Annotated in this window: 74 protein-coding genes, 3 tRNA genes and 2 pseudogenes (1 of these 79 cut by a window edge); 30 read left to right on the forward strand and 49 right to left on the reverse strand. The window is 72.4% G+C overall.

The window, feature by feature from the left end:
- Nucleotides 1-1464 carry the 5' portion of a protein kinase gene (locus ACIBEA_RS27755; protein WP_399265446.1) on the reverse strand. Its footprint begins 81 nt before the window's first position, so only the first 1464 of its 1545 coding nucleotides appear in the window; it begins with the start codon at nucleotides 1462-1464; the stop codon falls past the left edge of the window.
- A gap of 226 nt (nucleotides 1465-1690) precedes the next feature.
- Between ACIBEA_RS27755 and ACIBEA_RS27760 the strand changes: the two genes are divergently transcribed.
- The 10 genes from ACIBEA_RS27760 (at nucleotide 1691) to ACIBEA_RS27805 (ending at nucleotide 13787) form a co-directional block, all read left to right on the forward strand.
- Entirely contained in the window at nucleotides 1691-3352 is a 1662-nt protein-coding gene (locus tag ACIBEA_RS27760; RefSeq protein ID WP_399265448.1) for a protein kinase, read from the forward strand.
- A gap of 122 nt (nucleotides 3353-3474) precedes the next feature.
- Nucleotides 3475-4026: a hypothetical protein gene (locus tag ACIBEA_RS27765; protein WP_399265450.1), complete on the forward strand. Its 552-nt coding sequence runs from the start codon at nucleotides 3475-3477 to the stop codon at nucleotides 4024-4026.
- A gap of 87 nt (nucleotides 4027-4113) precedes the next feature.
- Nucleotides 4114-4797, forward strand: a complete 684-nt coding sequence (locus tag ACIBEA_RS27770) for a PadR family transcriptional regulator (protein WP_399265452.1) — start codon at nucleotides 4114-4116, stop codon at nucleotides 4795-4797.
- A complete protein-coding gene (locus tag ACIBEA_RS27775) occupies nucleotides 4790-5584 on the forward strand; it encodes an ABC transporter ATP-binding protein (protein ID WP_399265454.1) in 795 nt (264 codons plus the stop codon). Before ACIBEA_RS27770 ends, ACIBEA_RS27775 begins: the two co-directional genes overlap by 8 nt.
- On the forward strand, nucleotides 5581-8427 hold the full coding sequence (locus ACIBEA_RS27780) for an ABC transporter permease (protein ID WP_399265456.1): 2847 nt from the start codon (nucleotides 5581-5583) through the stop codon (nucleotides 8425-8427). Before ACIBEA_RS27775 ends, ACIBEA_RS27780 begins: the two co-directional genes overlap by 4 nt.
- An 83-nt stretch (nucleotides 8428-8510) precedes the next feature.
- A complete protein-coding gene (locus ACIBEA_RS27785; RefSeq protein ID WP_385783085.1) occupies nucleotides 8511-9050 on the forward strand; it encodes a bacterial proteasome activator family protein in 540 nt (179 codons plus the stop codon).
- A 172-nt stretch (nucleotides 9051-9222) separates the two neighbouring features.
- On the forward strand, nucleotides 9223-10107 hold the full coding sequence (locus ACIBEA_RS27790) for an NTP transferase domain-containing protein (protein ID WP_399265458.1): 885 nt from the start codon (nucleotides 9223-9225) through the stop codon (nucleotides 10105-10107).
- Entirely contained in the window at nucleotides 10104-11705 is a 1602-nt protein-coding gene (locus ACIBEA_RS27795) for a molybdopterin molybdotransferase MoeA (protein WP_399265460.1), read from the forward strand. The genes ACIBEA_RS27790 and ACIBEA_RS27795 overlap by 4 nt, the downstream gene beginning before the upstream one ends.
- Complete coding sequence (locus ACIBEA_RS27800; protein ID WP_399265462.1) at nucleotides 11693-12793, forward strand: potassium channel family protein; 1101 nt, start codon at nucleotides 11693-11695, stop codon at nucleotides 12791-12793. Before ACIBEA_RS27795 ends, ACIBEA_RS27800 begins: the two co-directional genes overlap by 13 nt.
- Before the next feature lie 10 nt (nucleotides 12794-12803).
- The gene (locus ACIBEA_RS27805; RefSeq protein ID WP_399265464.1) at nucleotides 12804-13787 is read left to right on the forward strand and encodes an NAD(P)H-quinone oxidoreductase; all 984 of its coding nucleotides are present in this window, start codon (nucleotides 12804-12806) and stop codon (nucleotides 13785-13787) included.
- 46 nt (nucleotides 13788-13833) lie between these two features.
- On the opposite strand, the gene ACIBEA_RS27810 is transcribed toward ACIBEA_RS27805, so the two are convergent.
- From ACIBEA_RS27810 to pdhA, 3 genes are read right to left on the reverse strand one after another with little or no spacing between them, the layout of a single operon-like run.
- Nucleotides 13834-15186 (reverse strand): dihydrolipoamide acetyltransferase family protein, encoded by a 1353-nt coding sequence (locus ACIBEA_RS27810; RefSeq protein ID WP_399265466.1) that lies wholly within the window; start codon nucleotides 15184-15186, stop codon nucleotides 13834-13836.
- The gene (locus ACIBEA_RS27815; protein ID WP_399265468.1) at nucleotides 15186-16208 is read right to left on the reverse strand and encodes an alpha-ketoacid dehydrogenase subunit beta; all 1023 of its coding nucleotides are present in this window, start codon (nucleotides 16206-16208) and stop codon (nucleotides 15186-15188) included. Before ACIBEA_RS27815 ends, ACIBEA_RS27810 begins: the two co-directional genes overlap by 1 nt.
- The gene (gene pdhA, locus ACIBEA_RS27820; protein ID WP_399265470.1) at nucleotides 16205-17341 is read right to left on the reverse strand and encodes a pyruvate dehydrogenase (acetyl-transferring) E1 component subunit alpha; all 1137 of its coding nucleotides are present in this window, start codon (nucleotides 17339-17341) and stop codon (nucleotides 16205-16207) included. The genes ACIBEA_RS27815 and pdhA overlap by 4 nt, the downstream gene beginning before the upstream one ends.
- A gap of 178 nt (nucleotides 17342-17519) precedes the next feature.
- Here pdhA and ACIBEA_RS27825 point away from each other — a divergent pair, with 178 nt between their 5' ends.
- The gene (locus ACIBEA_RS27825; protein WP_399265472.1) at nucleotides 17520-18119 is read left to right on the forward strand and encodes an Lrp/AsnC family transcriptional regulator; all 600 of its coding nucleotides are present in this window, start codon (nucleotides 17520-17522) and stop codon (nucleotides 18117-18119) included.
- Nucleotides 18120-18203: 84 nt separating this feature from the next.
- Here the strand turns inward: ACIBEA_RS27825 and ACIBEA_RS27830 are convergent, their stop codons facing one another.
- Nucleotides 18204-18791: a TetR/AcrR family transcriptional regulator gene (locus ACIBEA_RS27830; RefSeq protein ID WP_399265474.1), complete on the reverse strand. Its 588-nt coding sequence runs from the start codon at nucleotides 18789-18791 to the stop codon at nucleotides 18204-18206.
- Nucleotides 18788-20341: a 3-hydroxyacyl-CoA dehydrogenase gene (locus ACIBEA_RS27835; protein ID WP_399265476.1), complete on the reverse strand. Its 1554-nt coding sequence runs from the start codon at nucleotides 20339-20341 to the stop codon at nucleotides 18788-18790. The genes ACIBEA_RS27830 and ACIBEA_RS27835 overlap by 4 nt, the downstream gene beginning before the upstream one ends.
- A 181-nt stretch (nucleotides 20342-20522) precedes the next feature.
- On the opposite strand from ACIBEA_RS27835, the gene paaN reads away from it, so the two are divergent.
- Nucleotides 20523-22205 carry a phenylacetic acid degradation protein PaaN gene (paaN, locus tag ACIBEA_RS27840; protein ID WP_399265477.1) on the forward strand — a complete coding sequence of 561 codons (1683 nt, stop codon included), beginning with the start codon at nucleotides 20523-20525 and terminating at the stop codon, nucleotides 22203-22205.
- A gap of 15 nt (nucleotides 22206-22220) precedes the next feature.
- On the opposite strand, the gene ACIBEA_RS27845 is transcribed toward paaN, so the two are convergent.
- Genes ACIBEA_RS27845 through ACIBEA_RS27855 form a run of 3 tightly spaced genes read right to left on the reverse strand, consistent with a single transcriptional unit; the run spans nucleotide 22221 to nucleotide 24959 of the window.
- Entirely contained in the window at nucleotides 22221-23000 is a 780-nt protein-coding gene (locus ACIBEA_RS27845; protein ID WP_399265479.1) for a TrmH family RNA methyltransferase, read from the reverse strand.
- A gap of 10 nt (nucleotides 23001-23010) precedes the next feature.
- Nucleotides 23011-24270, reverse strand: coding sequence for an HTTM domain-containing protein (locus ACIBEA_RS27850; RefSeq protein ID WP_399265481.1), 1260 nt, complete (start codon nucleotides 24268-24270; stop codon nucleotides 23011-23013).
- Entirely contained in the window at nucleotides 24249-24959 is a 711-nt protein-coding gene (locus ACIBEA_RS27855) for a DUF5819 family protein (RefSeq protein ID WP_399265483.1), read from the reverse strand. The genes ACIBEA_RS27850 and ACIBEA_RS27855 overlap by 22 nt, the downstream gene beginning before the upstream one ends.
- Before the next feature lie 135 nt (nucleotides 24960-25094).
- Here ACIBEA_RS27855 and paaA point away from each other — a divergent pair, with 135 nt between their 5' ends.
- From paaA to ACIBEA_RS27885, 6 genes are all read left to right on the forward strand, one after another.
- On the forward strand, nucleotides 25095-26057 hold the full coding sequence (gene paaA / locus ACIBEA_RS27860) for a 1,2-phenylacetyl-CoA epoxidase subunit PaaA (RefSeq protein WP_399265574.1): 963 nt from the start codon (nucleotides 25095-25097) through the stop codon (nucleotides 26055-26057).
- Nucleotides 26054-26338 carry a 1,2-phenylacetyl-CoA epoxidase subunit PaaB gene (gene paaB / locus ACIBEA_RS27865; protein ID WP_330331447.1) on the forward strand — a complete coding sequence of 95 codons (285 nt, stop codon included), beginning with the start codon at nucleotides 26054-26056 and terminating at the stop codon, nucleotides 26336-26338. Before paaA ends, paaB begins: the two co-directional genes overlap by 4 nt.
- Before the next feature lie 77 nt (nucleotides 26339-26415).
- A complete protein-coding gene (paaC, locus tag ACIBEA_RS27870; RefSeq protein WP_399265576.1) occupies nucleotides 26416-27132 on the forward strand; it encodes a 1,2-phenylacetyl-CoA epoxidase subunit PaaC in 717 nt (238 codons plus the stop codon).
- Entirely contained in the window at nucleotides 27126-27620 is a 495-nt protein-coding gene (gene paaD / locus ACIBEA_RS27875) for a 1,2-phenylacetyl-CoA epoxidase subunit PaaD (protein WP_354378790.1), read from the forward strand. Before paaC ends, paaD begins: the two co-directional genes overlap by 7 nt.
- Complete coding sequence (locus ACIBEA_RS27880; RefSeq protein ID WP_399265485.1) at nucleotides 27621-28733, forward strand: 2Fe-2S iron-sulfur cluster-binding protein; 1113 nt, start codon at nucleotides 27621-27623, stop codon at nucleotides 28731-28733. It abuts the gene before it with no gap.
- A gap of 135 nt (nucleotides 28734-28868) precedes the next feature.
- On the forward strand, nucleotides 28869-30014 hold the full coding sequence (locus ACIBEA_RS27885; protein ID WP_399265487.1) for an acyl-CoA dehydrogenase family protein: 1146 nt from the start codon (nucleotides 28869-28871) through the stop codon (nucleotides 30012-30014).
- Between the two features lie 23 nt (nucleotides 30015-30037).
- Here ACIBEA_RS27885 and ACIBEA_RS27890 read toward each other — a convergent pair whose 3' ends face one another.
- The 6 genes from ACIBEA_RS27890 to ACIBEA_RS27915 all read right to left on the reverse strand — a co-directional run bounded on the left by ACIBEA_RS27890 (nucleotide 30038) and on the right by ACIBEA_RS27915 (nucleotide 35679).
- Entirely contained in the window at nucleotides 30038-30391 is a 354-nt protein-coding gene (locus tag ACIBEA_RS27890) for a rhodanese-like domain-containing protein (RefSeq protein WP_385773800.1), read from the reverse strand.
- 139 nt (nucleotides 30392-30530) lie between these two features.
- A complete protein-coding gene (locus ACIBEA_RS27895) occupies nucleotides 30531-31346 on the reverse strand; it encodes a J domain-containing protein (protein WP_399265489.1) in 816 nt (271 codons plus the stop codon).
- A gap of 50 nt (nucleotides 31347-31396) precedes the next feature.
- The gene (locus tag ACIBEA_RS27900) at nucleotides 31397-32881 is read right to left on the reverse strand and encodes a DUF2252 domain-containing protein (protein WP_399265491.1); all 1485 of its coding nucleotides are present in this window, start codon (nucleotides 32879-32881) and stop codon (nucleotides 31397-31399) included.
- A gap of 119 nt (nucleotides 32882-33000) precedes the next feature.
- Nucleotides 33001-33687: a response regulator gene (locus tag ACIBEA_RS27905; protein ID WP_399265493.1), complete on the reverse strand. Its 687-nt coding sequence runs from the start codon at nucleotides 33685-33687 to the stop codon at nucleotides 33001-33003.
- A gap of 30 nt (nucleotides 33688-33717) precedes the next feature.
- Entirely contained in the window at nucleotides 33718-35397 is a 1680-nt protein-coding gene (locus tag ACIBEA_RS27910) for a sensor histidine kinase (protein ID WP_399265578.1), read from the reverse strand.
- 199 nt (nucleotides 35398-35596) lie between these two features.
- A tRNA-Leu gene (locus ACIBEA_RS27915) sits at nucleotides 35597-35679 on the reverse strand.
- A 291-nt stretch (nucleotides 35680-35970) separates the two neighbouring features.
- On the opposite strand from ACIBEA_RS27915, the gene ACIBEA_RS27920 reads away from it, so the two are divergent.
- The 6 genes from ACIBEA_RS27920 to pknB all read left to right on the forward strand — a co-directional run bounded on the left by ACIBEA_RS27920 (nucleotide 35971) and on the right by pknB (nucleotide 44148).
- Entirely contained in the window at nucleotides 35971-36807 is an 837-nt protein-coding gene (locus tag ACIBEA_RS27920) for an FhaA domain-containing protein (RefSeq protein ID WP_399265495.1), read from the forward strand.
- A gap of 10 nt (nucleotides 36808-36817) precedes the next feature.
- Complete coding sequence (locus ACIBEA_RS27925) at nucleotides 36818-37330, forward strand: FHA domain-containing protein (protein WP_354378799.1); 513 nt, start codon at nucleotides 36818-36820, stop codon at nucleotides 37328-37330.
- Between the two features lie 144 nt (nucleotides 37331-37474).
- The gene (locus ACIBEA_RS27930; RefSeq protein ID WP_399265497.1) at nucleotides 37475-38974 is read left to right on the forward strand and encodes a PP2C family protein-serine/threonine phosphatase; all 1500 of its coding nucleotides are present in this window, start codon (nucleotides 37475-37477) and stop codon (nucleotides 38972-38974) included.
- 31 nt (nucleotides 38975-39005) lie between these two features.
- Nucleotides 39006-40430, forward strand: a complete 1425-nt coding sequence (locus ACIBEA_RS27935; RefSeq protein WP_399265499.1) for an FtsW/RodA/SpoVE family cell cycle protein — start codon at nucleotides 39006-39008, stop codon at nucleotides 40428-40430.
- Entirely contained in the window at nucleotides 40427-41890 is a 1464-nt protein-coding gene (locus ACIBEA_RS27940) for a peptidoglycan D,D-transpeptidase FtsI family protein (protein WP_399265501.1), read from the forward strand. Before ACIBEA_RS27935 ends, ACIBEA_RS27940 begins: the two co-directional genes overlap by 4 nt.
- A gap of 236 nt (nucleotides 41891-42126) precedes the next feature.
- Nucleotides 42127-44148, forward strand: coding sequence for a Stk1 family PASTA domain-containing Ser/Thr kinase (gene pknB, locus ACIBEA_RS27945; RefSeq protein WP_399265503.1), 2022 nt, complete (start codon nucleotides 42127-42129; stop codon nucleotides 44146-44148).
- Between the two features lie 159 nt (nucleotides 44149-44307).
- Here the strand turns inward: pknB and ACIBEA_RS27950 are convergent, their stop codons facing one another.
- The 6 genes and pseudogenes from ACIBEA_RS27950 to ACIBEA_RS27975 form a co-directional block, all read right to left on the reverse strand.
- The gene (locus ACIBEA_RS27950; RefSeq protein ID WP_399265505.1) at nucleotides 44308-45033 is read right to left on the reverse strand and encodes a class E sortase; all 726 of its coding nucleotides are present in this window, start codon (nucleotides 45031-45033) and stop codon (nucleotides 44308-44310) included.
- A 96-nt stretch (nucleotides 45034-45129) separates the two neighbouring features.
- Nucleotides 45130-46107, reverse strand: a pseudogene (locus ACIBEA_RS27955) (class E sortase); the annotation flags it as partial.
- Entirely contained in the window at nucleotides 46089-46727 is a 639-nt protein-coding gene (locus ACIBEA_RS27960; RefSeq protein ID WP_399265507.1) for an aminodeoxychorismate/anthranilate synthase component II, read from the reverse strand. The gene ACIBEA_RS27960 and the pseudogene ACIBEA_RS27955, both read right to left, overlap by 19 nt.
- Nucleotides 46724-46900: a hypothetical protein gene (locus ACIBEA_RS27965; protein ID WP_330331465.1), complete on the reverse strand. Its 177-nt coding sequence runs from the start codon at nucleotides 46898-46900 to the stop codon at nucleotides 46724-46726. Before ACIBEA_RS27965 ends, ACIBEA_RS27960 begins: the two co-directional genes overlap by 4 nt.
- Nucleotides 46901-46979: 79 nt before the next feature.
- Nucleotides 46980-47657, reverse strand: a complete 678-nt coding sequence (locus ACIBEA_RS27970; RefSeq protein WP_399265580.1) for a class E sortase — start codon at nucleotides 47655-47657, stop codon at nucleotides 46980-46982.
- A 79-nt stretch (nucleotides 47658-47736) separates the two neighbouring features.
- Nucleotides 47737-48522 carry a DUF881 domain-containing protein gene (locus tag ACIBEA_RS27975; RefSeq protein ID WP_399265509.1) on the reverse strand — a complete coding sequence of 262 codons (786 nt, stop codon included), beginning with the start codon at nucleotides 48520-48522 and terminating at the stop codon, nucleotides 47737-47739.
- A 91-nt stretch (nucleotides 48523-48613) separates the two neighbouring features.
- Here ACIBEA_RS27975 and crgA point away from each other — a divergent pair, with 91 nt between their 5' ends.
- Nucleotides 48614-48868: a cell division protein CrgA gene (gene crgA / locus ACIBEA_RS27980; protein ID WP_399265511.1), complete on the forward strand. Its 255-nt coding sequence runs from the start codon at nucleotides 48614-48616 to the stop codon at nucleotides 48866-48868.
- 185 nt (nucleotides 48869-49053) lie between these two features.
- Here crgA and ACIBEA_RS27985 read toward each other — a convergent pair whose 3' ends face one another.
- Nucleotides 49054-49959: a rhomboid family intramembrane serine protease gene (locus tag ACIBEA_RS27985; RefSeq protein ID WP_399265512.1), complete on the reverse strand. Its 906-nt coding sequence runs from the start codon at nucleotides 49957-49959 to the stop codon at nucleotides 49054-49056.
- Between the two features lie 99 nt (nucleotides 49960-50058).
- On the reverse strand, nucleotides 50059-50586 hold the full coding sequence (locus ACIBEA_RS27990; protein ID WP_399265514.1) for a peptidylprolyl isomerase: 528 nt from the start codon (nucleotides 50584-50586) through the stop codon (nucleotides 50059-50061).
- Between the two features lie 189 nt (nucleotides 50587-50775).
- Here ACIBEA_RS27990 and ACIBEA_RS27995 point away from each other — a divergent pair, with 189 nt between their 5' ends.
- Nucleotides 50776-51459 carry a DUF5324 family protein gene (locus tag ACIBEA_RS27995; RefSeq protein WP_399265516.1) on the forward strand — a complete coding sequence of 228 codons (684 nt, stop codon included), beginning with the start codon at nucleotides 50776-50778 and terminating at the stop codon, nucleotides 51457-51459.
- A gap of 93 nt (nucleotides 51460-51552) precedes the next feature.
- Here the strand turns inward: ACIBEA_RS27995 and ACIBEA_RS28000 are convergent, their stop codons facing one another.
- Nucleotides 51553-52038 carry a LysM peptidoglycan-binding domain-containing protein gene (locus ACIBEA_RS28000; RefSeq protein ID WP_399265517.1) on the reverse strand — a complete coding sequence of 162 codons (486 nt, stop codon included), beginning with the start codon at nucleotides 52036-52038 and terminating at the stop codon, nucleotides 51553-51555.
- A gap of 156 nt (nucleotides 52039-52194) precedes the next feature.
- Nucleotides 52195-52674: a MarR family winged helix-turn-helix transcriptional regulator gene (locus tag ACIBEA_RS28005; RefSeq protein ID WP_399265519.1), complete on the reverse strand. Its 480-nt coding sequence runs from the start codon at nucleotides 52672-52674 to the stop codon at nucleotides 52195-52197.
- 115 nt (nucleotides 52675-52789) lie between these two features.
- Between ACIBEA_RS28005 and ACIBEA_RS28010 the strand changes: the two genes are divergently transcribed.
- On the forward strand, nucleotides 52790-54271 hold the full coding sequence (locus ACIBEA_RS28010) for an MFS transporter (protein WP_399265521.1): 1482 nt from the start codon (nucleotides 52790-52792) through the stop codon (nucleotides 54269-54271).
- Nucleotides 54272-54389: 118 nt separating this feature from the next.
- Here ACIBEA_RS28010 and ACIBEA_RS28015 read toward each other — a convergent pair whose 3' ends face one another.
- The 16 genes from ACIBEA_RS28015 to ACIBEA_RS28090 all read right to left on the reverse strand — a co-directional run bounded on the left by ACIBEA_RS28015 (nucleotide 54390) and on the right by ACIBEA_RS28090 (nucleotide 84445).
- Entirely contained in the window at nucleotides 54390-55520 is a 1131-nt protein-coding gene (locus ACIBEA_RS28015; protein WP_399265523.1) for an acyl-CoA dehydrogenase family protein, read from the reverse strand.
- A gap of 46 nt (nucleotides 55521-55566) precedes the next feature.
- Nucleotides 55567-62271, reverse strand: a complete 6705-nt coding sequence (locus ACIBEA_RS28020) for an amino acid adenylation domain-containing protein (protein WP_399265525.1) — start codon at nucleotides 62269-62271, stop codon at nucleotides 55567-55569.
- Between the two features lie 26 nt (nucleotides 62272-62297).
- Nucleotides 62298-71516 (reverse strand): type I polyketide synthase, encoded by a 9219-nt coding sequence (locus ACIBEA_RS28025; protein WP_399265527.1) that lies wholly within the window; start codon nucleotides 71514-71516, stop codon nucleotides 62298-62300.
- A gap of 99 nt (nucleotides 71517-71615) precedes the next feature.
- The gene (locus ACIBEA_RS28030; protein ID WP_399265529.1) at nucleotides 71616-71912 is read right to left on the reverse strand and encodes a putative quinol monooxygenase; all 297 of its coding nucleotides are present in this window, start codon (nucleotides 71910-71912) and stop codon (nucleotides 71616-71618) included.
- Nucleotides 71912-72883 (reverse strand): NAD-dependent epimerase/dehydratase family protein, encoded by a 972-nt coding sequence (locus ACIBEA_RS28035; RefSeq protein ID WP_399265531.1) that lies wholly within the window; start codon nucleotides 72881-72883, stop codon nucleotides 71912-71914. The genes ACIBEA_RS28030 and ACIBEA_RS28035 overlap by 1 nt, the downstream gene beginning before the upstream one ends.
- Nucleotides 72876-74123 (reverse strand): MFS transporter, encoded by a 1248-nt coding sequence (locus ACIBEA_RS28040; protein ID WP_399265533.1) that lies wholly within the window; start codon nucleotides 74121-74123, stop codon nucleotides 72876-72878. Before ACIBEA_RS28040 ends, ACIBEA_RS28035 begins: the two co-directional genes overlap by 8 nt.
- Nucleotides 74120-75415 (reverse strand): hydrolase, encoded by a 1296-nt coding sequence (locus tag ACIBEA_RS28045; protein WP_399265535.1) that lies wholly within the window; start codon nucleotides 75413-75415, stop codon nucleotides 74120-74122. Before ACIBEA_RS28045 ends, ACIBEA_RS28040 begins: the two co-directional genes overlap by 4 nt.
- On the reverse strand, nucleotides 75412-76674 hold the full coding sequence (locus ACIBEA_RS28050) for an ATP-grasp domain-containing protein (protein ID WP_399265537.1): 1263 nt from the start codon (nucleotides 76672-76674) through the stop codon (nucleotides 75412-75414). Before ACIBEA_RS28050 ends, ACIBEA_RS28045 begins: the two co-directional genes overlap by 4 nt.
- A gap of 72 nt (nucleotides 76675-76746) precedes the next feature.
- A complete protein-coding gene (locus tag ACIBEA_RS28055; RefSeq protein ID WP_399265539.1) occupies nucleotides 76747-77694 on the reverse strand; it encodes a transketolase family protein in 948 nt (315 codons plus the stop codon).
- Complete coding sequence (locus tag ACIBEA_RS28060; RefSeq protein ID WP_399265541.1) at nucleotides 77691-78521, reverse strand: 1-deoxy-D-xylulose-5-phosphate synthase N-terminal domain-containing protein; 831 nt, start codon at nucleotides 78519-78521, stop codon at nucleotides 77691-77693. The genes ACIBEA_RS28055 and ACIBEA_RS28060 overlap by 4 nt, the downstream gene beginning before the upstream one ends.
- Entirely contained in the window at nucleotides 78518-80374 is a 1857-nt protein-coding gene (locus ACIBEA_RS28065; protein WP_399265543.1) for a M20/M25/M40 family metallo-hydrolase, read from the reverse strand. Before ACIBEA_RS28065 ends, ACIBEA_RS28060 begins: the two co-directional genes overlap by 4 nt.
- Entirely contained in the window at nucleotides 80371-81438 is a 1068-nt protein-coding gene (argC, locus tag ACIBEA_RS28070) for an N-acetyl-gamma-glutamyl-phosphate reductase (protein WP_399265545.1), read from the reverse strand. Before argC ends, ACIBEA_RS28065 begins: the two co-directional genes overlap by 4 nt.
- Nucleotides 81431-82750 carry a DegT/DnrJ/EryC1/StrS family aminotransferase gene (locus ACIBEA_RS28075; protein WP_399265547.1) on the reverse strand — a complete coding sequence of 440 codons (1320 nt, stop codon included), beginning with the start codon at nucleotides 82748-82750 and terminating at the stop codon, nucleotides 81431-81433. The genes argC and ACIBEA_RS28075 overlap by 8 nt, the downstream gene beginning before the upstream one ends.
- A complete protein-coding gene (locus ACIBEA_RS28080; protein ID WP_399265549.1) occupies nucleotides 82747-83376 on the reverse strand; it encodes a DegT/DnrJ/EryC1/StrS family aminotransferase in 630 nt (209 codons plus the stop codon). Before ACIBEA_RS28080 ends, ACIBEA_RS28075 begins: the two co-directional genes overlap by 4 nt.
- A gap of 14 nt (nucleotides 83377-83390) precedes the next feature.
- The gene (locus tag ACIBEA_RS28085; protein WP_399265551.1) at nucleotides 83391-84260 is read right to left on the reverse strand and encodes a RimK family alpha-L-glutamate ligase; all 870 of its coding nucleotides are present in this window, start codon (nucleotides 84258-84260) and stop codon (nucleotides 83391-83393) included.
- On the reverse strand, nucleotides 84257-84445 hold the full coding sequence (locus ACIBEA_RS28090) for a lysine biosynthesis protein LysW (protein ID WP_399265553.1): 189 nt from the start codon (nucleotides 84443-84445) through the stop codon (nucleotides 84257-84259). The genes ACIBEA_RS28085 and ACIBEA_RS28090 overlap by 4 nt, the downstream gene beginning before the upstream one ends.
- A 277-nt stretch (nucleotides 84446-84722) precedes the next feature.
- Here ACIBEA_RS28090 and ACIBEA_RS28095 point away from each other — a divergent pair, with 277 nt between their 5' ends.
- On the forward strand, nucleotides 84723-87773 hold the full coding sequence (locus ACIBEA_RS28095; protein WP_399265555.1) for a BTAD domain-containing putative transcriptional regulator: 3051 nt from the start codon (nucleotides 84723-84725) through the stop codon (nucleotides 87771-87773).
- Nucleotides 87774-87998: 225 nt separating this feature from the next.
- On the opposite strand, the gene ACIBEA_RS28100 is transcribed toward ACIBEA_RS28095, so the two are convergent.
- Complete coding sequence (locus ACIBEA_RS28100) at nucleotides 87999-88232, reverse strand: hypothetical protein (protein ID WP_399265557.1); 234 nt, start codon at nucleotides 88230-88232, stop codon at nucleotides 87999-88001.
- Nucleotides 88233-88640: 408 nt separating this feature from the next.
- Nucleotides 88641-88713, reverse strand: a tRNA-Ala gene (locus tag ACIBEA_RS28105).
- Nucleotides 88714-88873: 160 nt separating this feature from the next.
- On the opposite strand from ACIBEA_RS28105, the gene ACIBEA_RS28110 reads away from it, so the two are divergent.
- Together ACIBEA_RS28110 and ACIBEA_RS28115 are read left to right on the forward strand one after the other, a co-directional pair.
- Nucleotides 88874-89422 carry a DNA-binding protein gene (locus tag ACIBEA_RS28110; RefSeq protein WP_354378828.1) on the forward strand — a complete coding sequence of 183 codons (549 nt, stop codon included), beginning with the start codon at nucleotides 88874-88876 and terminating at the stop codon, nucleotides 89420-89422.
- Nucleotides 89423-89528: 106 nt separating this feature from the next.
- On the forward strand, nucleotides 89529-90725 hold the full coding sequence (locus tag ACIBEA_RS28115) for a protein kinase (protein ID WP_399265559.1): 1197 nt from the start codon (nucleotides 89529-89531) through the stop codon (nucleotides 90723-90725).
- 172 nt (nucleotides 90726-90897) lie between these two features.
- Here ACIBEA_RS28115 and ACIBEA_RS28120 read toward each other — a convergent pair whose 3' ends face one another.
- From ACIBEA_RS28120 to ACIBEA_RS28145, 6 genes and pseudogenes are all read right to left on the reverse strand, one after another.
- Nucleotides 90898-92205 carry a hypothetical protein gene (locus ACIBEA_RS28120; RefSeq protein ID WP_399265561.1) on the reverse strand — a complete coding sequence of 436 codons (1308 nt, stop codon included), beginning with the start codon at nucleotides 92203-92205 and terminating at the stop codon, nucleotides 90898-90900.
- 145 nt (nucleotides 92206-92350) lie between these two features.
- Nucleotides 92351-92485 (reverse strand): DLW-39 family protein, encoded by a 135-nt coding sequence (locus ACIBEA_RS28125; protein WP_208809277.1) that lies wholly within the window; start codon nucleotides 92483-92485, stop codon nucleotides 92351-92353.
- A 179-nt stretch (nucleotides 92486-92664) separates the two neighbouring features.
- Nucleotides 92665-92738: transfer RNA gene (locus tag ACIBEA_RS28130), tRNA-Ile, on the reverse strand.
- A gap of 94 nt (nucleotides 92739-92832) precedes the next feature.
- On the reverse strand, nucleotides 92833-93381 hold the full coding sequence (locus tag ACIBEA_RS28135; RefSeq protein WP_399265563.1) for a DUF3566 domain-containing protein: 549 nt from the start codon (nucleotides 93379-93381) through the stop codon (nucleotides 92833-92835).
- An 86-nt stretch (nucleotides 93382-93467) separates the two neighbouring features.
- Nucleotides 93468-96071, reverse strand: coding sequence for a DNA gyrase subunit A (gene gyrA / locus ACIBEA_RS28140; RefSeq protein ID WP_399265565.1), 2604 nt, complete (start codon nucleotides 96069-96071; stop codon nucleotides 93468-93470).
- Nucleotides 96072-96111: 40 nt separating this feature from the next.
- Nucleotides 96112-96458: pseudogene (locus tag ACIBEA_RS28145) on the reverse strand (DNA topoisomerase IV subunit B); the annotation flags it as partial.

Consider the following 96458-nt stretch of genomic DNA (forward strand, 5'->3'; position numbering starts at 1 on the left):
CTCGCTCGACGACTCCGAGGTGGACGGCGTCGGCGACGGGCTGTAGCTCGGCGTCCGCGACCGGCTCGGGGTCGAGGAGTAGCTCTCGCGCGTGCGCGGGGACTCGGGCGTGTCCGAGGGCGAGGTCTCGGGGCTGCTCGGCGAGCTCTGCCCGCTGCTGGGCGGGCTCTGCGAGCTGCTCTGCTCGGTGCTGGGGCTGCCCTTGCTGCCGGTCTGGTCCAGGGCGTAGACCACCCCGCCCGCGATCGCGATCACCGCGAGCGCCGCGAAGAGGACCATCTTCCAGCGGCCGCCGCCGGAGCCGCCCTGGCCGTTCCCGTGGCCCTGGCCGCCGTCGTGGTAGCCACCGCCGCCGCCGGGGAAGGCCGAGCCGTCGTCCGGGTTCAGCGGCGGCACCATCGGCTGCTGGAACTGCGAGGTCGTGGCGTTCGAGGGGTACTGCTGGCGGCCGCCGGTGTTCCCCATCGGCATGGCCGTGGTCGCGGCCCCGCCGCGCCCGTGCGGCAGCGTCATGGAGATCGGACCGGTGTTCCAGGTGCCCGTGTTCGCGCCCTGGTCCTGGAGCATCTGGAGGGCGTACCCGACCAGACCGCGCATCTCCTCGGCGCTCTGGAACCGGTCGTCCGGGTCCTTGGCCAGGGACCGCATGACCAGTCCGTCGAGCTCCTGCGGGATCGCGCCGCCCTCGGGCAGCTGCGAGGGCGGCACCGGTGCGTCCTGTACGTGCTGGTAGACCACCGACAGCGGCGTCTCGCCCGTGAACGGGGGTCGCAGCGCGAGCAGTTCGTACAGCAGGCAGCCGGTGGCGTACAGGTCGGAGCGGTGGTCGACGGCCTTGCCGAGCGCCTGCTCGGGGGAGAGGTACTGCGGGGTGCCCATGACCATGCCGGTCTGGGTCATCGTCGACTGCGCGCCGTGCAGGGCGCGCGCGATGCCGAAGTCCATCACCTTCACCGCGCCGGTGTTGGTGATGATGACGTTGGCGGGCTTGATGTCGCGGTGCACGATGCCGTGCTGGTGCGAGTAGGCCAGGGCCTCCAGCACGCCGGACACGATGATCAGCGCCTGGTCGGGGCCCGGGGCCTCGGCGCTGATCAGCAGGTCGCGGATGGTGCGTCCCTCGACCAGCTCCATCACGATGTACGGGACCACGTTGGGGCCGACCCGGTCCTCGCCCGAGTCGTAGACGGCCACGACGGCGTGGTGGTTCAGGCCCGCGACCGACTGTGCCTCGCGGGTGAAGCGGGCTTTGGAGACCGGGTCCTCGGCGAGGTCCGCGCGCAGCAGCTTCACGGCGACGGTCCGCCCCAGGCGCACGTCCTCGGCGGCGAACACCTCCGCCATGCCGCCGCGGCCCAGGCGGTGGGTCAGCCGGTACCGGCCGTCACCCACGATCCCGCCGGCGCCCCAGTGCTCAGGACCATCAGCCATCCCGGCGCCGTTTCCCTCGGGTTCGGGTGCCATCAGTCCTCGCCGTCGTCTCTCTGGGCCGCACAAGCGGTGGGTCTTGTTCGGAGTGCTCCGATGAACGCTACAGCCTCGGCGCGACTCGCCGACCGGCTCGACGGCCTGTCCCCGTGTGGTCACGGATCGGGCAGCTGGCTTGACGTGGGCTTGCCCTCCGGCAGACTGGGCGCGATATGCGCTCCGTCGGACGCGTGCGCACACTGCTTGAGGGGAAGCGACAGTCATGAGCCAGGACGGCACTGAGGGCCGGTACGCGGGCGGGTCCTTGGCCGGCGGCCGGTACCAGCTGCGGGACTTGCTCGGCGAGGGCGGCATGGCGTCCGTGTACCTCGCGTACGACTCCGCGCTCGACCGGCAGGTCGCGATCAAGACCCTGCACAGCGAGCTCGGTCGGGAGCAGTCCTTCCGCGAGCGCTTCCGCCGCGAGGCCCAGGCTGTAGCGAAACTGTCGCACACCAACATCGTGTCGGTGTTCGATACCGGCGAGGGTGATCTCGGCGGCATGCTCATGCCGTACATCGTCATGGAGTACGTGGAGGGCCAGCCCCTCGGCAGCGCGCTCCAGTCGGACATCACGCAGTACGGGGCGATGCCGGCAGACAAGGCGCTGAAGGTCACCGGCGACGTGCTGGCGGCCCTGGAGACCAGCCACGAGATGGGCCTGGTGCACCGGGACATCAAGCCGGGCAACGTGATGATGACCAAGCGCGGCGTGGTCAAGGTCATGGACTTCGGCATCGCGCGCGCCATGCAGTCGGGCGTCACCTCCATGACCCAGACCGGCATGGTCGTGGGCACCCCGCAGTACCTCTCCCCCGAGCAGGCGCTCGGCCGGGCCGTCGACGCGCGCTCCGACCTCTACTCGGTCGGCATCATGCTCTTCCAGCTGCTGACGGGCCGCCTGCCCTTCGAGGCGGACTCGCCGCTGGCGATCGCGTACGCGCACGTGCAGGAGGAGCCGGTCGCGCCGTCCTCCATCAACCGCTCCGTGACGCCCGCGATGGACGCGCTGGTCGCCCGCGCGCTGAAGAAGAACCCGAACGAGCGCTTCCCCACGGCCGATGCCATGCGCGGCGAGGTCCTGCGCGTGCTGTCGGCGGGGCAGACCGGGGCTCCCGTGATCGTCACGGGCGCGCCCGTGAGCAGCGGCGCCGGGGTGTCCTCGGCCGTCTTCCCGCCGGTGGACTCCGGTTTCCAGTCCCCGCCGCCGCACGCGCTGCAGCAGCCGTACCAGTCGTCGCCGTACGGGCCCGCCACCCCGGCGCCGCAGCACCAGCAGACGCCGCCGCCCGCGTACGCGTATCCGCACCAGCAGCAGCACACGCCGCCGCCCCAGCAGCAGCACGCGCAGTACGCCCCGCACGCGCCGCAGACCCCGCCGCCCTTCACCATCTCGCCCGCGGCCACCAGCGCGTCCACGAGCGGCGGGGGCGCCGGCGGCGGCCGGAACACCCCGGTGATCGTCGGATCGATCGTCGTGGCCCTGCTCGCCATCGGCGGTCTGATCACGGCGATCTCGTTGAGCGGCGGCGACAAGGGCGGTGACGAGCCGAAGGCGGGCTCCACCGTGAGCTCGTCGCCCTCGGCGAAGAGCGGCCACAAGGGTCCGGACACCACCCGCACCATCGACGCGGCGAAGTGCAAGGAAGCCACGAAGTCGTACAAGGACGCGACCAAGGTCGACGCCCCGGACTTCCGGTACAAGGACGTCCGGTCGGTGAAGGAGTGCCTCCAGGCCGCGGGCTGGAAGTTCACCATCCAGACGCGCGACGAGGCGGTCTACGGCCAGGACACGGTGCTGGAGCAGCTGCCCGCGGCCATGGCCGACGTGCCGAAGGACGGCGCCGAGTTCACCCTCGTCGTCTCCACCGGAGACCCGCAGTAGCCCCACCGCAGGACACGACGGCATCCCGGGCACCCCTGATGGGGCGCCCGGGATGCCGCTTTTGCCCCACCGTGTAAATCTGAGCGTGACACCTCGGTCGCTCGGGACGGGAGGGGCTCCCCGTGACGCAGTACTTCCGCCGGCCCGCCGGGACCGCGTCGGGCCCGGCCGCATCGCCCCTGGCCCTCACGGCCTTCGCCGTACTGGCCCTCACCTGCCTCGCGCCCGCCTCCGCGGCCCTGGCCGCACCGCCCGCGCCCGCCGTGCGCCCCGTCCCCCTGACCGTGCGCGCCGCTCCGCTGCCCGGGTACGCCGTCCCCGTGCCCGTCCGCTACGTCCTGCCCGGGTACGACGGCCCCGAGGACGACGAACTGGCGGGCAGCGTCGCGGGCGCCGGACGCGAGCACCCCGGCCGACCGGCCGCCGAGCCCGCGAACCCGGAGACCGTCCTGGCCTCCCGGCCGCTCCTGCCGGTGCGGCCGCGCCCCGCCGAGCGGGTCGCCCCGGCGCAAGCCGAGCCGAGCCGGCCGCCCGGGCCGCAGGCCCAGGCGATGGGCGGCGGGCCGGGTGGACGGGCCGCCGACCTGGCCGCGCACATACTGCCGCTGGGTACGGGATTCGCCCTGATGGGACTGGGTCTGGGGTACATGGGCGTGCGGCTGCGCCAGCTCTGACACGAGGGCCGAAAGGACCGGGTCCCCCTCACGGAGTAGGCCTTTTGGCGGTTGTCCTGGCCTGCATACTCGGTATACATACTGAGTATGTCTATCCGCCATGGCCTCCTCGCCCTCCTGGAACGGGGACCTCGGTACGGCTCACAGCTGCGCACCGAGTTCGAATCCCGCACCGGTTCCACCTGGCCTCTCAACGTCGGGCAGGTCTACACGACCCTCGCCCGCCTGGAACGTGACGGCCTGGTCGCCCCCGGCGGCGAGGACGCCGCGGGCCACACCCTGTACGCCATCACCGACGCCGGCCACCAGGAACTGTGTTCCTGGTACGAGCGCCCCGTCGACCGCACCAACCCGCCCCGCGACGAGCTGTCGATCAAGCTCGCCATGGCCGTGGGCGCCCCCGGCGTGGACATCCGCGCCGTCATCCAGTCCCAGCGCCACGCCACGATCCGGGCGATGCAGGACTACACCCGGCTCAAGGCCCAGGCGCTCGCCGCCATCGAGAGCGGGAAGTCCCAGGAACGCGACGACGTGGCCTGGCTGCTGGTCGTCGAACAGTTGATCTTCCAGACCGAGGCCGAGGCCCGGTGGCTCGACCACTCCGAATCCCGGCTGGTGCGGCTCTCCGTCCTGGCCGAACGGGGAGCCCCGGCGCCCGCACCATCGACGGCCGACCCGGGGCCCGATCCGGGACCCGCCCCGGCACGAGCCGCCTCCAGCACCGCTTCCACCACCGCCCAGCCGTCCCGAGGGGGACTTCCGCATGCCTGACCAGCACCAGCACCAGCAGCCGCACCAGAGCCCGCGCCACGGCCGCCCGGCCCGGGACGCCCAACAGCCCGTCCTCCAGCTGGACCAGCTCGTCCGTACCCACGGCAGCGGCGCCACCGAGGTGCACGCCCTGCGGGGCATCAACCTCAGCGTCTACCCCGGTGAGCTCGTCGCCGTCATGGGCCCCTCCGGCTCCGGCAAGTCCACCCTGTTGACCCTCGCGGGCGGGCTCGACACCCCCAGCAGCGGCCGGGTCATCGTCGAGGGCACCGACATCACCACGGCGAACCGCAAGCAGTTGGCCGCCCTGCGCCGGCGCAGCATCGGCTACGTCTTCCAGGACTACAACCTCATACCGGCGCTCACCGCCGCCGAGAACGTGGCCCTGCCCCGCGAGCTGGACGGGACCTCCGCCCGCAAGGCCCGGGTCTCCGCCCTGGCCGCCCTCGAAGAAATGGGGCTGGGCCAGCTCGCCGACCGCTTCCCCGACGAGATGTCCGGCGGTCAGCAGCAGCGCGTGGCCATCGCCCGCGCCCTGGTGGGCGACCGCCGCCTGGTCCTGGCCGACGAGCCGACCGGCGCCCTGGACTCGGAGACCGGCGAGTCCGTGCTCGGGCTGCTGCGCTCCCGCTGCGAAGCGGGCGCCGCCGGCATCCTGGTCACCCACGAGCCGCGCTTCGCGGCCTGGGCGGACCGGGTGGTCTTCCTGCGCGACGGCAGCGTCGTCGACGAGACCCTGCGCCAGGGGGCCGACTCCCTGCTGTCGGGGCTGGGGACCGCCCAGTGAAGGCCTGGTACCACTCCTGGATCGCGGCCCTGCGGATCGCCCGCCGCGACGCCTGGCGCGCCAAGGGCCGCAGCGCCCTCGTCCTCGCCATGCTGGCACTGCCCATCATCGGGGTGAGCGCCGCAGACCTCACCCTGCGCAGCGCCGAACTCACCACCGCCCAGACCCTGGACCGCAAGATCGGCAGCGCCGACGCCGTGCTGAGCGCCGGCCTCGGCGCGCCCCTCTACCAAAGCCCCGACGGAGAGAGCTACGCGCCCGTCGGCGGCTACAAGAACTACCAGCCGCCCAAGAACGACGATCGGTCGGAAAACCTCAAGGCAGCGGTCCCGGCCGGCGTGGAGAGCGTCAAGAACAGCCTGGGCCACGCGAAGGTGCGCACCACACACGGGCTGCTGAGCACCCAGATGCGCGAAGTCGACGCCGCGAGCCCGCTGGTCAAGGGCATGTTCACGCTCACCGGCGGGCGGCTGCCCCAGCAGAACGGCGAGATCGTCGCCACCGACGCCTTCCTGGCCGAGTCCGGGTACTCCGTCGGCTCCACGGTCACCCCCCGGGGCACGAACACCTCGTACAAGATCGTCGGCTCGTACGAACTGCCCAACAGCCTCGGGAGCACGGAGCTGCTCGCCCCGCCCGGGAGCCTGCTCGCCCCGCTCGACCGCACACTGACCGAGGCCGGGCTCAGCTCCGTCCGGGCCGTCGACACCTACCTCGTGAAGGTCGGCGGCGAAGGTTTCACGTGGAACATGGTCAAGGAGATCAACGCCAAGGGCGCGGTCGTCCTCTCCCGCGCCGTGACCCTCAAGCCGCCGGCCGACTCCGCGGTGCCGCTGTACCAGCAGGAGGAGCGGAACACCTTCACCGGACAGACCGGCCGGGCCACCGCCATGGCCATCGCGGCGACCGTCGTCGGTCTCGCCATGCTGGAGATCTGCCTGCTGGCGGGTCCCGCCTTCGCGGTCGGCGCACGTCGCTCGCGACGCCAGCTCGGCCTGGTCGGCGCCAACGGCGGCGACCGGCGGCACATCCGGTCGATCGTGCTCTCGGGCGGCCTCGTGCTCGGCGTCATCGCCGCCGTCATCGGCACGGGCCTCGGGGCGGTGCTCACCCTCGTCCTGCGGCCGTATCTGGAGGAGAAGCTCGGCGCCCGTTTCGCCGGCTTCAACGTGGTACCGCTGGAGCTCGTCGGGATCGCCCTGCTGGCCGTGCTGACCGGCCTGCTGGCCGCGATCGTCCCGGCCATCACCGCCTCCCGGCAGACCGTCCTCGCCTCGCTCACCGGCCGGCGCGGGGTGCGCAGGTCCAACCGGATCCTGCCGCTCCTGGGTCTGCTCGCCCTCGCCGGGGGCGCGGCCATCGCGCTCTACGGCACGGTGTCCGGCATGGGCTTCATCGTCGTCGCGGGCGGCAGCGCCATCGCCGAACTGGGCCTCGTCGCCATGACCCCGATGCTGGTCGGCCTGTTCGGCCGGGTCGGGCGCTGGCTGCCCCTCTCCCCGCGGCTCGCCCTGCGCGACGCGGTGCGCAACCGCGGGCGCACGGCCCCCGCCGTGGCCGCCGTCCTGGCCGCCGTGGCCGGCACGGTCGCCGTGGCGACGTACCAGCACAGCAAGGAGGTCCAGTCCGTTCACGAGTACACGGCCAAGCTGCCCAGCGGCTCCGGCACCATCGTCATGAACGAGGCGGGCGGCTACCGCGATGTGCCCGCCGTGCGCGACGCCCTGTCCCAGCAGTACCCGGTGGCCGTCCGCGCCGATGTGGACCGGCTCGTCGTCGGCAAGGCCAGCTGCGAGCGCTACGGCGAGAGCACCAAGGGCTGCGGCACCGCCGAGCTCATCGTGCCCAAGGAACAGCGCTGCCCCCTCGACGAAGCGGAGCACGGCCCCGCCTCCTTCGGCCTCGAAGAGCAGAAGAAGCTGCTCAAGGACTGGCGCTGCGCGCGGGCCGACTACTTCGCCCCGAACCAGACCGTCGTCGCCGACCAGAAGCTGCTGACCGCACTGGCGGTCACCGACCCCGGCACCGTGGCGGCCCTCACCTCGGGCAAGGCCGTCTCCTTCGACAAGCGCAACGTCAAGGACGACAAGGTCACCATCCGGCTGATCACCGACAAGGAGAAGGCCGAAGCCGCGCGGTCGACCCGCAAGGAACTGCCGGGCGAGGACAAGGTGTTCCCCGTCCACCAGGCACCGGACTCCACCAAGGCGTACGGGATCCAGCTGATCCTGCCGCCGACCGCCGTGAAGGCCGCCGGGATCACCACCGCCCCCTTCGGCTCCTACTTCACCCTCGACGGCTCCCTCACCTCCACCCAGAAGCAGAAGCTCGCCGGGGACCTCGACCGGATGGGCGCGGACGCCGAAGTGTTCGTCGAAGCCGGCTACCAGGCGCCCTCCAGCATCGTCCTGATGGCCCTGACCCTGTTCGCGGGTCTGGTCACCATCGGTGCGGCCGGCATCGCCACCGGCCTCGCCCAGGCCGACTCCGAGGCCGATCTGAAGACGCTCGCCGCGGTCGGCGCACCCCCGCGGGTGCGGCGCACGCTCAGCGGCTTCCAGTGCGGGGTGGTCGCCCTGATGGGCGTGATCCTGGGCTGCGCCGCGGGCATCCTGCCCGGGGCCGGGCTCCGGCTCGTCGAGCGGCGCGACCTGACGCGCCTGTACGAGTCCGTCGTGGCGAACGCCCACGAGCCCGCCGGCGGCGCAGCACCGTGGGTTCCCATCGTGGTGCCGTGGCAGACCATCCTCGAACTGGTGGTCGTGGTCCCGCTCGGGGCCGCCCTGCTCGCCGCACTGGTCACCCGGTCCAGCGGCGCACTGGCCCGCCGGGCCACGGGCTGATCCCGGTGCCTCCGGACAGGTTGGATCACGCCTGTCCGGGGGCACACCGTGTGAGTACGAAGGTGTGCGAGAGAATGGTCGGCATGGAGATGCCGAGTGGTGAACGGTCGCAGGACAGCCCCCCGCACGTCCTGATCCTGGGACAGGACGGGATGGCGGTCGGCGGCGCCGATGACGAGTCTCGCGAGGTGCCGGTGACGGAGATGGTCGAACAACCCGCCAAGGTCATGCGGATCGGCAGCATGATCAAGCAGCTCCTGGAAGAGGTCCGCGCCGCTCCTCTCGACGAGGCCAGCCGCGTCCGTCTCAAGGACATCCACGCGGCTTCGGTCAAGGAACTGGAAGACGGCCTGGCTCCCGAGCTGGTCGAGGAACTGGAGCGGCTCTCCTTGCCGTTCACCGAGGAGGCCATCCCCTCCGAAGCGGAACTGCGGATCGCACAGGCCCAGTTGGTCGGCTGGCTGGAAGGACTCTTCCACGGCATCCAGACCGCCCTGTTCGCCCAGCAGATGGCGGCCCGTGCGCAGCTGGAACAGATGCGCCGCGCGCTGCCGCCCGGCTCCGGACACGAGGACGACGAGGACGGCGGCCACGGGGCCGTCCGCTCCGGCCCGTACCTGTAGCACCGGCTCCGGCATCGCCGGGACGCCCGCGCCCCGCCGCCCGTCAACGGGTGGCGGGGCGCGGGCGTTTGCTCCGCACCTCAGCGCCGTCCCCGCCCCGCGGGGAGGTTCTGGATAAATGCAGGTTAAGCGGGGTCAACCAGATGAAACACAACCCCCGCATACTCGGGACATGACGTACAACGCGATCGTGTTGGCCGGCGGCGCCGCGCGACGGCTCGGTGGCGCCGACAAACCCGCCTTGAGCGTCGGTGGGCGGGCCCTGCTCGACCGGGTGCTCGACGCCTGCGCCGACGCCGCGGACACCGTGGTCGTCGGCGCCCGTCGCCCCACCTCCCGGCCGGTGCGCTGGACCCGCGAGGAACCGCCCGGGGGCGGACCGTTGGCCGCGCTGGCCGCCGGGCTGCGGCACACCGACGCCGAGCTGGTGCTCGTGCTCTCCGCCGACCTGCCCTTCCTCGACCGCGAGACCGTACGGGCGCTGCGCGCCGCTGTCACCGGCACCGGCGCGGCGGGCGCCCCGGTGGACGGGGCCCTGCTCCGCGACGCCGAGGGGCGCGACCAGCCGCTCGTCGCCGCCTACCGCGCCGCATCGCTGCGCCACGGGACCGCCCTGCTGACCGCCGAACACGGCAGCCTCACCGGGCTGCCGCTGCGCGCCCTGACCGCCGAACTGGAACTGGTCCGAGTGGGCGCGGCCGCGCCCCTCGCTTCCTTCGACTGCGACACCTGGGACGATCTCGCGGCCGCGCGCGCCCGGATCAGGGAGCATGGGTCCGTGCTGGACGAATGGATCACCGCCGTCAAGAACGAGCTGGGCATCGACGTCGCCGTCGACACCAAGACCCTGCTCGACCTCGCCCGTGACGCCGCCCACGGCGTCGCCCGTCCCGCCGCACCGCTGACCACCTTCCTGGTCGGCTACGCGGCGGCGCAGGCCGAAGCCACCGGGGCCGACCCCGCCGCGGCGGTCGCCGAAGCCTCCCGCAAGGCCGCGGCCCTGGCCCTGCGCTGGGCGGCGGAAGCCGACTCCGCCGACGGGACCGGCTCGGGATGACACCCGCCGACGCCACCGACGCCGAGCGCGCCCTGGACGAAGCCCTGGCCGCCCTGACCCGCCCCACCGCCCGACACCACCCGACCCCCGCCCGGGACACCGGATCGGGCGCGGGACCGGGCGCGGACCCGGCCCACGCCGACGCGGCGGGTGCCCCCGCGCGTACGGCCCCTGCCCACGCCGCGACCACAGCGCCCGCCCCCGCTCCCCCTCCCGCCGCCGCTCCCGCCGCGTCGGACACCGGCGGCCCGGGCGGGGCCGCCAGGAACCCGTACGCCGCCCCCGCGGAGCCGGCGCGCGGCAGCCTGGAGCAGCACCTCGACGAAGCGCTCGCCCTGGTCGGCCGGACCCCGGCGGGCAAGGGCGGCGCGCACCGGGCCACGGCCTGGTCCCGGGCCGTGGACACCGCGACCCGGGCCGGTGCGCTCACCCCCGCCCGCACCCACCACGCCCCGCTCGCCGAGGCGCTCGGCGAGGTCCTCGTGACCCCGCTGGACGCCCTGACCGACCTGCCCTCCTTCGACACCTCGGCCATGGACGGCTGGGCGGTCGCCGGACCCGGCCCCTGGGCGGTGCGCCAGGGCGGCGGGGTCCTGGCCGGCTCAGACCGGCCGCTCCCCCTCGCCTGCGGCGAAGCCGTACGGATCGCCACCGGCGCCCGGATCCCGGCCGACACCACCGCCGTGATCCGCAGCGAGCACGCCCACGCCACGGGCGAGCCGGTCCGGCTGCACGCCGATCGGCCCGTGGTCACCGGCCAGGACATCCGGCCGCGCGCCCAGGAGTGCCGCTCCGGTGACCTGCTGCTGCCCGCCGGCGCCCTGGTCACCCCGGCCGTCCTGGGCCTGGCCGCCGCCGCCGGGTACGACCGGCTGCACACCCGGCCGCGCCCCCGCGTGGAGATCCTGGTGCTCGGCGACGAGCTGCTCACCGAGGGCCGCCCGCACGACGGACTGATCCGGGACGCCCTGAGCCCCATGCTCGGGCCCTGGCTCACCCAGCTCGGCGCCGACGTCATCGGCACCCGCCGCCTCGGCGACGATCCCGAGGGGGCCGAGGCCCTCTACCGGGCGGTCACCGGCTCCCCCGCCGACCTGGTCGTCACCACCGGTGGCACCGCCTCCGGCCCGGTCGACCACGTCCACCCCGTGCTGGCCAGGGCGGGCGCCGAACTGCTGGTGGACGGGGTCTCCGTACGCCCCGGCCACCCGATGCTGCTCGCCCGGCTCGCCGACCGCGCGCCCGACCAGAGCGCCGCCCGGCACCTGGTGGGCCTGCCCGGCAACCCGCTGGCCGCCGTCTCCGGCCTGCTCACCCTCGCCGAGCCGCTGCTGCGCGCCCTCGCCGGCCGCCCGCCCCGGCACCGCTACACCGTGCCCGCGCGCGACGAGGTGCCCGGCCACCCGTACGACACCCGGCTCGTTCCGGTCCTGCTCACTTCCGACCACGCGGTGCCGCTGCACTACAACGGTCCGGCGATGCTGCGCGGCATCGCGGCCGCGGACGCGCTGGTCGTCGTACCGCCGGGCGGGGTGGGGGCCGGGCAGGATGTCGAGGTCCTCGACCTGCCCTGGGCCACGGGGGGATGTTTCACGTGAAACTGCACGGCCAGGACGCGATGGCCCGTCAGGCGGACGAGAAGCTCGTCTCCCGGCGGATCAAGCTCCCCAAGCGCGAGGTCACCAAGCCGCTGCGGCAGGTCACGCGGCGGCTGCTGATGGCCCTGTTCGTGCTCGGCCTCACGGTCCTCATCGTCTACATCGACCGCGACGGCTACCACGACAACGCCAACGGCAAGGTCGACTTCCTCGACTGCGTCTACTACGCGACCGTGACCCTCTCGACCACCGGCTACGGCGACATCGTCCCGTACAGCGACGGCGCGCGGCTGGTCAACGTCCTGCTGATCACGCCCCTGCGCGTGGTGTTCCTGATCATCCTGGTCGGCACGACCCTGGAAGTCCTCACCGAACGGACCCGGGAGGAGTGGCGGCTGAACCGCTGGAGGAAGAACTTGCGCGAACACACGGTCGTCGTCGGCTTCGGCACCAAGGGCCGCTCTGCCCTGCAGACGCTGCTGGCCACCGGCCTCTCCAAGGATCAGGTGGTGATCGTCGACCCCAGCGCGAAGGTCATCGACATCGCCAACGCGGAGGGCTTCACGGGTGTGGTCGGCGACGCGACCCGCTCGGACGTCCTGCTGCGCGCCGAACTCCAAAAGGCCCGCCAGGTGGTCATCGCCACCCAGCGCGACGACACGGCGGTCCTGGTCACCCTGACGGCCCGCCAACTCAACCGCGGCGCGAAGATCGTGGCGGCGGTGCGCGAGGAGGAGAACGCGCCGCTGCTGCGCCAATCGGGCGCGGACGCCGTCATCACGAGCGCGAGCGCGGCCGGACGACTGCTGGGCCTGTCCGTGCTCAGCCCCAGCGCGGGCACCGTGATGGAGGACCTGATCCAGCAGGGCAGCGGCCTCGACCTGATCGAACGGCCCGTCAGGAAGGCCGAAGTCGGCATGCGGGTCCGGGAGACCGAGGACCTGGTGGTCACCGTGGTGCGCGGGCACCGGCTGCTCCCCTACGACGACCCGCACGCCAGCCCCCTCCAAGCGACGGACCGGGTGATCGCCATCGTCCGTGCGACACCGCCCACTTCGCCCCCGGTGATGCTGGGACCCGCCGAGTAGGCTCCGGCCCATGCATGCGATCACCATCCCGCAGCCCGGTGGCCCCGAGGCCCTGGTCTGGGCCGAAGTACCCGACCCCGTGGCGGCCGAGGGCGAGGTCCTCGTCGAGGTCACGGCCGGCGCCGTGAACCGGGCCGACGTGCTCCAGCGGCAGGGCTTCTACGATCCGCCGCCGGGTGCCTCCCGCTACCCCGGCCTCGAATGCTCCGGCCGGATCATCGCGCTGGGGCAGGGGGTGTCGGGCTGGTCGGTGGGAGACGAGGTGTGCGCGCTCCTGGCGGGCGGCGGCTACGCCGAGCGCGTGGCCGTCCCGGCGGGGCAGCTGCTGCCCGTCCCGGCGGGCGTGGACCTGGTGACGGCCGCCGCGCTGCCCGAGGTCGTGTGCACGGTGTGGTCCAACGTGTTCATGGGCCCGGGCAAGCACCTGCGGGCGGGCGAGACCCTGCTCGTGCACGGGGGTTCCAGCGGCATCGGCACGATGGCGATCCAGCTGGCGAAGGCGATCGGCGCCGAGGTCGCGGTGACGGCGGGCGGCCCGCAGAAGCTGGCCCGCTGCGCGGAGCTGGGCGCGGACGTCCTGATCGACTACCGCGAGCAGGACTTCGTGGCCGAGGTCCGCGGGGCGACCGGCGGCGCCGGGGCCGACGTGATCCTCGACATCATCGGGGCGAAGTACCTGGCGCGGAACGTGGACGCGCTCGCGCGCGACGGCCGCCTCGCCGTCATCGGTCTCCAGGGCGGGGTGAAGGCCGAATTGAACCTGGGCGCCCTGCTCTCGAAGCGGGCGAGCATCAGCGCGACCTCGCTGCGGGCCCGCCCGCGCCACGAGAAGGCGGCCATCGTCGCCGCCGTCCGTGAGCACGTCTGGCCCTTGATCGGGGACGGCCGGGTGCGCCCGGTGGTGCACGCCACCTATCCGATGAGCGGGGCCGCCGAGGCCCACCGGGTCATGGAGTCCAGCGCCCACGTGGGCAAACTCCTGCTGACCCGCTGAGCCCCGGACGGCGCCCGAACGGCGCCCGGCCTCCGACCGGGGGCTGTCAGAGTCCGCGCAGCAGTACCGCCGGGGACTCCACGCAGTCGGCGACGTAGCGCAGGAAGCCCCCTGCCGTACCGCCGTCGCACACCCGGTGGTCGAAGGTGAGGGAGAGCTGCACGACCTTGCGCACGGCCAACTCGCCGCCGTGCACCCACGGCTTGTCGATGATCCGGCCCACGCCGAGCATGGCCGCCTCCGGGTGGTTGATGATCGGCGTGGAGCCGTCCACCCCGAACACGCCGTAGTTGTTCAGCGTGAAGGTGCCACCGGTGAGGTCGGAGGGGGCCAGCTTGCCCGCCCGGGCCAGTTCGGTCAGCCGGCCGAACTCGGCCGACAGTGCCTCCGCGCTCATCGCCTGCGCGTCCTTGACCACCGGGACCATCAGGCCCCGGTCGGTCTGGGCCGCGAAGCCCAGGTGTACCGAGGACAGCCGGACGATCTCGTTCGCCTCCAGGTCCACCCGGGAGTTCAGCTCCGGGTGGCGGGCGAGCGCCGCCGTGCAGATCCGGGCCAGCAGGGCCAGTACCGAGATCTTCGGTCCGCCCGCGGCATTCATCGCGGCCCGGGCCGCCATCAGCTCGGTGGCGTCCGCGTCCACCCAGCAGGTGGCGTCGGGGATCTCCCGGCGGCTGCGCGAGAGCTTCTCCGCGACCACCCCGCGCAGGCCCTTGAGCGGGATCCGCTCGCCCGCGGGGGAGAGCGACACCCCGGTGTTCACCGGCGGCGCCACCACGGGCTGCGGAGCACGCAGCGCCGCCTCGACGTCCGCACGCAGGATCAACCCCTCGGGGCCCGAACCGTTCAGGGCGCGCAGGTCGAGCCCGTTGTCCCGGGCCAGCTTGCGCACCAGCGGCGAGATCACCGCCACCGGCCCGACGGCCACGGGGGCCACGGGGGCCACGGGCACGGGAGCGACGGCCACCGGTACGACCGGGGCGACCGGCACGACCGTGGCGGTGACCGGCGCGGGAGCGGCCGCCGCCGGGCGGATCCGGCGCCGCCGGGCCTGGCGGGAGTGGTCCGTCCCGTAGCCCACCAGCACGTTCCCGGAACCCGACTCCGACGACTCCGCCTCGACGGCGACCGGATCGGCCTGCGGCACCGTGCTGGAGCCGACCGCCACCGTGATCAGCGGGGCGCCCACGGGCAGCTCGGTGCCCTCCTCCCCGAACCGGGCGGTGACCACGCCCCCGTACGGACAGGGCACCTCGACCATCGCCTTGGCCGTCTCGACCTCCACGACCGGCTGGTCCACGGCGACCACGTCGCCCACGGCCACCAGCCAGCGCACGATCTCCGCCTCGGTCAGTCCCTCACCGAGGTCGGGCAGCTTGAACTCCATCACCTGGGGCATCAGTTCTCCCACTGGAGGCGGGCCACGGTGTCCAGGATCCGGTCCACGCCGGGCAGGTGGTGCTTCTCCAACATCGGCGGCGGATACGGGATGTCGAAGCCCGTCACCCGCAGCACCGGCGCCTCCAGGTGGTGGAAGCAGCGCTCCATGATCCGGGCCGCGATCTCCGCGCCGGGTCCGCCGAAGCCGTTCGCCTCGTGGACCACGACCGCGCGCCCGGTCCGGCGCACCGCCGCGACCACCGTCTCCTCGTCGAAGGGCACCAGCGAGCGCAGGTCCAGGACCTCCAGGTCCCAGCCCTCCTCGCGGGCCGCCTCGGCCGCCTCCAGGCAGACCGGCAGGGAGGGCCCGTAGGTGATCAGGGTGGCGCTCGTGCCCGCCCGGCGGACCATCGCCTTCCCGATGCCCGGGACCGCCGTGGGCGCCTCCGGCGACCAGTCGGCCTTCGACCAGTACAGCCGCTTGGGCTCCAGGAAGACCACCGGGTCGTCGCTCGCGATCGCCGCCCGCATCAGCCCGTAGGCGTCCTCCACGGTCGCCGGGGTCACCACGTGCAGCCCCGGGGTGGCCAGGTAGTACGCCTCGGAGGAGTCGCTGTGGTGCTCGACGCCGCCGATGCCGCCGCCGTACGGCACCCGGATGGTGATCGGCATCGGCATCGCGCCGCGCGTGCGGTTGCGCATCCGCGCCACGTGCGAGATCAGCTGCTCGAACGCCGGGTACGCGAAGGCGTCGAACTGCATCTCGACCACCGGCCGCAGCCCGTACATCGCCATGCCCACCGCGGCGCCCAGGATCCCGGCCTCCGCGAGCGGGGTGTCCGTACAGCGGTCCTCGCCGAACTCCTTCACCAGGCCGTCCGTGATCCGGAAGACCCCGCCCAGCGCGCCGACGTCCTCGCCCATGACGTGCACGGTCGGGTCCTCGGCCATCGCGTCGCGCAGCGCCCGTCCCAGGGCCTGCGCCATGGTCGCGGGCTTGGCCGCCGTCTTCGTCGCCGGCTTCGCCGCCACCGTGGTCATGCTTCGGCCCCCGCTTCCAGTTCGGCGCGCAGCATGGCGGCCTGCTCCCGCAGCCGGTCGGTCTGCTCCGTGTAGACGTGCGCGAACAGGTCCATCGGATCGAGGACCGGATCGGCGTTCATTCCCTCGCGCAGCGCCGCCGCCATCACCTCGGCCGCGTCCTTGGCCTGCTGGATGCCCTCGGCGTCCAGCAGACCGCGGGCGGTCAGCTCGCGCTCCAGCAGCTCCACCGGGTCGTGCGCCTTCCAGGCCGCCACCTCGTCGTCGGCCCGGTAGCGGGTCGCGTCGTCGGCGTTGGTGTGCGCCTCGATCCGGTACGTGACGGCCTCGATCAGGGTCGGACCGCCGCCCGCGCGGGCCCTGCCGACCGCCTCGGACAGCACCTCGTGCACCGCCGCGATGTCGTTGCCGTCGACCAGCCGGCCGGGCATCCCGTACCCCACGGCCTTGTGGGCCAGCGTCGGGGCCGCGGTCTGCTTGGCGAGCGGGACGGAGATCGCGAAGCCGTTGTTCTGGACGAGGAAGACCACCGGGGCCCGCCAGACGGCCGCGAAGTTCAGCGCCTCGTGGAAGTCGCCCTCGCTGGTGCCGCCGTCGCCGACCATCGCCAGCGCCACCACGTCGTCGCCGCGCAGCCGCGCCGCGTGCGCCAGGCCCACCGCGTGCGGCAGCTGGGTCGCGAGCGGGGTGCACAGCGGGGCTATCCGGTGCTCGCGCGGGTCGTAGCCGGTGTGCCAGTCGCCGCGCAGCAGCGTCAGCGCCTGTACGGGATCCAGCCCGCGGGCCACGGCCGCCAGGGTGTCGCGGTAGCTGGGGAAGAGCCAGTCGCGGTCCTCCAGGACCAGTGCCGCCGCGATCTCGCAGGCCTCCTGGCCCACGGTGGACGGGTACACCGCGAGCCGGCCCTGTCGGGTCAGCGCGGTCGCCTGGGCGTTGTAGCGGCGGCCGCGCACCAGCTCGGCGTAGCACCGGCGCATCAGCTCGGGGTCGAGCTTCTCCGCCGCCGGGGTGCCCAGCACCCGGTACGGCTCGGGGTCCGGGAGCAGCGGGGCGGCATCCGTACGGGGCCTCCAGGCGGGCGGCGGGGTGGGACGGTGGGACGCACCGGCACCGGGCAGCTCTTGGACCGTCATGGCGGCGTACACCTCCTCGTGGGAAGCGGGCAGGGAGAGCCCCGGGTGTGAGGCGCCTCACCTACCGATTGTTCGGTTCGGCGCGCAATTTGGCTACAGGCACCTCCAGGCTGTGGACAAACGGGCGCCGGGGGCCTGGGATGGGGGCAGGACGTCCAGGAGAGGGAGGCATCGGGCAATGCCGGATGAACAAATGGCCGGAGCGGGTCCGTCGCCGGCCGCACCGGGGGGTCCCGTACCGCCCGCGGCGCAGCCCGCCCCGCCGCCCGCGGTGCCGGCGGCGGCCCCGCCTCGCCCGCTGGACCCCATCGACCGTTCGATCCTGCGGCTGCTCCAATCGGACGGCCGCGCCTCGATACGGTCGGTGGCGGAGCAGGTCCACGTCTCGCGGGCGAACGCCTACGCGCGGATCAACCGGCTGATCGACGACGGGGTCATCCGGGGCTTCACGGCCCGCGTGGACCACGAGCGCGCAGGTCAGGGCGCTTCCGCCTACATCACGCTCAAGATCGTCCAGAACTCCTGGCGGACCGTCCGCGAGCAGTTGCGCGAGCTGCCGGGGGCCGTGCACATCGCCCTGGTCAGCGGGGACTTCGACGTGCTCCTGCTGGTCCACACGCCGGACAACCGCACGCTGCGGGAGCTGGTGCTGACCCGGCTCCAGGCCATCCCGGAGGTGCTCTCGACCCGCACCCTGCTGGTGTTCGAGGAAACGGATCTGCTGGCCCCGGGCACAGGCACGGTGCACGAGGGCCCGGCACTCGCTCCGGAGGACTGAGCCCGGGCCCGTAAGAGCCCGGGCCCGTAAGAGCCCGGGCCCGTAAGGGCGTGCGCGGGCCCTCGGATGGCCGTACGCGCGTCCTCAGACGGCCGTGCGCAGGCCGCCGAAGGCCATCCGGACGACCGCGTCCGCCAATTGTTCGCGGTCCCCGCCGGAGTGCGGGCGGTACCACTCGACCAGCGAGTTCACCATGCCGAAGAGCAGCCGCGTGGCCAGGCGCGTGTCGACGTCCGCGCGCAGGTCCCCGTCGGCCGCGGCGGCCTTCAGCAGCTCGGCGACCTGGTGGTCGAACTCGCGGCGCCGCTCCAGCGCCCAGCGCTCGGTGCGGGTGTTGCCGCGCACCCGCAGCAGCAGGGTGACGTAGGGCAGTTCCGCGACCAGCACCTCCACCGTGCGCCGCGTGACGTACTCGACCCGGTCCACGGCCCGGCCGCGCACCGCGCCCGGCTCCTCCAGGACGGCGAACAGAGCGTCCAGGGCCCGGCTGACGGCCCGGCGCAGCAGTTCCTCCTTGCCCGCGACGTGGTGGTAGATCGAGGACTTGGAGATGCCGGCGGCCTTGGAGAGGTGCTCCATCGAGGTGCCGTCGTAGCCGCGCTCGTTGAAGACCTGCACGGCGACCGTCAGCAGGGTCTCCGGGGTGTACGTGTCGCGCCTCGCGGTGGTCACGCCCCGTCCTCCGCACCGGTGGCGTCCTCGGCCCCGGCGTCCTCGGCGTCGGCGGCGTAGCCCAGCCGGTAGAGGGCGAGGGAGGGCGCGTACCGGCCGCCGGGGCAGCGCTCGTCGAGGTGGTGCAGGAGGTCGTAGGCCCAGTCCTGGCCGAGCTCGGCGTGCCATTGCGAGGGCCCGAGCGGGTAGTTGACCCCGAGCCGCATCGCGGTGTCGATGTCCTCGGCGGTGGCCACGCCGCGCGCGACCGCGTCGGCCGTGAGGTCGATCAGCATCGCGACCGTGCGGGCGACGATCATGCCGGGCACGTCCCCGATGACGGAGACGTCCTTGCCCAGCTTCTGGAAGAGGCCGACGGCCTCGGCGAGGGTCTCCTCGGAGGTGTCCTCGCTGGCGGAGAGCGCGATCCGGGTGGCCCCGCGGTAGTCGAGGGCGAGGTCGAAGTAGACGACGTCGGCGAATTCGACCGAGGTCTTGCCGTCGGCGAGGACCAACTGGCCCTCGCCGGGCAGCTGGATGTACGGGCCGCCGGTCTCGGAGACGCTGACCGTGATCCCGGCCTCCTCCATCAGGTCGACCAGCTCCGCGGCGGGACCCAGGTCACCGACGACGCTCACCGACGCCGGACCGGGCTGCGGCCCCGCGGTGTGCGGCCGCGCGGGCGCGTCCTGGGCCGCGGCGGCCTCGCCGTAGGGGAACCAGCCGTGCCCCGACTTGCGGCCCAGCCGGCCCGACTGGACCAGACGGCGCTGGGCGAGGGAGGGCGTGAACTTCGGGCTGTGGAAGAAGGACTCCCACACGGAGCGGGTGACGGCCTCGTTGACGTCCTGCCCGATCAGGTCGGTCAGTTCGAAGGGGCCCATCCGGAAGCCGCCGCTCTCGCGCAGCACGGCGTCGATCGTGGCGGGGTCGGCGCCGCGCTCCTCGTACACCGCGAAGGCCTCGGCGTAGAAGGGGCGGGCGATCCGGTTGACGATGAAGCCGGGGGTGTCCGCGCAGCGGACCGGGCTCTTGCCCCAGCCCAGGACGGTCTCGTACGCGCGCCCGGCGGCCGCCGGGTCGGTCGCGAAGCCGCTGACCACCTCCACCAGCGGGAGCAGCGGGGCCGGGTTGAAGAAGTGCAGGCCGAGGAAGCGGCCGGGGTGGGAGAGGCCCGCCGCGAGTTCGGTGACGGAGAGGGAGGAGGTGTTGGTCGCCAGCAGGGCGTCCGGAGCGACCACCTTTTCGAGTGAGGCGAAGAGCGCGCGCTTGACGCCCGCGTCCTCCACGACCGCCTCGATCACCAGCGCGGCGCCGGCGAGGTCCGCCAGCTCGTGGGACGACTCGATCCGGCCGATCGCCGCGTCGGCCTCGGCTCGATCCAACCGCCCCTTGGCGGTCAGCCGCTCGATCCGGTCCTGCACCGCGGAGCGGCCCGCACGGGCCGCCGCCTCGTCGATGTCGTAGATCAGCACCCGGTGACCTGCGAGAAGGGCGACCTGTGCGATGCCCTGGCCCATGGTGCCGGCGCCGACGACCGCCACAGTGCGGGAGCGCTCGATTGCTGTCATGACCCGATCCTCCCGCACCGACTTATCCACAGGTCCGTCGGGCCCTCTTGTCCCGACCGATCGTTCGGTTACTCTAACTCCAGTCTGCTCTTCCCCGCCCTTCCTTGCCCGATCCGCTTGCCGATCCGCATCGTCGATCCGCAGTTCGATCCCGCCCGGCTCAACGAGGAGTTGGTCCCAGATGGCCGCCGCGCTCACCGTCCCCCAGCTGTCCGAGAAGCACCGGACCACCCTCGACCAGGCGCTGGAGGCCATCCGCAGCCGCGCCTACTGGTCCCCGCACCCCGAGCACCCCAAGGCCTACGGCGAGAACGCCGCGGCCGAGGGCCTCGCCGCCTTCGAGGCCGTCCGCGGCACCCGCTTCGACCTGGAGCAGCCCGGTACCGACGGCTGGGCGGGCGCCGAGGTGTCGCCGTTCGGACCGGAGCTCGGCGTCGAGTACCCGCACGTCGACCCCGACGTGCTGCTGCCGGCCATGAAGGCGGGCATGGGTGCCTGGCGCGACGCGGGACCCGAGGCGCGCGCCCTCGTCTGCATCGAGATCCTGGCCCGGATCGGCGCCCGTACGCACGAGTTCGCGCACGCGGTCATGCACACCAGCGGCCAGGCCTTCATGATGGCCTTCCAGGCGGGCGGCCCGCACGCGCAGGACCGCGGCCTGGAGGCCGTGGCCTACGCGTACGAGGAGCAGACCCGGGTCCCGGGGCAGGCGGACTGGTCCAAGCCGCAGGGCAAGAAGGACCCGCTGCAGCTGGGCAAGACCTTCACCGCCGTGCCGCGCGGCGTCGCGCTGGTCATCGGTTGCAACACCTTCCCCACCTGGAACGGCTACCCGGGCCTGTTCGCCTCCCTGGCCACCGGCAACCCGGTGCTGGTCAAGCCCCACCCGCGGGCCGTGCTGCCGCTCGCGCTCACGGTGCGGGTGGCGCGCGAGGTCCTCGCCGAGGCCGGCTTCGACCCCAACCTCGTGGCGCTGGCCGTCGAGAACCCCGGCGAGGGCATCGCCAAGACCCTCGCGGTCCGCCCCGAGATCAAGCTGATCGACTACACCGGCTCCACCGCCTTCGGCGACTGGCTGGAGAACAACGCCCGCCAGGCGCAGGTGTACACGGAGAAGGCCGGGGTCAACACGGTCGTCCTGGACTCCACCGACGACTACAAGGGGATGCTGGGCAACCTGGCCTTCTCCCTCTCCCTCTACAGCGGCCAGATGTGCACCACCCCGCAGAACCTGCTGATCCCGCGCGACGGCATCGCGACGGACGCGGGCCACAAGTCGTACGACGAGGTCGTGGCCGACCTGGCCCGCCAGGTCGAGGGGCTGCTGGGCGACGACGCCCGGGCCAATGCGCTGCTGGGCGCGCTGGTCAACCCGGACGTGAAGGCGCGGCTGGAGGCGGCGGCCGGGCTCGGCGAGGTCGCGCTGGCCTCGCGCGAGGTCGCCAACCCCGAGTTCCCGGACGCGGTGGTCCGTACGCCGGTGATGGTCAAGCTGGACGCGGGCAAGGCCGACCCGGAGGCTGCGTACCTCTCCGAGTGCTTCGGCCCGGTGTCCTTCGCGGTGGCGGTCGACTCGACCGCGGACGCGCTGGAGCTGCTGCGGCGCACGGTGCGGGAGAAGGGCGCCATGACGGTCGGCGCGTACACCTCCTCGGCCGACACCGAGCGCGCGATCGAGGAGGTCTGCCTGGAGGAGTCCGCGCAGCTCTCCTTGAACCTGACGGGCGGGGTCTTCGTCAACCAGACCGCCGCCTTCTCCGATTTCCACGGCTCGGGTGGCAATCCGGCCGCTAACGCCGCTCTGTGCGACGGGGCGTTCGTGGCCAACCGCTTCCGAGTGGTGGAGGTGCGCCGCCAGGCCTGAGCGGCTGCCCACTGGTCAGGTCTTCGGGCCGCCCCAGTGAAAGAGGGTCATGGCCACGCTGGTGGCGAGGTTGTAGCTGGAGACCTGCGGACGCATCGGCAGGGACACCAGGTGATCGGCCCGGGCGCGCAGTTCGGGCGAGATGCCGTGGCGTTCCGAGCCGAAGGCGAGCAGGGCGTCGTCCGGGAGGGTGAGGGCGCGGATGTCCTCGCCCTCCGGATCGAGCGCGTAGAGCGGCCCCGGGGGCAGCTCCTCCAGCTCCAGCCGGGCCACCGAAGTGGCGTAGTGCAGCCCGGCGCCCGCGCGGACCACGTGCGGGTGCCAGGGATCGAGGTCGCCCCGGGTCACCACGCCGGTGGCGCCGAAACCCGCCGCGAGGCGGACGACGGCGCCGACGTTGCCGAGGTTGCGGGGGTTGTCCAGGACCACCACCGGTGCGCCGCGGGGGGTCCGTTCGAGCGCGCCCCGCAGGGTCTCCCGGTCCGGGCGCACGGCGAGGGCCGCGACCCCGGTCGGGTGCACGCGGTTCACCAGCTCGCGCAGCGGCGCCTCGCGCACGAGGCCGTCCAGGGCGGCCCGGACGTCCGGGGCCAGTTCGTCGGCCAGCTCCAGCAGCGCTCCGCGGTCCTCGGCGACGGCGAGGGCGACCTCCGCGCCGAAGCGCACCGCGTGCTTGAGCGCGTGGAACCCGTCGAGGAGCACCAGCTCCTCCCGCCCCGCGGCCTCGCGCCACCGCCGGACCGTCGCGGCCGTCCCGTCCGCCTCGGCCGCCGGGGCCGTCTCTGCGCTGCTCATGCGCACGACCTTACGGCGCGGGCGCGGGCGCGTACTCCTGCTCCGGCTCCGGCGCCGAGGGCTCGGGGTCCGCGGCGCGGTCCGCGGATCCGCCCGCCCGTTCGCGCAGGGCCCGGGCCCGCGCCCCCAGCCACACCAGGAACACCGTCGGCAGGAAGACGGCGTCGGCGGCGATCATCGCCAGCGAGAAGAACGGCAGCCCCAGCAGCACCGCGATCCCGGCGTGCTCCAGCATCATCACGCAGAGCAGTACGTTCTTGATCCGCCGGTTGAAGAGCGTGAACGGGAAGGCGACCTGCACCATGACCGTCCCGTAGGTCAGCAGCATCACCAGGGTGCCGCTGGCCGCGAGCAGCCCCGAGAGCGCGGGCCAGGGCGTGAAGTAGTCCAGCCCCAGCGGGTAGTACAGGGCGGTGCCGTCCTGCCAGCGCGAGCCCTGGATCTTGTACCAGCCGGCCGTGGAGTAGATCAGGCAGACCTCCACCATGATCACCAGCAGGCCCGCGTTGTGCACCAGGTCGGCGATCACGTCCAGGGTCGCTCGCCCCTCGCCGTCCGGCTCGTAGCGCTCGACCATCCACCACAGGCCCTGGACCACCCACAGCGTCGCGAACACAGCCAGCCAGCCGGTGCTGACCGCGTCGGTGAAGGCGGCGTAGGGCAGCACCAGGCCCAGCAGGACCCAGAGCACCGGCCCGGCGGCCCCGGTGGACGCCGATCCGGTCCGGGACGCGCGCCGCGCGTCCAGCGACCAGACCCGCGCGCACCGGGTGAGCACGAGGTAGAGGGCCATCAGGTGGATGACGTTGTCCCCGCCGTCGCCCATGAACACGCTGCGGTTCTGCAGGGACAGCACCCCGACCATGAACAGCACGGACATCGCCCGGGTGCGCCAGCCGAGCAGCAGCAGCGCCGCCGACGCGAGCGCGAGCGCGTAGACGATCTCGAACCAGAGCGTCGAGTCGGACCACATCAGCACGGTGAAGGCGCGGTTCGAGTCGATCAGCCGCTCGGCCAGCTGCCAGCTCCAGGGCCCGTCGGGACCGTACAGCTCGCGCCGGTTCGGGAACTCGCGCAGCAGGAAGAGCAGCCAGGTCGCGGAGAACCCGATCCGGACGACGGCGCTCTGGTACGGGCCCAGCGCCTGCCCGGTGACCTTCGCCAGCCCCCGGCCCACCGCCGCCCGTACGGCACCGGCGCGGACGCGGACGGATGCGCCGGGGCTCACACGGTCGGCCGCGCCCGGGCTCACACGGTCGGCACGGTCCACCACGGCAGCTCCCGGTAGTAGGTCTGGGTGTCGGTCTTCTCCGCGCTCCACGGCGGCGCCGCCACCGAGGTCGTCGCCGAGCGCAGCTGGATCCGCAGGATCCGGTCCCCCGCGCCGCCGCCCGCACCGGGACCGGACCGGGTCAGCCGGGCGACGGCGATCCGCTGGAGGTAGGTCTCGGAGAGCGCGCCCCGGTCGCCGTTCGGCTTGTTGTCCTCGTCGTGCGAGCCCGTGAAGAAGTCCCAGGCCCGGCGGAGCTCGTTCTGCTGGGTGTGGCTGGGCAGCGGGTTGTGCCGGATGGCGTCGGCGTCGGCGGCGGACAGGTCGCACCAGCCGGTGGTGGTCAGCTCCCCCGCTCCGGTGCGCACCTGGGCGCGCGCCTCGACGGCGATGTTCTGCTGGAGCGGGTTCGGCGCGAAGAGCTTCCAGTTCTGCTCGAACTCGGGGTAGATCCAGTCGTCCACCGTGCGCGCGTGCTGCTTGCCGACCGTGTTGGACGGCGCGACGTGCAGGAACACCAGGGCCAGGTGCCAGCAGGCCGTGACCGCGACGGCGCCGAGCGCCAGGGCCGCGACGACCCGGTACGGGGCGGACAGACCGGCGATTCCGGGGGCTCGGGGCGGCTGCGCCGGGGGCCCCGCCGCGGCTTCGTTCTCGTTCGAAACCATCCCGCCCCGATCTTCGGCCATCCACAGAGGTTGACACCCTACGGGCCGTCGTCCCACCATTGAAGAGAATGAACCGAACGATCGGTCGGTCGGGCGGTGGGGCGACATCGGCAGGAGGCCGTGATGGTGGCAGTGACCCCGGAGACGGGGCAGGGCATGGCCCTCGCGGCGGGCCTGACGGAGCAGCTGGTGGCGGCCTTCGAGGCGGCCGTCGCGGCCGAGGAGAGGGTCGAACCGCGCGACTGGATGCCCGAGGAGTACCGCGCCTCGCTGGTCCGCCAGATGGCCCAGCACGCCCACTCCGAAATCATCGGCATGCAGCCCGAGGCCAACTGGATCACCCGCGCGCCCTCGCTGCGCCGCAAGGCGATCCTGATGGCCAAGGTGCAGGACGAGGCCGGCCACGGGCTCTACCTGTACAGCGCCGCGGAAACGCTGGGCACCAGCCGCGACGAGCTGCTCGACAAGCTGCACGCCGGCAAGCAGAAGTACTCCTCGATCTTCAACTACCCCACCCTGACCTGGGCCGACGTCGGCGCCATCGGCTGGCTCGTGGACGGCGCGGCGATCACCAACCAGGTCCCGATCTGCCGCTGCTCCTACGGTCCGTACGCCCGGGCCATGGTCCGCATCTGCAAGGAGGAGTCCTTCCACCAGCGCCAGGGGTACGAGCTGCTGCTCGCCCTCTCGCAGGGCACCGAGGCGCAACACGCCATGGCGCAGGACGCGGTCGACCGCTGGTGGTGGCCCTCCCTGATGATGTTCGGCCCGCCCGACGACGAGTCGGCGCACTCCGCCCAGTCGATGGCCTGGCGGATCAAGCGGCACACCAATGACGAGCTGCGCCAGCGCTTCGTGGACATCGCCGTCCCGCAGGCCGAGTCCCTGGGCCTGACCCTGCCCGACCCGGACCTGCGGTGGAACGAGGAGCGCGGGCACCACGACTTCGGCGCGATCGACTGGTCGGAGTTCTGGGACGTGCTCAAGGGCAACGGCCCCTGCAACGAACAGCGCATCGGCCAGCGACGTCGGGCGCACGAGGACGGCGCGTGGGTCCGCGACGCGGCCGCGGCGTACGCGTCGAAGCACACCGCACAGAACGAGGAGGCACGGGTATGACGCAGAACTGGCCGCTGTGGGAGGTGTTCGTGCGCTCGCGCCGCGGACTCTCGCACACGCACGCGGGGAGCCTGCACGCCCCCGACGCGGAGATGGCGCTGCGCAACGCCCGCGACCTGTACACGCGGCGGGGCGAGGGCATCTCCATCTGGGTGGTCCCCTCGGCGGCGGTGACCGCCTCCTCGCCGGACGAGCGGGACCCGTTCTTCGCCTCGGCGGGCGACAAGCCGTACCGCCACCCCACCTTCTACGACATCCCGGAGGGGGTGCGTCACCTGTGACCACCACGTCGCAGACCCCGCCGCAGACCCCGCCGCAGACCCCGCCGCGGGCCACCGCGCCCGGCGACTCCGTCACGCTGACGGAGTCCGAGCGCACGGCGGCCCTCGCCCTGGGCGACGACGCGCTGATCCTCTCCCACCGCCTCGGCGAATGGGCGGGGCACGCGCCCGTCCTGGAGGAGGAGGTCGCCCTGGCGAACATCGCCCTCGACCTGCTGGGCCAGGCCCGCGTACTGCTCTCCATGGTCGGCGACGAGGACGAACTGGCCTTCCTCCGCGAGGAGCGCGCCTTCCGCAACGTCCAGCTGGCCGAGCAGCCGGTAGGGGACTTCGCCCACACCATCGTGCGCCAGCTCTTCTTCTCCCTCCACCAGCAGCTGCTCTTCACCGAGCTGGCCGCCGGGGACGGGCCCTTCGCGCCGCTCGCGGCCAAGGCCGTCAAAGAGATCGCCTACCACCGCGACCACGCCGAGCAGTGGACCCTGCGGCTCGGCGACGGCACCGAGGAGAGCGCGCGCAGGATGCGGGCCGCCCTGGACTCCCTGTGGAAGTTCACCGGCGAGCTGTTCCAGCCGGTGCCCGGCCTGGAGGTGGACTGGGCCGCTCTGGAGGAGCGCTGGCTGACCGCGGTGGGCGAGGTGCTGGAGCGGGCCCGCCTGGCGCTGCCGGAAGGAGCCCGCACCGGGGCCTGGGCCGCCGGAGCCGGGCGCCAGGGCCTGCACACCGAGTCGTTCGGGCGGATGCTCGCGGAGATGCAGCACCTGCACCGCAGCCACCCGGGGGCGTCGTGGTGACCGCGACGCGGCTGGAGGAGGAGCTGGCGGCGCTGGCGGGCTCGGTGCCCGACCCCGAGCTGCCCGTGCTCACCCTGGCCGAGCTGGGCGTGGTGCGCGGCGTGCGGATGGGCGAGGACGGGAGCGCCCAGGTGACGCTCACCCCGACCTACACGGGGTGCCCGGCCATCGAAGCCATGTCCGCCGACATCGAGCGCGTGCTGCACGACCACGGCATAGCCGAGGTGAGCGTGCGGACCGTGCTCTCGCCCGCCTGGTCCACCGATGACATCAGCGCCGAGGGCCGCCGCAAGCTGGCGGAGTTCGGGATCGCCCCGCCCCGGCCGCATGCGGCCGGCGGGCCGGTGTCGATCAGCCTGTCGGTGCGCTGCCCGCAGTGCGGGTCCACCGACACCGAGCTGCTCAGCCGCTTCTCCTCCACCGCGTGCAAGGCCCTGCGCCGCTGCGTCTCCTGCCGCGAACCGTTCGACCACTTCAAGGAGCTGTAGATGACCGCGGCCCGGCACGGCGCGTTCCACCCGTTGACGGTGACGGAGGTCGAGAGGCTCACCGACGACTCGGTCGCGCTCACCCTGCGGGTGCCGCCGGAGCTGCGCGAGGAGTACCGGCACGCCCCGGGCCAGCACCTGACCCTGCGCCGCCGGCCGGCCGACGGGCCGGAGGTCCGGCGCACCTATTCGATCTGCTCCCCCGCCCCGGCCGCCGACGGTCCGGGACCGCAGTGGCTGCGGGTCGGGGTGCGGCTGGTGGAGGGCGGCGAGTTCTCCACCTTCACGCACAAGGAGATCGCCGCGGGGGACGTCCTGGAGGTGATGGTCCCGGCCGGCCGGTTCGTGCTGGACCCGGCCGCCGCCCCGGCCACCGCGCACTACGCGGCCGTCGTCGGCGGCAGCGGGATCACCCCGGTGCTGTCGATCGCCGCGACCCTGCTCGCCGCCCGGCCCGACTCCCGGTTCTGCCTGGTGCGCAGCGACCGTACGGCGGCATCGACGATGTTCCTGGAGGAGGTCGCCGACCTCAAGGACCGCTACCCCGCCCGGTTCCAGCTGGTCACCGTCCTGTCCCGGGAGGAGCAGGAGGCGGGGCTGCCGTCCGGGCGGCTCGACGAGGAGCGGCTGGCGGCGCTGCTGCCCGCGCTCCTGCCGGTGGGCGAGGTGGCGGGCTGGTTCCTGTGCGGGCCCTACGGCCTGGTCCAGGGCGCCGAGCGGGCGCTGGGCGCGCTGGGCGTCGCCCGCACCCGGATCCACGAGGAGATCTTCCACGTCGAGGACACCGCCACCACCGCGGCGCCCGCCGCCACCGGTCGCGGCGGCGGTCCGGCCGCGCTCGCCCGGGTCACCGCCCGGCTCGACGGCCGCTCCGGCACCTGGCCCGTCCAGGAGGGCGAGTCCCTGCTGGACGCGGTGCTGCGGGGCCGCGCGGATGCGCCGTACGCCTGCAAGGGCGGGGTGTGCGGCACCTGTCGGGCGTTCCTGGTGACGGGCGAGGTCCGGATGGAGCGGAACTTCGCGCTGGAGGCCGAGGAGACCGAAGCCGGCTTCGTGCTGGCCTGCCAGTCGCATCCCGTGACGGAGGAAGTGGAGATCGACTTCGACCGCTGATCCGGTCCGTGCGCGGCGGTCGCCCGGGCCGCCGCGCGGAGCCGCTCCCAGTACTCCTGTGCTTTTTCAGGAACGTGTTCTATCTTGACGCACCGTCAGACAGAAACACATCCGGTGCGCGCGGGAGGACAGGCAGTGGACTTCACCTTCACCGAGGAGCAGCAGGCCGCGGTCGAGGCGGCGAAGGCCGTCTTCGCGGACGTCGCGCCCGACAGCGTGCCCAGCCCCGCGCTCACGCCGGGCGCCGTCGCCGACGAGTTCGACCGACCGCTGTGGGCCAAGCTCGCCGCCTGCGACCTGATCGGCCTGGTCCTCGACCCGGCGCACGGCGGGGCCGGGCTCGACACCATCGCCCTGTGCCTGGTGCTGCGCGAAGCGGCGAAGGTACTGGCCCGGGTACCGCTGCTGGAGCACTGCGCCACCGCCATGGCGATCCAGGCGCACGGCGGTCCCGCCCTGCGGGCCGAGCTGCTGCCCGCGGTCGCCCGCGGCGAAAGCGTGCTGACCGTCGCCGCCCACGGCCGCTCGGGCCACGACCCGGCCGAGCTGGCCGTCACCGCCCGCCCGGAGGGCGACGGCGGCTGGACCCTGGACGGCGTGCAGACGGCCGTTCCCTGGGCGCACAGCGCCGACTGGATCGCCGTCCCCGCCCACCTCGGCGAGGGGGACGCGGTCATCGCGCTCGTCCCGCGCGGCGCCGACGGCCTCGCCCTCGCGGACCAGTTCTCCACCAGCGGCGAGAAGATGGCGGAGCTGACCCTGGACGGCGTACGGGTCCCCGCGGGCCACGTCATCGACGCACCCGGTGCCTGGGAGCGGCTGCGTCAGGTGCTGGCCACCGGGACCTGCGCCCTCGCCCTCGGGCTCGGTGAGGGCGTCCTGACCATGACCAGCCAGTACACGAGCAAGCGCGAGCAGTTCGGCTTCCCCGTCGCCAGCTTCCAGGCGGTCGCGGTGCAGGCCGCCGACCGCTACATCGACCTGCGCGCCATGGAGGTCACCCTCTGGCAGGCCGCCTGGCGCCTCGACGCGGCGACGGGCGGAGCGGGCGGACCGCTGCCGAGCGCCGGGGACGTGGCGGTGGCCAAGATCTGGGCGTCCGACGGGGTCCGCCGGGTCGTCCAGACCGCCCAGCACCTGCACGGCGGCTTCGGCGCCGACACCGACTACCCCCTGCACCGCTACCACGCCTGGGCCAAGCAGCTGGAACTCCAGCTCGGCCCGGCGGCGGCCCACGAGGAGGCCCTGGGCGACCTGCTGGCCGCCCATCCCCTCACCTGACCGTGCCGCGCGGCGCGCCGGTCCTACAGGACGAAGGCCGGGTTCCCGTTGTCCGTCACCATCGGGCGCCCGGCGGCGTCCCAGGCCTGCATCCCGCCGTCGATGTTCACGGCGTCGATCTCCTGGCGCACCAGGTACTGGGTGACCTGCGCGGAGCGCCCGCCGACCCGGCACATCACGTGGACGCGCGGGGCGCCCTCGATCGCGTCCATCGCCTCGGTCAGCTCACCGAAGCGCGCCACGAAGTCGCTCATCGGGATGTGCAGCGCACCCTCGACATGTCCGGCCGCCCATTCGTCGTCCTCACGGACGTCGAGGACAAAGCCTTCGGAGGGCACCGCGGCGACGTCCACCGAGGGGAGCGGTCCGAAGTTCATAGCTGTCGCCTTCTCTCGTAACAGGGGTGGTCAGAACCTATCCGAACGCACCGGCCATCCGGTCCACCCGCGGCGCGGGCCGGCGGCCAGGAGGTGTCCGGCTGATGTCCGCGGCGTCGCGGCCATCAGCCGGAGATCCCTACTCGGCGAACCCGGCCAGCTCCGCCTCGCGCTCGGAGACCTGCCCGAGCAGCTGCTCGGCGATCTCCTCCAGCAGCCGGTCGGGGTCCTCCGGAGCCATCCGCAGCATCGACCCGATCGCGCTGTCCTCCAGCTCCCGCGCCACCACGGCCAGCAGCTCCTTGCGGCGCGCGAGCCACTCCAGGCGCGCGTAGAGCTCCTCGGTCTCCGAAGGGCGTTCCTCCCGCGGCGCCGGACCGGCCGCCCACTCCTCGGCGAGCTCCCGCAGCAGCGGCTCGTCGCCCCGCCCGTACGCGGAGTTCACCCGGGCGATGAACTCGTCCCGCCGGGTCCGCTCCGCGTCGTCCTGCGCCAGATCGGGGTGCGCCTGGCGGACCAGCTCGCGGTAGAGGCGACGGACCTCCTCGGACGGGCGGACCCGCTCCGGAGGCCGCACCGGCTGCTCGGTGAGCATGGCACCGGCGTCGTCGGAGATGCCGTCCGAGTCCAACCAGTCGTGGAACAGCTCGTCCACCCCGGGCATCGGCATGACCAGCGCCCGCGCGTCCCGCGCCTTGCGCAGGTCCTCGGGGTCACCGGTGCGGGCCGCCCTGGCCTCGGCGATCAGCGCGTCGAGCTCGTCGAGCCGCGAGTACATCGGGCCCAGCTTCTGGTGGTGCAGCCGGGAGAAGTTCTCGACCTCCACCCGGAAGGTCTCCACCGCGATCTCGAACTCGATCAGCGCCTGCTCGGCGGCGCGCACGGCCCGCTCCAGCCGCGCCTCGGGACGCTCGTCGTCGGAGGCCGAGGGGTCCTTGGCAGTCTGCTCGTTCACCCGGCCACCCTACGGCCCGCCCGAAGCGCGTGTTTCACGTGAAACATCCCTCACACACCCGACTCGGCGGCGACCCGCCCGGAACGCACCGCGGCCACCAGATCCGCGTGGTCGGCCTCGCTGCGGTCGGCGTAGGCCACCGCGAAGGCGGCGACCGCCTCGTCCAGTTCCTCGTTCTTGCCGCAGTACCCGGCCAGGACCCGCGGATCGGCACTGTGCGCGTGCGCCCGCGCGAGCAGCGCCCCGGTCATCCGGCCGTAGTCGTCGATCTGGTCCACGGCGAGCGCGGCCGGGTCCACGCTGCCCTTGCGGTTGCGGAACTGCCGCACCTGGAAGGGACGGCCCTCGACCGTGGTCCAGCCGAGCAGGATGTCGGAGACGACCTGCATCCGCTTCTGTCCGGCGACCACCCGGCGGCCTTCGTGCTCCTCCGGCGGGGCGTCGAAGCCCAGCCCCGACAGGTGCGGCAGGAGCACCGAGGGCCGCGCCTCCTTCACCTGGAGCACCAGCGGCTCACCGCGGTGGTCCAGCAGCAGCACCACGTAGGAACGGGTCCCGACGCTGCCCGTGCCCACCACCCGGAAGGCCACGTCGTGGATCGCGTACCGGGCCAGCAGCGGCAGTCGGTCCCCCTGGAGCGTGTCGAGGTAGGGGCCCAGCGAGGCCGCGACCGCCGCCGCCTCCTGGTCCCCGACCCGGCGCAGCACCGGCAGCGCGTCCACGAAACGGCGGCCGCCGTCGGGCGCGACCTCGGTGGACTTGGCGGCGAACCGCGCACTGGTGTTGTTACGGGCCTTCTCCGACACCCGCTCCAGCGTGCCCAGCAGATCCCGGGCGTCGGTGTGCGAGACCAGTTCCTCGTCGGCGATGGCGTTCCAGGCGTCCAGCGCCGGCAGCTTGGCCAGCAGCCGCATCGTGCGGCGGTAGGCGCCGACCGTGTCCAGCGCGGCCGCCCGACAGGTGTCCTCGTCGGCCCCCGCCACCCGGCCGGCCAGCACCAGCGAGGTGGCCAGCCGCTTGAGGTCCCACTCCCAGGGCCCGAAGACGGTCTCGTCGAAGTCGTTGAGGTCGATGACCAGCCGCCCTCGGGCATCGCCGTACAGCCCGAAGTTGGCAGCGTGGGCGTCCCCGCAGATCTGCGCGCCCACCCCGGTCACCGGCGTCGCCGCCAGGTCGTGGGCCATCAGGCCGGCGGCCCCGCGCAGGAACGCGAAGGGGTTGGCCGCCATCCGCCCCACCCGGATCGGCGTCAGCTCCGCCACCCGCCCGACGTTGGACTCCTCCACCGCGCGCACGGCGTCCGGACGTCCGGCCACGGGCACGAACCGCGCGTGCGCGGCGCGCGGCACCCGGGCCCGCAGCGCCTTGCCCTCGGCCCGGGGCGAGCCCGCACCGGTCGCCGCCGCCCGCGCCGCGTACCCCGCGACCTCCGGTATCCGCTCGGCGCTCGCCGCCCTGCCGCCGCCCTTGCCCGAGGCCTTGCTGTGGGTCCTGCCGTTGGCCTTCGCCGCGCCCCGGTCCGGTACCGCCGCCATGTGTGCCGCCCCCGCTAGATCACGTGCGCGGAAGAACCACTGCACGTCTGGATCACTGCTCGTCCGCGGATGACCGTACCGATCGGGACAGAGCCGGGGAAGGGGGGTCAAGGGGTACATCAGAGTCCGGCGTCCCGAGCGAGCAGCGCCGCCTGCACCCGGTTCTCACATCCCAGCTTCGCCAGGATCCGGCTCACGTACGTCTTCACCGTCGCCTCGCTCATGTGCAGCCGTCGCCCGGCGTCCGCGTTGGAGAGCCCCTCGCCCAACAACGCCAACACCCCGCGCTCGCGCTCGCTCAGCGCCGCGATGCGGCGCCGGGCCTCCTCGGCCCGCCCCGCCGACCGGCCCGACGCCAGCTGGTCCACGACGTGCCGGGTCGCCGCCGGGGAGAGGTAGGCGTCCCCCGCCGCGGCCGCCCGGACCGCCCCGATCAGCTCGGCCGGGGCGGAGTCCTTCAGCAGGAAGCCCGCACTGCCGTGGGACAGCGCCCGCAGCACGTTCTCCCGCTCCCCGAAGGTCGTCAGGATCAAGGCGTGCGCCGAGGGCGCCGCCCGCACCAGTTCGTCGAGCGCGGCCAGCCCGTCCATGACCGGCATCTGGATGTCCAGCAGCACCACGTCGGGCGCGTGGGCGCGCGCCAGCTCCACGGCCTCCCGCCCGTTCGCGGCCTCGGCGATCACCTCGATGTCCGGGGCGGAGGTCAGGATCATCCTGATCCCGGCCCGGATGAGCGGTTCGTCGTCGGCGATCACCACTCTGATCACACCGCCCCGCGCCACCGTCGGCTCCGTCGTCCCCGTCACGCCAGTCACCCGCGCCCGCTCCCGCCGCTCCTACTGCTTGACCTCGTACGCCTGCTTCTCCACGAGCTTGCCGTCCTTGAAGCAGAACCGGAAAACGCTGTCGGTGGTCAGTTCCCCGTTCCCGGTGGCCAACAGTGCCATGCAGTGCGCGCCCGCGGGCCGCGGCGGGCCCTTGTCCTCCAGACCGTCGGTCAGGATGCTGCTGCCGTCGGGCAGCCGCCCGCGCACCACGTCCTCCGACTCCCCCACCGTGACGGCGTCGTAATCGGACCGACTGATCGTCACGTCGCTCACGGAGCCCACCAGCAGCGTCACGGCGGCCCCGATCACGATCATCAGCACCACGAGCGCCGCGAAGGCGACCCCGCAGCCCAGCGCGATGCCGCCGGTCCTGCTGCGTCCCCGCCGCAACTCCCGGTCGACGGCGGACCAGTCCACGGGCGCGGCCACACCCTTGCCCAACGGCGCCCGCAGCTGCTGCCCGAAGTCATCGGCCACCTCCGCCGCGCCGCTCTCCCGCACACCGGCCGGTTCCGTCCCGTACGGAAGCACCCCGGCCACCCGGAAGCCGCCGCCCTCGATCGCTCCGGCATGCACCATCCCGCCGACGAGCCGGGCCCGCTCGCGCAGCCCCGTCAGCCCCTGTCCGCCCGAGACCACCTCGCCCGCGCCGGGTACGGCGACCGGACCGTTGGCGATCTCCACCACCAGGGAGTCGTCCTCGTACCGCAGTTCCACCGTGATCGGCGCGCCCGGTGCGTGCTTGTAGGCGTTGGTGAGCGACTCCTGGGCGATCCGGTACGCCGCGTGGTCGCAGGCCGCGACCAGCGGCCTCGGCCGTCCCGAGGTGGTCAGCCGGACGTCCGTGCCCGCACCGCGCGCCGCCTCGACGATCCCGGCGATCCCGGCGATCCCGCGCGCCGCGGGCCCCGCGGACTCCTCCACCGGTACGGGCGCCTCGACCCCGTCCCGCAGGATGCCGACGACCTCGCGCAGCTCGTGCATGGCCGCGACCGAGGCCTGCCGCAGCACCCCGACCGCCTCGCGCTGGCGATCGGTCAGCGCCGGATCGACCTCCAGCGCGCCGGTGTGCACCGAGATCAGGGCCAGTTGGTGCCCCAGGCTGTCGTGCATGTCCTGGGCGATCCGCTGCCGCTCGCGCAGCCTCGCCTGTCCGGCGATGATCGCCCGCTCGCGCATGAGCTGGGCATTGCGTTCCTGGAGGGCGCGCAGCAGCGTCCGGCGCTGGGACCAGTAGCGACTGGCGAGCGCGGGGATGACGGTCACGGCCAGGAAGATCAGGGTGTCGAGGACGATCACCAGCACGATCCGACCGTGGGACCAGTCCTTGTAGACGCTCAGCCCGACCGAGGCGAGGAAGGCGAGGGTGAAGGCACCCAGCGCCCGCACCGCCCCGTCGATGCGCCGGCCCGCCGACCAACCGAGCAGGATCGTGACGAGGAACGCACCGGGCAGGTACGCGGCGAGCGCCGAGCCCACGACCAGCGTGGCCACCGGCAGCCGCCGGCGCAGCAGGGTGAGCAGCAGCACGGCCACCGCGCTGCCCAGCATCCGAAGGGGGGAGCCGTGGTCCAACTCCTCGACGCCCATCCCGACCATCACCATCACGGCCGCGAGCACCAGGTCGCCGGCCACCCCCCGCGCAGTCCACGGTTCGGGCCCTCTCAGCCAGTCCAGGCCCGCCCGCATCCTCGCCGTCGCATTCACGCCCCGACCCTAGACAGCGCCGGCACCGCCCGTCCGCCCACTTTCGTCGCGCCCGCGCCAACGAAAGTCGGACAGCCCACAATCCGCTGCGCCCCGACCTCCGGCACACGGGAGCCGGCGGCCCGCTCGGCGGACAACGAAGAAGCCCCGCAGATCGATGATCTGCGGGGCTTCTCACACGTGGGCGAGGGGGGATTTGAACCCCCACGTCCCGAAGGACACTGGCACCTGAAGCCAGCGCGTCTGCCGTTCCGCCACTCGCCCGAGTAGCTCTCCAGTGGTTCTTCCCTTGCGGGCCTTTCCCCTGGCGACATCGGAACACTAACACGTCAGAGGGGGTGGAATCACATCGCTTTCCCCGCCGCCCAGCGGCAGTCCCGCCAGCCCCTCCCGGACAGCGCTCCGGGTGCGGGACACTGTTCTCCGGGCGACCCTACGATCCCTTGTGAGGACCAACACTCCTCGGCACGGACCCGGAGGGGAACCAGCCGAATCCGCCACGCGTGGATACGATCAGTAAGCAGTACAGGGCGACAACGACGGAGGAGGTGCCCCATGGGAGTTCTGAAGCGGTTCGAGCAGCGACTCGAAGGTCTGGTGAACGGCACCTTCGCCAAGGTCTTCAAGTCCGAGGTCCAGCCGGTCGAGATCGCGGGCGCACTGCAGCGCGAGTGCGACAACAACGCGACCATCTGGAACCGCGAGCGGACCGTCGTCCCCAACGACTTCATCGTGGAGCTGAGCGCCGGCGACTACGAGCGGCTGAGCCCCTACTCCGGGCAGCTCGGCGACGAGTTGGCCGGCCTCGTGCGGGACTACGCCAAGCAGCAGCGCTACAGCTTCATGGGTCCCATCAAGGTCCACCTGGAGAAGGCGGACGACCTGGACACCGGCCTGTACCGGGTCCGCAGTCGCACCCTCGCCTCCAGCACCTCCCAGTCCCCGGGCGATCAGGGCGAGGCCCAGCGGCCTCAGCCCTCGCCCGCGGCCGGCCAGGGCCGCGCCGGCGGTTACGGGTATCCGCCCGTCGCCGCCCCGCCCATGCCCCACAACCCTCCGGGCGACCCCCAGCGGCGCGCGGCTCCCGGTCCGGCGCCGGGAAACGGCGGCGCCACGCGCTGCTGGATCGAGATCAACGGCACCCGCCACCAGATCTCGCGCGCCACGCTCGTACTCGGCCGAAGCACCGAAGCCGACGTGCGGATCGACGACCCCGGCGTCTCGCGCCGGCACTGTGAGATCCGGACCGGAACGCCTCCCTCGATCCAGGATCTCGGGTCCACCAACGGCATCGTGGTGGACGGGCAGCACACCACCCGCGCTACGCTCCGCGACGGCTCGCGGATCGTCGTGGGCAACACGACCATCATTTATCGGCAAGCCGAAGGGTGAAGCGGGGGCAATGTCAGAGCTGACCCTTACGGTCATGCGGTTGGGTTTCCTGGCCGTTCTGTGGCTGTTCGTCATCGTGGCCGTCCAGGTCATCCGTAGCGACCTCTTCGGGACGCGGGTGACGCAGCGCGGTTCACGCCGTGGCGGCGACAACCGTGCCCCGCAGCAACAGCAGCAGTCGGGCGGCGGCCGTCAGGCCGCGCCACCGCAGCAGCGCCAGCGCCGCGGTGCGCCGACCAAGCTGGTCGTCTCCGAGGGCACCCTCACGGGCACCACGGTCGCCCTCCAGGGGCAGACCATCACGCTGGGCCGGGCCCACGACTCCACGATCGTGCTGGACGACGACTACGCCTCCAGCCGGCATGCCAGGATCTACCCCGACCGTGACGGCCAGTGGATCGTCGAGGATCTCGGGTCCACCAACGGCACGTATCTCGACCGGACCCGGCTGACCACCCCGACGCCCATTCCTCCGGGCGCCCCGATCCGCATCGGCAAGACCGTCATCGAGCTGCGGAAGTAGTACGAGAATGAGCGAGCGGAGCGAGCGAGCCGCGGCGGTCCGTCCCCTTGGGGCGACGGACCCGCGCGCGCTCCCGACCGGAGGGTGGGCAGTGTGGCTCGAGACCGGTTGTACCCGGAGGCATCGTCGACTGGGCAGGTGCGCATGAGTCTGTCCCTGCGGTTCGCCGCCGGATCGCACAAGGGCATGATCCGCGAGGGCAACGAGGACTCCGGCTACGCCGGTCCGCGCCTGCTCGCGATCGCCGACGGCATGGGTGGCCAGGCCGCCGGTGAGGTCGCCAGTTCCGAGGTGATCTCCACCCTGGTCCAGCTCGACGACGACGTCCCCGGCTCCGACATCCTGACCTCGCTGGCCACGGCCGTGCAGCGCGCGAACGACCAGCTGCGCGTCATGGTCGAGGAGGACCCCCAGCTGGAGGGCATGGGCACCACGCTCACCGCCCTGCTCTGGACCGGTCAGCGCCTCGGCCTCGTCCACGTCGGTGACTCCCGCGCCTACCTGCTGCGCGACGGTCTCCTCACCCAGATCACCCAGGACCACACGTGGGTCCAGCGGCTGGTCGACGAGGGCCGGATCACCGAAGAGGAAGCCACCACCCACCCCCAGCGCTCGCTCCTGATGAGAGCCCTGGGCAGCGGCGAGCACGTGGAACCCGACCTCTCGATCCGCGAGGTCAGGCCCGGCGACCGCTACCTCATCTGTTCCGACGGCCTCTCCGGCGTGGTCTCGCACCAGACCCTGGAAGAGACCCTCGCCGACTACCACGGCCCGCACGAGACCGTGCAGGCGCTGATCCAGCTCGCCCTGCGCGGCGGCGGCCCGGACAACATCACCTGCATCGTCGCGGACGTCCTCGACACCGACAGCGGTGACACCCTCGCCGCCCAGCTCAACGACACCCCGGTCGTCGTGGGCGCGGTCGCCGAGAACCAGCACCAGCTCTTCGACGGCGGCAACGCCATGCAGACCCCGGCCGGCCGCGCCTCCGGGCTGGGCCGCCAGGCCTCCCCGCCGCCCCCCGGCGCCTTCGGCCCCCCCGGCAGCGGCGAGGGCCCCGGCTACGGCGCCGCTCCCGACGCGGGTTACCCCAGTGGCAGCGGTGCCGGCGGTGGCGGCGCGTACGGCAGCTTCGGCGACGCCGACGGGTACGACGGCGATTCCTCCGCCTACGACGACACCTACGACCACCCGCGCCGGCGCCGCAGCAAAGGCCGCAAGTGGACGACCCGCACGCTGACCCTGCTCGTCGTGGCCGGGCTGATCGGCGGCGGGCTGTACGCCGCCCACCGCTGGACGCAGACCCAGTACTACGTCGGCGCCAAGGACGGGCACGTCGCGCTCTACCGGGGGATCAGCCAGGATCTCGCCTGGATCAAGCTCTCGTCGGTCGAGACGGACCAGCCGGACATCGAGCTGAAGTACCTGCCGTCCTTCCAGCAGAAGCTCGTCGAGGCCACCATCAGCGAAGGCAGCCTCGACAGCGCCCGCAAGAAGATCGACGAACTCGCCCTCCAGGTCTCGGCCTGCAAGAAGGAAGAGGCGCGCCGCAGCGCCGAGGGCCAGCCCAACCAGACCCCGGCGCCCAGCGCCAGCCTGACTCCTGAGGAGCAGAAGCTGGTCGGCCAGTGCGGGAAGCAGTAGACAGACGCGGGCACAGGGGGCCTGCCACACCATGAGCGTTGTCACGAACACGACCACCATCGGCGCCATCGAGCTGCCGAGCCGGCGCAACACCGAGCTCCTGCTGCTCGCGTTCGCCGTGGTCATCCCGATCTTCGCCTACGCCAACGTAGGTCTCGCGGTGCACGGCAAGCTGCCTCCGGGCATGCTCGCGTACGGGCTCGGGCTCGGCCTGCTGGCGGGCCTGGCCCACCTCGTCGTGCGCCGGTACGCCAAGTACGCCGACCCGCTGCTGCTTCCGCTGGGCACCCTGCTCAACGGCCTGGGCCTGGTCTTCATCTGGCGCCTGGACCAGTCGGAGCGGCTCCAGAACCTGGCCAAGCGGCAGTTCGGCGGCTTCTCCCCCTCCGCGCCGAACCAGATGTTCTACACGGCGGTCGGCCTCGCGCTGTTCGCGGGCGTGCTGCTGCTGCTGAAGGACCACCGCACGCTCCAGCGGTTCACGTACATCTCCATGGCGGTCTCGCTCGTCCTGCTGATCCTGCCCGTCATTCCGGGGCTCGGCGCCGACGTCTACGGCGCCAAGATCTGGATCAGCCTGGCCGGGTTCTCGATCCAGCCCGGCGAGTTCGCGAAGATCATCATCGCGGTCTTCTTCGCCGGATACCTGATGGTCAAGCGCGATGCGCTCGCACTGGCCAGCCGCCGCTTCATGGGGCTCTACCTGCCGCGCGGCCGCGACCTCGGCCCGATCCTGATGATCTGGGGCATGAGCCTGCTCGTCCTCGTCTTCGAGAACGACCTCGGCACCTCGCTCCTCTTCTTCGGCATGTTCGTGATCATGCTGTACGTCGCCACCGAGCGCACCAGCTGGATCGTCATCGGCCTGCTCATGAGCATCGCGGGCGCCGTCGTGGTCGGCACCACGGCCAGCCACGTCAAGGTCCGCGTCACCGCCTGGCTCGACCCCTTCGCCTGCTACGCCACCTCCGGCGCCTGCGAGCAGGTCGGCCAGTCCCTGATGAGCTTCGGCTCCGGCGGGGTGCTCGGTACCGGCCTCGGCCAGGGCCACTCCGACCTGATCCTCTTCGCCGCCAACTCCGACTTCATCTTCTCCACCGTCGGCGAGGAGCTCGGGCTGGCGGGCGTCATGGCCTTCCTGCTGCTCTACGGCCTGATCATCGAGCGCGGCGTGCGCACTGCGCTCGCCGCCCGCGACCCCTTCGGCAAGCTGTTCGCGATCGGGCTCTCCGGCGCCTTCGCCATCCAGGTCTTCGTCGTCGCGGGTGGCGTCATGGGCCTCATCCCCCTCACCGGCATGACCATGCCGTTCCTCGCGTCCGGCGGCTCCTCCGTCCTCGCGAACTGGGCTCTCATCGGGATCCTCATCCGGATCAGCGACACCGCACGCCGCCCCGCACCGGCCCCGGCACCGTCCCCCGACTCCGAGATGACCCAGGTGGTCCGCCCCTCATGAACAAGCCCCTGCGTCGCATCTCGATCTTCTGCGGGCTGCTCGTCCTCGCCCTGTTGCTGCGGACCAACTGGCTCCAGTACGTCAAGGCCGAGGACCTCAGCACCCGCAAGGAGAACCGCCGGGTCCAGATCGCCCAGTACTCCGCGGAGCGCGGCAACATCATCGTCGGCGGCGGCCAGCCCATCACCGGCTCGGTCGTCACCAACGGCAGCGACTACAAGTTCAAGCGCACCTACCTCGACGGCCCCATGTGGGCGCCGGTCACCGGGTACGCCTCGCAGGCCTTCGGCTCCAGCCAGCTCGAGTCGCTGGAAGACGGCATCCTCACCGGCAACGACGACCGGCTGTTCTTCGACCGCACCATCGGCATGTTCACGGGCGAGAAGAAGCAGGGCGGCAACGTCGTCACCACGCTGAACCCCGCCGCCCAGAAGGCCGCCTTCACCTCGCTCGGTAGCAAGAAGGGCGCGGTCGCCGCCATCGACCCGCGCACCGGCGCGATCCTCGCGCTGGCCAGCACCCCCTCGTACGACCCCTCCACCTTCGCGGGCAACTCCAAGGCCGACGAGAAGGCCTGGGTCGCGCTCAAGGACAGCGAGGACAAGAACCTGGTCAACCGCGCCCTGCGCGAGACCTACCCGCCCGGCTCGACCTTCAAGGTCGTCACCGCGGCCGCGGCGCTGGAGAACGGTGTCGTCTCCGACATCAACGCGCCGACCGACACCCCCGAGCCGTACATCCTGCCGGACACCAAGACCCCGATGGTCAACCACGCCTCCGGGTGCGAGAAGGCCAGCCTCCTGCGGGCCCTCGAAGTCTCCTGCAACTCCGTCTTCGCCAACATGGGCAACAAGGTGGGGCGGGACAACATGGTGAAGACCGCCGAGAAGTTCGGCTTCAACAACGACAAGATCGACACCCCGGTCCGCGCGTTCACGAGCGTCTACGACAAGACCATGGACAAGCCGGGCAACGCGCTCAGCTCCATCGGCCAGTTCAACACCGCCGCCACCCCGCTCCAGATGGCCATGGTCACCGCCGCGATCGCCAATGACGGCAAGCTGATGAAGCCGTACATGGTCGACAAGGTGACCGCGCCCAACCTCGACGTCCTGCAGACGCACGAGCCGGAGGAGATGAGCCGCCCGCTCTCCGCCGCGAACGCGCAGAAGGTCCAGCAGATGATGGTCGACGTCGTCGAGAACGGCACCGGCACCGGCGCCAAGATCAACGGCGTCACGGTCGGCGGCAAGACCGGTACCGCGCAGCACGGCGAGAAGAACGCCAAGCGCCCCTACGCCTGGTTCATCTCCTACGCCAAGACCGACAAGGGCTCGCCCGTCGCCGTCGCCGTCGTGATCGAGGACAGCGCGGCCGACCGCGAGGACATCACCGGTGGCGGTCTCGCCGCGCCCGTGGCCCTCGCGGTCATGAACGCCGTGCTCAAGAACCAGGGCTGAGCCGGGAATGGCCCCGATACGACCCGCCCGTGCCGCGGGCCCGCGCGGTCACCGCGCCCGGCCCGCGGTGACCCGGATCACGGTCCCCGCGCACGTGGGAGCGCACGGTACCGGTCCGGTATCGGCCTGTGGTCACGGGCCGATCCGCAACACGCGGCCGGTAGCCTTTGCGCGGACAGCGCACCGCCGGACCTCACACGGGTGCGGTAGGGACTGACGGAGAGGGCTGGAACGTTATGGAAGAGCCGCGTCGCCTCGGCGGTCGGTACGAGCTGAGCCACGTGCTCGGCCGCGGTGGCATGGCCGAGGTCTACCTCGCCCACGACACCCGGCTCGGCCGTACCGTCGCCGTCAAGACACTGCGCGCCGACCTCGCCCGCGACCCGTCCTTCCAGGCACGGTTCCGGCGCGAGGCCCAGTCGGCCGCCTCGCTCAACCATCCCGCCATCGTCGCCGTGTACGACACCGGCGAGGACTACGTCGACAACATCTCGATCCCGTACATCGTGATGGAGTACGTCGACGGCTCCACCCTGCGCGAGCTGCTGCACTCCGGTCGCAAGCTGCTGCCCGAGCGCACCCTGGAAATGACCATCGGCATCCTCCAGGCGCTGGAGTACTCGCACCGCGCGCAGATCGTCCACCGCGACATCAAGCCCGCGAACGTCATGCTGACGCGCACCGGGCAGGTCAAGGTGATGGACTTCGGCATCGCCCGCGCCATGGGCGACTCCGGCATGACGATGACGCAGACCGCGGCCGTCATCGGCACCGCGCAGTACCTCTCGCCGGAGCAGGCCAAGGGCGAGCAGGTCGACGCGCGCTCCGACCTCTACTCCGCGGGCTGCCTGCTGTACGAGCTGCTCACGGTCCGGCCCCCGTTCATCGGCGACTCCCCGGTCGCCGTCGCGTACCAGCACGTGCGCGAGGAACCGCAGCCGCCGAGCAACTTCGACCCCGAGATCACGCCCGAGATGGACGCCATCGTCCTCAAGGCGCTGGTCAAGGACCCCGACTACCGCTACCAGTCCGCCGACGAGATGCGCGCCGACATCGAGGCCTGCCTCGACGGCCAGCCCGTCGCCGCGGCCGCGAACATGGGCGCGGGCTACGGCGCCTACCCCTACCCGGACCAGAACCAGGGCGGACACAACGGCTACGACCAGCCGACCACCGCCCTGCGCGCCACCGACGCCGGACAGACCTCGATGATGCCGCCGATGCCGCCCGGCGACGGCGGTTACGGCTACGGCGACCAGGGCCACGGCGGCTACGACCAGGGCCCGCGCCGCCGCCAGAAGAAGAACAGGGCCTCCACCTTCCTGCTCGTCGCGGCCGGGATCCTCGTCCTGGTCGGCGCGATCCTGATCGGGCGCTCCCTCTTCAACAACACCGCCGACAACCGGCCGTCCGTGCCCAAGCTGATCGGCGACACCTTCGAGCGGGCGAGCGACCGGGCGACGAACATCGGGTTGAAGATCGAGAAGGAAGCCGAGGAGCCCTGCGACGCGCAGCCCAAGGGCACCGTCTGCGAGCAGAACCCGGCGCCCGACACCAAGGTCGACAAGAACACCGTCATCAAGGTGAAGGTGTCCACGGGCGCGCCCAAGGTCCAGGTCATCGACGTGAAGCGGCTGCCCTTCGAGCAGGCCGAGTCCGCGCTCAAGGAGAAGGGCTTCCAGGTCGAGCGCAAGTCCCAGGAGTCCGAGAGCACCCCGGGCACCGTGCTGGAGCAGAACCCGAAGGCCGGCACCTCCGTCGAGAAGGGTTCGACCATCACCCTGACGGTGGCCAAGGAACCGTCGAAGGCGGTCGTTCCCGACCTCACCGGCATGACCACGGACAAGGCGTCCAAGACCCTGAGCGACCTGAAGCTCAAGCTCGGCAGCACCACCGAGGGCGACTCCACCGCGCCGCCGAAGTCGATCATCGGGCAAGAACTGGCCCCCGGTACGCAGGTCGAGACGGGGACCGCGGTCAACGTCACCATCGCCCGGGCCGCCCAGGCGACCACCGTGCCCTTCCTGGGGGGCAAGACCCTGGCCAAGGCCCGGCAGGAGCTGACGGCTCGTGGGCTGAGCATCGGCACGGTCCTGTCCGGCCCCTCGGACGACAACGCGGTGATCCTGAGCAGCGACCCGGGCTTCGGACAGCCGGTGGCCGCCGGCTCCGCGATCAACGTCAACACGGTGCCGGGCCAGCAGAACGGCAACAACCAGGGGACCGGGCTCCTCGGCGGGATCGGCAACCACCGCTGACCCGCGGCGCGCCCGGGCCCGCACGCGGCCCGTACGCGGCATGACGAAGGAAGCTCTGGCCCTAGGGCCAGAGCTTCCTTCGCGTGCGGCACAGGGCCCCCCAGGGGCCTTCCCGGGCCCCACCGGCCACAGGGGTAACCAGGGACACAGCGGCGGGGCCTAGCGCAGCTCGGGCGGCGGGGTCCGCTTCGCGTCGACCTTGTCCGTGCGGACCAGCTCGCCCCACACGACGTAGCGGAACTTCGAGGTGTACACCGGGGTGCAGGTCGTCAGCGTGATGTAGCGGCCGGGCGCCGTCTTCCCGGATTCCTTCGGGACCGGGGTGATCACGTCGGTGTTGTACTTCGAGGTCTGGCGCAGCTCGGCGAAGACCTTGTAGACGTACCAGGTGTCGCGGGTCTCGAAGACGACCGCGTCGCCCGTCCTCACCTTGTCGATGTCGTGGAACTTCGCCCCGTGCCCGTCGCGGTGCGCGGCCAGCGTGAAGTTGCCCTGCTTGTCCCACGGCAGCGCGGACTTCACCGGCTCCGTGTAGTACCCGGCGACACCGTCGTTGATGACGTCGGCCGAGGTCCCGCGCTTGACCAGCACCTCGCCGTTCTTCATCGCCGGTACGTGCAGGAAGCCGATGCCGTCCCCGGTGTCGAGGGCGCCCGCCTCGGGGGCCGTCGCGGGCGGGGCCGCCTGCCACTGCTGACGGACCGAATCGCCGCGCTGCGCGGCGTGCCGGTCGGCGAGGACGTTCGTCCACCACAGCGAGTACGCCACGAACAGGGCGAGCACCAGGCCGACGGTGATCAGCAGTTCGCCCAGCAGGCTGAGGAAGCCGGCGAGCCGGTTGCGGCCGGCTCGGGCGCGGGGGGCGGCGCGGCGGGCACGTGACACTGCGGGTTCGTCCTCTGTCGGTGCGGGCTGTGGGGTCGTCGGCCGTGGGTGCGGCGGGGATGACGGCGGGGGTTACGGCTGGGGTTACGGCTGGGGTTACGGCTGGGCGAGCGCGGGCGGAGCGCCCTTCTCGCGCGGGCGCTCGTCCACCATCTTCCCCCAGACGATCAACCGGTAGGTGCTGGTGAACTCGGGGGTGCAGGTCGTCAGCGTGATGTAGCGGCCGGGGGCGGTGAAGCCCGATCCCTCGGGCACCGGCTTGATCACGGAGACGTTCGTCGGCGGGGTCTGCGCCAGCGTCGAGGTCATCTCGTACGTGTAGTAGGTGTCCCGCGTCTCCACCACGACCTTGTCCCCGGGCACCAGGCGGTTGATGTAGCGGAACGGTTCGCCATGGGTGTTGCGGTGGCCCGCCAGCGCGAAGTTGCCCTGCTTGTCGGACGGCATCGCCGACGGCGGCGAGCCCTCGCCGCCGTAGTGCCCGACCATGCCCCGGTCCAGCACCTTCGGCTTGCTGATCCCCTCCGCCACCGGAACCTTCAGGTCCAGCTTGGGGACGTAGAGGATCGCGAAGCCCTGACCTGGGGAGAAAGCGGCGACGGGCGGCGCCGCCTTGTCGGTGTCCCAGTCACTGCGCAGCGTCCCCGCGGCGCCGTTCGCCTGCCGCTCGGCCAGCACGTTCGTGTACCAGAGCTGGTAGGTGACGAAGAGCAGCATCACCACGCCGAGGGTGATGAAGAGTTCGCCGGCCAGTCTGCTCGCGACCACCACCGGGCCGCCGCCGGGCCGCCGCCGCGCGCGTCGGCGCGTACCGCCACGACCCGCCGCACGAGTCGCCGCACGACCCGCCGCCGCACGACCCGTTCCGGAACCGCTCGCGGCGACAGCACTCGGACGGACATCGCCCGGGGCGCCGGCACCCGGTGCGTCACCTTCCGCGCCACCCGCCCTGCGGCGCCTGCCACCGCGCCGCGAGGAGCGTTTGGCGGCCTCCTGGGCGGCCCTGCGCCGCGCGGCCCGGCCCCCGGGGGGCGCGGGGGGCGGCGCGAGGGTCGTCACGCGAGGGCCTTGCCCACCACCGGGGCCAGACCCACCGAACGTGCCACCGCGTCCGCGTCACCGCAGCGCACCAGCCAGTTGGCGAGCATCTTGTGGCCCCCCTCGGTCAGCACCGACTCGGGGTGGAACTGCACGCCCTCGACGTCGTGCTCGCGGTGGCGCAGCCCCATGATGGTCCCGTCCTCGGTGCGCGCCGTGACCTCCAGCTCGTCCGGGAGCGTCATCGGCTCGGCGGCGAGGGAGTGGTACCGGGTCGCGGTGAAGGGGGACGGCAGGCCCGCGAAGACGCCCTGGCCCTCATGGACCACCGGGGAGGTCTTGCCGTGCAGCAGCTCGGGGGCGCGGCCGACGACCCCGCCGTACGCCACCGCCATCGACTGCATGCCCAGGCAGACGCCGAAGACGGGCACGCCGGTGCTCGCGCAGTGGCGGACCATCTCGATGCAGACCCCGGCCTCCTCGGGCGTGCCCGGGCCCGGGGAGAGCAGGACGCCGTCGAAGCCGTCCTGGGCGTGGGCGAGCTCGACCTCGTCGTTGCGCACGACCTCGCACTCGGCACCGAGCTGGTAGAGGTACTGGACCAGGTTGAAGACAAAGCTGTCGTAGTTGTCCACGACCAGAATGCGCGCGTTCACCCGGTGGCTCCCGATCCCTCGTCGACGGTCACATCGTTGAAGGGAAGGAGCGGTTCGGCCCACGGGAAGACGTACTGGAAGAGCACGAACACCACCGCGAGGATCAGCACGAGGGAGATCAGCGCGCGTACCCACGCGTTGCCCGGCAGATGCCGCCAGATCCAGCCGTACATGCCGTCCGCGTCCCTTTCCCTCCACGTACCGCAGGGGCGGTACCGCAACAGCCTAAAGGCAGCGGGCGTGCGCGGGGGGTCAGCCGGCCAATCCCTCCGGTTTGCCCTGCGCGGCCGCCCTGGTCCGGGTGAGTTCGGCCCAGACGATCAACCGGTGACTGTGGCCCCATTCCGGATCACAGGTGGTCAGGGTCAGATAGCGGCCGGGTGAGGTGAAGGGGGACTTGCGGGGTACGGGATCGACCACCGCGACGTCCGTCGGCAGGGTACGCAGCGGCTCGTTCCGGATGGTGTACGTGTACCAGGCGGTGGCGTCCTTCACGATGACCAGGTCACCGGGGCGCAGCTCGGGGAAATCCTTGAAGGGATCTCCGTAGGTGCGCCGGTGTCCGGCCACTGAGAAATTTCCCTCGCCGCCCGGGGGCGCGGTGCCCGCGTAGTGGCCGAGGCCCTTCTTGAGGACGTCGGTGGCGGTGCCCTCCAGGACCGGCTTGTTCCAGTCCGCTCCCAAGCGCGGGATGTACATCTCGGCGAAGACCTGTCCCCGCTCGGGGGCGGGGGCGGGGCCCTGATCCCGGGGGGTGGCCGCCGCGGGTGCGGCGGTCGCGGACCAGCGGTCGTGCAGCCGGTCCATCTCGCCGTCCATGGCCCGGTCGGCCTTGACCCCGGTCCACAGCAGGACGTAGCCGACGAAGAGCACGATGACCGTGCCGACCGTCAGGCACACCTCGCTGAACGTCCGTACCAGCAGCCGCAGTACGGCCTGGGCGGACGGCCGGCGGCGCCCGGGCCCGGTCGACCCGTTCGACCCGGTCGTCTCGGTCGACCCGGCCGACTCAGGACGCGGATGCGGACGCGGACTCCACGGGCTTCGCATAGTGGAGGTCCACTGTGCCGGAGTACCCCGGAAGTGTCAGCGCCTTCTGCTCATCGACTTTCCAGCCCAGCCCGTAGGCGTTGACGTACAACTGGTAGTTCTGGATGGCCGGTGAGGCGGCGAGCGCCTTGCGCAGCGCGCCCGGGTCGCCGATCGCCGTGACCTTGTAGGGCGGCGAGTAGACCCGGCCCTGGAGGATCAGGGTGTTGCCCACGCAGCGCACGGCGCTGGTGGAGATCAGCCGCTGGTCCATGACCTGGATCCCGCGGGCTCCGCCCTGCCACAGGGCGTTGACCACGGCCTGGAGGTCCTGCTGGTGGATCACCAGATCGTTGGGCTGCGGCTCGGGCACGTTGGGGATGCGGGCCGTGGCGTTCGGCGGGGCGTCGTTGAGGGTCACCGAGACGGACCGCCCGGAGAGCTCCTCGGTGCCCGCGGCGATGCGCAGGGCCGCGAGTTTGGCGTCCTCGGCCTTGCTGCTGCCGTCGTCCCGCTCGGCCAGCGCGTCGACCTCACGGCGCACCGCGGCGGTGTCCGCGTCGAGTTCGGCGTTGTTCTGGCTGCGCTCGTGGATGAGGTCGGACAGCTTCAGGAGTGAGCCGTCCGTGCGGATGTTCGTACCCTTGGACGTGTTGAAACTGGTGACGAAGATCAGGCCCGCGAGGGCGAACACGGCGGCCGTCAGCAGCCGGACCGGCCTGAGCCGGCGACGGGGACCCGCGGAGGAGTCGTCGGAATTGCTCAACGTACCCTTCTCCTTCAACGCCACAGACCCACTACGCTAACGGACGCCCGGGGGAGGCAAGGTCCCCAGCGCATCGACAGGAGAGACCCTCGTGCCGAAGTCACGTATCCGCAAGAAGGACGATTACACCCCGCCGCCGGCGAAGCAGACGCAGACGATCAGGTTGACGAACCGCAGCTGGGTAGCCCCGGTCATGCTGGCGTTCTTCCTCATCGGTCTCGCCTGGATTGTCGTCTTCTATGTGACCGACACCCGGCTGCCGATCGAATCACTCGGCAATTGGAACATTGTGGTCGGTTTCGGCTTCATCGCGGCAGGCTTCGGCGTGTCCACGCAGTGGAAGTGACCGGACCACGGCGCGGCGGTGGCCCGACGGTGGCACAGCAGTAACGGCGGTCTGAAGCAAGCTCTCCCCATGAGTTATCCACAGCGTCATCCACACCTGAGGAAAAAGGCAGAAGATCTGTGGATAACTCTGTGGAGAGTTGACGCCGGTGTGACTTTTCCGGGCGGTGTCCGCCCGGGAAAGTCTCAGACCAGCTCTGCCGTCCGGACCAGGACCACGGCCACCACCAGCAGGAACACGGCCGCGCAGGTCCCCCACTGGACCAGCGCCCGCCGCTTCCCGGCGCCGGCCGGGGGCAGCAGCATGCCCAGGCCCACCAGCGCGCCGGTGATCAATCCGCCGATGTGGGCCTGCCAGGAGATCTCCCCGGTCCCGCCGATCCCACCGATCGGTACGAAGGTCAGCAGCAGCATCAGCAGGACCATCACGATGATCGGGCGCATGCTGTACCGCATCCGCCGCATCAGCACGACGGTGGCGCCGAGCAGCCCGAAGATCGCCCCGGACGCGCCCAGGGTCGGCATGTTCGGCGGGGTCAGCAGGTAGACCAGCGCACTGCCGCCCAGCCCGGAGAGCAGGTACACGGCGAGGTAGCGGGCCCGGCCCAGAGCGGCCTCCAAGGGGGCGCCGAGGAACCACAGGGCGGTCATGTTGCCGATGATGTGCCACCACTGCTCGTGCAGGAAGACCGAGGTCAGCAGCCGGTAGTACTGGCCGGTGGACACACCTTCGAGCGGGCCGCCGAGGTAGTCGACGTAGCGGCCGAGCAGCTCCAGCGGGACCAGCACCGCCGGGGCGAGGAGGGCCGCGAAGAACACCGCGACATTGATCCCCACCAGGACCTTGGTGACCAGGGCGGTGTCGGCGACCACGACCCCGCCCGCGATGCCGCGCGCGGTGTTGGCCGCCGCGACGTGGCCCGTACCGGAGCCCGACCGGACGCACTCCGGGCACTGGAAGCCCACCGAGGCGTTGATCATGCAGTCGGTGCAGATCGGACGCTCGCAGCGGGTGCATCTGATCCCGGTCTCGTGGTCCGGGTGCCGGTAGCAGCCCGGCACCCGTCCGGTGTCCGACCTGTCGCTTTCCATCGGTCCCCTCCGTCGCGGCGGTGCCGTTGTCGTAACGAGTACGGACGGGCGGAGGGCATGGTTCCCGGTCGGACCCCCAGGCGAGCCGATCAGCGCCGATCAGCGCTCTTCGATCACCACGGCCTTGATGACCACGTCCTCCACGGGACGGTCGGTGCGCGGGTTGGTCGCCCCGGAGGCGATGGCGCTGACGACGGCCTGGCTGGCCTTGTCGGTGATCTCACCGAAGATCGTGTGCTTGCGGGTCAGCCACGCGGTGGGGGCGACGGTGATGAAGAACTGCGAGCCGTTGGTGCCCGGCCCGGAGTTCGCCATGGCCAGCAGGTAGGGCTTGGTGAAGGCGAGGTCGGGGTGGAACTCGTCGGCGAACTGGTACCCGGGACCGCCGGTGCCGTTCCCGAGCGGGTCGCCGCCCTGGATCATGAAACCGCTGATCACGCGATGGAAGACGGTGCCGTCGTAGAACGGGTCGGTGGTCTTCTGGCCGTCCGAGGGACGGGTCCACTCACGGTCGCCCTTGGCCAGTTCCACGAAGTTCCGGACGGTCTTCGGGGCGTGGTTCGCCAGCAGCTCGATCTCGATGTCGCCGTGGTTCGTCTTGAGGGTGGCGATAAGCTTCGCGGCCACGAAAACTGCCTTCCATCGTCGTCACTGGTCGCCCGAATCTTCCCACGGAGTGCTCCGCGAAGAGGAAATAGGCCACTCGGATGCCCTGTCGGCCATGCCACGGTGCGGTATCGCAGGCATGATCCGACAAAGGGTGGAAAGGTGAGCTGTGTCCGCCGAACCGTGTCCGCCCCCAAGGAGGAGGATCCCGTGACCCGCAAGGACAGCGTGCACGCCGCGGCCGAGAGCGCGAGGGAAAGCATGCGGCACGCCGCGGAAGTGGTGGCGCCGTACGCGGGTACCGCCAAGGACGCCGCGGCGCGATACGCGCACGAGGCGAACGTACGGCTGACGCCGAAGGTCTCCTACGCCGCCGGTGAAGCCGCCCGGCAGGCCCGCACCGCCTACGACAGCCATCTCCATCCCCACGTGGTGTCGGCCCGCTCCCACGTGCCGCCGAACGTGGACCGGGCGGCGGCGCGTGCCGTGACCCGGACCCGGCAGGCCGCGCGACAGGCCGCCGACTACACGGCGCCGAGGTTCGAGAGCGCTCTGGCCGCGGCGCAGCCGGTGGCCGAGGAAGCCGCCTCGCGGTCGACCGCGGCGCTGGCGGCGCTGCGCGGTCAGGTGTCGGCGCAGGAAGTGCAGCAGTTGGTCCGGCGCAACGAACGACGGGCGCGCTGCGGCCGGCTGTTCAAGGGCGCCGCCCTCTTCGGCCTGCTGGCCGGTGGCGCCTTCGCCGCGTGGAAGTGGTGGGACCAGCAGTCGAACCCGGACTGGCTGGTGGAGCCGCCCGCGGCGACCGAGCTGTCGGCGCGGGACGACGAGGCGGCGAGCTTCGACGACGAACTGGCCGCGAAGGAGCGGACCGCGGCCGACGAGCAGCAGCCGTAGCCGTTCCCGCGACAACTCGACACGCCCGATGGGGCCCGGATCCGTAGGTGGATCCGGGCCCCATCGGCGTGCGGGGTGGGGACGGGCGGGCGCTCAGTTGGGGAGGGTGAGCACCATGCCCGGGCGGATCAGGTCCGGGTTGGAGCCGACGACGCCCTTGTTCATGGCGTACAGCTCGCGCCAGCGGGCCTCGTTGCCCAGCTCGCGGCGGGCGATGGCGGAGAGGGAGTCCCCGGACCTGACCGTGTAGGTGCGCTTCTTCGCGACGGGCGCGGGCTTCGGGGCCGCCGGAGCGGGCCGGTGCGGCGCGGGCGTCGCCGCCGCCGCGGGCTTCGGCGCGGCCGGGGCAGGCTTGGGCGGGGTGACCGCCTGTGCGGCGGCCCGGGCCTGCGCCGCCATCCGGTCCGCGGCCTCCTTGGTCGCCGTGGCCGACGCGTCGGTGTACTTGGTGGCGGTGCCCGCGGGTGAGCTCTGCGCGGCCGGGGCGGCCGCGGCCTGCTGTTCGACCTGCTCCTTGGCCTTCTCCGCGGCTTCGCGCGCCTTTTGCTTGTCGGACTTGAGGAAGTCGAAGATTCCCATGGTGTGACGCCTCCGGCGTGGTGTGCCCCCTGGCTCGGTGCCTTCCCCCACTCTCGGCCACGACGCGCCGCCCGGCCGCGTGACTACGCCATCCGGGGGACGCTCCGGCGGGCCTCGGGCGGGCCTCGCGGTGCGCTGCCGGGGGCCGTCGGCGCCCTACTGGCGGGCCCGGCGGGCCGGGCGCGGGCTCTCGCTGGGGATCGCCAGATCCTCTTCCACCAGCAGGTTCAGCACCCGGAGCAGGGCCGCCCGGTCGTCGTCGGCGAGCGAGCCGAGCGCCTCGGCGTGCACCCGGTCGACGATCCGGGTGCTCTGCTCGGCCAGCGCCGCGCCCGCTTCGGTGACCGCGATGATGCGCGCCCGTCGGTCCCGGGAGGAGGGCCTGCGCTCGGCCAGACCGGCCTTCTCCAGGGCGTCGACGGTCACCACCATCGTCGTCTTGTCCATGTCGCCGATCTCCGCGAGCTGGATCTGGGTGCGCTCCTCCTCCAGGGCGTGCACGAGGACGCAGTGCATGCGCGCGGTCAGGCCGACCTCGTCGAGCGCGGCCGCCATCCGGGTGCGCAGCACGTGGCTGGTGTGGTCCAGCAGGAAGGAGAGGTCGGGCTGGGTCCGGGTCGGCTCCATTGCAGTCATGGATCCAGCCTAACAATTAGATCCGAAAGAAATAGTCTGCAACAAAACTATCTGCTACGGTCCCTCTTATCGCCCCCGCTGCACCGCAGCCGACGGCCTTCGAACGGAGAGCCCGATGCCCACCGCACCTGCCGAAGCACCCGCACCCGTGCCCGCAGCCGCCGCCAAGGCCCCGGCCGCGCCGGCGGCCCGTCCTGCAGGTGGGTTGGGCTCCCGCTGGACCGCCCTCGCCGTCCTCTCCACCGGCATGTTGATGACGGTCCTCGACGGCAGCATCGTCACCGTGGCCATGCCCGCCATCCAGCAGGACCTCGGCTTCTCCCCCGCCGGGCTCAGCTGGGTGGTGAACGCCTACCTGATCGCCTTCGGCAGCCTGCTGCTGCTCGCCGGGCGACTCGGCGACCTCATCGGCCACAAGCGGATGTTCCTGGCCGGGACCGCCGTCTTCACCGGCGCCTCCCTCCTGGCCGGCTTCGCCGGTTCCCCGGAACTGCTGATAGCCGCCCGCTTCCTCCAGGGGGTGGGCAGCGCGATGGCCTCCGCCGTCAGCCTCGGCATCCTGATCAACCTGTTCACCGAACCCCGGGAGCGGGCCCGGGCCATCGCGGTCTTCTCCTTCACCGGCGCGGCCGGAGCCTCCCTCGGCCAGGTGCTCGGCGGTGTGCTCACCGACGCCCTCGACTGGCACTGGATCTTCTTCATCAACCTGCCGATCGGACTGACCGCGCTGCTGCTGGCACTGCCCTCCCTCCCGAAGGGCCGGGGGCTCGGACTCGGTGCGGGCGCCGATGTGCTCGGTGCGGTCCTGGTCAGCACGGGGCTGATGCTCGGCATCTACACCGTGGTCAAGGTCGAGCAGTACGGATGGACCTCCGCGCACACCCTCGGGCTCGGCGCGCTGTCACTGGCCCTGCTCGCCGCCTTCACCGTCCGCCAGGCCAAGGCCCGTACGCCGCTCGTGCCGCTGCGGATCTTCCGGTCCCGCACGGTGGTCGGCGCCAACCTGGTCCAGATGCTGATGATCGCCGCCCTGTTCTCCTTCCAGATCCTGGTCGCCCTCTACCTCCAGAAGGTCCTCGGCTACGGCGCCGCCGCCACCGGGCTCGCCATGCTCCCGGCCGCCGTGGTGATCGGCGTGACCTCGCTCGGCATCTCGACCCGCCTGATCTCACGGTTCGGCGGACGCACGGTCCTGCTCACCGGTCTCGTCCTGCTGCTCGGCGGCCAGCTCCTGCTGACCCGTCTGCCCGTGCACGCCGATTACGTGACCGACCTGCTGCCCGTGATGCTCCTCGCGGCGGGCTTCGGCCTGGCCCTGCCGGCCCTGACCGGGCTGGCGATGTCGGGGGCCGGCGCCGAGGACGCGGGTCTGGCCTCGGGCCTGTTCAACACCACCCAGCAGATCGGCATGGCCCTGGGCGTCGCGGTCCTCTCCACCCTGGCGGCCTCGCGCACCGAGTCCCTCACCCGCGCCGGGCACAGCACGGCCGAGGCCCTGACCGGTGGCTATCACGTGGCCTTCGGCATCGGCTCGGGTCTGCTCCTGCTGGCCGTCGCCCTGGCCGCGACCCTGCTGCGCCCGGGGCGCCCTGCCTGAGCCCCTGATCCCACCGGTCGTTGTCTCACGTTTCACGTGAAACAACGGCCGGTGTTTCGTGCGTCGTTGTTTCACGTGAAACAACGCTCGCCGGCGCTCCGCACACCTCACGCTCCACTCACAGGTGGGGAGAGGCCGGATCGCCACCGAGCCGCAGATCGCCGACGCCGTCGAGGACCTTCGCCGAGGACGCGACGTGCTGGCTCGCGGTCATGAGGTCGCGCAGGCATCGGTCCAGCGGGGTGCGCTCGCTGTAGACCGCGGCCGATCCCACGGCGTCGTAGAGGAGTTGGACCGCCTCCCGGCACGCCCGGTGCGCGAACTGACGGGCCAGCGCGGCCGTGCCCCGCTCCGCTTCCAGGCCCGCCGCCTGCGCGGCCCGCACGTCTTCGAGCGTGGCGTACACGTAGGCGTCGGCCGCCCCGATCAGCGCCTCGGCGTGGGCCAGGTCGGCGGGGGCGCCCGGCCGGGGCGGCGCGGAACGCCGGGCGGCGAGGATCTCCCTGGTCGTGTTCAGGGCGGACCGGCCGATGCCCAGGGGCACGCCCGCCATCTTGAGGGCGAGGTTGTCGGCACGCAGGTGGAGCGGCTCCCGCCGGGTCCCGGACGGAACGAGAGCGAAGGTGTGCCCTTCGGGGACGAACAGGTCCCTGACCTCGAAGTCGTGCGAGCCGGTGCCGCGCAGCCCGGTGGTGTACCAGGTGTCGAGCACCCGTACGTGCGCGGCGTCGAAGACGGCGATCCGCGCGGTGCCGTCCGGGGTCTGGAAGCCGGCCATCACACGGTCGGCGTGGGTGATCCCACTGGCGTAACTCCAGCGCCCCGACAGGAGGTAGCCCCCGCCCCGGCGGAGCGCGCGCCCGGTCGGCGGCAGCACCGTCGCGGTGATGAGGTCCGGATCGGGGAACAGCTCGGTGAACACCTCCGCGGGCAGCGAGACGGCGGCCAGCGCGGCGTTCAGCGCGACGGACGCGCACCAGGCGACCGAGGCGTCCCCTTCGGCCAGCAGATCGACGGCGCGCGTGAGCTGCGCCGGCGTCATCTCGACGCCACCCAGCGCCGTCGGCAGGGCCGCCCGCAACAGCCCGGTGGCCTTCAGGCCGTCGAGGACGTCGGCGGGGACGCCGCCCGTCCGTTCGATCTCGGTCGCACGGCCCGCGAGGCCCGGGGCGTACGCCCGTACCCGGTCCAGGACCGAGTCGGCGGTGAGGCCCCTCCCGGCTCGGGTCGACAGTTCCATGGTGGTCATCAGATCCCTCCTCGTACGGTCGCTTCCTCGGATGGGCGAGGGTGGTTCACAGGTCCTCCAGGGCCTTGGAGAGCTCGGCCGCGAGCGTGTGCAGGTGCGGCGGGCGCATGATGCTGTAGTGGTCGCCGGGCACGTCGATGCTCTCGGCCCGGTCGCCCAGGAGGTCGAGCCACGCGCGGGTGGTCCGCGTGGTGGCCCCGTCCATGGCCCGCAGCAGCCGGACCCTGCCCCGGTACGGGACGGCCTCGTGGCGGGCCAACGCCCGGCTCAGGCGCAGGAACCGGCTCGCGAGCCGTTCCAGGGTGGCGGCGTCGATCTCCTCGGGCAGGACGGCGGCGTCCCTGGCCCGCGTCAAGAGCTCCCCGATCGGCGACCTGCCCTCGGTGGCCTCGAAATCGGCCGCGGTGGGGTGCCACGCGTTGCCCGCGAGGCCGGCCTGGTCCCGGGCGAACCCGGCCAGTAGCGCCGCGTCGGACGCCGGCTCGGCGCGGCCGGGCGGTTCGAGCAGGTCCACGGCCGCGACGAGTTCGACCGTCCTGCCCCGCTCATCGAGCAGACGGGCCGTTTCCAGGGCGAGCACGCCGCCCATGGACCAGCCGCCGAGCCGGTACGGGCCGTGGGGGAATCGTTCGACGATCGCGTCGGCGTAGTGCGCGGCCAGGTCCGCCACGGTCTCCGGGGCGGAGGCGAGGTCGGGGTACTGGAGGGCGTGGAGAGGCTGTTCGTCTTCGAGGAGGCCGCCGAGCCCCGCGTAACAGAGCACGTCGCCGCCGACCGGGTGGATCAGGATCAGCGGCGGCCGGGCCCCGCCCGCCCTCAGCGTGACGAGGGACGCGCGGCCCTCGTCGGACGGCTCGTGGCGCAGCGCCTCGGCGAGCAGGGCGACGGTCGGCCGGGCGAGCAGGGTCGCCACGGGCAGCGACCGGCCGGTGTCCTGCTGGATCCGGGCCATCATCCGCACCGCGAGCATCGAGTCGCCGCCGAGGTCGAAGAAGTTCGCGGTGACGTCGACGGGGCCCCCGGCGGGTGGGAAGAACTCCGCCCAGATTCCGGCGAGGAGCCGTTCGGCCTCATCGCGCGGTGCGACCGCGTCGGCGGGGCGCGGAGCCGGCTGCTCGGGCGACGGCAGGAGGCGGCGGTCCACCTTGCCGTTGGCGGTCAGCGGCAGCTCGTCCAGGAGGACGATGCGGGACGGCACCATGTAGCCGGGCAGCTCCCGGCCGAGCGCCTCGCGCAGCTCCTTCTCGGAGCCGCCCGACACGGCGTATCCGACGAGCCGTCGGGGGCCGCCGCGCTCGCCCTCGGCCACCACGGCCGCCGCGCGGACGTCCGGCCGGCGCAGCAGCGCCGCCTCGACCTCGCCGAGCTCGATCCGGTGCCCCTGGATCTTCACCTGGAAGTCCGCGCGGCCCAGGAACTCGATGTCACCGTCCGGCAGGAGACGTCCGAGGTCACCGGTGCGGTAGAGCCGCTCGCCGGTCACCGGATGGCGCAGGAACGCGGCGCGCGTCTTCGCCTCGTCGCCGAGGTAGCCACGGGCCAGACCGCGGCCCGCGATGTACAGGTCGCCGGTGGCCCAGGTCGGGCGCGGCCGCAGCGCCTCGTCCAGGACGTGGAAGCGCTGGTTGCGCATCGGCCTGCCGTACGGAACGCTCATCCGCTCCGCGTCGGCGCGGGTGATCGGATGCAGGATCGACCAGATGGACGCTTCGGTCGCGCCGCCCAGGCTCCAGATCCGGGCGTCCGGCTGGAGCGAGGCGATGGCCGCGGGGAGCGTGACGGGGATCCAGTCGCCGCTCATCATCACCACGCGCAGCGACGTCGGGCCGTCGACGGCTCGCACGTGGTCGACGAACATCTCCATGAGGGCGGGGACGCTGTTCCAGATCGTCACCCGGTGCCGTTTCACCAACTCCAGCCAGGCGGCCGGCTCGCGCTGCTCGGACGCGTCGGGAAGGACCACGGCTCCGCCGACCGCGAGCAGGCCGAACACGTCGTAGACGGAGAGGTCGAAGTTGAGTGCGGAGAGGGCCAGGACACGGTCCTGGGCGCTCACGCCGAACCGGTCGTTGATGTCCTGGATCGTGTTGACCGCGGCGGCGTGCTCGATCATCACGCCCTTGGGAACCCCGGTGGAACCCGAGGTGAAGATGACATAGGCGAGGTCGTCGGGCGTGGCCGGGGACGGCGGTACAGGCTCGCCCGCACCCGTGTCCTGCGACTCGATGTCGACGTGCGACGAACGGATGTGGCCCGGCATCCGGAGCCCGGCGGCGAGGGTCGACCGGGTCAGCACCAGGTCGATGCCGGCGGTCTCCATGATCATTTCTCGGCGGCGGGCGGGCACGGCGGCGTCCACCGGCACATAGGCCGCGCCGGTCTTGAGGACGGCCAGCGCCGCGACGACCTGCTCCCAGCCCTTGTCCATCACGATGCCGACGAGCACCCCCGGGCGTGCGCCGCGGTCGATCAGCCACCGGGCGATCCGGTCGGATCGGCGGTCCACCTCGCCGTAGTCGAGGGTCAGGCCGGCGGTGACCACCGCGGGGGCCTGCGGCCTGGCCACCACCTGCCGCAGGAACGCCTCGTGCAGCAGCTCACGGGGAGCGGGGGCGTCCGTGGCGTTGACGGCCGCGCGGAGCTCCAGGTCGGCGACCGGCGCGAGCACGGACGGCGGCCGACGCCACGCCTCCTCGCCGCACAGGTCCCGCACGAGGTCCAGGTAGGCGTCCCACATTCCGTCGACGACGCCGTCCGGGAACATCTCCTCCACCACGTCCCAGTTGAGGACCAGTTCCCCGGCCTCCTCCAGGGCCTGGTGGTCGAGCCACACCTGCGGCGTGCGCACCGAACTGGACGCCAGCCGGCCACCGGCCCCCAGCGTGGTCAGTGCCGTCAGAGGGCCCCGCTCGTCCTCGCCGCGCCCCGCGAAACCGATCGTGCTCGTGAAGACGACGGGCATGCTCGCGAGGCCGGTCCCGCCCCTGGTCCGGTTGAGTTCGCGCAGCACCTCGACGCCGCTGACGTGCCCGTGGTCGAGGTCGGTCAGCAGCTGGCGCTGCAGCCGGGCTGCGCCCGACGCGAAGTTCTCGGCGGGACCGGCGTCGACTTCGAGGAGGAGGGTCGCGCTGAGGTTGCCGACGATCCTGGCGACGTCCTCGTGCAGCGGGCGTCGGTTGAACGCCAGCAGGTTGAGGGTGAAGCGCGGCGAGGCGCTCCAGGCGGCGATGGCCTGCGCGTACGCGGCGCACAGCGCGGCCGACGGCGAGACACCGGCGGCGTCCGCGTTCCCCTTGAAGCGCTGCCAGGCCTCGGCTGCGATCCGCGCCGTGCGGTGGGCGAACACCGGCCGTCGTGGCGCGGGTCCCGGTCGCAGCGGCAGATCGGGGGCGGGCGGGAGGGTGGCGACGCGTGCCTGCCAGTAGGCGCGCGAGGTCTCGCGCGCCGCGGTGTCCGTCCCGGCGGCGGCCAGCACGTAGTCGCGGTAGGTGAGGGCCGGCGGGGGCGTGGCGGGCGTACCGCAACGGTAGGTCCGCGCCCACTCCTGGAAGAGCACTCCCGCGCTGCGGCCGTCGACGATCAGCGCGTCGACATTGAGGTGGAGACGGGTCGTGCACGCGTCGAGGAGGGTCGCCCGGACGTCGAAGAGCGGCCAGACCTCGGTGTCGAAGACCTGGTCACGCATCTCTTCGTGGATCTCGGTGAGACGACGGGCCCGTTCGGTGTCCTCGCAGGACCGCAGGTCGAGCGTGGCGATCCGGTACTCGGGGACCTCGGCGAGCACCCGCTGGTGCCCGTCCCGACTCACCACGGCGCGCAGCATGTCGTGACGGCCGATGAGGTGCCGCAAGGACGAGCCGAGCCGGTCGAGGTCGGTCTCCTCCAGGTCGACCTCGATGAGGAAGGACGTGGAGACGTTGCCGAGTTCGAAGGCGTCGGTGCGGCCGACCACGTAGGCCTGCTGGAGGTCGGTGAGCGGGAACGGCTCATGGCGTGCGGCCGGGTCGGCGACCGGCATCCCGCCGGGCTCCTCCGCCCGGTCCGCGCCGGCCCCGCGGGCCGCTTCCACGGTCCGTACGATCTCACCGACGCTGCGGCCGTCCAGCAGCGCGGTCAGCGGGACGTCGACGCCGAGCAGTCGAGCGAGGCGCTGGCGGATGTCCACCGCGATCAGCGAGTCGACGCCCAGACTCCGCAGTGGCAGGCGCAGGTCGTCGGCGGTGAGGGCCGCGCCGCGCGCCCGGCCCACGAGGGCGGTCACCCGCTCGGCGGTGTTCCCCGTCCCGATCGTGGCCGGCTCCCGCGTCCCGGGCGCGGCGGGCCGGGCCGCCGGCACCACCGCTTCCAGGCGCACGCCGTCGGCGAGCGCCACGGGGGCGCCGTCGGCGCCGACGAGCCGCACCTGCGCGACGAGGGGACCGGCGTGCTCGGGTGCCCGCTCCCGTCGGCCCTCTCCCGTCCACAGCCAGTACCGCTCGCGCTGGAAGGGGTAGCCGGGCAGGGCGGCGGGCGGTCCGGCGCTCTCGCCGTGCACGCGCGTCCAGTCGACCCGTACGCCTCGGACGTGGAGCGCGCCGAGGGTGTCGAGCAGCGTGCGCCGGGGGTCTTCCGCCTCTCGGAGCGTCGGCAGGAGGACGGTGTCCTCGGCCGTACGGAGCCGGTCGAGGAGGGGCGAGGAGGACCCGATCTCCACGAAGGTGCGGTGTCCCTCGCGCAGCAGCGCGGCGAGCGCGCCGGTGAAGCGCTCGTCGGCGGACGCGTCCGTCCCGATCCGGGTCGCAGCCCGCTGTGCGTCCCTCGGACTCGTCGTGCCGGCGACGCACGCGGCCACCAGCTCGCCGATGCCGTGGCCGATGACGGCTGCGTGATCCACACCCCACGACCGCCACAGCTCGGTGAAGGCGTAGGCGACGGCGAACGCCGAGGGCCGGGCGCCCGGTGTCCCGCCGCACCGGTCGAGGGCGTCGCGGAAGACCGGTTCCGCCAGGGCGAGCTCGGCCGCCATGTCGGCGCCCCGGTCGTCCCAGCGGCCGGTGAGCACCAGGACCGGGCCCGGGGCGGTGTCCGGACCACGCTCGCCGGTCCGGACCCCGTGCGGCGGCACCTGGTCCGCACGCGTCCGGGCGAGGAGCTCCGCCAGCTCGGCACGTGAGGAGGCGACGGCCGTGAGCCGGTGCGTGAAGTGGGCCCGCCCCAGGCTCGTGGTCCGGCAGATCGAGGCGAGCGGATCGCCGTCGGGGCCCTCCGCGAGCAGCTCGGCGTAGCGCGCGACGAGGTGGTCCAGTGCGGCGGGGGTCCTGGCCGACAGGGTCAGCAGGTGCGGCCCGTCCGGCCCGACGGGTCGGGCCCCCTCCGACGGCGGCTCCGCGGGAAGGCCGGGGGCCTCCTCCAGCACGACGTGCGCGTTGGTGCCGCTGATGCCCTGCGAGGACACGGCGGCGCGCTTGGGCCCCGGGGTCACGGGCCACACAGTCGCCTCGGCGACGAGCTCGACAGCACCGCCCGACCAGTCGACGTGCGGGGTCGGCTCGTCCACGTGCAGCGTGGCGGGAAGCCTGCCGTGCCGCATCGAGAGGACCGTCTTGATGACCCCGGCGACGCCGGCCGCCGCCTGGGAGTGCCCGATGTTGGGCTTCATCGAGCCGAGCCGTAACGGCTGTTCGCGCCCGACTCCGTAGGCGGCCAGCAGGGCGCGCGCCTCGATCGAGTCCCCCAGCACGGTGCCGGTGCTGCTCGCCTCCACCACCTGGACGTCGCCCGGCGACAGCCGCGCGTCCTTCAGCGCCTGCCGGATGACCCGCTGTTGCGCGGCCCCGTTCGGCGCGGTGAAACCGTTGCTCGCGCCGTCCTGGTTCACCGCGCTGCCGCGCACCACGGCCAGCACCCGGTGGCCGAGGCGCCGCGCGTCCGAGAGCCGTTCCACCAGCAGCAGGCCCACGCCCTCGGAGAGCCCGCTGCCCTGGGCGCCGGCCGAGAACGGGCGGCAACGGCCGTCCGGCGACAGCCCCTGCATGCGGGTGAACTCGGTGAACAGCTGCGGTGTGGCCATGACCGTCGCGCCGCCCGCGAGGGCCATCGCGCACTCGCCGCGGCGCAACGACTGCACGGCCAGGTGCAGCGCGACCAGCGAGGACGAGCAGGCCGTCTCCACGGTGATCGCCGGGCCGCGCAGGCCGAAGGTGTAGGAGATGCGGCCGGAGGCGACACCGCCCGCCGTCCCGGTCGTCAAGAACCCCTCGGCCTCTTCGGGCACGTCGCCGCGGCCGAGACCGTAGTCGCCGCTGGACAGGCCGGTGAACACGCCGGTCTCGGTGTCGCGCACCGACTCCGGGTCGATCCCCGCGTCCTCGAAGGCCCGCCACGCGGTCTCCAGGAGCAGCCGCTGCTGCGGATCCATGGCGAGCGCCTCACGCGGACTGATGCCGAAGAAGCCCGCGTCGAAGTCGGCCGCGTCGTGGAGGAAGCCGCCGGAGCCCGTCAGGCTCCGGCCGTCGTTCCCGGGGTCGTACACGCCGTCGTCCCAGCCCCGGTCCCGGGGGAACGGACCGACGCTCTCGCCGCCTGCGGCGAGCAGCCGCCACAGCGCCGCCGGTGAGTCGACGCCGCCCGGGTACCGGCAGGCCATGCCGACGATGGCGATGGGCTCCCGGTCCCCTTCCTCCACCTCGCGCAGGCGCTCACGCGTCTTGTGCAGGTCGAGGGTGAGGCGCTTGAGGTAGTCGAGCACCTTGTCGTTCGAGTCTGATCCCATGACGGATCGATCCCTCCGTAGGGGGGTCAGGAGCCGGAGAGCTCGCGGTCGATGAAGTCGAGCAGTTCCTCGGCGGTCGCGGCTTCGACGAGCGCCGTCACGTCCGCCCCGGTGGAGGAGGAGGCGTGCGCCCCGGGCTCCGGAGCGGGCGGGACCGGGACCTCCCGCGGCGGCAGGAGCGCGGCGTCCAGAGCGGCGACCAGCTCGGGCAGCGTGGGGGTGTCGAACAGCAGGGTGAGGGGGAGCTTGAGCTCCGTCGCCGCGCCCAGGCGGTTGCGGAACTCGACCGAGGTGAGCGAGTCGAACCCGAGGTCGCCGAACGGCCTGTCCGCCGCGATCGCCTCGGGACGCAGTCCGAGTACGGCGGCCATGTGGCTGCGGACCAGGCCGGCGAGGAGCGCGGCCCGTTCACCGCCGGTCAGACCGGGCAGCTCCTCCCGCAGCGGCCGGTGGCGCCGGTGGCCGGGTGCGGGCGCGGACCGGCCGGCCCTCGCGGCCGCCGCGACCTCGCGCAGGACCGGAGGGAGTTCCGTGCCGAGGTCGCACAGGGTCTCCCGGTCGAGCCGGGCCGGCACCAGCACGGCCTGGGGCGCCGACAGCGCCGCGTCCAGGAGGCCCAGCCCGTGGTCGGGAGCCATCTCCACGAGTCCGGTCCGGGCGAAGCGGGCCCGGTCGGCATCGGTGAGGGCGCCCATCATGCCGTCCGGATCGCCCCACAGGCCCCAGGCCAGGGCGTGGGCGGGCAGGCCCCGCGCGCGGCGGTGCTGGGCGAGTGCGTCGAGGAAGGCGTTCGCGGCGGTGTAGGCGCCCTGCCCCGCGCCGCCGAGCGTGCCCATGATCGAGGAGATCAGGATGAACCGGGCGAGCGGGTGGCCCGCGGTCAGCTCGTGCAGATGCCAGGCGCCGTCGGCCTTGGCGCCCATCACCCGGTCGATCTGACCGGGGGTGAGCGAGGTGAGCGGCGCGTCGTCCACCACGCCCGCGGCGTGGATCACGGCGGTCAGCGGGTGCCGGTCGGGGACGGCGTCGATCATCGCCGCGACCGCGTCGCGGTCGGCGACGTCCACCGCGGCGAACGTCACCTCGGCGCCGAGCCCGCCCAGCTCCGACGCCAGGTCGGCCGCGCCCGGCGCGTCGGCGCCGCGGCGGCCGGCGAGCGTGAGCCGCCGAGCGCCGTGTTCGGTGACCAGGTGCCGGGCGACGGCCCGGCCGATGGCGCCGGTCCCGCCGGTGATCAGAACGGTTCCGTCCGGGTCGAGGAGCGGCGGGACGGTGAGCACGATCTTGCCGACGTGGGTGCCCCGGCGCATCAGGGCGAAGGCCTCGGGGGCTCGCCGGATGTCCAGGTCGGTGACGGCGGGCCAGGTGAACGCGGAGTCGTCGAAGAGCGCGACCGCGCGGCTCAGGAGGCGCGAGAGGTGCGCGGGCGGCAGTTCCAAGAGGTGGGAGCTGCGGTAGCGCACACCGGGGTGCGCGGCGGATACCTCGGCGGGGTCGCGCGGGTCCGTCCTGCCCAGCTCGACCAGGAGCCCGCCGGGACGCAGCAGCCGCAGCGACTCGTCGACGAGCTCGCCGGTCAGCGAGTTCAGGACGAGCGCCATACGCCGGCCGCCGGCGCCGAAGCGGGCGCCGAACCCGGGTTCGCGGGACGAGGCGAGGTGGTCGTCGTCGAGGCCCAGGGCGCGCAGCGCGGGCCACTTGGCGGGGCTCGCCGTCGCGTACACCTCCGCGCCCAGGTGGCGGGCGAGTCGGACGGCGGCCATGCCGACGCCGCCCGCCGCGGCGTGGATCAGGACGGGGTCGCCCGGACCCACGCCACCCAGCTCGGTCAGGGCGTGCAGGGCGGCCATGAGGGCGACCGGCACCGCGGCGGCCCGCGTGAACGACCAGCCGTCCGGGACCCGGACGAGCGTGCGGTGGTCGGCGTGGGCCACCGTACCGAGCGCGGCGGGGAACAGGCCCATCACCCGGTCCCCGACGGCCAGGCCGCCGGTGCCGGGCCCGGCCGCGGTGATCACCCCGGCCCCTTCGAGGCCGAGCGGGCCGGGATCGCCGGGGTGCATGTCGAGTGCGCCCAGGACGTCGTGGAAGTTGAGACCGGCCGCGCGGACCGCGATCCGGACCCGGCCGGGGCCGGGTTCCGCGGCCGCCTCGGGACAGGGCCGGAGCTCCAGTGCGGTGAGGGTGCCGCGTTCGGGGATGTCGAGCCGCCAGGCGGCCGCGTCCCCGGGGGGCCGGAGCGCGGGGTCACCGGCCGCGGAGACCAGGCGCGGCACCAGGACGACTCCGTCGCGCACGGCGACCTGGTGCTCGTCCGGTAGCAGCGCCGCGGCCGGGACCTCGGCGGCGTCGGGGTCGAGGTCGACGAGGACGAACCGGCCCGGGTGTTCGACCTGCGCGGTGCGCACCAGGCCCCAGACCGCGGCCTGCGCGAGGTCGGTGACGCTCTCGCCGGGCCGGGCGGCGACGGCCCCCCGGGTCACGAGGACCAGGCGGGAACCGGCGAGCCGGTCCTCACCGAGCCACCGGGCGATCAGGTCCCGGGTCGAACGGGCCGCGCTCCTGGCCGCCGTCGCCGCGTCGGCCGCGTCCTGGCGGCCCGGGCAGGTCACGACGGTGTGCTCGGCCGGCCCGGCCGCCGCGAGCAGCGCCTCCAGGTCGAGGGCCTCGTGGGGGAACGACACGTGCCCGGCCCGCGGCCCGTCCGCCGCTGCGGCCGACGGCTGCCAGCCCAGCGCGAACAGGGAGTCGCGCGCCACGACGGCCGGGTCGACCGCGGGGCCCGCCGCGACGGGGCGCAGCTCCACCGATTCGACCAGGGCCACCACCTCGCCCGAGGGGTCGGACAGGGTCAGCGCGTACCCCGCGTCACCGGCGGGCGCCGCGTGCAGGCGCAGGGACGCGGTGGAGCCCGTGGCGAACAGGGACACGCCGCTCCAGCGCAGCGGCTGGACGGGCCGCCCGAGGCCCTGCCCACGCTCGGCGGTCAGACCGTGCAGCGCGGCGTCGAGCAGGGCGGGGTGCAGATGGTGGGCGCCGGTGTTCGCGGCCTCCGGCTCCGGCAGGACGGCTTCGGAGAACCGTTCGCCGTCCCGTCGCCAGGCGGCCCGCAGCCCCTGGAACACCGGTCCGTACGCGTGTCCCCGCAGGCCGAGGTCCTCGTACGTGCGGGCCGGCGGTACGGGCTTCGCGCCGGCCGCCGACCACCGCACGGCGGCCGGGGGCGCGGCCGTGTCGGGGCCCAGGGTGCCGGTGGCGTGCTCGGTCCACTCCCCGCCGGTCGCCCGGGCCGAGATGCGACAGGCCCGCAGGCCGCCGTCGCCCGGGCCCGTCACGCGGACGCGCAGGTCGACGGCGCCGTCCTCGGGGAGCGTCATGAGGGCGACGACGGTCAGCTCTTCGACCCGCGCCGCGCCGAGCTTCGCGCCCGCGTGCAGGGCCATCTCCAGGAACGCCGTGCTCGGCAGGACCACCGCCCCGGACAGGGTGTGGTCGGCGAGCCACGCGTGGGTGCGCGTCGAGAGGCGTCCGGTGAACACCGTCTCGCCGTCACCGAGGTCGACGGTCGCGCCGAGCAGGGGGTGGTCGGCCGGTTCCTGCCCGAGGTGGGCCGTGCCGGCCGGACCGGTCGTGCCCGTGAGCCAGTAGCGACGGCGTTGGAAGGGGTAGGTGGGCAGGGCGGACGGGCCGGGGTGCCCGACGGACGGCCCGGTGAGCGTGTCCCAGGCGACGGGCAGGCCCCGGACGTGGGCCTCGGCGACGGAGGTGAGGAAGCGGCGCAGGCCGCCCTCGTCGCGGCGCAGCGACCCGGTCACGATCCCCTCGGCCCCGGCCTCCTCCAGGATCTGGCCGATGCTGCCGGACAGCACGGGGTGCGGGCCGACCTCGACGAACGTGGTGTGCCCCGACGCGATGAGCGCGTGGACCGCTTCCTGGAAGCGCACCGTCTCCCGGAGGTTGCGGTACCAGTACGAGGCGTCGAGCTCGCTGCCCTCGTACCAGTCGGCGGTGACCGAGGACATCAGGGCGATCTCGCCCGTGCGCGCGGTCAGCGGCGCCAGCTCGGCCAGGATCCGCTCCCTGATCGGTTCGACCGACGGGCTGTGCGACGCGAAGGCCGCGGGGATCACCCGGGCGTTGACGCCCTGCGCCCGGTAGGCGGCGACGAGTTCGTCGATCGCGGCGGGGGACCCGGCCACCGCGGTGGTGGCGGGTCCGTTGATGGCGGCGATGCTCAGGGAGCCCAGTCGTTCCCGCACCCGCTCCGCGGGCAGCGGGACCACGGCCATCGCCCCCTCGCCCATCAGGTCGACGGCGACGGCGCTGCGCAACGCGATGGCGCGGGCGCCGTCGTCGAGGGAGAGCGCGCCCGCCACGACGGCGGCGGCGATCTCGCCCTGGGAGTGGCCGACCACGGCATCCGGGACCACCCCGGCCGACCGCCACAGCTCGGCCAGCGACACCATCACGGCCCACAGCGCCGGCTGCACGACGTCGACCCGGTCGAGCAGAGGCGCACCGGCCAGGACGTCGGCCATCGACCAGTCGACGTACGGCGCGAGCGCCCGCTCGCACGCGGCGAGGCGAGCGGCGAAGACGGGGCTTTCGGCGGCGAGGTCCGCTGCCATGCCCCGCCACTGACCGCCCTGCCCCGGAAAGACGAACACGGTGCGGCCGGGCTCGCCCGCGCGACCGGTGACCACGGCGGGGTCCTCTTCGCCGCGGGCCAGCGCGGCAAGGGCCCGGTCGGCTTCGCGCCGGTCCCCCGCGATCACCACGGCACGCTCGGCGAGACGGGCCCGGGTGACCAGGGCCGGTGCCGCGCCGAGCGGGTCGAGCGGGTCGGCCACCAGCGCCCCGGCCCGCTCCCGCACGGCCTGCGGCGTCCTGGCCGACAGGACGAGCGGGACCACGTCCGGCCGCGCCGGCTCGTCGGCGGGGGCGGGGGCGGGCCCGGCCGGCGGCTCGGCCAGGATCACGTGCGCGTTGGTGCCGCTGATGCCGAACGAGGAGACGCCGCCGCGCCGGGGCTCGCCGGTGACCGGCCAGGGGCGGGCCTCGTCGAGCAGGGCCACCGATCCGGCCGACCAGTCCACGTGCGGGGACGGCTCGTCGACGTGGAGGGTGGCGGGCAGGGTCGCGTGCCGGATGGCTTGCACCATCTTGATGACGCCGCCGACGCCCGCCGCCGCCTGCGCGTGCCCGATGTTGGACTTGAGGGACCCCAGCCACAGGGGCCGGTCCCGGTCCTGCCCGTACGCGGCCAGCAGGGCGTTGGCCTCGATCGGGTCGCCGAGGGCGGTGCCCGTGCCGTGCGCCTCCACGGCGTCGACCTGCTGGGGTACGAGCCCGGCATCGGCGAGGGCGTCCGCGACGACGCGCTGCTGGGCGAGGCCGTTGGGCGCCGAGAGCCCGTTGGAGGCGCCGTCGGAGTTGACGGCGCTGCCGGCGACGACCGCGAGCACGGTGTGGCCGTGGCGACGGGCGTCCGAGAGGCGCTCGACGACGAGCATGCCCGCGCCCTCGCCCCACCCGGTGCCGTCCGCCTGGGCGGAGAACGCCTTGCAGCGCCCGTCCGCGGCCAGCACCCGCTGGCGGGAGAGCTCCACGAACATGCCGGCGGTCGCCATGACGGTGACCCCTCCGGCCAGGGCGAGCGAACACTCGCCGGCGCGCACCGCCCGCACCGCCTGGTGCAGCGCGACCAGCGACGCCGAGCACGCGGTGTCCACCGTCAGGGCCGGCCCGCCCAGGCCGAGGACATAGGCGATCCGCCCGGAGATCACGCTCGTGCTCGTGCCGGTCAGCAGGTGTCCCGCGATGCCGTGTCCGGCCTGTTCCATGCCCGGCCCGTAACCGGAGTGCATCGCGCCGACGAATACGCCGGTCCGGCTGCCGCCCAGCGTCGTCGGGTCGATCCCGGCGCGCTCCAGCGCCTCCCACGTGACCTCCAGCAGCAGCCGCTGCTGCGGGTCCATGGCGAGGGCCTCGCGCGGGCTGATCCCGAAGAACTCCGCGTCGAACTCCGCCATGTCCCCGACGAAGCCGCCGCGTCGGACGTAGGACGCACCGACCCGTTCCGGATCCGGGTGGCGCAGCGCCTCCAGATCCCAGCCCCGGTCCTCGGGAAAGTCGCCGATGGCGTCGGTCCGGGCGTCGACCACGCGCCACAGGTCGTCCGGCGATCGCACCTCACCGGGGAACCGACAGGCCATGCCGACGATGACGACCGGGTCGTCCGTGCCTTCACGGTCACCCCGGTCTCCCCGGTCCGCCCGCTCCCGCGCCGGCGCGGAGCGCGCCGTGGGCGAGCCCGCCCGCAGCTCGCCGATCGCCGTCGCCAGCGCGGCCGGGGTCGGGTGGTCGTACAAGGCGGTGCTCCCCAGGCGCACGCCCGTCGCGCCCGACAGGCGGTCCCGCAGTTCGAGGGTCATGACCGAGTCGAGGCCCATGTCCCGGAACGTCCGGCCGGGCCGGACGTCCGCGGCCGAGCCGGCGCCCAGCACGACCGCCGCGAGGCTCTGGACCAGCGCGAGATCCGAGCGCGCGGCCACGACCTGGGCCGGTAGCGGATCCGGGGTCGCCCCCCGCACCCGCTCGCCGGCTCCGGGCATCCCCACGGGCCAGCAGGAGCGGCGCTGGAAGGGATAGGTCGGCAGGTCCACCGGCCGGGCCGAACCGGGCAGCAGCGCCGACCAGTCCACCGCCACCCCGCGCACGAAGGCTTCGGCGGCCGCGGTGAGGACGCGGCGGCCATCCCCGTGGCCGCGCCGGAGCGTGGTGAGCACAGCGCCGTCCCCGCCGTGCTCGTCGATCGCCTGCCGGATGCCCATGGCAAGGACCGGATGGGGGCTGACCTCCAAGAACGTGGTGTGGCCCGCGTCCAGCAGCTCCTGGACCACCGGCCCGAACCGCACCGGCTCGCGCAGATTGCGGTACCAGTACGCCGCGTCGAGCTCGGCGGTGTCGAGCGGGGTGCCGGTGACGGTCGAGTGGAAGGGGACGTCGACGGAGCGGGGGGCGATCCCGGCGAAGGCGGCGAGCAGGTCCTCCCGCACCTCCTCGACCTGCGCGCTGTGCGAGGCGTAGTCGATGGGGATCCGCCGTGTCCGCACCGCCTGCCCGTAGTGGCCGGCCAGCGCGTCGAGCGCGGCGCCCGGACCGGCGACCACCGTGTGCGCGGGGCCGTTGACCGCGGCCACCGACAGGGTGGCGGCGACCTCCGTGAGGTCCCGCCGTACCTCGTCGGCCGGGAGTTCCACCGACAACAGCCCGCCGCGGCCGGCGATCCGGCCCAGCAGCCGGCTGCGCAGGACCACGATCCGCGCGCCGTCCTGGAGCGACAGGGCACCGAGGGCGGTGGCGGCGGCTATCTCTCCCTGGGAGTGGGACACCACTGCCGCGGGCTCCACCCCGGCCGAACGCCACAGCTCTGCCAGCGAGACCATCACCGCCCACAGCGCGGGCTGGATCACCTCGTCGCCCTCCAACGGGGGCGCGCCGGGGACACCGCGCAGGACGTCGGTCAGCGACCAGTCCACGTACGGGGCCAGGGCGTCGGCGCAGGCGCCGATCCGGTCGGCGAAGACCGGACAGGTGTCGATCAACTCCGCAGCCATCCCCGCCCATTGGGAACCCTGGCCGGGAAACACGAAGACCGGCCGGACCGGCGGACCCTCGTGGCGGCCCTCCACCAGGGCCGCCGACGGCTGCCCCGCCGACCGTGCCCGCAGCTCGGTGAGGAAGCCGTCCCGGTCGTCGGCGACGACGACGGCGCGCTGCGCGAAGGTCGTGCGGGTGAGCGCGAGCGACCGGCCCACCGAGGCGCTCGTGAGTTCCGGACGCGCCTCCACGTGGGCGCGCAGGCGTTCGGCCTGGTCGCGCAGCGCGGATTCGTCCCGGCCCGACAGGACCCAGGCGAGTGCCCCGGCGTCGGCCCCGTCGGTGTGCTCCTCGTCCGGAGCCGCCTGCGTGGCAGGGCGGTCCGAGAGCACCACATGGCAGTTGGTGCCGCCGATGCCGAAGGAGCTGACACCAGCGACCAGTCGCTCGTGCGGCGCCGGCCAGGGGCGGAGCTCGGTGTTCACCCGCAGCCGCAGCGCGTCGAGGGGGATCCGCTCACCGGGCCCCGAGTGGTTCAGGCTGGGCACGAGCGCGCGTTCGCGGACGGTCAGGACGGCCTTGATGAACCCGGCGATCCCGGCCGCGCCCTCCAGATGGCCGATGTTCGTCTTCACCGATCCGACCAGCAGCGGGGCGTCCTCGGGACGGGCCGCGCCCAGCGTCGCACCGAGCGCGGCGGCCTCGATCGGGTCGCCCACCCGGGTCCCCGTTCCGTGCAGTTCCACGTACTGGACCTCGCCCGGCTCGACACCCGCGTCGGCGCAGGCGGCGAGGAGCACCCGCTCCTGCGACGCGCGGCCGGGCGTCGTCAGCGTCTCGGTCGCGCCGTCGTTGTTCAGGGCGCTGCCGCGGACCACGGCATGGATGCGGTCGCCGTCCCTGAGGGCGGCTTCGAGGAGTTTCAGGACGACGACTCCGCCGCCCTCGCCCCGTACGTAGCCGTTGGCGCGGGCGTCGAAGGTGAAGCAGCGGCCGTCCTGCGACAGCGTCCCGGCACGCTCCAGGGCCAGGGTGCTCTCCGGTGCGAGGATCAGGCTCACACCGCCGGCCAGGGCCAGGTCGGACCCGCCCTCGCGCAGGGCCGCGCACGCCAGGTGCACGGCGGTCAGGGACGACGACTGCCCGGTGTCGACCACCAGGCTCGGGCCGTTCAGGCCCAGCGTGTAGGAGATCCGGTTGGCGATCACACCCCGATGCAGCCCGGTCAGCGTGTATCCGCCCACCGCGTCGGGACCCAGCCGGTGCGACAGCGTCGCGAAGTCGTCGGCCATCGCCCCCAGGAACACGCCCGTCCGGCTGCCCGCGAGGTCGCCCGGCAGGATCCTGGCGTCCTCCAGTGCCTCCCAGGCCAGTTCGAGGGCGAGCCGCTGCTGCGGGTCGACGGCCGCTGCCTCGCGCTGCGAGATGCCGAAGAACTCGGGGTCGAAGGCGTCCACGTGGTCGAGGAACCCGCCGCGCTCCGGACCCCGGCCGCCCCGCCGGTCGGTGATCGCGTCACCGCCGCCGTGCAGCAGCCGCCAGAACGCGTCCGGCCCGTCCGCCTGCGGGAAGCGGCATCCGACGCCGACGACCGCGACCGCACGTGAAGGAAGATCACCCATGCCGTGACCGACACCGTCCATCGTTGACACACCCCAGAGTTCATGCCGAGACCGGCGGTTCCCGTGACGGGTGCGGGACCGCCCGCGAAGGCGGTCCGTACTCCGTCCCCATGTCGACTGCTACTGCGCGCTGCTCACCGGAGTGCTCGGGTGCACCTCGCGCTCGATGCGCGGCAGGAGCTCCGGGACGTAGATCTTCTGGATGGCGTCGCCGGAGTCGTGGGCTTCCCAGTGGCTCCGGCTCTCCCAGCGCTCGACGAGGACGAAGCGGCCCGGCTCGTCCTGCGACTGGTACGCCTCCCAGCTCACGCAGCCGTCCTCGTCGAGGCAGAGGGGGCGCATCCGGGCCAGGGCGTCGGCCACCGGGGCGATGTCGGCGGGTTCCGGTACCCGGACGATGACGATGAGGTCGAACATCACTGCTCCTTGGTGCGGGGGGTGGTGTGGGACGAGGCCGCCAGGGCCATGCGGGTGACCGCGGGAAGCCACAGGGCGATCGGGGTGAAGGGGTGACCGAGCTCCACCGCCCGGTCGTTCGCCATGCCGAAGTCCGCCGGGCAGGAGAACGGGGACAGGTCGGGGTCACCGGCCGGGTCCTCCTTCTCGATCACGTCGGCGGTGCGTCCGGAGGCGCTCTCCACCGCGGCGCAGACGTCATAGGCGTCGGCGGTGTCCGGCGAGGCGACGTTGACCGCTCCGGTGGCGTCGGAGAGGGCGGCCCAGGCGAGGAAGCCGGCTGCCTCCTCCGCCCGCACCAGGGAGGTCCGGCCGGGCGCCGGGTGGGTGACGACGGGGACGCCGGCGGTGATGCGGTCGATGTGGAACCGCAGCCGCCCGGTGAAGTCGTCCTCGGCGGCCAGGACGTGGGCGACCCGGGCGAGCAGCACCGGCACCTTCGCGCAGCGGGTCAGCGCGGCCTCGGCCTGGCGCTTGCCCTCGCCGTAGTTCTCGTCCAGGTAACCGGGCGCGGACCAGGGCAGGGTGGTGTCGAAGTCGTAGCCCGCCGGGTCGAGTTCGTCCTCCCGGGCACGGGCGCTGAACGAGGGGGCCGGGACGCCCGTGCGGAAGGTGTCCGTGTTGTACACCTCGATGGTGCTGGTCATGACGATCTTCCCGGCACGCTCGCCGAACGCCTCGCACACCTCGACGGCGGCGTTCGGCGTGTAGCACATCTGGTGCACCACCGCGTCGAACCTCTCCCCGGCCACCGCGGCGGTCAGTTCCCCCGGGACCATCACGTCGGCGCGCAGACGACGTACGGAGGTGCCGAAGGGATCGGGGGTCCGCCCGCGGTTGACGAGCGTGACGCGGTGCCCGTCGGCCAGCAGCCGCTGCACCAGCACCTTCCCGAAGAACCGGGTGCCCCCGATGACGCAGATGTCAGACATTCTCCCCAACCTTTTCTTCGTTCTCCGTGGCGTTCGCGCCATCGGTTCGCCGCGCGTCGGCGGCCGTGCCGGACTTCCGGCCGCTCAGGCAGATGAGGGCGCACCCCGCCGCCAGCACGGCGGCGACGTACCAGTTGCCACCGGGCACGTCGAGGGAGCGCGAGAGGTCGAACAGGATTCCCGCGGCGAGGGAGCCGACCATGTTCCCGGCGCTGCGGAAGAAGTGCATCGCGCCCATGGCCCTGGCCAGTCGCTCCTCGGGAACGCGGCCGGCGATCCAGAGGTCGAACGACGGCACGAAGAGGATCTCTCCGAGCACCACGGTCAGACAGCCGACGACCACCCAGGGGGCGGTGCGCCCGGCTCCGAAGGCGATGAACGCGACGGTCATCCCGGCGAGGCCGACGGCCATGACCGCCCCCGGGCTCAGCCGCGTACTGACCAGCTTGAACAGCGGGTACTGGAGCACCAGGATGCTGAGGCCCGTGATCCAGAAGGGCGATGACGGGGCCCACCCCGACACGTACTCCGCCATGTGCAGGGGGATGCCGACCACGTAGCCGAGCGACAGGAACCAGAACGCGGCGGAGAGCAGGAAGTAGCGGGTGGCCCCGCGCACGTCGATGCCCTTGAACGCCGCCGGGCTGAACAGCGGAACGCGTACGTCCGGCCGCTCCGGCGCACGCGCGAAACCGTCGCGCGGAATCAGCGCGGACGTGATCACGCAGAAGCCGGCGAAGAACGCGAACACCACCGAGAACAGGGTCCGCAGATCCACGTGGGCGAGCACGGCGCCCAGCAGCGCGCCGCCGAAGAGCCCGACCTGACCCGCCATCTGGAAGGCGGAGAACGCCTTGGGCCGTTCGTCCTCGGGGAAGGAGACCAGGACGTTCTTCAACCCCGGGAACGACGTCCCCGATCCGAAGCCGATGAAGAAGGCGAGGACGCCGTAGGAGAAGACGCCCCCGGCGAAGCCCATGAGGCCGAGCGCCACCGCCTCCAGCCCGGTACCGAGCAGGACGGCCCCGCGGATGCCGAGGCGGGCCGCGATGCCCTCGTAGGAGAAGGTCGCCAGCAGGCGGCCCACGTACGTCATACACATGACCACGCCGGCCCAGAACCCGCTGTCGGTCCCGCCGAGGGTGGCGACGAGCACGGGGAACCAGATGTAGCTTCCCGTGTTGGCCAGGAGGATGCCGCCGACGACGCCGGCGAGTGCGCGCTTGCGCTCCCTGATCACGACTCCACCCTCCGGTCCGTCCCCGCCGCCCGCAGCCCGGCGATCGCACGGACCACCGTCGGCCGGTCGATCGGCACGCCGCCCACGACCGTGCTCAGCGGGAGGGCGGACAGCGGTCGGCCTGGGGCGTGCAGGTTGTAGGTGGCGCGGGCGCCGACGCCCAGCGGATCCGTGGCGTGGCCGACGCCGCTCAGCTCGTCGAAGTAGCGGCGGCCGCCGACCGTCGCCTGGCGCCGCAGCGCCGCGTCGAGCGAGTCGTCGTCCCCGCGCAGCAGGTCGAGCTCGCTCAGGAGGGAGTAGCCGTGGTAGGCACCCGTGTTGCCCGAGTCGGTACCGATCAGCAGCTTGCCCTCGCGCAGGGTGGCCAGGGCGTTGCGGCGCATGTCCGCCAGCGCGGCCGTGCGGGTGTCCTGGCAGCCGTACTCGATGCCGAAGGGCTTCTCGATCCCCTTGACGAACTCCAGGTTGCGGACGTCCTGGGTCTCGGCGAAGCCCTCGCGCCCGTACTCGGACGCGAACTCGTCCCCGGTCATGATCATGGGACGGAGGCCGGCGAGGGTGGAGACGAAGCGGGCGCCCTCGAACTCCTTCCAGTCGGCCGCGTCGAGCGTCCGGTCGCGCACGGTGTGGGCGAAGAGACGGAAACCGCACTCGTAGGCCCAGCGGGTCTCCTGGAGGGTGTTGCAGTCGATGACCGCGGTGACGCCGCGTTCGGCGGCGATCCGGGCGCAGAATTCGAGCACCCGCCGGGACAGCCGGGAGAACTTCACCCGGCTGCCCGGCTGTTCGGTGCCGTCGGTGAACATCACCTTGAGGAAGGTGCCGCCCCGCTCGACGTTGGACCGTATCGCGTGTTCCAGGTCGGTCTCGGTGGCGATCATGTGGACGGGGGCCGGGAACTCGACGCCGTGGCCGGTGAGGCCGGCGGCGTTCGTCATCGCGGTGGCCGCATACCCGCAGTGCACCAACTCGGGGTAGGGCAGTGCCGATTCCTCGCGACCCCGCTCCCAGACGTCCTGGACCAGGGGGAAGCCGAACATGTCGACGACGTGCGTGACGCCGCTGTAGAGGTACTGCAGCGCGGCGATGCGGGGGTCTTCGAGCGAGTCGTCGAAGTTGGCGGGCAGGCCCAGGTGGGCGTGGGTCTCCACGTAGCCCGGCCACAGCTCCGGCGTCCCGGTGTCGTCGGCCGTGCGCTCGGCGACGGGCCGGATGCCGCTGAAGTGACCGTCCTCGACGGTGACGTCGAAGATCGCCGTCGGATCCAGCTCCGGAATGGCGACGCGCGTCATCGGGCCACCCGCACGGAGAGGGTGAACTCGATGTCGTCCAGCGCCGCCTGGACGCGTCCGGCCGCCTCGTCCCGGTCCCGGCCGGTGAAGATGAGGTGGCCGAGCCAGTCGAAGTTGCTCTTCGACAGGCGCGAGACGGCCCGGCCGGGCTTGGCGTAGGCCAGGGCCTCGACGAAGCCCGGAGCGTCCTTGATCCGGTCGAAGCCGATGGAGACCAGCTCGCCCTCGACCGGGGAGCCGAACCAGTGGCCGCCGGCGATGACGTCGCCGGGGACGGGCAGTTCGGGGCGCTCGCCGAGGGCCTGGCGGATCACCTCCAGGTAGGCGTTGACACCGCTGCTGAGCTCCATGAGCTGCGGCACGATGCCACCGGTGAGCCGGCCGTTGACCTCGCACAGCACCGGGCCGTCGGCGGCGAGGATGTACTCGGCGTGGATGAATCCGAAGTCGATGCCGAGGCCCCTCAGGACCTCCTCGTTCATCGCGAACAGCTCGTCCTGGAGCGGGTGGCCGCGGAAGTAGGTCAGGCCCATCTCGATGAAGTACGGGAACCCGCTGAGGTTGCGGTCCGTGATGCCGAGGTTGACGATCTCGCCGCCCTGCAGCACGCAGGCCTCGACGGAGACGAGCTCGCCCTCGACGAACTCCTCGATCACGACGTCCGGGATGCGGGTGACTCCGCGCCCGTAGTCCGCGACGGTCGCCAGCTCCGCCAGGTAGGCGGCGAGCTCCTCCTCGTCACGGAGCAGCAGCACGTGCAGGCTCGCGGTGCCGTCGGAGGGCTTCACCACGCACGGGAAGCCGATCTCGCGGACCCCGTCCTCCATGGCGGTGCCGACCGTGGGGTCGGCGACGTGCACGAACCGCGGCTGGCGCACGGCGGTGTCGCGCAGGGTCAGGCGGGTGCGGTGCTTGTGGCGGGCGTTGAGCGCCCCGTCGACGCTCATGCCCGGCAGGCCGAGGGAGCGGGCCACCGATGCCGCGTGCACCGTGTGGTACTCGCTGTACGTCATCACGCCGTGCACCGCCTTCTCGGCGTGCACCTCCTTGGCGAGCCGCTCCAGGCCGTCGATGGAGAACGTGTCGGCGCTCTTGATCACATCGCAGCGGGCGTGCGCGAACGCGGCTTCGGCCAGCGGCGAGGCCCCCAGGTAGAAGTCCGGGTCGGCGGAGACGAAGGTGACGTCGTGGCCGAGCTCCAGGGCGTTGGCGATGCCCGCGATGCCGTTGGGGTTGCACTCGATCATGAGGATGTGCATGAGGGGTTCCTTGCCTTCAGTAAGGGGCCGGGTGGATGCGGGTGGGGGGAGACGGGTGGGGGGAGGGCGGGTTCAGCGGGCGCGGGCGCCCGCGGACACCGGCTCGTCGTGCCCGGCGCGCAGCCGGGCCACCGCCGACAGGACGGCGGGCAGGTCGAAGCCCAGGCGGGCCATGACCTCGTGGTGGTCGCCGCCCTCGGCGGGCCAGTCCTGGCCCGCGTTCACGCCCACCACCTCGCACCGGGGCAGCAGCAGCGCGAGCGCTTCGGCCACTCCGCCCTGGCCGCGGTGTTCCTCTACGACGACGAACCGGCCGTGCCGGTCCGCCAGTTCGAGCGCCGCCCGGGACAGGTGCTCGTGGTCCAGATAGACCAGGTGCGCGTGGGAGGCCCCGGTGGCGGCGCGGGCCTCCAGCGCGAGGCGGGTGCCCTCCTCGCCCACCGACACCAGGCAGATGTCGGCGGGGTCGCCCTCGGACTCCCAGTTCACCAGGGGCGGTTCGGCGCCCGGGAAGTCGAGGGACTCGTACACGGCGTTGCGACCCGTGCGGATGTAGTGCGGCGTGCCGCCGTGCGCCGCGGACCGGACCACCGCACGCATCTCGGCCTCGCCGTAGGGGGCCGCGATGGTCACGCCGGGAACGCTGCGGAGCACCGCGATGTCCTCCAGGCAGTGGTGGGTGGTGCCGAACCAGGCGCCGGACACGCCGGCGTACGGTGCGACGACGGTGACCCCCGCGTTCAGGTAGCCCAACGTCAACTTCAGGCTCTCCGCGGCCCGCAGCGCCGCGAAGGGGGCGAAGGTGCTGACGAACGGCTTGTAGCCGCCGACGGCGAGCCCCGCCGCCATGTCGACCATCGCGCCCTCGGCGATCCCCACGTTGAAGAACCGGTCAGGGTGCGCGGTCTGGAAGGGGTGGTTCTTGCCCCCCAGGTCCGCCTCGATGCAGAGGAGGGCGCCGTCCCGCTCGGCGAGCGCGGTCAGCTCGTCCCGGTAGGCGTCACGGCCGGAGAGGGTCATCGGATCGCTCGCTTCCACTTCGCGGCGCGCGTGGCGTCGATGGTCACGTAATGAGAGTTCGCCCTGCCCTCAACGGCCGGCACGCCCTTGCCCTTGACGGTGTGGGCGACCACGGCCAGCGGGCGCCGGGCGGCCGACCTGTCCGCGGCGAACAGGTCGCTCAGGGCCGCCGGGTCGTGCCCGTCGACTTCGGCGACCTCGAACCCGAAGGCGGCGAAGCGGCCGGGGAGGTCCGGCAGCGGTGAGATGTCCGCGACGAACCCGTCGTTCTGCCCGCCGTTGCGGTCCACGACGAGCACGAAGTTGCCCAGTTCGCGTGCCGCTGCGACCTGGCAGGTCTCCCAGACCAGACCCTCCTGGAGCTCACCGTCGCCCGCGACCGCGATGCCCAGCCCGCCGCGTCCGCCGATCCGGCGGGCGAGCGCCCAGCCCGCGGCGTACGGAACCCCGTGGCCGAGGCTCCCGGTGGGGAACAGGACGCCGGGCACCTTGGGGCCGGGGTGGCCGGTGTAGGGCTGTCCGGCCCGCCCGTACAGGGGGGCGGGGTTCTCCGGCAACCTGCCGCTGACGTACAGCGCGGCGTACAGGCCCGCTGCCGCGTGCCCCTTGCTCAGCACGACCTCGGTGCCGTCCCCGGCGGAGGCACGGTGCAGGGCCGCGATCAGGATGTCGAGCACCGACAGGCTGCCGCCCAGGTGGCACCCGCGCTCGGACGCGGCCATGTCGACGACCAACCGCCGCGCCTGAAGGGCCCGTTCGGCCAGTACGGAGGCGACCGTCCCGGCGTCGGCGGGGATGCCGGCCGGGGTGTCGAGTACGGCGGTCATCGGCCGCTCCCGTCGGCAAGGGCGAACCAGCGGTTCACCGCGTCACCGAGCAGCGCGCGGGCGGCGCGGTACTCCTCGTCGCCGATGCGCTCCTCGTCCGTGTGGTCGAGCGCGGAGTCACCCGGCCCGTACGCCACCATCGGCACGTCGTGCCAGGTGGTCGCCAGGGTGTTCATGTCCGACGTCCCCTTCTTCACCACGAAGCGGGGAGCGGTCCCGGCCTGGGCGAAGGCGCGGGTGAAGGACTTGGCCAGGGGGTTCGAACGGCCGCCCTTGTGGCCGGGGGTGGCGCGCAGCGCCTCGATCACGACGCCGTCGCCGGCGTGCCGCAGGGCCGCGGCGCGCAGCGCCTCCAGGTCGGCGCCCGGCGGTACCCGGAAGTTGAGGATGCCGTGCGCCCGGCTGCGCTCGCGTCCCGGCTCGCACCGGATGTCGATGACCGCGCTGAGCGCGTCGGGTGCCTGGGCGAGCACCGAGGCGCGGATCTCGCCGAGGACGTGCGTCAGGCGGTCCGGCGCCGACACCGCGTCGAGACCGGCCGAGTGGCCGCTGGCCACCGATGCGGTGACCGCCAGCTTGAAGAGCCCGAAGTACCCGAGCGTCAGCTTCCCCGAGCCACTGGGCTCGCCGATGACGACCGCGTCGGCCGCGTAGTTGTCCCGTACGTGGAACGCCCCCTTGGAGGAGGAGATCTCCTCCTCGACGGCGCCGACCACGAGCAGGTGGCCGTCCTCGGGCAGCTCCGCGTCCGCGAGCACCTGGAGGAAGGCGGCGAGGCAGCCCTTCGCGTCGACGCTGCCGCGTCCCCACAGCTCGCCGTCGCGCCACTCGGCGGGCCAGCGGTGCGGGACCGTGTCGAGGTGGCCCAGGAGCAGCAGCTTCCGCGAGCCGGTGCCCCGGGACGCGACGAGGTTGCCCGCGGGGTCGACACGGGCCTCGATGCCGCGCTCGCGGCACCATGCGACGAGGTAGGCGGCGAGTTCCGCCTCGTCCCCGGAGACCGACGGCACGCAGACCGCCCGGGTGAGCAGCGCGAGATCGGCGGCCGGCTCCCGAGTGCGCCAGAACCGGGTCCACCCCGACGGCTCGCCCATGGTGTGCGGGCCGGTGATGGCGACGTCGGCGCCGCACCCCGCCAGGGCGAGCTCGGCCGCGCGCACCTTCTGGCGCATGCGTCCGCCGGCGTACCGCGCTCCGTCGCCCGGGTGGGCGTCGCGCAGCGTCGCCGCCGGATCGGACGGGTCGGTCAGCAGCCCCGCCGTGCCGGTGACGAGCCGCAGGTGGTCGGCGTCCAGGGCGACCGCGAGCACCGCGGCCAGGACGTCGGCGTCCACGTTGAGGGCGCCCGCGCCGTCCCGGTCCGCGACCGGCGGGGAGAGGCAGACCACGTCGTACGCGTCGAGCAGGGTGGTCAGCGTCCCGGTGTCGGTGTCGGTGGGCACGCCCGCGCGGTGGTCCCGGACCACGAGGGGACGGCCCTCGGCGGAGAGCGCCTTCAGCGGACGGTTCGGCCGGCCGACGACCAGGCCGCCGCGTGCGGCGACGGCCGTGAACACCTTCAGGCCCTGGGCCCGCAGACCGGCCTCCACGGCCGGCAGGGTGACCCGCTCGTAGGCGTCGACGAGGTGGTCCATCTCCTCGGGCGGGCAGTAGCGCACCTCGTCGCCGTTGGTCAGCCGCAGCGTGGGCATCGGACGCCCGATCGCCGCGTAGTGGCGCTCGATGCCCGTGGCACCGCCCGCCACCAGGAGCACCCGTGCGCCGCGGGCGGCCACGTCGGCGATCTCCTTGTAGATGCCCTCGCGGTCGAGCGTCGCGCTTCCGACCTTGATGACGTACAGGGGCCGGGTCACGGCGACACCGCCGTGACCGGCAGCCCGGCCGCCTCGTCGAAACCGTGGATGAGGTTCATGGCCTGGATGGCCTGGCCCGCCGCGCCCTTGATCAGGTTGTCCAGGGCGGCGACCGTGACGCACTGGCCGTCCTGGATGGCGATCGCCACCTCGGCGACGTTGGAGCCGGTGACGGCCTTCAGCATGGGGAAGTCCTGCGGCGCCTTGGGCGCCGGGCGGACCCGCACGAACTGCTTGCCCACGTACGCCTTGGCGTAGGCGCGCTTGACGTCGAGGGAGGTGACCCCGGGCCGCAGCTCGGAGTAGGCGGTCACCAGGATGCCTCGCGACACGTCCAGGCTGTGCGTGGAGAACCTGAGATCGACGGCGGCGCCGGTGAAGTCGGCGAGCGCCTGCTGGACCTCCGGCGCGTGCCGGTGGCCGTGCAGCTTGTGCACCCGGAAGTTGCCGCTGCGTTCCGCCGGCTGCTCGCCGCTGCCGCGGCCGCCGCCGGTCGACCCGGTCTTGGCGTCGACGACCACCCGGTCGGCGACCAGGGGCCGGGCGCCGGCGAACAGGGGGTACAGGGCGTAGATCGTGGTGACGGCCATGCAGCCGGGCAGGCTGACGAACCTGCTGTCGGGTACGCCCGGGCTCAGCTCCGGCACGTAGTAGGCGAAGTCCTCCAGCGGCGGGTTCGCCGCCGTCTTCGGGTAGTGCTTGCTGACGTCCTTCTCGTCGCGCAGCCGGAAGTCACCGCCCAGGTTCAGCACCCGCTCGGCCCGGTCGGCGATCAGCGGAAGCTGCTCGGGCAGGGTGCCGGTGGGCAGACAGCTGAAGGCGACGTCGACGACGTCGGTGTCCGCGAGGTCGGCCAGCGGACGGAACGTCAGGCCGTGCGCCTTGGGGTGGTTGCGCAGCCAGGGGTGGACGGCGCCGATGGCGGCTCCCGCGGCGCGCTCCGCGGAGAGGAACGCCAGTTCCACCCGCGGGTGCTCCAGGAGCAACCGGATGACCTCGCCGCCGGTGTAGCCGCTGGCGCCGAGGACGGCGACGCGGATCTTCTCCTGCCCGGTGTCAGCCAAGACGGGCCGCCTTGTCGTAAGGCCGCTGGTAGTCGCGGGACTCGACCAGCTTGCGGATGGCGTCCGGACGACGGGCGACCTTCCGGAAGGCGTCGGCGTACCGCAGGATCCGCTCGTACTCGACCGGGGCGCGCAGCTCCCGGCACAGGACGAGGGTGCTGTCGAGCATGCCGAGGGTGACGGGGAAGTCCTCGGCCCGGTCGCTGCGCGCGGCGCCCGGGTTGAGGGTGAAGGGGTAGCCGTTCCCGAAGCCGTCCCGGTGCTGGAAGGGCAGGTGGCAGGGGATCGGGGTGTTCTGCCACTCGCGGGCCGGTACGCCCTCGGCGACCAGCAGCTCGTGCACGGCCTCCTTGACCGCGAACACCGGGACGTCGCCCAGCCCGACGGCCTCCGGGTGCAGGGTGATGCGGTACATGTTGTACGCGTGCACGTGGCCGGCCGGGACCTGCGGCGGGGTGAACAGGCCGGTCTCGTGCAGGGCCTCGCCGAGCAGCGCGGCGTTGCGCGCCCGGATCTCGTCGTAGTAGGGCAGTCGCTTGAGCTGGCTGGTGCCGAAGGCCGCGGCGACCCACGACATGCCGTAGTCGATGCCGTGCCGCTCCAGATAGGACCGGGCCCGGTCGTAGCCCTCCTCGGTCGAGAAGAACGCGATGCCGCCCTCGCCACCCAGCGGGAAGTTCTTGTCGGCCATCAGGGACTGGCCCGCGGCGTCCCCGAAGGAGCCCGCCACCTGCTCGCCGATCTTCGCGGAGTGGGCGTGCGAGGCGTCCTCGACCAAGGCGATCCCGTGCCGGTCGGCGAGGGCGCGCAGCGCGGGCACGTCGGCGGGCAGGCCGTGCACGTGGACCGGCATGAGGGCGCGGGTGCGGTCGGTGATCGCGGCGGCCGCGGCCAGGGGGTCCATGCAGTAGGTGACGGGGTCGATGTCGACGAACACGGGGATGGCGTGCGCGGCGACGACGGCCTGCGCGGTCGCGATGAAGGTGAACGCCGGCACGATGACCTCGTCGCCGGGCTGGACGCCGGCGCCCACGAGGGCCATGTGCAGGCTGGAGGTGCCGCTGGCCGTGGGCAGGGCGTGTGCCGCACCGACGTAGGAGCGGTAGGCCTCGGCGAAGTCGGCGACGACCTTCCCCGGCTCCTGCCGCTGGGCGAGCATCAGGTTGAAGACGTCTTCCTTGGTGATGACCGGGAAGAGGGTGCGGCGCAGCTCCTTGGGGATGATGGCCCCGCCGCCGAGCGCGGCGAGTTCGTCGTCGAGTTCGGCGGCGTCGGGCAGGGGCAGCGGGGCGGTCGGGAAGTCAGTGATCATGAGCGTGCTCCGGTGGGGGTGGCGGGGCGTGCGGCCTGGGTGACGGCCATCCGCACACAGGCGGCCACCAGGGGGCTGAGCCGGTAGTTGAACTGGACTCCGGGCACCAGGGAGGCGTCGGCCTCCTCCTGTGTCCACATCGTGCGCAGGTCGTAGGCGCCGAAGATCTTCAGTCGCTCGGCGCGGGCCCAGAGCCCGTCGTCGTCGGTGAGGACGGCGGCGGCCGGCCCGAAGCCGAGGCCGGTGAGGTCCACCACGAGGGCCGGCGCGGTGGCGCCGCGCGTCAGCTCACCCAGCCGGTCGGCGTTGGTGCGGTCCAACGACACGTGGTCGTACGCCGCCCGCCCCCGCTCCTCGGTGCCGACGCCGAGCCAGTCGAGGAAGCGCGCGGTGGCCGCGTCGCTCTCGGGCACGACGGCGGTGTCACCGTGCCCGATGCCCTGGCCGGCGAGTGCCGCGTGGATCGCCGCGGTGCCGCTGTTGACGAGGACGGCTCGTGCGCGGCCGGTCTGCTTGGTCAGCAGTCGTTCCAGTCCGGGCAGTTCCCGGTCGCTCTTCTCGATGCTCATGACCACGCCCGTGGTGAGGACGCGGGCGAGCACCGTTGCGGTGTCGAACAGTTCCATGGATCTTCTCCGTGTCACACGGCTGAAGCCGCGAGGGTCTCCGCGACGTAGGCGGCGAGGTGGCCGGCCACGTTCACTCCGTGCAGGGCGGAGGAGCGGGCGAATTCGGGGTTGGCGTTCACTTCGAGCACGAGCAGCTCACCCGTGGAGCGGTCCTCGACCAGGTCCACTCCGTAGAAACCGACACCGAGGGCATCGACGACCTGGCCGCAGAGCTTCTCCATCTCGGCGGTGAGCTCGACGCGCTGGACGGTGGCCCCCAGGTGGGTGTTGGTGCGCCAGTCGTCCGACTCCCGCTTGATGGCCACCACCGGGGTCCGCCCGACGACGACGATCCGCAGGTCGTGTCCGGGCTTGTCGATGTACTCCTGCACCACGACGGGGAACTGCTTGCCCGTGACGTCGGTGGACTCGCGGCCCGCGACCCACGCCTCCACGCAGTCGGTGTTGGTCATCTTGCTGACCCCGCGCCCCCAGGAACCGCTGGCCGGCTTGACCACGGCGGGCATGCCCAGGTCCGCGACGGTCCGGCGGACCTGGTCGACGCTGAAGGCGTGGTGGGTGATGGGGTGCGCGATGCCGTGCTGCGCGAAGAGCAGGGCCTGCAGGCCCTTGTCGTTGCAGGTCTCGATGGCGGCCGCCCGGTTGAGGGTCGACACCCCGGCGTGTTCCAGCCGACGGGAGACGCTGACGGCCTCCCGGTGGGACAGGTTCCTGATCAGGGCGAGAGCGGGCGGGCCGCAGTGGCCCGCCACGATCTCGGCCAGATCCTCCATGAGCAGCGGTCGTGCCCTCAGACCCTCGTCGCGCAGCGCGCCGAGGAGCAGCTTCTCCTCGGGGCGCAGCATCGTGACCGAGAGCAGGATCTGGTCGGAGGTCGTCACTCGCCCCAGTCCTCTTCCACGTCAGGGGCGAGGTCCAGGCGTACAACGGTCGCGGACTTCTCCACGACCTCGTGCTCCTGGCCGCAGGCCGCACACTCGGTGATCTCGCCCTTCTCCCAGTCGTCGCGTACCTCGAACGCGGTGTCGCATACGAGGCAACTGGCGACAGTGGCAGTGATTGCCATGCCTATGACTCCTCAATCTGGAATGGCGCCGCACGGTCTGCGGGCGCCGCTGCATGCGCCGGAGGTTGGCTCCGAGCGCGATCCAGGCCTGCCGTTCAGCGCACCGGGTGATGCCCGGGAAGCCCGGAGGAGCGCCACTTCGAGTGGCTGAGAAAGAGCCTGCCGGGGGGTGATACCGCTCACCTACCGGTCCGGTACCGTTCGCCCGGAGGCTCACCTAGGCTGTCGCTGTAGACGTCTGACCTGGCATTTTCCAGGACTACTCGGGGGAGCAGTCGTGACGGACACGGAAGATCACGAGGTGCGTTTCAACGTTCTCGGATCCCTGGAATGTCTGGTCGGTCCGCAGCGGATCAAGCTCGGCGGACCACTCCAGGAACGCATCCTGACGCTCCTCCTCCTGGAGTCCGGACGCACGGTGTCCATCGAGCGCCTCATCGAGACGGCGTGGGGGGAATCCCCGCCCGGGACGGCCAAGCAGCAGGTGCGCAAGGCGATCGCCGATCTCCGACGGCGCATACCCGACGGTCCGGCGCTGATCGTGACCGAGGACGCCGGCTACCGCGTCTTCGCGGAGCCGCTCCAGGTCGACCTGCACCGCTTCTCGCACCATGTGCAGCAGTCCGCCACCGACCGCTCCGGAGGAGACCCGGGTGCGGCCGCGGACCACCTGCGCGAGGCGCTCGCGCTGTGGCGGGGCCCGGTCCTGAACGGGACGGGCGGTCCGGTCCTCGACGCGGCGTCCACCGTGCTCGAAGAGCGTCGCCTGGCCGCCGTCGAGGAGCTCTTCGCGCTCCGGCTCCAGCGGGGCGAGGACAGCGACATCGTCAGCGAGTTACGGGAGTTCGCCGGCGCCTACCCGCTGCGGGAGGGGCTACGGGCCCAGCTGATGCACGCCCTGTACCGGGTCGGGCGGCAGGCGGAGGCGCTCCACGAGTACGCCGCGGTGCGGGAGCTGCTCGCGGAGGACCTCGGGATCAGCCCCGGCCCCGCCCTTGCCGCCCTGTTCGAGAAGATCCTCCAGGCCAGCCCCGACCTGGACAGGCCGGCTCGGACGGCGAGCACCGAAGCCGACGCGCCCGGACACGTGGCTCCGGCCCGTGCCCTGCCCCCGCCCGACGAGGCGCGGACCGGCCCCTGCACCTTGCCGTACGAACTGCCGGACTTCACCGGCCGCCACCGCGAACTACGGCATCTGCTCGACCGGGCGGCGACGGCGGACGGGGTCCGCATCGTCGCCGTCGACGGGATGGGCGGCGTCGGCAAGACCACCCTCATCGTGCACGCGGCACACCGCCTGGCCGCCTCCTACCCCGACGGTCAGCTCTACATCGACCTGCGCGGCTTCACTCCGGGGGAGCGCCCCCTCGCACCCGGAGACGCGGTACGCATACTGCTGCGGGCCCTGGGAACCCCCGACAGCGCCGTCCCCGACGACACCGGGACCCAGCTGGCGCTGTGGCAGACCACGTTGGTCTCCCGCAGGCTCCTCGTCGTCCTCGACAACGCGGCCGACGCCGCGCAGATACGACCGCTCCTTCCCGTCACGCCCGACTGCCTGGTCCTGGTCGCGAGCCGCTCCCGCCTGCTCGACCTCGACGGCGCCCACTGGACATCGCTGGAGACGCTGGCACCACAGGACAGCGCGGAGCTGCTCGTCCGCACCCTCGGCGAGGAGCGCGTGGCCACCGCCCCCGAAGCGGCGAAGTCCCTCGCCTCGCTCTGCGGGCATCTGCCGCTCGCGCTGCGCATCGCCACGGCCAGGCTCCACAACCGGCCCCGGTGGACCCTGGAGTACTTCGTCGACCGGCTCCGCGGCGAGGACGCCCTGCTCACGGAGTTGCGTTCCACCGAACGCAGCGTGGCCATGACGATCCAGCTCTCCTACGACGCTCTGGGAGCGGAACACCGCAGGGCGTTCATGCTCCTGGGAATCCACCCCGGACCGGATTTCGACCCCCCGACGGCAGCGGCCCTGCTCGGCGTGGAACCCAGGGACGCGGAACGCATTCTGGAGGACCTCCTCGACTCCCAACTGCTGCTGCAGCACGAGGCGGGGCGGTATGCCTTCCACGACCTCGTCCGCAGCTTCGCCCTGAGCCTGTGGGAGGAGTCCGCGCGCAATCAGAAGGACACCGCGGTCGGCAAGCTGCTGCACTATTACCTCGGCGCGACCAAGGAAGCCTGCAGAATCCTCTTTCCCGGCCTGCGGCCGATCGGATACCCGCCGAACGCCGGCGCCCCGGGCCTGCCGTCGTTCCCCGACGCGCGGGCGGCCCGTCGGTGGTACGACCGGGAGAGCAGGAACCTGCAGGCCACGGTCCGCCTCGGGCAGAAGCACGACCTCCACCGGGCGGCCAGCTACCTGGCCAGGAACACCGTGCTCCATCTGCACGCGCAGGGCGCGATCCGGGACTTCCGGGAGCTGGCGGAGGTCGCGGTGGCCGCGGCCCGGCGATCGGCGGACCCCCAGGCCCTGTGCCTGAGCCTGGGCAACCTGGCTTCGGCCCACCAGATCCTCGGAGAGTTCCCGTCGACCCTGGTCGTCGCGGAAGAAGGGCTGCGAGTGGCCCGTTCGCACGGCGACCGTCTCAGCGAGGGCGCCTTCATGGACCAGCTCGGCTGGGCGCACACCGCGCTCGGCAACCTTTCCGAGGGCTACGACCTCCTCCTGCAAGGAATCGAGCTCCATCGCGAGCTCGACAGTCTTCGCCGGGAATCCATCGCCCTGTGCAACATCAGCAGCCTGCATCTGTGGCAAGGCCGTTCCACGGAAGCCATCCTCGCCGCGGAAAGGGCCGCCACGCTCTGCCGGGACGTGGGTGAACAAGAACACGAAAGAGCAGCCCTCAACGATCTGGCCATCGCCCACCTCGACCGAGGAGAAGACACGGCGGCACAGAAGTGGCTCGACCGTGCTCTGGCACTCGGCGAGAACTCGGCAATGCCCAGAAACCGGGCCATGTCCCTGGCTCTACGGGCCGTTCTCTGCCAGCGGAGGGGACAGGGCGAGGAGGCCTCGGCCCATATCGGCCAGGCACTCGCGCTGGTCAGGCCCCTGGGCACGGCGACCTGGCAGTGCGAGGTCGAGAACATCGCGGGGCTGGTCCACCGCCACGCGGGCGACTATGCAAACGCGCTGCGCCTGCACCGGAGCGCCTATCAAAGGGCGCTGAACATCGGGTACCGCATAGGAATGGCGCACGGCCTGCACGGTCTGGAGAGCGCCGAAACGGCACTCGGCATTCAAGAGGCGGCCCGGGAAAATGGGTTCAGCGCCGAGGAATTGTTCGCCACGATGGATATTCCCCGGCCCATCCTGGAATAGCGGCGACCGCCCACAAGGAGGCCCGTCTCCGACCGATGCCGATGGCGCTCCGTCCCCGCCCCGGTTCCGGAGCGAGGCACGTTCGGCCGGAGACGGCTCCCGCAGGCCAGAGCGGTTTCCCGCCAGCATGGCCGGTTCGGCCACACGCCTATAAGTCGAATGCAGTATTCCGGCTTCCGGCTACTGCGACTCACAGGAGGCTCACAAAAAAGGAGCAGGGACGGGTCAGAAGCCCGGTCCCTCGTTGGCGGCCGGAACCACTACGCGCTTTCCACTCACTCCCGGCCCTTCATTGTTGGCCAGAAAGTGCCGGTTCTCTCCAGGCGTCCCCGGCCCCTCATTATTGGCCGTCAGGTATACGTTCCGGCCCATCACTTCGTCCCCCGGGCCCGTCGCGCCGGTTCCGAAAATTACCGCCAGGGCGACAATTCCAGCCAGTCCTGTCAGCACGCTGCGCATTTTCCCACCTTGATGTTGCAAGATCCTCTCGAACGGAATCGAGCATCATGGAACCACAGACCATTTCTGTTCCCCTGAGATACCGCCGCGGCCGCATGGACCTACCGGAATGAATCCGAGAGCCATGAGCAGGCATTTCGCCGCCGCACGTCGCGGCCCGGCGGGGACCCGGAGCCATCGCCCGCGAGGCAGCCGGGACCCGTCCGGCGCGGCGGAGGCCGCGCTCGGCCCCCGGGCCGGTGACCCGGTCCACAGCGCGCGGGCACGCGGCAGGCATGCGGCGCGGACGCGGCCGGCATGCGGCAGGGGTGCGGCGGGCATGCGGCGGGGCTGTCGACACATGGACCCGATGGGTACGAAAAATGCCCCCTGAGCTGCGTTTCCGCAGGTCAGAGGGCATCTAGCATGTGGAGCCTAGGAGATTCGAACTCCTGACATCTGCCTTGCAAAGGCAGCGCTCTACCAGCTGAGCTAAGGCCCCGAAAACGGACGCGCCTGTCCCCCTGTGAAGGAGCAGTCGTTCCGCAGAACAGAGTACCGGGTGTACCGGCAGATCCCGCAAAATGATAGGGACTCCCGTCCCGCGACCACTCTCCGTAAGATGCTCGCGAGGTTCGCACCAGCGAAGGGGAGTAGTAAGAGTGGACGCAGTACAGCAAGAGGCAACCGCCAGAGCCAGGGAACTCCAGCGCAGTTGGTACGGGGAGCCGCTCGGCGCGCTCTTCCGCCGGCTCATAGATGACCTCGGCTTGAACCAGGCCCGCCTCGCTGCCGTCCTCGGACTGTCGGCGCCCATGCTGTCCCAGCTGATGAGCGGTCAGCGCGCCAAGATCGGGAACCCGGCCGTGGTGCAGCGCGTACAGGCCCTCCAGGATCTCGCCGGCCAGGTGGCCGACGGCAGCGTCAGTGCGGCAGAGGCCACCGACCGGATGGACGAGATCAAGAAGACCCAGGGAGGCTCGGTCCTCAGCAACAGCGTTCAGACCACGGCCAGTTCGGGAGCCCCGACCGTCAAGCGGGTGGTCCGCGAGATCCAGTCGCTGCTGCGCTCGGTCTCCGCGGCCGGCGACATCATCGACGCGGCGGACTCCCTCGCCGCCAGCCACCCGGAACTGGCAGAGTTCCTCCGGGTGTACGGCGCCGGGCGCACCGCCGACGCGGTCGCGCACTACGAGGCACACCAGAACTGATGCGTGCCTCCGGGCTACTGATCGATGCGGTACCGCGTCCGTACTGACGCGGTACGGACGGGCCGACGGAGGACGGAGAGCGCAGAGCGGGGGGACGGGCGCAGCGATGGGTGAGGTCTTCGCCGGTCGGTACGAGCTGATCGACCCGATCGGTCGTGGAGGAGTCGGCGCCGTGTGGCGCGCCTGGGACCACAGGCGCCGCCGCTACGTCGCCGCCAAGGTCCTGCAGCAGAGCGATGCCCACACCCTGCTCCGCTTCGTGCGCGAGCAGGCCCTCCGCATCGATCACCCGCACGTGCTGGCCCCGGCCAGCTGGGCGGCCGACGACGACAAGGTCCTGTTCACCATGGACCTCGTCAGCGGCGGATCCCTCGGCCACGTCATGGGCGACTACGGGCCCCTGCCACCCCGCTTCGCGTGCACCCTGCTCGACCAGCTCCTGTCGGGTCTGGCCGCGGTGCACGCCGAGGGCGTGGTCCATCGCGACATCAAACCGGCCAACATCCTGATGGAAGCGACCGGAACCGGACGGCCGCACCTGCGGCTGTCCGACTTCGGCATCTCCCTGCGCAAGGGCGAGCCCCGCCTGACGGCGACGGACTACGTGCTGGGCACTCCCGGCTACTTCGCACCCGAGCAGCTGCTCGGCGCCGAACCCGACTTCTCCGCCGACCTGTTCGCTGTCGGGCTGGTCGCCCTCTACCTCCTGCTGGGCCGCAAACCCGACGCACGGTCCCTCGTCGAACACTTCCTCGCCCACGGCACCCCGGACGCCCCGGAAGGGGTCCCGGCGGCCCTGTGGGACGTCATCGCCACCCTCCTGCAGCCGGACCCCGAGAACCGTTTCCGCACGGCCACAGGCGCCCGCAAGGCCCTTGCCGGGGCCGCGGAGTTGCTGCCCCCGCCCGCGCCGGACGCGGAACCGGTCGAGGTGTTCGACCAACTGGGCCCGCTCCCCGCCGGTTTCGGCCCCGAAGGCCCCCAAGACCCCCATGACCCGCAGGACCCCCTGGGCAGTCATGCGTCCCGGTCCCCGGCCACGCCCGACGCCCCCACCGCCGGAGTGCTCCCGCCCGCGCCGACGGCGTACGACCCGAGCCCGCCGCCACCCGTGCCCACACCGCCCGCGCCGTCACCGTCAGCGTCACCGACCGGCAGCTTCCACCTGCCGCCCCCCGCACCCCCCGCGCGCCCCGCCCGGAACGCCTTCCCGCCCCCGCCCGGCCCGAAGGCCACCGCCGCCCTGCTGTTGGCCGCCCTGGTGTGCTTCGCCGTGGGCATCTGGGCCCTGGCCCAGCTCTAGGACGTGCTTCGAAAGCCCCGCCTGGCTCGCGACGCCTGGTACCGCACCTCGCGGCGTTGTCGGAACGCCCGATTACGTCCAGTAGGCAGGCATTCCTCCGCCTTGCGATGCACGGCACCAGACGCCGCGAGCCGCGCCCTTCGGGCGCCCGGCGGGGCTTTCGAAGCACGCCCTAGGACGTGCTTCGAAAGCCCCGCCGGGCTCGCCGCGCCAACAGCACCCACCCGCCCAGCACCGCCAGCAGCAGCGCCCCCGCCCCGAAGCCGCCCGCGGCCACGGTCCGCATCGACGCGCGGGTCCCGGCCGCGGCCAGCGCCTCCGGCGCCGTCAGCCCGTCCCGCACCGCCCTACGATCCTGCGCACCCACGCCGAAGCCGCCCTCCGCCGGGTCCTCGGCGTAGGCGGGCGCGGCCGCCACCCGGCCCCGCACGGTGAGCCGCAGGGTCAGCGGCACCGGGGCCGCGTCCTCGGTGAACTCGCCGACCTTCCCGCCCATCGTCACGGCCAGGTAGTACCAGCCCGCCACCCGGACCGGCCGCACCCACCGGTCGTCGGACAGCCGGTTCTCGTAGGCCACCGGCGGCGTCGGCCCGAGCCCGGCCGCGGCCTGCTTGCCGTCGTACGGGGTGCCCTTGGAACCGACCAGGCTCCGGTAGGGGCTGTAGAGGCTGACGGTGAGCCCCTCGTACGCCGTGCCGTACTCCTTCGTCATCCGGGCGCCCGCCAGCTCCGCGCCCACCGCGAGCTGTTGTCCCCAGTCCAACGGCACCCGGTACCAACGGGTCTGACCGGGCCGCAGGTCGTCGCGCCAGACGCCCGGGCCGAGCGCCCGCGCGTCGTTGAAGCCGCTGCCGCCCGCCCGGGCCACGGGTCCGGTGCCGGGCGGCGCGGGCGGGGTCGAGGGCCAGGCCGAGGGGGCGGCGGTCGGCGCCCCGCCGGGGACGAGGGCGGGTTCGCGCATGACCTGGAGTTCCACCGGCCAGGGCGCCCGGTCGCCGTCCTTGGCGGAGTTCCGGACGAGCTTGACGAAGTACACGCCGGCCGCCTGGCACTCGGCGTCCTCGGCCGACAGCCGGGCGCCGACGGCCGCGAGGGGCACCGGGTCGGACGCGAAGGACACCCGGCCGGGGTTGCCCGGACAGGCCCGCCCCGCGGTGGTCATGAGGGTCACCTCGATCCCGTCCGCGTACCCGACCGTCGCACCGGCGGCGGGCCGTACGACGGCCGAGACGTAGACGCTGGAGCGCGCGTCCAGCACCACCCGGTAGTAGCGCTCGCCGGGGGCCACGGTGTCCTCGTACGTCGCCCCCGCGACCAGCGCCGGAGCGTCCGCGGTGGTCTCCGCGCCGCTGACCGCCTTCGCACCGGAAGCCGGCCGGTACGGCGGCGGGGCCGCCGGATCCGCCGCCGGGCGGGCCGCGCCGACCGCCCCCACCAGGGCGGTTCCCGCCAGCAGCACAGCCGAGAGCACCCGCGTCATCACGCCCACCCCGCCCCGAATTCGCCAACGCAATCAAAATCTTTGCATAATGCAATAAGCTGGGTCAGAACAGCACGAAGCCCCGGAACAGCACGAAGCCCCGACCGCAGCGGCAGTCGGGGCTTCCTGAGCTCAATCTTCGGTCTCACACACCGGAACCAGAGGGCACGGAGTCAGTTGCCTCCGTCCACAGGTCCTGCTCGGCGCGGTCCGCCTGGATCTGGCGGTACACGAGGAGCCCGCCGATGGCGGCCAGTGCGACCAGGAGAAGCTTCTTCACCGCGCGACCTCGTCCTTCGTTGACGTTGGGGACTACTGCCGCCCGACTATACACACCGACCGATACCGATCGGTTATCTGGGAAGCCCCCCGACGGCCCAACACCCCTGCCCCGCGCGGGCGGAGACCGGGAACGAGAACGGTCCGGCGGAGAATCTCCGCCGGACCGAATCCGTACTGTGGGGCTAACAGGATTTGAACCTGTGGCCTCATCCTTATCAGGGATGCGCTCTAACCAACTGAGCTATAGCCCCTCGGCGCTGTGCGCTGACTTGATGAAGATTAGCGCACAGACCGGGTCAGTCCAAAATCCGCTGCCGGAGGGCGTCCGCGCAGGTCATTCGTAGCTCACTCGTCCTCGGCGAGGGTCAGCTCGATGCCGCCCACGAAGCCCGCGGAGAGGTTGTAGATGAAGGCCCCCAGCGTGGCCAGTGCCGTCGCGAGCACCACGTCGATGACCGCGATCACCGAGGTGAAGATCAGGACGCGCGGCAGCGACAGGAACGACTGGAGGTCGAAGCCGTTGCTCTCGTTGGAGCCGGTGGCCTCGCTGATGGTCCCGCCGACGGTCGAGAAGACGCCCATGGCGTCCATGACCATCCACAGCACCACCGACGCCACGATCGTGCAGATGCCCAGCGCGATCGACAGCAGGAAACTGACCTTCATCACCGACCACGGGTCGGCCTTGGCCACCCGCAGTCGTGCCTTGCGCGTCCTGGGCGCCGTACGCACGCCCGTCTGCGGCCCCCGCTGCGCCGTGCCGCCGCCGGCGCCCCTCGGCGCCCCCGGGCCCGAAGGCGCCGAGGAGGTCTGAGACGACTGCGGCGGCTGTGCAGGACGGTTCTGGCCGTCCGCCGAACCGGTCTGGGGCTTCGGCTCTCGGGTGTCCGTCACGGTTCCCCCCTGGGAGTCCGCGGCGGGGCCACGGGCACCGTTCGCTCCAGTCTTGGCCGGTCCGGCGCCCGTGGCTCCACTCACGCTTACTCCTCGTGCTCCCCAGCCGAAGGCTGCGTGCCCTCGGCGACCTCGGTGGCCTGTCCCTCGGCGTCCTCGGTCTCGTCGACCTCGTCAGCCTCCTGGCCCGCCTCGGCGTTACGAGCGATGCCGACCACGGCATCGCGCTTGCCCAGGTTGATCAGCTGGACGCCCATCGTGTCACGGCCGGTCTCCCTGACTTCGTTGACGCGCGTACGGATCACACCACCGCTGAGGGTGATGGCGAGGATCTCGTCGGTGGCGTCGACCACGAGCGCTCCTACGAGCGATCCGCGGTCTTCCACGATCTTGGCAGCCTTGATGCCCAGACCGCCACGTCCCTGGACGCGGTATTCGTCCACGGGCGTCCGCTTGGCGTATCCGCCGTCGGTCGCGGTGAAGACGAACGTACCGGGCCGGACCACGCTCATGGAGAGCAGTTCGTCACCTTCGCGGAAACTCATGCCCTTCACGCCCGAGGTGGCGCGGCCCATCGGGCGCAGCGAGTCGTCGGTGGCGGTGAAGCGGATCGACTGCGCCTTCTTGCTGATGAGCAGCAGGTCGTCGTCGGCCGAGACCAGCTCGGCGCCGATCAGCTCGTCGTCGTTGCCGTCGCCCGTCTCCCGGAGGTTGATGGCGATGACACCACCCGAACGAGGGGAGTCGTAGTCCTTGAGCGCCGTCTTCTTCACCAGACCGGCCTTGGTGGCCAGGATCAGGTACGGGGCGGCCTCGTAATCGCGGATCGCGAGGATCTGCGCGATCTGCTCGTCCGGCTGGAAGGCCAGCAGGTTCGCCACGTGCTGACCGCGGGCGTCGCGGCCGGCGTCCGGGAGCTCGTACGCCTTCGCGCGGTAGACCCGGCCCTTGTTCGTGAAGAACAGCAGCCAGTGGTGCGTGGTGGAGACGAAGAAGTGGTCGACCAGGTCGTCCTGCTTCAGCTTCGTCCCGCGCACGCCCTTGCCGCCGCGCTTCTGCGAGCGGTAGTCCTCGGTCTTGGTCCGCTTGACGTAGCCGCCGTGCGTGATCGTGACGACGATGTCCTCTTCGGCGATCAGGTCCTCCATGGACATGTCGCCGTCGAAGGGCACCAGCTTGGAACGCCGGTCGTCGCCGAACTTCTCGACGATCGCGGCCAGTTCCTCGCTGACGATCTGCCGCTGCCGCTCCTCGGAGGCCAGGATCGCGTTGTACTCGTTGATCTTGGCCTGGAGCTCGTCGTGCTCGGCGACGATCTTCTGCCGCTCCAGGGCCGCGAGGCGGCGGAGCTGCATCTCCAGGATGGCGTTGGCCTGGATCTCGTCGATCGACAGCAGGCCCATCAGGCCCTCGCGGGCGATCTCGACCGTGTTGCTGCGCCGGATCAGCGCGATGACCTCGTCGATCGCGTCCAGCGCCTTGAGCAGACCGCGCAGGATGTGGGCGCGCTCCTCGGCCTTGCGCAGGCGGAAGCGCGTGCGCCGGACGATGACCTCGATCTGGTGCGTCACCCAGTGGCGGATGAACGCGTCGATCGACAGCGTGCGCGGCACGCCGTCCACCAGCGCCAGCATGTTCGCGCCGAAGTTCGTCTGCAGGTCGGTGTGCTTGTAGAGGTTGTTCAGCACGACCTTGGCGACGGCGTCGCGCTTGAGCACGATCACCAGGCGCTGACCGGTGCGCGACGAGGTCTCGTCACGGACGTCGGCGATGCCGCCGACCTTGCCGTCCTTGACCAGGTCGGCGATCTTCTGCGCCAGGTTGTCCGGGTTGGTCTGGTACGGAAGCTCCGTGACCACCAGGCACTGGCGGTTCTGGATCTCCTCGACCTCGACGACCGCGCGCATCGTGATGGAGCCGCGACCGGTGCGGTACGCCTCCTCGATGCCCTTGCGGCCCACGACCAGCGCGCCGGAGGGGAAGTCCGGGCCCTTGATCCGCTCGATGAGCGCGTCCTGGAGCTCCTCGTGCGAGGCCTCCGGGTGCTCCAGCGCCCACTGGGCGCCGGCCGCGACCTCGCGGAGGTTGTGCGGCGGGATGTTGGTCGCCATGCCGACCGCGATGCCCGCGGAGCCGTTGATCAGCAGGTTCGGGAAGCGCGCCGGCAGGACCGTCGGCTCCTGGTTGCGGCCGTCGTAGTTGTCCGTGAAGTCGACGGTGTCCTCGTCGATGTCCCGGAGCATCTCCATGGCCAGCGGCATGAGCTTGCACTCGGTGTAGCGCATCGCGGCGGCCGGGTCGTTGCCCGGGGAGCCGAAGTTGCCGTTGGAGTCCACCAGCGGCATGCGCAGCGACCACGGCTGGGCCAGGCGGACCAGGGCGTCGTAGATCGAGCTGTCACCGTGCGGGTGGTAGGTGCCCATGACGTCACCGACGACGCGGGCGCACTTGTAGAAGCCCTTCTCGGGCCGGTAGCCGCCGTCGTACATCGCGTACAGCACGCGCCGGTGGACCGGCTTGAGGCCGTCCCGGACGTCGGGCAGGGCGCGCGAGACGATGACGGACATCGCGTAGTCGAGATAGGAGCGCTGCATCTCGGTCTCGAGCCCGACGGGCTCGATGCGCATGACGGGCTGCTCCTCCGCGGGGTTCTCTGCGTTCTGAGCGGGTTGGGTGGTTTCGTCGGCCATTGCTGGTCAAAGATCCTTTCAGGCAGTCAGCTGAGCCGACTCAGATGTCGAGGAACCGAACGTCCTTGGCGTTGCGCTGGATGAACGAGCGCCGGGCTTCGACGTCCTCGCCCATCAGCACCGAGAACAGGTCGTCGGCCTGCGCCGCGTCGTCCAGGGTGACCTGGCCGAGCACGCGGTGGTCCACGTCCATGGTGGTGATGCGCAGTTCCTCGGCGTTCATCTCGCCCAGACCCTTGAAGCGCTGGATCGAGTCTTCCTTGATCCGCTTGCCCTGGTTCTTGCCCAGCGAGACCAGGGCGTCGCGCTCGCGGTCCGAGTAGGCGTACTCGAAGTCGTCGCGGCCCCACTTGATCTTGTACAGCGGGGGGCGGGAGAGGTAGACGT

The sequence above is a fragment of the Streptomyces sp. NPDC051555 genome, from assembly GCF_044454405.1.
GTDB lineage: Bacteria > Actinomycetota > Actinomycetes > Streptomycetales > Streptomycetaceae > Streptomyces.

What these genes read in the sequence shown, in the direction of transcription:
- ACIBEA_RS27760 (WP_399265448.1), top strand. Translation starts at nt 1,691, where the DNA reads ATGAGCCAGGACGGCACTGAGGGCCGGTACGCGGGCGGGTCCTTGGCC.
- ACIBEA_RS27770 (WP_399265452.1), top strand. Translation starts at nt 4,114, where the DNA reads ATGTCTATCCGCCATGGCCTCCTCGCCCTCCTGGAACGGGGACCTCGG.
- ACIBEA_RS27775 (WP_399265454.1), top strand. Translation starts at nt 4,790, where the DNA reads ATGCCTGACCAGCACCAGCACCAGCAGCCGCACCAGAGCCCGCGCCAC.
- ACIBEA_RS27785 (WP_385783085.1), top strand. Translation starts at nt 8,511, where the DNA reads ATGGAGATGCCGAGTGGTGAACGGTCGCAGGACAGCCCCCCGCACGTC.
- ACIBEA_RS27790 (WP_399265458.1), top strand. Translation starts at nt 9,223, where the DNA reads ATGACGTACAACGCGATCGTGTTGGCCGGCGGCGCCGCGCGACGGCTC.
- ACIBEA_RS27795 (WP_399265460.1), top strand. Translation starts at nt 10,104, where the DNA reads ATGACACCCGCCGACGCCACCGACGCCGAGCGCGCCCTGGACGAAGCC.
- ACIBEA_RS27800 (WP_399265462.1), top strand. Translation starts at nt 11,693, where the DNA reads ATGTTTCACGTGAAACTGCACGGCCAGGACGCGATGGCCCGTCAGGCG.
- ACIBEA_RS27805 (WP_399265464.1), top strand. Translation starts at nt 12,804, where the DNA reads ATGCATGCGATCACCATCCCGCAGCCCGGTGGCCCCGAGGCCCTGGTC.
- ACIBEA_RS27810 (WP_399265466.1), bottom strand. Translation starts at nt 15,186, where the DNA reads ATGCCCCAGGTGATGGAGTTCAAGCTGCCCGACCTCGGTGAGGGACTG.
- ACIBEA_RS27815 (WP_399265468.1), bottom strand. Translation starts at nt 16,208, where the DNA reads ATGACCACGGTGGCGGCGAAGCCGGCGACGAAGACGGCGGCCAAGCCC.
- pdhA (WP_399265470.1), bottom strand. Translation starts at nt 17,341, where the DNA reads ATGACGGTCCAAGAGCTGCCCGGTGCCGGTGCGTCCCACCGTCCCACC.
- ACIBEA_RS27825 (WP_399265472.1), top strand. Translation starts at nt 17,520, where the DNA reads ATGCCGGATGAACAAATGGCCGGAGCGGGTCCGTCGCCGGCCGCACCG.
- ACIBEA_RS27835 (WP_399265476.1), bottom strand. Translation starts at nt 20,341, where the DNA reads ATGACAGCAATCGAGCGCTCCCGCACTGTGGCGGTCGTCGGCGCCGGC.
- paaN (WP_399265477.1), top strand. Translation starts at nt 20,523, where the DNA reads ATGGCCGCCGCGCTCACCGTCCCCCAGCTGTCCGAGAAGCACCGGACC.
- ACIBEA_RS27845 (WP_399265479.1), bottom strand. Translation starts at nt 23,000, where the DNA reads ATGAGCAGCGCAGAGACGGCCCCGGCGGCCGAGGCGGACGGGACGGCC.
- ACIBEA_RS27855 (WP_399265483.1), bottom strand. Translation starts at nt 24,959, where the DNA reads ATGGCCGAAGATCGGGGCGGGATGGTTTCGAACGAGAACGAAGCCGCG.
- paaA (WP_399265574.1), top strand. Translation starts at nt 25,095, where the DNA reads ATGGCCCTCGCGGCGGGCCTGACGGAGCAGCTGGTGGCGGCCTTCGAG.
- paaB (WP_330331447.1), top strand. Translation starts at nt 26,054, where the DNA reads ATGACGCAGAACTGGCCGCTGTGGGAGGTGTTCGTGCGCTCGCGCCGC.
- ACIBEA_RS27880 (WP_399265485.1), top strand. Translation starts at nt 27,621, where the DNA reads ATGACCGCGGCCCGGCACGGCGCGTTCCACCCGTTGACGGTGACGGAG.
- ACIBEA_RS27890 (WP_385773800.1), bottom strand. Translation starts at nt 30,391, where the DNA reads ATGAACTTCGGACCGCTCCCCTCGGTGGACGTCGCCGCGGTGCCCTCC.
- ACIBEA_RS27900 (WP_399265491.1), bottom strand. Translation starts at nt 32,881, where the DNA reads ATGGCGGCGGTACCGGACCGGGGCGCGGCGAAGGCCAACGGCAGGACC.
- ACIBEA_RS27910 (WP_399265578.1), bottom strand. Translation starts at nt 35,397, where the DNA reads ATGCGGGCGGGCCTGGACTGGCTGAGAGGGCCCGAACCGTGGACTGCG.
- ACIBEA_RS27920 (WP_399265495.1), top strand. Translation starts at nt 35,971, where the DNA reads ATGGGAGTTCTGAAGCGGTTCGAGCAGCGACTCGAAGGTCTGGTGAAC.
- ACIBEA_RS27925 (WP_354378799.1), top strand. Translation starts at nt 36,818, where the DNA reads ATGTCAGAGCTGACCCTTACGGTCATGCGGTTGGGTTTCCTGGCCGTT.
- ACIBEA_RS27930 (WP_399265497.1), top strand. Translation starts at nt 37,475, where the DNA reads ATGAGTCTGTCCCTGCGGTTCGCCGCCGGATCGCACAAGGGCATGATC.
- ACIBEA_RS27935 (WP_399265499.1), top strand. Translation starts at nt 39,006, where the DNA reads ATGAGCGTTGTCACGAACACGACCACCATCGGCGCCATCGAGCTGCCG.
- ACIBEA_RS27940 (WP_399265501.1), top strand. Translation starts at nt 40,427, where the DNA reads ATGAACAAGCCCCTGCGTCGCATCTCGATCTTCTGCGGGCTGCTCGTC.
- pknB (WP_399265503.1), top strand. Translation starts at nt 42,127, where the DNA reads ATGGAAGAGCCGCGTCGCCTCGGCGGTCGGTACGAGCTGAGCCACGTG.
- ACIBEA_RS27965 (WP_330331465.1), bottom strand. Translation starts at nt 46,900, where the DNA reads ATGTACGGCTGGATCTGGCGGCATCTGCCGGGCAACGCGTGGGTACGC.
- ACIBEA_RS27985 (WP_399265512.1), bottom strand. Translation starts at nt 49,959, where the DNA reads ATGGAAAGCGACAGGTCGGACACCGGACGGGTGCCGGGCTGCTACCGG.
- ACIBEA_RS28000 (WP_399265517.1), bottom strand. Translation starts at nt 52,038, where the DNA reads ATGGGAATCTTCGACTTCCTCAAGTCCGACAAGCAAAAGGCGCGCGAA.
- ACIBEA_RS28005 (WP_399265519.1), bottom strand. Translation starts at nt 52,674, where the DNA reads ATGACTGCAATGGAGCCGACCCGGACCCAGCCCGACCTCTCCTTCCTG.
- ACIBEA_RS28010 (WP_399265521.1), top strand. Translation starts at nt 52,790, where the DNA reads ATGCCCACCGCACCTGCCGAAGCACCCGCACCCGTGCCCGCAGCCGCC.
- ACIBEA_RS28015 (WP_399265523.1), bottom strand. Translation starts at nt 55,520, where the DNA reads ATGACCACCATGGAACTGTCGACCCGAGCCGGGAGGGGCCTCACCGCC.
- ACIBEA_RS28020 (WP_399265525.1), bottom strand. Translation starts at nt 62,271, where the DNA reads ATGGGATCAGACTCGAACGACAAGGTGCTCGACTACCTCAAGCGCCTC.
- ACIBEA_RS28025 (WP_399265527.1), bottom strand. Translation starts at nt 71,516, where the DNA reads ATGGACGGTGTCGGTCACGGCATGGGTGATCTTCCTTCACGTGCGGTC.
- ACIBEA_RS28030 (WP_399265529.1), bottom strand. Translation starts at nt 71,912, where the DNA reads ATGTTCGACCTCATCGTCATCGTCCGGGTACCGGAACCCGCCGACATC.
- ACIBEA_RS28035 (WP_399265531.1), bottom strand. Translation starts at nt 72,883, where the DNA reads ATGTCTGACATCTGCGTCATCGGGGGCACCCGGTTCTTCGGGAAGGTG.
- ACIBEA_RS28045 (WP_399265535.1), bottom strand. Translation starts at nt 75,415, where the DNA reads ATGACGCGCGTCGCCATTCCGGAGCTGGATCCGACGGCGATCTTCGAC.
- ACIBEA_RS28050 (WP_399265537.1), bottom strand. Translation starts at nt 76,674, where the DNA reads ATGCACATCCTCATGATCGAGTGCAACCCCAACGGCATCGCGGGCATC.
- ACIBEA_RS28055 (WP_399265539.1), bottom strand. Translation starts at nt 77,694, where the DNA reads ATGACCCTCTCCGGCCGTGACGCCTACCGGGACGAGCTGACCGCGCTC.
- ACIBEA_RS28060 (WP_399265541.1), bottom strand. Translation starts at nt 78,521, where the DNA reads ATGACCGCCGTACTCGACACCCCGGCCGGCATCCCCGCCGACGCCGGG.
- ACIBEA_RS28075 (WP_399265547.1), bottom strand. Translation starts at nt 82,750, where the DNA reads ATGATCACTGACTTCCCGACCGCCCCGCTGCCCCTGCCCGACGCCGCC.
- ACIBEA_RS28080 (WP_399265549.1), bottom strand. Translation starts at nt 83,376, where the DNA reads ATGGAACTGTTCGACACCGCAACGGTGCTCGCCCGCGTCCTCACCACG.
- ACIBEA_RS28090 (WP_399265553.1), bottom strand. Translation starts at nt 84,445, where the DNA reads ATGGCAATCACTGCCACTGTCGCCAGTTGCCTCGTATGCGACACCGCG.
- ACIBEA_RS28100 (WP_399265557.1), bottom strand. Translation starts at nt 88,232, where the DNA reads ATGCGCAGCGTGCTGACAGGACTGGCTGGAATTGTCGCCCTGGCGGTA.
- ACIBEA_RS28115 (WP_399265559.1), top strand. Translation starts at nt 89,529, where the DNA reads ATGGGTGAGGTCTTCGCCGGTCGGTACGAGCTGATCGACCCGATCGGT.
- ACIBEA_RS28120 (WP_399265561.1), bottom strand. Translation starts at nt 92,205, where the DNA reads ATGACGCGGGTGCTCTCGGCTGTGCTGCTGGCGGGAACCGCCCTGGTG.
- gyrA (WP_399265565.1), bottom strand. Translation starts at nt 96,071, where the DNA reads ATGGCCGACGAAACCACCCAACCCGCTCAGAACGCAGAGAACCCCGCG.